Annotated in this window: 112 protein-coding genes, 2 tRNA genes, 1 pseudogene and 2 riboswitches (1 of these 117 only partly in view); of the genes and pseudogenes, 53 read left to right on the plus strand and 62 right to left on the minus strand. The window is 61.8% G+C overall.

The genetic code is table 11. The features are described from left to right. Positions 1-212: 212 nt before the first annotated feature. Positions 213-2364, minus strand: a pseudogene (locus FHX14_RS10305) (mechanosensitive ion channel family protein). Between the two features lie 154 nt (positions 2365-2518). Continuing rightward, a complete protein-coding gene (locus FHX14_RS10310) occupies positions 2519-3829 on the minus strand; it encodes an epoxide hydrolase family protein (protein WP_184377035.1) in 1311 nt (436 codons plus the stop codon). Between the two features lie 354 nt (positions 3830-4183). On the opposite strand from FHX14_RS10310, the gene FHX14_RS10315 reads away from it, so the two are divergent. Next, positions 4184-5134, plus strand: a complete 951-nt coding sequence (locus FHX14_RS10315) for an alpha/beta hydrolase (protein ID WP_184377262.1) — start codon at positions 4184-4186, stop codon at positions 5132-5134. On the opposite strand, the gene FHX14_RS10320 is transcribed toward FHX14_RS10315, so the two are convergent. Both FHX14_RS10320 and FHX14_RS10325 read right to left on the minus strand, forming a co-directional pair. Further along, positions 5123-6037, minus strand: a complete 915-nt coding sequence (locus FHX14_RS10320) for a LysR family transcriptional regulator (protein ID WP_184377036.1) — start codon at positions 6035-6037, stop codon at positions 5123-5125. The genes FHX14_RS10315 and FHX14_RS10320 overlap by 12 nt on opposite strands. 78 nt (positions 6038-6115) lie before the next feature. Further along, positions 6116-6808, minus strand: a complete 693-nt coding sequence (locus tag FHX14_RS10325) for a DUF599 family protein (protein ID WP_003586416.1) — start codon at positions 6806-6808, stop codon at positions 6116-6118. A 267-nt stretch (positions 6809-7075) separates the two neighbouring features. Between FHX14_RS10325 and FHX14_RS10330 the strand changes: the two genes are divergently transcribed. Further along, positions 7076-7564 (plus strand): PAS domain-containing protein, encoded by a 489-nt coding sequence (locus FHX14_RS10330; RefSeq protein ID WP_003586415.1) that lies wholly within the window; start codon positions 7076-7078, stop codon positions 7562-7564. A 61-nt stretch (positions 7565-7625) separates the two neighbouring features. Here FHX14_RS10330 and FHX14_RS10335 read toward each other — a convergent pair whose 3' ends face one another. Further along, positions 7626-8003, minus strand: a complete 378-nt coding sequence (locus FHX14_RS10335) for a hypothetical protein (RefSeq protein ID WP_184377037.1) — start codon at positions 8001-8003, stop codon at positions 7626-7628. 79 nt (positions 8004-8082) lie between these two features. Continuing rightward, positions 8083-8742 (minus strand): hypothetical protein, encoded by a 660-nt coding sequence (locus tag FHX14_RS10340; RefSeq protein WP_184377038.1) that lies wholly within the window; start codon positions 8740-8742, stop codon positions 8083-8085. Positions 8743-9030: 288 nt separating this feature from the next. On the opposite strand from FHX14_RS10340, the gene FHX14_RS10345 reads away from it, so the two are divergent. After that, positions 9031-9636: a TerC family protein gene (locus tag FHX14_RS10345; RefSeq protein ID WP_012557708.1), complete on the plus strand. Its 606-nt coding sequence runs from the start codon at positions 9031-9033 to the stop codon at positions 9634-9636. A gap of 131 nt (positions 9637-9767) precedes the next feature. Here the strand turns inward: FHX14_RS10345 and FHX14_RS10350 are convergent, their stop codons facing one another. From FHX14_RS10350 to metG, 3 genes are read right to left on the minus strand one after another with little or no spacing between them, the layout of a single operon-like run. After that, entirely contained in the window at positions 9768-10592 is an 825-nt protein-coding gene (locus tag FHX14_RS10350; protein WP_184377039.1) for an MBL fold metallo-hydrolase, read from the minus strand. A 4-nt stretch (positions 10593-10596) separates the two neighbouring features. After that, on the minus strand, positions 10597-11379 hold the full coding sequence (locus FHX14_RS10355) for a TatD family hydrolase (RefSeq protein ID WP_184377040.1): 783 nt from the start codon (positions 11377-11379) through the stop codon (positions 10597-10599). A 4-nt stretch (positions 11380-11383) separates the two neighbouring features. Continuing rightward, positions 11384-12934 (minus strand): methionine--tRNA ligase, encoded by a 1551-nt coding sequence (metG, locus tag FHX14_RS10360; protein ID WP_184377041.1) that lies wholly within the window; start codon positions 12932-12934, stop codon positions 11384-11386. Positions 12935-13169: 235 nt separating this feature from the next. Here metG and FHX14_RS10365 point away from each other — a divergent pair, with 235 nt between their 5' ends. Continuing rightward, on the plus strand, positions 13170-13958 hold the full coding sequence (locus FHX14_RS10365; RefSeq protein ID WP_184377042.1) for a sulfite exporter TauE/SafE family protein: 789 nt from the start codon (positions 13170-13172) through the stop codon (positions 13956-13958). A 19-nt stretch (positions 13959-13977) separates the two neighbouring features. Here FHX14_RS10365 and FHX14_RS10370 read toward each other — a convergent pair whose 3' ends face one another. The 4 genes from FHX14_RS10370 to FHX14_RS10385 all read right to left on the minus strand — a co-directional run bounded on the left by FHX14_RS10370 (position 13978) and on the right by FHX14_RS10385 (position 18290). Further along, the gene (locus FHX14_RS10370) at positions 13978-15003 is read right to left on the minus strand and encodes a DNA polymerase III subunit delta' (RefSeq protein ID WP_184377043.1); all 1026 of its coding nucleotides are present in this window, start codon (positions 15001-15003) and stop codon (positions 13978-13980) included. An 8-nt stretch (positions 15004-15011) separates the two neighbouring features. Further along, a complete protein-coding gene (tmk, locus tag FHX14_RS10375; RefSeq protein WP_184377044.1) occupies positions 15012-15692 on the minus strand; it encodes a dTMP kinase in 681 nt (226 codons plus the stop codon). Positions 15693-15824: 132 nt separating this feature from the next. Beyond that, the gene (locus FHX14_RS10380; protein ID WP_012557714.1) at positions 15825-17120 is read right to left on the minus strand and encodes a D-alanyl-D-alanine carboxypeptidase family protein; all 1296 of its coding nucleotides are present in this window, start codon (positions 17118-17120) and stop codon (positions 15825-15827) included. A gap of 75 nt (positions 17121-17195) precedes the next feature. Continuing rightward, positions 17196-18290, minus strand: a complete 1095-nt coding sequence (locus FHX14_RS10385) for a septal ring lytic transglycosylase RlpA family protein (RefSeq protein ID WP_184377045.1) — start codon at positions 18288-18290, stop codon at positions 17196-17198. Positions 18291-18682: 392 nt separating this feature from the next. On the opposite strand from FHX14_RS10385, the gene FHX14_RS10390 reads away from it, so the two are divergent. From FHX14_RS10390 to FHX14_RS10400, 3 genes are all read left to right on the plus strand, one after another. Continuing rightward, positions 18683-18886 carry a hypothetical protein gene (locus FHX14_RS10390; protein WP_184377046.1) on the plus strand — a complete coding sequence of 68 codons (204 nt, stop codon included), beginning with the start codon at positions 18683-18685 and terminating at the stop codon, positions 18884-18886. A gap of 201 nt (positions 18887-19087) precedes the next feature. Further along, positions 19088-20263, plus strand: a complete 1176-nt coding sequence (locus FHX14_RS10395; RefSeq protein ID WP_184377047.1) for a GGDEF domain-containing protein — start codon at positions 19088-19090, stop codon at positions 20261-20263. Between the two features lie 192 nt (positions 20264-20455). Beyond that, positions 20456-20545 (plus strand) — tRNA-Ser (locus tag FHX14_RS10400). Positions 20546-21086: 541 nt separating this feature from the next. On the opposite strand, the gene FHX14_RS10405 is transcribed toward FHX14_RS10400, so the two are convergent. After that, complete coding sequence (locus FHX14_RS10405) at positions 21087-22562, minus strand: MFS transporter (protein ID WP_184377048.1); 1476 nt, start codon at positions 22560-22562, stop codon at positions 21087-21089. A gap of 87 nt (positions 22563-22649) precedes the next feature. Here FHX14_RS10405 and FHX14_RS10410 point away from each other — a divergent pair, with 87 nt between their 5' ends. Then, positions 22650-23543 carry a LysR family transcriptional regulator gene (locus tag FHX14_RS10410; RefSeq protein ID WP_184377049.1) on the plus strand — a complete coding sequence of 298 codons (894 nt, stop codon included), beginning with the start codon at positions 22650-22652 and terminating at the stop codon, positions 23541-23543. A 96-nt stretch (positions 23544-23639) separates the two neighbouring features. Next, positions 23640-23861 carry an alkylphosphonate utilization protein gene (locus FHX14_RS10415; protein WP_003586391.1) on the plus strand — a complete coding sequence of 74 codons (222 nt, stop codon included), beginning with the start codon at positions 23640-23642 and terminating at the stop codon, positions 23859-23861. Here FHX14_RS10415 and FHX14_RS10420 read toward each other — a convergent pair. The 3 genes from FHX14_RS10420 to FHX14_RS10430 form a co-directional block, all read right to left on the minus strand. Beyond that, positions 23848-24690: a transglutaminase family protein gene (locus tag FHX14_RS10420; protein ID WP_012557720.1), complete on the minus strand. Its 843-nt coding sequence runs from the start codon at positions 24688-24690 to the stop codon at positions 23848-23850. The genes FHX14_RS10415 and FHX14_RS10420 overlap by 14 nt on opposite strands. A 99-nt stretch (positions 24691-24789) precedes the next feature. Beyond that, positions 24790-25662 (minus strand): transglutaminase family protein, encoded by an 873-nt coding sequence (locus FHX14_RS10425; RefSeq protein ID WP_184377050.1) that lies wholly within the window; start codon positions 25660-25662, stop codon positions 24790-24792. A gap of 465 nt (positions 25663-26127) precedes the next feature. Then, positions 26128-26283 (minus strand): hypothetical protein, encoded by a 156-nt coding sequence (locus FHX14_RS10430; protein ID WP_003573054.1) that lies wholly within the window; start codon positions 26281-26283, stop codon positions 26128-26130. Between the two features lie 664 nt (positions 26284-26947). On the opposite strand from FHX14_RS10430, the gene FHX14_RS10435 reads away from it, so the two are divergent. Then, complete coding sequence (locus FHX14_RS10435; RefSeq protein ID WP_131710997.1) at positions 26948-27202, plus strand: GlsB/YeaQ/YmgE family stress response membrane protein; 255 nt, start codon at positions 26948-26950, stop codon at positions 27200-27202. Between the two features lie 67 nt (positions 27203-27269). Here FHX14_RS10435 and FHX14_RS10440 read toward each other — a convergent pair whose 3' ends face one another. Continuing rightward, the gene (locus FHX14_RS10440; RefSeq protein ID WP_003586381.1) at positions 27270-27551 is read right to left on the minus strand and encodes a hypothetical protein; all 282 of its coding nucleotides are present in this window, start codon (positions 27549-27551) and stop codon (positions 27270-27272) included. Positions 27552-27770: 219 nt separating this feature from the next. On the opposite strand from FHX14_RS10440, the gene FHX14_RS10445 reads away from it, so the two are divergent. From FHX14_RS10445 to glp, 5 genes are read left to right on the plus strand one after another with little or no spacing between them, the layout of a single operon-like run. Then, complete coding sequence (locus FHX14_RS10445; RefSeq protein WP_184377051.1) at positions 27771-29663, plus strand: peptidylprolyl isomerase; 1893 nt, start codon at positions 27771-27773, stop codon at positions 29661-29663. 8 nt (positions 29664-29671) lie between these two features. After that, positions 29672-30688: an anthranilate phosphoribosyltransferase gene (gene trpD / locus FHX14_RS10450; RefSeq protein ID WP_184377052.1), complete on the plus strand. Its 1017-nt coding sequence runs from the start codon at positions 29672-29674 to the stop codon at positions 30686-30688. A 9-nt stretch (positions 30689-30697) separates the two neighbouring features. Further along, on the plus strand, positions 30698-31510 hold the full coding sequence (trpC, locus tag FHX14_RS10455; RefSeq protein WP_184377053.1) for an indole-3-glycerol phosphate synthase TrpC: 813 nt from the start codon (positions 30698-30700) through the stop codon (positions 31508-31510). 1 nt (position 31511) lies between these two features. Continuing rightward, positions 31512-32009, plus strand: a complete 498-nt coding sequence (gene moaC, locus FHX14_RS10460) for a cyclic pyranopterin monophosphate synthase MoaC (protein ID WP_184377054.1) — start codon at positions 31512-31514, stop codon at positions 32007-32009. Next, positions 32006-33229 carry a gephyrin-like molybdotransferase Glp gene (glp, locus tag FHX14_RS10465; RefSeq protein WP_184377055.1) on the plus strand — a complete coding sequence of 408 codons (1224 nt, stop codon included), beginning with the start codon at positions 32006-32008 and terminating at the stop codon, positions 33227-33229. The genes moaC and glp overlap by 4 nt, the downstream gene beginning before the upstream one ends. A 19-nt stretch (positions 33230-33248) precedes the next feature. Here the strand turns inward: glp and FHX14_RS10470 are convergent, their stop codons facing one another. From FHX14_RS10470 to FHX14_RS10490, 5 genes are all read right to left on the minus strand, one after another. Beyond that, positions 33249-33908, minus strand: coding sequence for a 50S ribosomal protein L11 methyltransferase (locus tag FHX14_RS10470; protein WP_184377056.1), 660 nt, complete (start codon positions 33906-33908; stop codon positions 33249-33251). Between the two features lie 151 nt (positions 33909-34059). Continuing rightward, positions 34060-36045, minus strand: coding sequence for a DEAD/DEAH box helicase (locus FHX14_RS10475; RefSeq protein WP_184377057.1), 1986 nt, complete (start codon positions 36043-36045; stop codon positions 34060-34062). Between the two features lie 98 nt (positions 36046-36143). Beyond that, the gene (locus tag FHX14_RS10480; RefSeq protein ID WP_184377058.1) at positions 36144-38000 is read right to left on the minus strand and encodes an adenylate/guanylate cyclase domain-containing protein; all 1857 of its coding nucleotides are present in this window, start codon (positions 37998-38000) and stop codon (positions 36144-36146) included. Positions 38001-38003: 3 nt separating this feature from the next. After that, the gene (locus FHX14_RS10485) at positions 38004-38522 is read right to left on the minus strand and encodes a FecR domain-containing protein (RefSeq protein WP_184377059.1); all 519 of its coding nucleotides are present in this window, start codon (positions 38520-38522) and stop codon (positions 38004-38006) included. 134 nt (positions 38523-38656) lie between these two features. Then, the gene (locus tag FHX14_RS10490) at positions 38657-39802 is read right to left on the minus strand and encodes a citrate synthase (RefSeq protein WP_184377060.1); all 1146 of its coding nucleotides are present in this window, start codon (positions 39800-39802) and stop codon (positions 38657-38659) included. 84 nt (positions 39803-39886) lie between these two features. Here FHX14_RS10490 and FHX14_RS10495 point away from each other — a divergent pair, with 84 nt between their 5' ends. Further along, positions 39887-40975: a citrate synthase/methylcitrate synthase gene (locus tag FHX14_RS10495; RefSeq protein ID WP_184377061.1), complete on the plus strand. Its 1089-nt coding sequence runs from the start codon at positions 39887-39889 to the stop codon at positions 40973-40975. A gap of 76 nt (positions 40976-41051) precedes the next feature. Here the strand turns inward: FHX14_RS10495 and FHX14_RS10500 are convergent, their stop codons facing one another. From FHX14_RS10500 to FHX14_RS10515, 4 genes are all read right to left on the minus strand, one after another. Continuing rightward, the gene (locus FHX14_RS10500; RefSeq protein ID WP_184377062.1) at positions 41052-42680 is read right to left on the minus strand and encodes a CTP synthase; all 1629 of its coding nucleotides are present in this window, start codon (positions 42678-42680) and stop codon (positions 41052-41054) included. A 143-nt stretch (positions 42681-42823) separates the two neighbouring features. Further along, positions 42824-43372 carry a preprotein translocase subunit SecG gene (secG, locus tag FHX14_RS10505; protein ID WP_184377063.1) on the minus strand — a complete coding sequence of 183 codons (549 nt, stop codon included), beginning with the start codon at positions 43370-43372 and terminating at the stop codon, positions 42824-42826. 138 nt (positions 43373-43510) lie between these two features. Further along, positions 43511-44281, minus strand: a complete 771-nt coding sequence (gene tpiA, locus FHX14_RS10510; protein WP_184377064.1) for a triose-phosphate isomerase — start codon at positions 44279-44281, stop codon at positions 43511-43513. A gap of 135 nt (positions 44282-44416) precedes the next feature. Beyond that, a complete protein-coding gene (locus FHX14_RS10515) occupies positions 44417-45316 on the minus strand; it encodes an alpha/beta hydrolase (RefSeq protein ID WP_184377065.1) in 900 nt (299 codons plus the stop codon). 220 nt (positions 45317-45536) lie between these two features. Here FHX14_RS10515 and parE point away from each other — a divergent pair, with 220 nt between their 5' ends. The 3 genes from parE (at position 45537) to FHX14_RS10530 (ending at position 50320) form a co-directional block, all read left to right on the plus strand. After that, a complete protein-coding gene (gene parE / locus FHX14_RS10520) occupies positions 45537-47651 on the plus strand; it encodes a DNA topoisomerase IV subunit B (protein WP_003586354.1) in 2115 nt (704 codons plus the stop codon). Positions 47652-47853: 202 nt separating this feature from the next. Further along, the gene (locus FHX14_RS10525) at positions 47854-49008 is read left to right on the plus strand and encodes an esterase-like activity of phytase family protein (protein WP_184377066.1); all 1155 of its coding nucleotides are present in this window, start codon (positions 47854-47856) and stop codon (positions 49006-49008) included. Positions 49009-49123: 115 nt separating this feature from the next. Further along, positions 49124-50320 carry an AI-2E family transporter gene (locus tag FHX14_RS10530; protein WP_012557738.1) on the plus strand — a complete coding sequence of 399 codons (1197 nt, stop codon included), beginning with the start codon at positions 49124-49126 and terminating at the stop codon, positions 50318-50320. 66 nt (positions 50321-50386) lie between these two features. Here the strand turns inward: FHX14_RS10530 and FHX14_RS10535 are convergent, their stop codons facing one another. Beyond that, the gene (locus tag FHX14_RS10535; RefSeq protein WP_184377067.1) at positions 50387-50845 is read right to left on the minus strand and encodes a GNAT family N-acetyltransferase; all 459 of its coding nucleotides are present in this window, start codon (positions 50843-50845) and stop codon (positions 50387-50389) included. 129 nt (positions 50846-50974) lie between these two features. Here FHX14_RS10535 and FHX14_RS10540 point away from each other — a divergent pair, with 129 nt between their 5' ends. Further along, positions 50975-51385, plus strand: a complete 411-nt coding sequence (locus FHX14_RS10540) for a hypothetical protein (RefSeq protein WP_003586350.1) — start codon at positions 50975-50977, stop codon at positions 51383-51385. On the opposite strand, the gene FHX14_RS10545 is transcribed toward FHX14_RS10540, so the two are convergent. The 3 genes from FHX14_RS10545 to FHX14_RS10555 all read right to left on the minus strand — a co-directional run bounded on the left by FHX14_RS10545 (position 51382) and on the right by FHX14_RS10555 (position 53829). Continuing rightward, positions 51382-52527, minus strand: coding sequence for a DUF2336 domain-containing protein (locus FHX14_RS10545; RefSeq protein ID WP_184377068.1), 1146 nt, complete (start codon positions 52525-52527; stop codon positions 51382-51384). The genes FHX14_RS10540 and FHX14_RS10545 overlap by 4 nt on opposite strands. A gap of 106 nt (positions 52528-52633) precedes the next feature. After that, on the minus strand, positions 52634-53245 hold the full coding sequence (locus FHX14_RS10550) for a flavin reductase family protein (protein WP_184377069.1): 612 nt from the start codon (positions 53243-53245) through the stop codon (positions 52634-52636). Beyond that, positions 53245-53829 carry a nitroreductase gene (locus FHX14_RS10555; protein ID WP_054183096.1) on the minus strand — a complete coding sequence of 195 codons (585 nt, stop codon included), beginning with the start codon at positions 53827-53829 and terminating at the stop codon, positions 53245-53247. Before FHX14_RS10555 ends, FHX14_RS10550 begins: the two co-directional genes overlap by 1 nt. Before the next feature lie 113 nt (positions 53830-53942). Between FHX14_RS10555 and FHX14_RS10560 the strand changes: the two genes are divergently transcribed. Continuing rightward, on the plus strand, positions 53943-55043 hold the full coding sequence (locus FHX14_RS10560) for a hypothetical protein (protein ID WP_012557743.1): 1101 nt from the start codon (positions 53943-53945) through the stop codon (positions 55041-55043). A 1-nt stretch (position 55044) separates the two neighbouring features. Here FHX14_RS10560 and FHX14_RS10565 read toward each other — a convergent pair whose 3' ends face one another. The 5 genes from FHX14_RS10565 to FHX14_RS10585 form a co-directional block, all read right to left on the minus strand. Further along, positions 55045-55902: a lysophospholipid acyltransferase family protein gene (locus tag FHX14_RS10565; protein ID WP_184377070.1), complete on the minus strand. Its 858-nt coding sequence runs from the start codon at positions 55900-55902 to the stop codon at positions 55045-55047. Between the two features lie 113 nt (positions 55903-56015). Next, complete coding sequence (gene thrS / locus FHX14_RS10570) at positions 56016-58022, minus strand: threonine--tRNA ligase (RefSeq protein ID WP_184377071.1); 2007 nt, start codon at positions 58020-58022, stop codon at positions 56016-56018. A 122-nt stretch (positions 58023-58144) separates the two neighbouring features. Next, positions 58145-58672, minus strand: a complete 528-nt coding sequence (locus FHX14_RS10575; protein ID WP_183690550.1) for a DUF1697 domain-containing protein — start codon at positions 58670-58672, stop codon at positions 58145-58147. Between the two features lie 5 nt (positions 58673-58677). Continuing rightward, positions 58678-59082, minus strand: a complete 405-nt coding sequence (gene yidD / locus FHX14_RS10580) for a membrane protein insertion efficiency factor YidD (protein ID WP_184377072.1) — start codon at positions 59080-59082, stop codon at positions 58678-58680. Between the two features lie 5 nt (positions 59083-59087). Then, complete coding sequence (locus FHX14_RS10585; RefSeq protein WP_184377073.1) at positions 59088-59534, minus strand: iron-sulfur cluster assembly scaffold protein; 447 nt, start codon at positions 59532-59534, stop codon at positions 59088-59090. Positions 59535-59844: 310 nt separating this feature from the next. Between FHX14_RS10585 and folE the strand changes: the two genes are divergently transcribed. The 3 genes from folE (at position 59845) to FHX14_RS10600 (ending at position 62044) form a co-directional block, all read left to right on the plus strand. Further along, positions 59845-60459, plus strand: coding sequence for a GTP cyclohydrolase I FolE (gene folE / locus FHX14_RS10590; RefSeq protein WP_003586337.1), 615 nt, complete (start codon positions 59845-59847; stop codon positions 60457-60459). 25 nt (positions 60460-60484) lie between these two features. After that, a complete protein-coding gene (gene hisI / locus FHX14_RS10595) occupies positions 60485-60937 on the plus strand; it encodes a phosphoribosyl-AMP cyclohydrolase (RefSeq protein WP_003586336.1) in 453 nt (150 codons plus the stop codon). Positions 60938-61081: 144 nt separating this feature from the next. After that, on the plus strand, positions 61082-62044 hold the full coding sequence (locus tag FHX14_RS10600; protein WP_184377074.1) for a patatin-like phospholipase family protein: 963 nt from the start codon (positions 61082-61084) through the stop codon (positions 62042-62044). Between the two features lie 67 nt (positions 62045-62111). Here the strand turns inward: FHX14_RS10600 and FHX14_RS10605 are convergent, their stop codons facing one another. Continuing rightward, entirely contained in the window at positions 62112-62546 is a 435-nt protein-coding gene (locus tag FHX14_RS10605; RefSeq protein WP_003586334.1) for a CBS domain-containing protein, read from the minus strand. Positions 62547-62637: 91 nt separating this feature from the next. Next, positions 62638-63429, minus strand: a complete 792-nt coding sequence (locus FHX14_RS10610; RefSeq protein ID WP_184377075.1) for a rhomboid family intramembrane serine protease — start codon at positions 63427-63429, stop codon at positions 62638-62640. A 292-nt stretch (positions 63430-63721) separates the two neighbouring features. Between FHX14_RS10610 and FHX14_RS10615 the strand changes: the two genes are divergently transcribed. The 7 genes from FHX14_RS10615 to FHX14_RS10645 all read left to right on the plus strand — a co-directional run bounded on the left by FHX14_RS10615 (position 63722) and on the right by FHX14_RS10645 (position 70334). Next, the gene (locus FHX14_RS10615) at positions 63722-64339 is read left to right on the plus strand and encodes a PAS domain-containing protein (protein WP_003586330.1); all 618 of its coding nucleotides are present in this window, start codon (positions 63722-63724) and stop codon (positions 64337-64339) included. Positions 64340-64462: 123 nt separating this feature from the next. Beyond that, on the plus strand, positions 64463-65074 hold the full coding sequence (locus tag FHX14_RS10620) for a PilZ domain-containing protein (protein ID WP_003586329.1): 612 nt from the start codon (positions 64463-64465) through the stop codon (positions 65072-65074). Between the two features lie 207 nt (positions 65075-65281). Further along, positions 65282-66250: a prolyl aminopeptidase gene (pip, locus tag FHX14_RS10625; protein ID WP_184377076.1), complete on the plus strand. Its 969-nt coding sequence runs from the start codon at positions 65282-65284 to the stop codon at positions 66248-66250. A gap of 365 nt (positions 66251-66615) precedes the next feature. After that, positions 66616-67221: a transglutaminase-like cysteine peptidase gene (locus tag FHX14_RS10630; protein ID WP_184377077.1), complete on the plus strand. Its 606-nt coding sequence runs from the start codon at positions 66616-66618 to the stop codon at positions 67219-67221. A gap of 228 nt (positions 67222-67449) precedes the next feature. Beyond that, entirely contained in the window at positions 67450-68235 is a 786-nt protein-coding gene (locus FHX14_RS10635) for a hypothetical protein (protein WP_003586324.1), read from the plus strand. A 135-nt stretch (positions 68236-68370) separates the two neighbouring features. Next, complete coding sequence (locus FHX14_RS10640; RefSeq protein ID WP_184377078.1) at positions 68371-69945, plus strand: SPOR domain-containing protein; 1575 nt, start codon at positions 68371-68373, stop codon at positions 69943-69945. A 113-nt stretch (positions 69946-70058) separates the two neighbouring features. After that, positions 70059-70334, plus strand: a complete 276-nt coding sequence (locus FHX14_RS10645) for a hypothetical protein (RefSeq protein WP_003586322.1) — start codon at positions 70059-70061, stop codon at positions 70332-70334. Between the two features lie 49 nt (positions 70335-70383). Here the strand turns inward: FHX14_RS10645 and FHX14_RS10650 are convergent, their stop codons facing one another. Then, the gene (locus FHX14_RS10650; RefSeq protein ID WP_003579422.1) at positions 70384-70821 is read right to left on the minus strand and encodes a DUF1489 family protein; all 438 of its coding nucleotides are present in this window, start codon (positions 70819-70821) and stop codon (positions 70384-70386) included. 162 nt (positions 70822-70983) lie between these two features. After that, positions 70984-72387 (minus strand): L-serine ammonia-lyase, encoded by a 1404-nt coding sequence (locus FHX14_RS10655; RefSeq protein ID WP_003586320.1) that lies wholly within the window; start codon positions 72385-72387, stop codon positions 70984-70986. A 194-nt stretch (positions 72388-72581) separates the two neighbouring features. On the opposite strand from FHX14_RS10655, the gene FHX14_RS10660 reads away from it, so the two are divergent. Both FHX14_RS10660 and FHX14_RS10665 read left to right on the plus strand, forming a co-directional pair. Next, positions 72582-73346 (plus strand): DUF599 domain-containing protein, encoded by a 765-nt coding sequence (locus FHX14_RS10660; RefSeq protein ID WP_184377079.1) that lies wholly within the window; start codon positions 72582-72584, stop codon positions 73344-73346. Then, on the plus strand, positions 73346-74335 hold the full coding sequence (locus FHX14_RS10665; protein WP_184377080.1) for a DUF1624 domain-containing protein: 990 nt from the start codon (positions 73346-73348) through the stop codon (positions 74333-74335). Before FHX14_RS10660 ends, FHX14_RS10665 begins: the two co-directional genes overlap by 1 nt. 12 nt (positions 74336-74347) lie before the next feature. Here FHX14_RS10665 and FHX14_RS10670 read toward each other — a convergent pair whose 3' ends face one another. Next, the gene (locus FHX14_RS10670) at positions 74348-74740 is read right to left on the minus strand and encodes a MerR family DNA-binding transcriptional regulator (RefSeq protein WP_037073057.1); all 393 of its coding nucleotides are present in this window, start codon (positions 74738-74740) and stop codon (positions 74348-74350) included. Positions 74741-74804: 64 nt separating this feature from the next. Next, positions 74805-76220: a magnesium transporter gene (gene mgtE / locus FHX14_RS10675; protein ID WP_184377081.1), complete on the minus strand. Its 1416-nt coding sequence runs from the start codon at positions 76218-76220 to the stop codon at positions 74805-74807. A gap of 242 nt (positions 76221-76462) precedes the next feature. Between mgtE and FHX14_RS10680 the strand changes: the two genes are divergently transcribed. The 3 genes from FHX14_RS10680 (at position 76463) to FHX14_RS10690 (ending at position 78296) form a co-directional block, all read left to right on the plus strand. Further along, positions 76463-76969 carry a peptide deformylase gene (locus FHX14_RS10680; protein ID WP_184377082.1) on the plus strand — a complete coding sequence of 169 codons (507 nt, stop codon included), beginning with the start codon at positions 76463-76465 and terminating at the stop codon, positions 76967-76969. A 104-nt stretch (positions 76970-77073) separates the two neighbouring features. Further along, on the plus strand, positions 77074-77604 hold the full coding sequence (locus FHX14_RS10685; RefSeq protein WP_184377083.1) for a BON domain-containing protein: 531 nt from the start codon (positions 77074-77076) through the stop codon (positions 77602-77604). A gap of 326 nt (positions 77605-77930) precedes the next feature. Next, entirely contained in the window at positions 77931-78296 is a 366-nt protein-coding gene (locus FHX14_RS10690; RefSeq protein ID WP_184377084.1) for a hypothetical protein, read from the plus strand. A gap of 59 nt (positions 78297-78355) precedes the next feature. On the opposite strand, the gene FHX14_RS10695 is transcribed toward FHX14_RS10690, so the two are convergent. After that, complete coding sequence (locus FHX14_RS10695; RefSeq protein WP_184377085.1) at positions 78356-79000, minus strand: isoprenylcysteine carboxylmethyltransferase family protein; 645 nt, start codon at positions 78998-79000, stop codon at positions 78356-78358. Positions 79001-79135: 135 nt separating this feature from the next. Next, positions 79136-79855: a lipoyl(octanoyl) transferase LipB gene (gene lipB, locus FHX14_RS10700; RefSeq protein WP_054183082.1), complete on the minus strand. Its 720-nt coding sequence runs from the start codon at positions 79853-79855 to the stop codon at positions 79136-79138. Positions 79856-80036: 181 nt separating this feature from the next. Between lipB and FHX14_RS10705 the strand changes: the two genes are divergently transcribed. Next, positions 80037-80121: transfer RNA gene (locus FHX14_RS10705), tRNA-Leu, on the plus strand. Between the two features lie 158 nt (positions 80122-80279). Here the strand turns inward: FHX14_RS10705 and FHX14_RS10710 are convergent. Continuing rightward, positions 80280-80660 carry a hypothetical protein gene (locus FHX14_RS10710; RefSeq protein ID WP_003586307.1) on the minus strand — a complete coding sequence of 127 codons (381 nt, stop codon included), beginning with the start codon at positions 80658-80660 and terminating at the stop codon, positions 80280-80282. A gap of 278 nt (positions 80661-80938) precedes the next feature. Between FHX14_RS10710 and FHX14_RS10715 the strand changes: the two genes are divergently transcribed. The 7 genes from FHX14_RS10715 to sugE all read left to right on the plus strand — a co-directional run bounded on the left by FHX14_RS10715 (position 80939) and on the right by sugE (position 87445). After that, positions 80939-81895: a DMT family transporter gene (locus tag FHX14_RS10715; RefSeq protein WP_184377086.1), complete on the plus strand. Its 957-nt coding sequence runs from the start codon at positions 80939-80941 to the stop codon at positions 81893-81895. Positions 81896-81992: 97 nt separating this feature from the next. After that, positions 81993-82697, plus strand: a complete 705-nt coding sequence (locus FHX14_RS10720; RefSeq protein ID WP_184377087.1) for a hypothetical protein — start codon at positions 81993-81995, stop codon at positions 82695-82697. Between the two features lie 95 nt (positions 82698-82792). Continuing rightward, positions 82793-84802, plus strand: a complete 2010-nt coding sequence (locus FHX14_RS10725; RefSeq protein WP_184377088.1) for an acetyl/propionyl/methylcrotonyl-CoA carboxylase subunit alpha — start codon at positions 82793-82795, stop codon at positions 84800-84802. A 95-nt stretch (positions 84803-84897) separates the two neighbouring features. Next, complete coding sequence (locus FHX14_RS10730; RefSeq protein ID WP_012555864.1) at positions 84898-86025, plus strand: S-(hydroxymethyl)glutathione dehydrogenase/class III alcohol dehydrogenase; 1128 nt, start codon at positions 84898-84900, stop codon at positions 86023-86025. Continuing rightward, entirely contained in the window at positions 86025-86510 is a 486-nt protein-coding gene (locus FHX14_RS10735) for a GNAT family N-acetyltransferase (protein WP_184377089.1), read from the plus strand. The genes FHX14_RS10730 and FHX14_RS10735 overlap by 1 nt, the downstream gene beginning before the upstream one ends. Beyond that, a complete protein-coding gene (locus FHX14_RS10740; RefSeq protein WP_184377090.1) occupies positions 86507-86971 on the plus strand; it encodes a YaiI/YqxD family protein in 465 nt (154 codons plus the stop codon). The genes FHX14_RS10735 and FHX14_RS10740 overlap by 4 nt, the downstream gene beginning before the upstream one ends. Positions 86972-87130: 159 nt before the next feature. Next, complete coding sequence (sugE, locus tag FHX14_RS10745) at positions 87131-87445, plus strand: quaternary ammonium compound efflux SMR transporter SugE (protein ID WP_184377091.1); 315 nt, start codon at positions 87131-87133, stop codon at positions 87443-87445. Positions 87446-87494: 49 nt separating this feature from the next. On the opposite strand, the gene FHX14_RS10750 is transcribed toward sugE, so the two are convergent. From FHX14_RS10750 to crcB, 7 genes are all read right to left on the minus strand, one after another. Beyond that, positions 87495-87887: a DoxX family protein gene (locus tag FHX14_RS10750; RefSeq protein WP_003586299.1), complete on the minus strand. Its 393-nt coding sequence runs from the start codon at positions 87885-87887 to the stop codon at positions 87495-87497. A 139-nt stretch (positions 87888-88026) separates the two neighbouring features. Then, on the minus strand, positions 88027-89559 hold the full coding sequence (locus FHX14_RS10755) for an acyl-CoA carboxylase subunit beta (protein WP_054183076.1): 1533 nt from the start codon (positions 89557-89559) through the stop codon (positions 88027-88029). Positions 89560-89684: 125 nt separating this feature from the next. Then, positions 89685-90143, minus strand: a complete 459-nt coding sequence (locus FHX14_RS10760; RefSeq protein WP_054183075.1) for a hypothetical protein — start codon at positions 90141-90143, stop codon at positions 89685-89687. 66 nt (positions 90144-90209) lie between these two features. Next, positions 90210-90995 (minus strand): ATP12 family chaperone protein, encoded by a 786-nt coding sequence (locus tag FHX14_RS10765; protein WP_184377092.1) that lies wholly within the window; start codon positions 90993-90995, stop codon positions 90210-90212. Between the two features lie 9 nt (positions 90996-91004). Then, positions 91005-91658 (minus strand): HAD-IA family hydrolase, encoded by a 654-nt coding sequence (locus FHX14_RS10770; protein ID WP_184377093.1) that lies wholly within the window; start codon positions 91656-91658, stop codon positions 91005-91007. Continuing rightward, positions 91655-92644, minus strand: coding sequence for an RluA family pseudouridine synthase (locus FHX14_RS10775; RefSeq protein WP_003586294.1), 990 nt, complete (start codon positions 92642-92644; stop codon positions 91655-91657). The genes FHX14_RS10770 and FHX14_RS10775 overlap by 4 nt, the downstream gene beginning before the upstream one ends. A 94-nt stretch (positions 92645-92738) precedes the next feature. Beyond that, a complete protein-coding gene (gene crcB / locus FHX14_RS10780; RefSeq protein WP_003586293.1) occupies positions 92739-93116 on the minus strand; it encodes a fluoride efflux transporter CrcB in 378 nt (125 codons plus the stop codon). Positions 93117-93237: 121 nt separating this feature from the next. On the opposite strand from crcB, the gene FHX14_RS10785 reads away from it, so the two are divergent. Then, positions 93238-93504 (plus strand): hypothetical protein, encoded by a 267-nt coding sequence (locus tag FHX14_RS10785; protein WP_003586292.1) that lies wholly within the window; start codon positions 93238-93240, stop codon positions 93502-93504. Between the two features lie 70 nt (positions 93505-93574). Here the strand turns inward: FHX14_RS10785 and FHX14_RS10790 are convergent, their stop codons facing one another. Next, positions 93575-94639, minus strand: a complete 1065-nt coding sequence (locus FHX14_RS10790) for a DUF1775 domain-containing protein (protein ID WP_184377094.1) — start codon at positions 94637-94639, stop codon at positions 93575-93577. Positions 94640-94711: 72 nt separating this feature from the next. Beyond that, entirely contained in the window at positions 94712-95092 is a 381-nt protein-coding gene (locus FHX14_RS10795; RefSeq protein WP_184377095.1) for a hypothetical protein, read from the minus strand. Positions 95093-95250: 158 nt separating this feature from the next. After that, a riboswitch (glycine riboswitch) is annotated at positions 95251-95340 on the plus strand. A 3-nt stretch (positions 95341-95343) separates the two neighbouring features. Then, positions 95344-95424, plus strand: a riboswitch (glycine riboswitch). 76 nt (positions 95425-95500) lie between these two features. On the opposite strand from FHX14_RS10795, the gene gcvT reads away from it, so the two are divergent. The 6 genes from gcvT (at position 95501) to FHX14_RS10825 (ending at position 102785) form a co-directional block, all read left to right on the plus strand. Beyond that, positions 95501-96637 carry a glycine cleavage system aminomethyltransferase GcvT gene (gene gcvT, locus FHX14_RS10800; protein ID WP_184377096.1) on the plus strand — a complete coding sequence of 379 codons (1137 nt, stop codon included), beginning with the start codon at positions 95501-95503 and terminating at the stop codon, positions 96635-96637. Positions 96638-96660: 23 nt separating this feature from the next. Then, positions 96661-97023: a glycine cleavage system protein GcvH gene (gcvH, locus tag FHX14_RS10805; RefSeq protein WP_179610503.1), complete on the plus strand. Its 363-nt coding sequence runs from the start codon at positions 96661-96663 to the stop codon at positions 97021-97023. Continuing rightward, complete coding sequence (gene gcvP, locus FHX14_RS10810; protein ID WP_184377097.1) at positions 97023-99887, plus strand: aminomethyl-transferring glycine dehydrogenase; 2865 nt, start codon at positions 97023-97025, stop codon at positions 99885-99887. Before gcvH ends, gcvP begins: the two co-directional genes overlap by 1 nt. Positions 99888-100248: 361 nt before the next feature. Beyond that, positions 100249-101286 (plus strand): GH25 family lysozyme, encoded by a 1038-nt coding sequence (locus FHX14_RS10815; protein WP_184377098.1) that lies wholly within the window; start codon positions 100249-100251, stop codon positions 101284-101286. A gap of 130 nt (positions 101287-101416) precedes the next feature. Next, positions 101417-101722: a flagellar basal body rod C-terminal domain-containing protein gene (locus FHX14_RS10820; RefSeq protein WP_184377099.1), complete on the plus strand. Its 306-nt coding sequence runs from the start codon at positions 101417-101419 to the stop codon at positions 101720-101722. Between the two features lie 292 nt (positions 101723-102014). Further along, positions 102015-102785 carry an NYN domain-containing protein gene (locus FHX14_RS10825; protein ID WP_184377100.1) on the plus strand — a complete coding sequence of 257 codons (771 nt, stop codon included), beginning with the start codon at positions 102015-102017 and terminating at the stop codon, positions 102783-102785. Positions 102786-102909: 124 nt separating this feature from the next. Here FHX14_RS10825 and sufA read toward each other — a convergent pair whose 3' ends face one another. The 8 genes from sufA to FHX14_RS10865 all read right to left on the minus strand — a co-directional run bounded on the left by sufA (position 102910) and on the right by FHX14_RS10865 (position 110216). Further along, positions 102910-103302, minus strand: coding sequence for a Fe-S cluster assembly scaffold SufA (gene sufA / locus FHX14_RS10830; protein WP_003586280.1), 393 nt, complete (start codon positions 103300-103302; stop codon positions 102910-102912). A 92-nt stretch (positions 103303-103394) separates the two neighbouring features. Continuing rightward, entirely contained in the window at positions 103395-103775 is a 381-nt protein-coding gene (locus FHX14_RS10835; RefSeq protein ID WP_003586279.1) for an SUF system Fe-S cluster assembly protein, read from the minus strand. Between the two features lie 12 nt (positions 103776-103787). Further along, on the minus strand, positions 103788-105029 hold the full coding sequence (locus FHX14_RS10840) for a cysteine desulfurase (protein WP_184377101.1): 1242 nt from the start codon (positions 105027-105029) through the stop codon (positions 103788-103790). 12 nt (positions 105030-105041) lie between these two features. Continuing rightward, entirely contained in the window at positions 105042-106316 is a 1275-nt protein-coding gene (gene sufD, locus FHX14_RS10845) for a Fe-S cluster assembly protein SufD (protein ID WP_184377102.1), read from the minus strand. 24 nt (positions 106317-106340) lie between these two features. After that, entirely contained in the window at positions 106341-107096 is a 756-nt protein-coding gene (gene sufC / locus FHX14_RS10850; protein ID WP_037073856.1) for a Fe-S cluster assembly ATPase SufC, read from the minus strand. A gap of 80 nt (positions 107097-107176) precedes the next feature. Beyond that, positions 107177-107410, minus strand: a complete 234-nt coding sequence (locus tag FHX14_RS10855) for a hypothetical protein (protein ID WP_184377103.1) — start codon at positions 107408-107410, stop codon at positions 107177-107179. Between the two features lies 1 nt (position 107411). Beyond that, entirely contained in the window at positions 107412-108881 is a 1470-nt protein-coding gene (gene sufB / locus FHX14_RS10860; RefSeq protein ID WP_184377104.1) for a Fe-S cluster assembly protein SufB, read from the minus strand. 168 nt (positions 108882-109049) lie between these two features. After that, positions 109050-110216: a cysteine desulfurase family protein gene (locus FHX14_RS10865; protein ID WP_184377105.1), complete on the minus strand. Its 1167-nt coding sequence runs from the start codon at positions 110214-110216 to the stop codon at positions 109050-109052. Positions 110217-110432: 216 nt separating this feature from the next. Between FHX14_RS10865 and FHX14_RS10870 the strand changes: the two genes are divergently transcribed. Together FHX14_RS10870 and FHX14_RS10875 are read left to right on the plus strand one after the other, a co-directional pair. After that, positions 110433-111110, plus strand: a complete 678-nt coding sequence (locus FHX14_RS10870) for an alpha/beta hydrolase (protein ID WP_003568896.1) — start codon at positions 110433-110435, stop codon at positions 111108-111110. Positions 111111-111250: 140 nt separating this feature from the next. Beyond that, positions 111251-111642, plus strand: the start of a protein-coding gene (locus FHX14_RS10875; RefSeq protein ID WP_184377106.1) for an acyltransferase. It continues 784 nt past the right edge of the window; 392 of the gene's 1176 nt are visible here — the first part of the coding sequence; the start codon lies at positions 111251-111253; its stop codon lies off the right edge, out of view.

Here is a 111642-nt window from a genome sequence, read left to right on the forward strand (position 1 = left end):
CTTGCTCCCAACGTTGGCATTGACCAGCACGTCGAGAGGCGAGACTGTCGCATCTCTAACTGGCCCAACTGTCGCATTACTAAATAGCTCCTACAGACAAAAATCGCATAAGACAGATTATGGAACATAAGAATGCCATTTGATTACAATGGCATAGTGTCGTCGGTCATCTGCTGGCCACTCTCATCGAGCTTGCGCCGTGCTCGAGGCAGCTAGTCCTGAAGTGTTGGGATCCCTTTTGCCGGTCTTTGTAGCTCCGTAGCGGCGGCGGAAGCTGCTGCATCGGCCGTCCCGCTGGAAACATGAACCGTCGGAGTTGCAAACTGGATCCCTTTTTCCGCGAATGTCTTCTTGAGCATGGCGAGTGCCTTTCGGCGAACGCCGAATTGTTCGCCGGGTTTGGCCATGAACTTCAGCCGGATCTGCACACCGTAATCGGCCATCTGCTCGATCCCTTGCATTTTCAAGGGCTCGATGATGTTGGGTCCGAGTTCGGGATCGTCCAGCAGCTCGACGCTTGATGCGCTTGATGGTCTTGCGGACCTCCTCAAGGTCGCTGTCATAGTTCAGGGTCAGCGTAATGATATCGATCACCCAGTCGCGGCTCAGGTTCTGCACCGCGCCGAGTTCGCCGAAAGGAACGATGGTGACCGGACCGCGGTGGTGCCGCAAGCGGATCGATCGCAGCGAGAAACCTTCGACTGTCCCTTTATATTTTGCCGCCTGAATATACTCACCGATGCGAAAGGCATCGTCGAACAGATAGAAGACGCCGGAGATGATATCCTTGACCAGTGTTTGTGCGCCGAAGCCGACGGCGATGCCGACGACGCCGGCGCCGGCCAGCAACGGTCCGATCTGAATGCCGACGGCATCCAGGATCATCAGGAAGCCGACAGCGCCGATCGCCAGAAACAGCACGTTGCGAAGGATCGGAAGCAGGGTATTCAACCGCTGACGCCGGCGCGCTTCGGGTCCGTCCAGATGCCCCGTCTCCGCACTTCGCGACGCCACCGCCATCTGACTGTCGATCAGCGTGCTTGCGAGCTTCCAGATTACGTCGGTCACCAGCAGCACGATAACGATGCGGATGCCTGCGCGGATCAAACGGGTGGTCACCGTTTCGGCAGCGGCAAGGTCACTGAGATTGACATTCCAAGCGCGGGCAATCAGCAGTGCGGCGACCACGATCAGGCCGTTACGGAGCGTTTGCATGATGACGACCGACCATCCGACGATAGCCGGATCTTCAACGGCGTGCTCGCCGCCGGATCGTACAATGCGACCGATGACATCACGCGCCACGGAAACGGTAAGCGGCAGAAGCGTTAAGACGATCAACGTCCAGAATACTCCACGCAGCCCGGACACCCATAACAGCCACGATAATACGATGCTCGCGCTGAAGCCGACGCAAACCAGCCGGTTCACCGGCGGCCCGTCGGAACGGAAATGCCGCAGCCAAATCATGGCAATCAGCGTGATTGAAACCACACCGAGCCACGCGGCGGTAAAAAGATCGACCAGGATGGGCGAAGCCCCGATGGTCTGGAACACCTCGATGATCGCCCAGCCAACTGCCAGCACGGCGACGATTGCGAGAAGCCAGTAGTACCAGAACCAGGCAAGCGAGGTGACAAGCGTCAGAAGCCGCATATGCGGCAGCCGGGCACCGGGCGCAATCACGATGCGGCCGACAAGTACGCCAAGGCGCACCATCAGCGCCGCTGATAGCAGAATGAGCGCGATATCGCGAAACACGGCAGGCCAGGGAAAGAGGATAAAGGCGCCGAGGCTGCCGATGAGGTAACCGACCAATGCGAGAAGGCCCATTGAAAGCCGGGCCGCATGGAGCTTGATCCGCTGCCGGACAGTGTCTGCAGGCGCGGTCAACACAAAATGAAGCAGCCCTCGCCCGGACCACCAGGCAAGGCGCTGGGCAGCGAATCCGCCTGCAATGAAAAGCGTCACCGCCAGGATCAGTCCGACGGCATCGATGCGATCATCCGTTTGGAAGACCCGGATCGCCGTTTGAATCTGTCCCGGAAGTGTTGGAACGGCATCGACAAGCGTGAGTAACCTCTGGCGCAAATCCTGCAATGCGGTGGCAATCGACGGCGGTGCCGCCTCTTGCGGGGCCGCTGCCGGCTGCGCCGGTCCCTGATTGCCGGGAACGATCCGATTGACCAGCGCGCGTCCGGCATCATCGTTGGGCAATTCGATGATAACCCGGATCGCTCCCGAGGAATTGGTCGGTTCGGCCGCTAAGGCGGCGGTTACGCTCGCGAACAGAAGCGTCGCAAATACCACCGTCAGGAGTGTGGACACTCTGCCGAAAAAATGACGGTCGTCGTTGATGCGCATATAGCCCTGGTCCCCGCGAAGCTGGCGTCGTTTCTAGCAACTTCGGACGTTGTGAAGCGTTGCGTAATCGACGTCAATCGACGACCTGTCTGGCGGACGCAAAGCTCGCCCTGCCCCTGCCCCTGAAACCTGCCGCTCAGCTATCAGCGGTTGCTCATGATCGTACCGTTTTGAACCCTGCCCTGACTTCCTGACTGAAGAGTTCCGGCTCTTCCCAGGCCGCGAAGTGGCCGCCCTTGGACGCGCGGTTATAGTAGACCAGCTTCGGATAGGCCTTCGACAACCAGTGCTTCGGCGGTTTGTAGACCTCTCCGGGGAATATGGTGACGGCGACCGGCACTTTGACCTCCGAGAGCTTCGCGCCTGCCATGGCGTTTTCGAAATAGATGCGGCCACTCGAGGGGCCGGTGTTCGTCAGCCAGTACAGCGTGATATTGTCGAGGATCGCCTCCTTGCCAAGCGCCTGTTCCGGATCGCCTCGGGTGAACACCCAGTCGGCGATCTTGTCGTAAAGCCAGGCGGCAAGGCCAACTGGCGAATCCGCAATGCCGTAACCGACTGTCTCCGGACGTGTGCTCATGATCGCGGCATAGCCGAAGCCGTTGTTGAGGAAGTTCCGCGCCTCGTCGAAGACGAGCTTCTCGTCCGCAGACAGATTGTCGGGAGCCGTCCCTCCATTTCTAAGAGCCTGGGCTGCGTCCGATGGGAACGTCGTCGCCCGCTCGATCCTGTTGACATGGATCGCGAGCAGCCCATCGGGTGCCTCGCGACCCAGGGCGTCGCTGATGATGGCGCCCCAGTCGCCGCCTTGCGCGACATAGCTGATATAGTCGAGCCGTTTCATCAGCACGTCCCAGGCAGCCGCTATCCGCTGCGGGTTCCAACCCGTCGTCGACGGCTTCCCGGAGAAGCCGAATCCCGGAATCGAAGGGATCACCAGGTGGAAAGCATCCTCGGCCGTACCGCCATGCGCCGTCGGGTCCGTGAGCGGCCCGATGACATCGAGCAGTTCGAACACCGACCCCGGCCAGCCATGGGTCATGATCAGCGGCAGCGCGTTTTCATGACGGGAACGAACATGGATGAAATGGATGTCCACACCGTCGATATTGGTGAGAAATTGCGGAAAGGCATTCAGCCGGCTCTCTGCCTTGCGCCAGTCGTAGGATGACTGCCAGTAGCCCACCAGCTCCTTCAGCCTGTCGGGCTCAACACCCTGCGAACGATCCGTGACGGTTTCGCCGTCGGGCCATCGGGTTGCGGCAAGTCGCCGCCTGAGATCCTCAAGCGCTGGCTCGGGGATGTCGGCCCTGAATGGTCGGATTTCCCCGGCTGGGGTGCCTATAGCGTCGGCGGCTTCCGACGCCAGCGGAAGCAGAACGGCGGATAAGCCGGCCGCGGCACCCGCTGACAGCAGCGCGCGTCGCGATAGAAGCCTGTGGTTCAACGAGGTCAGCAGTGCCATGACGTGTGTCCTTTCATGACATCGAGAGTCAACGGACAGGTTCGGCAATGGGTGCCATTGGTGACCGCATAGGGTTCAATGTGATGTCAGTCATATCAGCTCTTCCTTATGTTGTCGCCGGCGCGCTCCGCCATCCCCCGCGAACTGTCTCAAATCGGCGGTTGGTGGTTATTTGGGCGGCGCGACGCAGAGCCGGTACCCGGGGAAACTGAGAGGCAGCCTCTCGTTCGAAAGTCAGTCTTGGCCAGCGCCGTCACAGCGACCACGATCAAGAGGCTGCCTCTCAATTTTTCCAGCTACTGCGCGGTGACGGCGTGGCTACTTATGGACCTGTCGTTCAGGAAAGGAACTCACATGTCTGAAGACAAAACCGGAAATAGGGCTGCATCGGTCGCAGCCACTCCATCCCTCCCCGTCGGAAAAGTCTTCGCGTCCGCTGAAACCCGGCAAGGTGACGTTGATTTCATCAAGGTCGACGAGATGCTCACGCTGAGGAGAATGATTGTTCGCGCGCCGGCGCCAAAAGGCACCGTGCTTTTCCTGCATGGGTTTCCGGAAACGATGATGGTCTGGAATGACCTCGCGAGCACGCTTGCTCGCGACTACGACGTTCACGCCTTTGATTGGCCGGGCTATGGACAGTCGTCGCGCCCGATCTTGCAGCAGTTTTCCTATGCGCCCCAGGACTACGCGGCAGTGTTGAAGGCCTATATCGAGACGGCAGGCATCGACCGTTCGAACCTCGTGATCTATGCGACCGATATTGCTGCCCTCCCCGTTCTGCTGCTGGCTCTCGATGAGCCGGCGATCGCCAGGCGGATCATCGTCGGAGACTTCGCGCCGTTCGACCGGCCGCAATACATGTGGGAGAACCTGCAGAATCTCAAAGCGGAGCCGACAGCCTCGCCGACCCGCGCCTATATGAACAAGACAAGCGACGAGATCCTCCAGAACGTGCACAGGCGCGGCCTGTCGCCGGCGGAACAATTCGATCTGCCGACCGACGTTCAGCGGGACATGGTCCATTCGTGGAGCTTCGGCGGAATGACGTCAGCGGACGCCTTTGCCCATTACTATGCCAATTTCACGCGCGACCAGAACGTCTTGGAGGCCAACCTCGACCGGTTGAAGACGCCGGTCAAAGTCATCTGGGGCGAAAGAGACCTCTACATCAACAAGGAAATGGGCATCGAATTCGCCGCCAGGATCGGTGTGGAAATCGATATCCTGCCGGGTATCGGCCACTTTCCCCATCTTCAAAATGCGAAACATACGGTTGAAGAAATCCGTACATCATTCAGATAAGATTGGATTATCAAAGATTTTGGATGGCGTACGCAACCGGGGCAGAGCCCAGTCGACAAAAGCGCGTACCTTCAGCGCCAGAATCCCCTGGCGGGCGTAAACGATATGAATGGGCTGTGGTGGTCCATCGAAATCCCGCAGGATAGGCACGAGCGCGCCGGACGCCAGCTGGTCTGGAACCTGGTAGTCGAAGAGCCGCGCAATCCCTGCGCCATCGACGGCGGCTGCGACGCAGTTCGCCGCGGTATTCACTTCCAGCCGGTTGCGGGGCATCGCCTCCATCGGCTTTCCCTCGACGTCGAATGTCCAGAAGAATGCCGGCTTGTTGAAGAAGATCCCGTCGCGATCGATGAGATCATCTGGGCGCTGAGGTTCGCCATGCCGCGCGAGATAGGCAGGGCTCGCGCAGGTCAGCAGGCGGAATTCGCCGGTTTTGACGGCATGGAGGGAACTGTCGGCGAGGTCGCCGAGACGGATGGCGATATCCACCTGCTCGGACACGATATCGACCGTGCGGTCAAGCGACAGAAGCTTCAGCGACACCTCCGGGTATTTGTCCATGAAGCTCAGCGCTACAGGCAGCACATACCGGCTCCCATATTCGATCGGCATCGTGATCGTGAGCGCGCCTCTGGGCGTCTGGTATTCGCCCGACGCCCTTCGCTCCGCCTCATCGAGATCCGCTATGATCTTTCGGGCGGCGTCGACATAGTCGCGGCCGGCATCGGTGAGCTGAAGATTGCGGCTGGTGCGGACGACGAGGTTTGCGCCGAGATGGCGTTCAAGCTCGGCCACCTTGCGGCTGACGCTGGGCAACGGCGCGTTCAGCCGCCTGCTGCCGGCCGAGATGCTTCCGGCGTCGACAACGGCCAGCAATATGCGCATCGCTTCGAGACGATCCATTGGCTACCGCCCGTAAGATATTGCTTCTGCTCATCATCGGCCAGCGGACTATGACGTTGCCCTGAACCGCAGGCAATCCTAATCCAGCAGCCTGCGTATGGCCATGATCCCCTTTGCAGCATCCGACCAGGATTGACGCCAGATCAAAACGCCGACGCTGAGGATGGTTGCGACAATGAAGGGGATCGGCCCGATGAACCAGAAGGCGGCAGCGACGGTGAAATAGTAGGATCGGACGCCGACGCTGAACGAGCGAAGAGCCGGGTTCAAGACCAGAGTGAGCGCATTTGTCCAGCTGACGATGTCCCTGTCTTCATCGCGCGACGGGCTTGCCCCGATCGCCGCAAGGCAATAGTTGATCTGGCGGACCGCCCATATGAAATCGGACAGGCCGCGCAGCAGCGTCGCCATGATCAGGAGTACCTTGCACTGGAAAAACCAGGCGGGATCCTGCGCCGCAAACAGCGCGATCAGTCCGCCGCCCGATCCATAATTCGGCTCCATGAACAGCGCACCGCTGAGCCCGACGATGACGATGAGGTTGGCCGATCCGAAGAAGGATGCCGAATTGATCGTGTGCCCGAGGATCGCCGCGTCGCCGATGAAGTTGTTATCCCGGGTCAGCACCTCGCGCATCCAGGCCGCGCGAATGCGCACCATGTCGACGGAAAGACTGTCGTTTCGCCGCGGCCACCCCATTGCCATCAAAGGCTCGAGTGCCACCCAGACGAGAAGGAAGAATACGATCGCCGCGACGTTCAAAAAATCCATGGTGTCCCCCGAATTGAATGGCGTTTTTAGAAACACTACTTCGAGTGAACGGGGGCTCCAAGCGTCTATCGCCGCCGCGGCTTCCTTTGAAGCGCACGGGCGGTAGACCGCTACCGGCTGCGCGTCGCGAGCGTGTATGGCGGTCTCAGGCCGCATGCACGAGCAAGATTGGAAAAGTCGATATTGCGTCCGTTCGAAAGGCGACTAAGATTGGCTGGCACCAGCCGCGTGACATGGTCAACCGGCAGGTCAGACTGGGGATACGGAATGGACCTTGCCGAAGAGCCTGGCATCTTCACGTGGGACTTGGCGACCGACACGGTTTATGCGGATTCGGCGCTGGCAAACCTCTTTGGGCTTGATCCGGAGCAGACCATCGGGGGGCTACCGATCATAAAATACCTCGACAGGATTCATCCGGACGACAAGCCATCCGTGGCCAAGGCGATTTCAGACTCGGTAGTGACAGGAGATCCCTACCGCCATGACTATCGGGTATTTGATCGAAGCGGACAAATCGTAGCCGTTGCTGCCTTCGGCCGATGCTTCAGGGATGCAGCCGGAAACCCATCGCACTATGCGGGCATCGTCTTTCGGACGAATGATCAAAGCCAGCAAGACGAATTGTCTGCGCATTGCAGCGCGGCGTTCAAAATTGCGAAGTCATCCGGGCTGCAGGCGACGGCCGACGCGCTTGAGGCGATTCTGAAAGAGCTTGCCACGCCGATACCTTCCGGCATCGCGCCGCTTCATTAATTTCCTTCGACGCATCGAGGTCGATGCGCCTGCTCTTGTGCAGCGATTCAAAGCTCGCCGGTTAACGCCATCTCGCCTCGGAGTGATGACCGGGAAATCCGGCAAGCATGCCCCCCAGCGGCACATTTCGAACCAGCCTGGTTACAATGAAGGTTGCGCAGATCGCTGCGGCAAGCTTCGCCCAGGGATAGCTGCCAAGCTGGACGTGGGCGTTTGCATCGACCGATGTGGCCTTTGCCTTCAGCGCCGCCTCCGCGTCCTCGCGCAGCATGCCTATCCGAGCCTTCAGCAGCCTGAGCTCCTGCTGCAGGCCGCTGAGATCTTCGTCGACTTTTTCACGCGTGCTTACAACGGCGGCATCGGCAAAAGGCGGTTCACCTTCGGCGATCAGTTCATCGGGGTCAGGAAGGCGGCCGTCGCGATTGATGGATGATTGCATGGACATATCCTCAAATAAACAAGCGGGATGAGATGAAGGCCCGGCATCGCGGCCGCGCCTTCCAGTGCAGGTCAGAGGATCAGTCGTCGCGCCGGAAACCCTGGCTCTGCTGGGATCCGCCTTGCGACTGGCTCTGCGATTGGCCGTTGGCATCGTCCGATGGCGTGGTAGGGCTATAGGTGTAGGCACGCACCTTGGCGCTTCCATGCACGGTGTCGCGCGTCGCTACGGGGCGCGTATCGTCGAATGCACTCTCGGACACGGCGAGGTCTTCCGATGCTTTGCCGCCGGAGGGTTGGCCGGCAAAACCGGTATTGGACGCGCCTTGTTGCCTGTCTTCCAGCGACCAGAGATCCGCCCGCTCGTCCATGTCGATGCTGCCCTCGTCGTCCAGTATATCGTGAACGGTCTCGTAGAGCGCGTCATCGATATCATTGACCTGAACGAGGAAGCCGCCTCGCCGCAACCCCTCTGCGTAGACCGCACGATCCTCGTCGGGAAAGAAGAAGTCGGCCAGCGCGTCGAAGAAGCCACCGCGGTCGTCGCTCATCGCGCCGGCCGTTTTTTCGTCGGCCTCATAGCCTGGCATCAACCTTATTCTCGCAACCGGCACGCCCGCGTCTTCGAGACGGGAGACGGCGGATTCGGCTTCCGATCGGCTGTCGAAAAATGCGGTGAGACTGCTGCCTCCTGTCGGGCCGGAGAAGGCTGGATTGGTATCGTGGTAAATGCTGCTCACGGCAAATCTCCTCTCGATGCATAGACCCACGCCGCCGATCCGGCGGCTGGTTTCCTGATCAGAAAAACAGGTGGGCGAATGGAATGTTCCAAGCCAATGCGTGGGCAGGCGATGGAGGCTTCAGTCGCACCGTCCGCCCCCACAATGGCGGCTCACCGATATTAAAATAAGGAACGATTTGGCATCGAGGATCGTTGTCCCGCGCCGCCGCAATTCAAGGCGCTCTAGCGGTTGACGTCAAACCGTCGAGACGCTAGCACGGCTTTTGACGCATTGGGGATATTTCATATGGACATCTTTACGGCAGCCGGTCTGACGGCTTTGCTGCAGGTCATTGCTATCGACCTCGTTCTTGCCGGCGATAATGCCGTAGTGATCGGTCTCGCCGCTGCCGGGCTTGAGGCCACGCAGCGCCGAAAGGCGATCATCGTCGGCATAGCGGCCGCGACCGTCCTGCGTATTCTCTTTGCCAGCGTTGCTGTCTATCTCTTGGCAATCGTCGGCCTGCTGTTGGCCGGCGGACTTCTGCTCCTCTGGGTCTGCTGGAAGATGTGGCGCGAAATTCGCGCCGGCCATGGCGACAACCATGATGCGGCGGGCGCCGAAGGCGCGCCGAAAAAGACCTTCTTCCAGGCGGCGACCCAGATCGTCATCGCCGACGTCTCCATGTCGCTCGACAACGTGCTCGCCGTCGCCGGGGCGGCGCGCGAACATCCGAGCGTGCTGATCATCGGCCTTGCCCTGTCGATCGCGCTAATGGGCATCGCCGCCAATCTGATCGCCCGGTTGCTCAACAACCATCGCTGGATCGCCTATGTCGGCTTGCTGATCATCCTCTATGTCTCGCTCGACATGATCTATCGCGGCGCCGTCGAGGTTATGCCCTACATGTAGTGGCGCCGGAACAGGATGATTTCAGGCCCTGGTCGGCCTAAAATCTGAGCCTTGTTCTACATGAAAGATCGAGAGCATGATGTCGTCCGCAACCACACACAGGTTTCGGCATCATGCTATGGGCGCGGAGTTCAAGCCCCGATCCTGACCTCGGTTTCGAAGCTCATCTGATCATAGGCCGGCACCACATGGTCCGGCGTCTCAGCCATCACCACGTCGTAATCGAGCGGCGTGTGCATATGCGTGAGGATCGCCCGTTTCGGTTTCAGCCGGCCGATCCAGTCGAGCGACTGTTCCAGCGACAGATGGCTCGGATGGTAGGTATATTGCAGCGCGTCGATGATCAGCACATCGAGATTTTGAAGCTTGTCGACGGTCTGCGGCGGGAAGTCACTGATATCGCTGCAATAGGCCACATCGCCGATCCGAAAGCCGAGCGAGTAGATGTCGCCGTGCTGCTGAAGATGCGGATGAAACTGTATCTTGCCGCCGGGGCCGCGGATTTCGACGGGTTCGTCAAGGTTCTCGATGACAACCGGCAGCACGATCGGCGGATAGTTGCTTCCCGGCGGCGTTTCCAGGCAATAGCCGAAGGCTTCGCGCAGCCTGTCCATCGTATATTGGTCGGCAAAGATCGGCACCCGCCGGCGCGTGTTGTGAAAATAGCCGCGCAGATCGTCGATGCCATGAATATGATCCGCATGCGGATGGCTGTAGAGCACGGCATCGACATGGTCGGCCCCTGCCCTGATCATCTGCTCGCGAAAATCCGGCCCGGTATCGATAACGACGGTAGTGACACCGCCATCCGGCGCAAATTGCTGCACCATGAAGGCGGCGCGCGTGCGCCGGTTCTTCGGATTGTCGGGATTGCAGGCGCCCCAGTCGCCGGTAATGCGCGGCACGCCGGGTGACGACGAACAGCCGAGAATGGTGAAGCGCCGCCGGTAGAGCACGCTCTCAGACCCTCGGCATCTTCGTGAACAGGCGCAATGCGTTCTCCGTCGTGATCCGTGCGACCTCCGCGTAGGAGAGGCCGATCGTCTCGCCGAGCACCTCGGCGGTGTTGACGACATAGGAGGGTTCGTTGCGCTTGCCGCGCCAGCGCTTCGGCGCCAGATACGGCGCGTCCGTTTCCACCAGCAGCCGATCCTGAGGGATCGTTTTGGCGATCGCGCGCAGCTCTTCCGATTTCGGAAAGGTCAGGATGCCCGAAAAGGAAACATAGCCGCCGAGTTCGACGCCGGTTCGCGCCAGTTCCGGACCTGCCGAAAAGCAATGGAGGATGAAGGGGAAGGCGCCCTTCCCCGTTTCCTCGGTCAGGATCGTTGCCATGTCCTCATCGGCGCTGCGGCTGTGGATGACGAGCGGCAACTGTGTGGCGCGCGCCGCCGCGATATGGCGGCGAAAGCCGGTCTGCTGGTCCTCGGGCTTCTGCGTATCGTAGAAATAATCGAGGCCGGCCTCGCCGATCGCCACCACCTTCTCATGGGCGTTGGCAAGGCGCACCAGATCTTCCGTCTGGATATCCAGCTCTTCGTCGGCATTGTTCGGATGCGTGCCGACCGAGCAGAACACCGAAGGATATTTCTCGGTGATCGCAAGCAGCCGGTCGAGCTTGCGCACCCGCGTCGAAATCGTCACCATTTGCTTGACGCCCGCCTGATGGGCGCGCGTAACGATCTCGTCGCGCTCCGCCTCGAAGTCGGCGAAATCAAGATGGCAATGCGTATCGATCAGCACGGCCTCAAGCCTCCGGAGCCACGTAGCGCGGGAAGACCGGAGTCGGCGCTTCGAGCGGCGTTCCGGCAAGGAGACGGCCGGATTCGCCAAGAGCAGCAAAATCGCGTTTGTCTGCAGGTGCCGCGACCAGATCGAGCAGCTTGCCCGAGGAATCCGGCATGAAGGGCTGCAGCAGGATGGCGATCTGGCGTACCACTTCGGCGGTGACGTAAAGCACCGTGCCCATGCGCGCCGGATCGGTTTTCTTCAGCGCCCACGGCGCCTGGCCGGCGAAATAGCGGTCGGTCTCGGAGACGACCGAAATGATCGCAGCGAGCGCCCGGTGGATCTGCTGCTTGCCCATGTCGTCGCGTGTCGAGGCATGCAGCGCGTCGGCCTGCGCCAGCATCGCCTTGTCTTCATCGCTGAGCACCCCGCATTCCGGGATCTTGCCGTCGCAGTTCTTGACGATCATCGACAGCGAGCGGCTGGCGAGATTGCCGATGCCGTTGGCGAGGTCGGAGTTGATGCGGATACCGATCGCCTCTTCGCTATAGCTGCCGTCCTGGCCAAAGGAGACTTCGCGCAGGAAGAAGTAGCGCACCTGGTCGAGGCCGAAATGGTTGACCAGATTGACGGGATCGACGACGTTGCCGAGCGATTTCGACATCTTCTCGCCCTTGTTGAGCAGGAAGCCATGAGCGAAGACCCGCTTCGGAAGCGGCAGCTTTGCCGACATCAGGAAGGCCGGCCAGTAAACGGCATGGAAGCGGATGATGTCCTTGCCGATGATGTGCACATCGGCTGGCCAATATTTCGCCCGCGGGCCGTTCCTGTCCTCGATGTAGCCGGTCGCGGTGATGTAGTTGGTCAGCGCGTCGACCCAGACATACATGACATGGGCGGGATCGTTCGGCACCTTGATGCCCCAGTCGAAGGTCGTGCGCGAGACCGAGAGATCCTTGAGGCCGGATTTGACGAAGGAAATCACCTCGTTGCGGCGCTCGGCCGGGCCGATGAAATCGGGGTTCGCCTCGTAATGCGCAAGCAGCTTCTCCTGGTATTCGGAGAGCTTGAAGAAATAGCTTGCCTCTTCCACCCATTCCACAGGTGTGCCCTGCGGCCCATAGCGCACGCCGTCGGCGCGCAGCTCCGTCTCGTTTTCCTGGTAATAGGCCTCGTCGCGCACTGAATACCAGCCGGCATAGCTATCCTTGTAGATGTCGCCATTCTCGGCCATCAGGTTCCAGATATTGCGCGATGTTTCGTGATGACGCTCCTGCGTGGTGCGGATGAAATCATCGTTCGAAGCGTTGAGCAGCTTGGCCATCGCCTGGAATTCGCCGGAGTTGCGGTCGGCAAGCGCCTGGGCGGTAATCCCCTCGGCGCGCGCCGTCTGCTGCATCTTCTGGCCGTGTTCGTCGGTGCCGGTCAGGAAGAACACATCCCTGCCATCCAGGCGCTGGTAGCGCGCCATCGCATCCGTCGCGATCAGCTCATAGGCGTGGCCGATATGCGGCTTGCCGTTGGGATAGGAAATCGCGGTGGTGATGTAGAAGGGTGTCTTGTCTGTCATGGCGGCCAATGTCCGGCTTACTCTATAAAAATGGTCAGCCGCTCTTAGCGCATGTCACCGTCAAGCGAAACATCAAGTTTTGCCGCTGCCAATGATTTCCGGGACGCGGGCCGCGGTGAACTTGACTCAGCTTCTGCCGCAATCTACCCGTCATGGAAAAGAGGGCGAGGCAGAACGAAGTGCCAGTTTTCATCTATCCGGTTTGTCGTGGCCGTGCGCCGTCGGAGGCGCTTGATTGACGTTCGAGCCTCTCTATTCACTTTCGGGGCTGTTTGTCGGCGCGCTCGTCGGCATCACCGGCGTTGGCGGCGGTTCGCTGATGACACCGCTGCTGGTGCTGCTCTTCGGCGTCCATCCCGCCACCGCCGTCGGCACCGATCTTCTCTATGCGGCGATCACCAAGACCGCCGGCACCGCCGTCCACGGCATGCACGGGCGCGTCAACTGGAAGATCGTCGGCAGTCTCGCAATCGGCAGCGTGCCGGCCGCCCTGCTGATGCTCTGGCTGCTGGCGGGCGTCGATCGCAAAAGCATCGGCGTCACCAATACGATCACCACGGCGCTCGGCTGGCTTCTTGTCATGACCGCGATCATGCTGGTCTTCCGGGGTCCGATCCTCGAGCTGGCGCGCCGCGCCAATGGCGACCGCACGCCGCCGCAGCCGAGAACCATCCTTGCCCTCACCGTCATTCTCGGATTCCTGCTCGGCGTCCTCGTCACCCTGACCTCTGTCGGTGCCGGCGCGCTGGGTGTGACGATCCTGCTCGTCCTCTATCCCAGGCTCGATGTCCGCGAGATCGTCGGTTCCGATATCGTCCATGCGGTCCCGCTGACCCTGATCGGCGGCACGGGCTATTGGCTGATCGGCGAAATCGACTGGCCGATGCTGTTTGCCCTGCTCATCGGTTCCATCCCCGGCATCATCATCGGCAGCCTTCTGGCGCCGAAGCTGCACGAGCGCACCATCCGCATCGTCCTTGCCGCGACACTTGCCGTCGTCGCCGTCAAGCTGCTGACCGGCTGATCGGAGAATCAGGACGGAATTAGAGACCCGGCTGCTTGATATCGGCGAGAATGCCGATGATCGTCTGTTTGCGGTCGAGGTTATAGGCATCCGAAATGGTCAGCCGTTCGGTGATCTCGGAATAGAGCCGCGCCAGCCGCTCTGCAGCTGCGATCTGCCCCTCGCCTGCCGCTGCGCGTGCTCGATTCATGATGTCGTCGCCGACATGGCTGACGAAGAAATCGAAGATCGTGTCGCTTTCCTTCCCCGAAAGCGCGTCGGCCAGCCGATGCATCGCCTTGCGCGCCGTCGGCCCTTCGGCCGACAGCATCTCGTCATAGGCGGCAATGATCTCGCCGCCGCCGTAATTCAGCAGTTTCAGCGCCTCGCCGACGCTGCCCTTGGCGGCCGAAAGCACCGCCCCGCCCTCGCCCGATATGCCGAGATGGGCAAGCGCCGCCATGAGCGCATCGTCGGCAAGGGGCGCCAGCTTCAGCGGCAGGCAGCGCGAGCGGATCGTCGGCAGCAATCGTCCCGGCGCATGCGAGAGCACCAGGAACAAGGCCCGCTTCGGCGGCTCTTCCAGAATCTTCAAGATGGCGTTGGCCGCATTGCGGTTCATGTCGTCGGCCGGATCGATAATGACAATCCGCCAATTGCCGGTTCCTGAGGTCTGCGAGAAAAATTTACCGGCGCGGCGCACCTCGTCGACGGTGATCGCCGACTTCACCTTGCCGGTCTTTTCATCCACGGGCCGGGCGAGATGCAGAAGATTATGCGAGGCGCCGGAGTTGATCTGCCGGCTGACGGACGAGGCAGGATCCGGATCGCCGATCGTCTCCGGCGCGGTGGCAGGATCGGGATAGGAGAGCACGTGATTGGCGAAGCGGAAGGCGAGCGTCGCCTTGCCGATGCCATCAGGCCCCTCTATCAGGATGGCGTGGTGACCCTTGCCGGACCGGTAGGATTGCGCAAGGAAGGCCTGCGCCTCCTCATGGCCGAACAGCCTGGTATTTTCGCCCGGCCAGATGGCGCCGTCGAGCAGTCCGGGCCTTTCTTCACTCATAACGGGATTCACTCATGATGTGCGGCTTCCGGCATGCCAGCACGGCCTGCAGGCGACATGAGCTGCCGGACGATCGCCACGATCTCGGCGGCGATTGCTTCCTCGCTCTGCATGGCGTTGATCACATGACAGCGCTCCGGCTCGCGGGCGGCGATATCGAGAAAGGCTTCGCGCCGTTTCTCGTGGGTTTCAAGCCGCTCTTTCTCGAAGCGATCGGGAGCGTCGGTGGCGGCGCGTTTCTGCGCGCGCTCCAGCCCGATCTTGGCGGGGATGTCGAGGATCACAGTGCAATCCGGCATGACGCCGTTGATGGCGATGCGCTGCAGCGTCTCGATGAAATCGGGCTCGAGATTGCCGGTGACGCCCTGGTAGACGCGGGAGGAATCCATGAAACGGTCGCAGAGCACGATCTTGCCGGCAGCCAGTGCGGGGCGGATCACCTCTTCGACATGGTCGTTGCGCGCCGCCGCAAACAGGATTGCCTCCATCCGCGTGCCGAAGGCCTCAGCAGCCCCCGACAGGAGCACGTGGCGCACGGCCTCGGCGCCCGGCGATCCGCCCGGTTCCCGCGTCACCAGCACATCGTGACCGTCGCCCTTCAGCGCCTCGGCGAGGCGGCGGATCTGCGTGGATTTCCCAGCGCCTTCCCCACCTTCAAACGTAACGAACAATCCCGTACCGGATGACAATGACAACTTCCCGCATTCCAGGCGCCGTACGCGCCTTGCTTCTTCTATCTATCCGAAGACAGCAGGAAGGAAAACCTTTCGCCGCGGCGACATATTCACCTTTCCCGGCAAATTGCATCGGAAAACCGGCGCTCAGCCCGGCGCGGACTTGTCCCAGAGCCAGGAGAAGAACAGCGATTCGCCGAGTTCCAGCATGGCGTCAACAGCCCGGCTGCTGAGCGAGCCCTCGCCGACCGCCTGCACGGTATAGAGCGGCACTTCCCTGAGCAGCCGGCTGCCTGCAAAAATCCTGAGCGTACCTGCCTGGGTATCCGGTTGCACCGGTGCTGCCAGCGGCCAGCGATAGATGATGCGCGCCGACAGCCGGTCGGGATTGCTGATCGGAATATAGACGCTGACCGGCGCCTTGGCCACGAGATCGACTGTGCGCGCCGTGCCGCCATAGACGCTGGCGGCGCCGATCACTTCGTTCTCGGCGAAGATCTGCCGGCTCTCAAAGGCCGTCAGCCCCCATTCGAGCACCCGCTTGGCCTCCTCCGTCCGCTCCTTGTCGGAAGCGACGCCGGCAAGCGCCAGAAACAGCCGTCTGCCGTCGCGCTCAACCGACGCGACGATCGAATAACCCTCGCCCTCGGTAAAACCGGTTGCCAGCCCGTCGGCACCGAGATCGAGCCCGAGTAGCGGATTGCGGTTGCGCTGGAAGATCTTGTTCCACTCGAAATCCGGCTGCGCAAAATAGGGGTAGAGGTTCGGATAGGACTTTTGCAGGGCCGTGGCGAGCGTCACCATCTCGCGCGCCGTCACCTTGCTCTTTCCATCCGGAAGGCCGGTGGAATTGCCGAACTCGGCTTTCTCCATGCCGAGTTCACGGGCGCGCCGCGTCATCGACTCGGCAAATTGCTGCTCGCTGCCGGCCATGCCTTCGGCGAGGATAATGCAACTGTCATTGGCGCCCTGGATGGCGACCCCTTTGATCAGGTCCTCGACGCGCACGCGCGATTTGAGGCTGGCAAACATCGTTGCCGTCCTCGACGGCGCGCCGCCGGTTCTCCAGGCATATTCCGAAACGGGATATTCGGTATCGAAGGTGATCTGGCCCTTCGTCACCGCGTCGAAGACGAGATCCATCGTCATCAGCTTGGCGAGCGATGCCGGCGAAAAGCCCTGGTCCTCGTTCTTGGCGAGAAGCACCGTGCCGGTGGCAGCCTCGATCATATAGGCCTGCGCCGCCTTAGTAGCGAAACCGGCGGCACCGCTATCGGCCGCAAGCGCTCCGGTGGTCAACGGCAGGAGGCATGCCAAAGCAATTCCAGCAAAAGTGCGCAGCGGTTTTGCGTCCGGAATTGCGTGGAAACAAAAGGTTAGAGCGGTTCTGCGCTTCGATAGGAAGCTGAACTGGTCTAAACGGCGAAGCACAGGCTTCAGCATCAGGCGTTTCCATCGATCGAGCGGCGTGTCGTCAGGTAGGTTAGAGCGAGAGGAAATCCGATGCAATTGCCGCGCTCAACGCGCGGCGAATTTGGCCTGCTGGCGCTTGGCGGAGGCCAGGATCGACTCCTGCGTCAGCCCGTCATTGCGCACCATCACCGCGTCGAAGGCGAGATCGACGGTTACCGTCTTCACGTCCTCATTCTGGTAACCGAGCGCGAGGGAGCTGAGCGGCCGTTCATAGGGCATGGGACCAATCTCCGGCAACACGACCATCTGGTCGAAGGCCTGCGGGGCATTGTTTGCGGACGGTGCCGGCGGCGCAACCAAGACATGGGCACCCGGAGCAAGAGCGGGCGCCGCAGTATATCGGGCGCTCGGCGTCGAGCCGGCATAGGAGGTCGCCGACATCGGTACCGGCACGCTGGCCGGCGTCTCGTAATCTTCGGAACTCTGCAGCTGGTCGCGGGTGATCTTGCGGCTGTTGGAGGCGACCATCACGCCGGTTGCGATCTGGCCTTCCGGATTGACGCCGGGAATACGGCTGCCCTTCGGCGCGTAGGAGGCCATCAGATAGGGCATGTCGTGGCCGTCCATACGGGCACGGCCGACATATTGCACGCGCACCTTGCCGGTGCCGCTATGCTGCAGATCCAGCATGTCGGCCGTCTTGTTCGACAGGTCGATGATGCGGCCCTCGTGATAGGGGCCGCGATCGTTGACGCGCACGATCACGGAGGAACCGCTTTCGAGATTGGTGACGCGCGCATAGCTCGGCAACGGGAAGGTCGGATGCGCTGCAGAAAGATGCATCTGATCGTAGACTTCGCCGTTCGCCGTCAGGCGCCCATGAAAGGCCGAGCCATACCAGGAAGCGACGCCGACCTTGTTATAGGCGAAGTCTTCCTTCGGATAATACCACTTGCCCTTCACCTCGTAAGGATTGCCGACGATGTAGCGGCCGCCGCCCTTGGGAATATTGTTGCCGGTGGCGACCCGCGGGCTCGCCTTCACGCCATATTCGGATTCGGAGAAATATTCTTTGCCGTGGGCTTTCTTCTTCGGCACCGCCTGCGTCGTGCCGCACGCCGCAACCGTCGCACACATCGCCGATACCGCCAGCCACCGTGCTGTCGTTGCGAAAGACGCCGCCCCGTATCCCAATTTCATATGTCCCACGCCGCTCAAAGATCGTTATGGTTAAGGAACTTTGCCCCATACTGGGCCAATACGCCTTATCCCCGCCCGCCTAACGAGGCTTTAATCTTGCGAAGTTCGTGGCAAATTTACGAACGATTTCGCAGCGATAGCCATAATTCTCGTGATTATGGTTTATAAACCACTAACGCGAGCCCTGTCGCCCTGCCCTGCCGCTGCGGCAAAGAAGCCTGAAATTCCCGTGCCGATGCGGGGCATATGGTAAACATCCGGCCGCTTCAGATGCCCGAAAAGCTCCATATTGAAACGCCGCCGGCACGGCTCCATCGCCGATCTACCTCGATCCTCTCCGGGAACGAAATGTCCGCCAAGGGCTTTGAGGGTTATGCCTATGGAGGATCACTATGAACGATGAAACCATAACACAGCTCGACACCGTGATCCGGCAGCTGAATGTTCGAGCGCGCGCGCTTTCTGAGTTGGATCAAGAGAACGACATCGCAATGCTGATGTCAGCACTTGCGGTGACAATGGAAGCGGTTCGCTCTCTCTGCGAGGATATGAACCAGCTCAATGGTCCGAAAGGCCTTGGATCGGACGGAGGCTAGATCTCATGTCTCCGACTTAAATTTCAAAGAGCTTGTCTGGGAACGAGATACGCGCCGACCCGCAAATTCCCGCCGGCCTCCAAAGCCCGTCAACACCAAAGAACAGCGATTGCTCCGTCGCATTGTCGCGCAGCGTTCATCGAAAAGTAGATTTTAGTCGCTATTCCGGCCCCGCTTCTCATCTCATATCGGGTTCCGGCAATGGATCTTGCGACAGTCCTTCTTCTACACAAGTCTTCCTTCATCGTCGGAGCAATCTGCTTCTTCTACGTGAGATGGCGCTCTGGAGCGACGCCAGGGCTTGGTGTACTCGCCGTCGGTTTTTCCTTGCTCGCGATCGCCTCGACGCTGGCAGGTTTGGACGAGCGTCTTCACATGTCCGATAATGCCAGGACATTCTGGAGTTTTTCGCTTGGCGCCAATGGTTACGGGCTGATGGCGGTGGGTCTTTATGGCCTCAGCCGGCGTCACAGCTCCCTTCGAGACTCGTGGCCGATGCTCCTGCCTGTCACCCTCACGCTCAGTGCGGCGATCACGCCGTGGTATGTGGACAACGGGCTCAGAGCATCCGTCTTCAACGGCAACGCCGCCATTCTGCTGGCCTTGTCGGGGTTGGTGATCGCCCGCGACTTCTTTCAGGAGCGCCTTACCGCGCGGTTCGGTCTTTCCGCGGCCATTTTTGTCGCGACGTCTCTTTCAGCGTTGGTCGTGGTCGGTTTCACGTTTCCGAACGATGCGCCTCTTCCGCCGCGCTACGCATTCTTTTTGCTGATTATCTGTCATTTCGCGGTGGCTCTGTTCGTACTCGTGCTAGTGCAGGAAAGAGCCGAAGAGAAGCTTACCAGACTTGCGAATACCGATATGCTGACCGGCGTTCCCAATCGGCAGCATTTCTTCAGCTCGCTTCCCAAAAGCCTCGGGCCCGGAGACGCATTCGTCCTGATCGATATCGACTTTTTCAAGAGCGTGAACGACCGGTTCGGACACGACAAAGGCGATATTGTTCTCGTGGATGTTGCTCGGACGATTGCTCGCAGCATTCCTCCTTCCGGCGTCTTCGGCCGGCTGGGCGGCGAAGAGTTCAGCCTCTTCGTTCGCGGCGAAACCGAAGCCTCTGCTTTTGCGCTCGCGGAGCAGATACGTGAGGCTGTCAATACTTTGGATCTCGTCTTCGAAGGAAAACAGGTCTCCACTACCGTCAGCGCAGGCGTGGCGCTCTGGGAAGCGGGCCTCACGGAACAAGACATCCAGAAGCGGGCAGATCAGGCGCTTTACAGTGCCAAAAACAACGGCCGCAACAGGGTGGAATTGTTTACCGGCATCGGGTTGACCGACAGCTCCCCTGCACCCGAACGGCGACTGGCCCGCGCAGGCTGACAACAGCGGAGATCGGTCACGCTCAGACTGCCTGGCACGTCATAGCGGAATGCCGGCAAATGCTACAGAGCACGTTGACGCTGCCATCAAAGCTGCTAAAACCCAGCCATCGAGTGATTGGGTCGCAAACCGGCAGTAACAGCCGGTTGGAAGAAATCTACGGAATGTCGATTTCTCAACCTTTCAACAGATGGAAGAGTGTCCGAGTGGTTTAAGGAACCGGTCTTGAAAACCGGCGTGCGGGTGACCGTACCGTGGGTTCGAATCCCACCTCTTCCGCCAGCAACCTGTTGAAAAGCTTGTATATTTTGCCAAACCTTCCGAGGTGATAACCCAACTCGCTTGCAATATAGTCAACGAAGATCTGCAATAATGCGGCGACATCCAGACGCGCTATGCCGCCGAATGATTCTGCAAATCGTGCGCGAGGCCGAGACGCTCTTGGTCACGAAGCCCGGCCTCGCCCGTTCGACAGTAGATCTCCTTGCCATCGGCGATCTGTTGAGCCTCACCCGTATTGCTGCACAGCAATCGCGATGGGGACTGAAGCCACAGCCGCTCACGAAATCAGCGAATAGATCCAGACGCCAACAGAACCCCAAAAGATAGCCGGCATCACTATCATCCCCAAAATGATGATCTTGGTCACACGAACAGCTCCGAAATTCGACTCATCCCGCAAAGCTATTGCAACGATCGAAGGTTGGTATGGGGCACGAAGTCCGGGACCAATCGGACCTTGGTCTGAGTTCTGCGGCTGAATGCATAATCCCCTGGGGGCGAGCTTACTCGATCGATGCGGTTAGAGCGCTGCAGTTGCGGTTCATGCTCCTGCGGAATTGGTTCGGCGCCGATAGGTTCGGGCCGCGATGGTCAGCGCGATGGCGATCAATGCGGCTGCGACGCCGAAGGTGATCTGCATGCCTGAATGAACGGCCTCGGGACGTGCCGCGGCGATCTCTGAGCTCCCCGACCCGTGCGCGAACACGGCGCCCATGACGGATGCGCCGGTAATCAGCCCGAGATTGCGCGACAGGTTGAGCATGCCGGAAATGACGCCGCGTTGGTCGGGCCGCACATCTCCCATGACGGCTGTGTTGTTGGCCGCCTGGAACAGCTGATAGCCAGGCGTCAGCAGAGCGATGGCGGTGATGTAGCCGGCGATTCCAGGCAGCACGGCGAGAGCGATGCAGCCGGCGGCCATGGCGACGAGCCCTGCGGCAACCACCAACGGCGCGTCCAGACGATCGACGAGGCGGCCGGCCGGGACACCGCTGAGGATGGAGATCACCGGACCGATCGACATGACGGCGCCAACCAGCGCCTCGTTGAGCCCGAGCGCACGGGAGAGATAGAAGGGCGCGACCACCAGCGTCGCCATCATCACTGTGGAAACGAGCCCGTTCATCGCCAGGCTGGCGGTGCGCACGCGGTCGCGGAACACCGCCAGCTGGATCAACGGCGATGCCGTTCTCGCCTCGGTGAAGATGAAGAGGCCGGCGCAGACACCGGCCATGAGCAGCAGGGCGAGGTTCAACAGGCCAAAGCTGCCATGCCCGATCGTCATCGCCAGCGCATAGGCCGACAGCGTCAGGGCAAGCAGCAGCGTGCCCACTCTGTCGAAGCCGGCCCGATCCTTCTTCCTCCCGCCGATATCGTCCGGCAGACAGCGATAGGCGAGAACGAAGGTCGCCAGGCCGAGCGGCACGTTGACGAGGAAGATCGCCGGCCAGCCGAAATAGGCGATCAGCAGACCGCCGAGTGAGGGCCCAAGAGCGGTGCCGATCGCCGACATCGTTCCGAGCAGCCCCATGGCGCTGCCGATCCTCGCCTTCGGCACCGTTTCACCGACAAAGGCCATGGTCAGCGCCATCATGATCGCCGCGCCCAGACCCTGCACCGCCCGTGCCGCAATCATCAGCCACAGCTTCGGCGCAAGGCCGCAGAGGACCGAGGCCAGTGTGAAGAGCAGGATACCGATGAGCAGCAGCCGTCGCCGGCCAGTGACATCGCCGAGCCGCCCGACGCTGACGATCAAAGTGGTAATGGCAAGGAGATAGGCGAGCACGATCCACTGGACATCCTGGAAGGCAGCCTCCAACCGCCGCGCCAGGCTCGGCAGGCCGACATTAGCGATGCTGGTGCCAAGCGATGGCAGCAGCATCGAGAGGGAAAGGCTGGCGAGTGCCCAGCGGACGGAATAGGGGCGTTCGGCGACGGCCTCGCCTGGCTCTGCAATGATCGGTTTCACCGTAGACTCCGTTTTTCTCGCTCCGGAAACGGAGCCGTCGGCAAACATAGTCCTCTGCCCGGTATGGCGGAACGCGCAGTATTTGCATTCTATTCGTGCGTTGGACGCCATATGAAGCCGTGTTATATCGGATGCATGTCGACACCCGATCTCAACCTGCTCGTCACCCTGGATGTGCTGCTTGCCGAAGGCAGCGTTGCCCGCGCCGCCCACAGGCTGCGGCTCAGCCCTTCGGCCATGAGCCGGGCGCTGGCGCGACTGCGCGAGACGACGGGCGATCCGCTGCTGGTGCGCGCCGGCCGCGGCCTCGTCCCCACGCCCCGGGCGCTCGAACTGCGCGAACGGGTCGGCCGGATCGTCGAGGATGCGCAAGCGGTGCTGCGCCCTGCCGAGGTGCTTGATCTCAAACGCCTGGTCCGGACGTTCACGCTGCGCACCAGCGAAGGCTTCGCCGAGAGCTTCGGACCCGATCTTATCGCCCGCCTCGGTGGTGAAGCGCCGGGCGTGCGGCTGCGCTTCGTGCAGAAACCGGATAAGGACAGCGCCCCGCTGCGCGACGGAAGCGTCGACCTGGAAACCGGCGTCGTCGGCGAAACGATGGGACCGGAGGTGCGGGCGCAGGCCTTGTTCCGCGATCGTTTCGTCGGCGTCGTGCGGAGTGGGCATCCGCTCTGCCAGGGCGAGGTCACGCACGCCCGGTATGCTGCCGGCCGGCACATCGCCGTCTCCCGGCGCGGGCTCGACAAGGGAAGGATCGATCAAGCCCTCGATGCGCTCGGGCTCGAACGGCAGATTGCCACGATCGTCGGTGGGTTCTCCACAGCGCTGGCGCTTGCCCGCGCCTCGGATCTAATCGCCAGTGTTCCGGAACGGCACACGGGAGCATTGCGCCAGGGAATGCACAGCTTTCCCCTGCCCGTTCCGATCCCTGAGATCACGCTTTCCCTGCTTTGGCACCCGAGGATGGATGCCGATCCGGCCCACCGCTGGCTGCGCGGCTGCGTTCGGGAGGCCTGCGGGGCAACGTGATCGACGAACGATCAATCGGATGGTCGTGGTTGACTATCCCGCGTCGACGTGATTTCCCGCCCGAGATCATCAGGCGAATTATGAGGTGGGAACATCATGGCCGACATCATCGTAAAGGACAGCAACGGAAGCCAGCTTCACGACGGCGATTCCGTAACGCTGATCAAGGATCTCAAGGTCAAGGGAACCTCGGAGACGCTGAAGCGCGGAACGCTGGTCAAGGGCATTCGCCTGACCGACAATCCAGGCGAGATCGAATGCAATACCAAGCAGGTCAAGGGTCTGGTGTTGAAAACCGAATTCCTCAAGAAGGCATAGGATCGGCCTTATCAGCCGCTTCCTGCGGCACTTCCTCGGTGATCACCTCGAAGCGGCAAAGCACTGCCGGCCCAAAGGCCGTCGACATTGCGACGTCGGTGGCGTCGCGGCCGGTCCCCATCAGGATCCTGCCGATTCGCGGCGTGTTGTGGCGGGCATCGACCGTATGCCAGTGGCCGCCGAGAAACACCTCGAACCAGGCGCTGAAATCCATCGGATTGGGATCGATCGGGACGCCGATATCGCCGAGATAGCCGGTGCAATATCGGGCTGGGATATTCATGCATCGGCAAAGCGCGATGGCGAGATGGGCAAAGTCGCGGCAGACACCTGCCTTGTCGACGAAGCCGCCATGCGCGGTCCGCAGCAGGTCGGCCTTCAGGTAGTCGAAGGTGATGTGGTCATGGACGAAATCGCAGATCGCCTGGACGCGCGCCCAGCCGAGCGGTGTCGACGAGAAGGTTGCCCAGGCGAAATCGGCGAGCCTGTCGGTGTCGCAATAGCGGCTGCCGAGCAGGAAGACGAGCACCTCGTCCGGCAGGTCGTTGATCGCGTGCTGGACGGCATCGTCGGGAACGACGTCGGGTTGGCCGCTGTCGTAGATCTCGAACGCCGTGGAAATCGTCGTTACTCCAGCCGGGGCGACGATCCGGCTGCAGGCATTGCCGAAACCGTCGGTATATTCCCAGGCCTCGATCGGCCGGTCGAATGTCAGCACCTGCTCGCTGAGAAGATCGGCGCGGCGCGAAGGATGAATGTTGAGAGCGAGCAGCATCGGCGTCGGCTGTATGCATTCATAGCCCAGATGAAACCCGGCGCGTATCTTCATTGTGGCGTCCTAACATCGCGACAGATGGCGTGACTATGCAACGCCGATCGTGCTGCCCGGTTCCCGCAGCCGCAACTGTCGCCGCGCCCAAACCGAAGATTACTTCGTGGTGACGTTGACCTGCACTGTCATGCTGTCGAAATCCGCCCCATCGCCATCATAGCTGCCGCTCAACGGGACGGCCTGACGCGGATCGCGGGCGACGGCGACCCGAATGAGATCGCGGTTGCCGACGATCCCGTTGGTCGGATCGAACTCCGCCCAGCCGCCGCCCGGAAGGTAAACCTGGCACCATGCATGGGTGGAACCGCCCCCGAGCACGGTGGAGTCGTCCCGGTCGGGAACATAGACATAGCCCGTGACAAACCGCGCCGCGAGGCCGAGGACGCGTGCCGCCTCCATCATCAGCAGCGCGAAATCCCGGCAGGTGCCGGAACGAAGCTGCAAAGTCTGCAGCGGCGTCTGCGTTCCGTGCTCCATCCGGCGCGCATAGACGAAGCTTTCCCGAATGGCGTAACAGAGCGTCATCAGCATGTGCCCCGTCTCGGTCGGACGCCCCTGGCGCACGAACCGGCGCGCCCAGCGTCCGACCTCGTCGTTGGGGTCGGGATAATGGCGCTGCATGGCCGGCGTCAAATCGGCAATCTCGTCCTTGTCGTAGGAGAACGGATAGGTCAGCGCCTGATCGTCCACCTTGAGGTCGAGGGCAACCTGGGGCGTATGATCGAGCGTGATCCAGGTTTCGAAACGAAGCTCGGACGCCGGCCTCGAAATATCGATGAGCGCCACGCAATTGCCGAAAACATCGTGGATCCAGCGCACATGACTTTCCTCGGGATATATCGTCAACGACGCTTCGATCAGCCGCTGGTCGAAACTGTCACGCGGCCGGAACATCAAGCGATGCTCGCCGAAATCGACATCCCTGACGTAACGATAGGACGTGATGTGGCGAACGGAGAAAATCGTCATGGGCCGGCTTTCCTCTGCGTGAGGCGCGCCCTGCCAGCTTCCTGCTTATCCCGATTTCTTGTCATATAAGCACATTCGAAAGATTGCTATTCTGCACCAACCGATCGACGGCAGAGCCCGTCCAACCTAAGAGGATAAAATGCATATCATCTGGGACGTTCTGACGCTTATGCTGACAATCGGCTCGCTCTATGGCGGTCGCGAATACCGGATTATTCGCGCCCGTGCCCGCGCCCAGAACTGGGGCAACTTCTGATCCGATTCAGAAGCCTCATCGTATAGGCTGCTGCCGGAACGGTGGCGGATACGTCGAATGACGTAAAGCCAAGCGCTTAAGGAAGTGCTTTATTAGCAGAGACGGCGTCTATCCGTCCATTCTCCCTGTTATTGCCAGCCCGCCTCACCCCAGGCGGGCTTTTTTTCACCGTGATTCTTTTTCCCGCGCCATACTTCTTGGCGCCCGCCTTACTTCTTGGCGCCTGCGGAAAGCACCCGATGTGTCGCATTGTCCATGGCGTGGCTCGCTTCCTGTCCATCCTTCTTCAGCCCGTATGCGGTATTGCCGCAGCCGGACAGTGTGAGCAGGCAAATGCAGGCGACGGCGATTGCAGCTTTTGACATCAAGTTTTCCCCGGATGGAATGGCGATCAGGGAAAGATGATGCATTCCCCGGCAAAATCAATCCACCGGATAGGGAACTCAATGGCGCCACCGGCGTTAACGGAAGCCATCCAACCGGGGTTCACGACATGGATTATCAGATTGCCTTCGCTGCGACCGTTGCGACAGCGTCCTTCCTCGTCTTCATGCTCGTCGTTCACCGGACATAGAGATTCCCTCGCCAGCCGTCTTCCGCAAACCGCCGAGATAGATCCGAGCGCAATAGACCCGGATGCTTGCGCGTGCACCCTTAAATGACAGGCAAGAAATATTTCAATTTCCGCAAGTATTCTAGCATTCAACAATGTAATCCATTTTAGTTAAATGCCATACTTAACTATTCATTAACAATATACTTGCGCGTCTTCCGCTTCCGCTTATGCTTTATGCAAAGGGGAGAGGAACAATGTTTACTAAAAGCCTGATCATGCCGTTGGGATTCGCAGTGATTGCCATTGCCGGTCTGTTGTTCCAGATTGCTTCATACGCGTTGAACTCCCCCGTGACCGTGCTGCAGCCATAAGTCACATAAGTTGCTGAAGCGGCAGGCAATCTCGTAACTGGGAGTGGAACTTCCTTTCGTTTCGTGCATTCTGTGACTCGTTTTGTCAGGAGGGAGATAACCATGGAAAACGCAGGCGTGGGTTGGATTGCAGCCATCATCATCGGCGGCATCGCCGGATGGCTGGCGGAAAAGGTCATGAGCAGCAATATGGGTTTGCTCATGAACATATTGCTCGGCATCGTCGGCGCCATCGTCGCCAACTGGATCCTGGGTCTGTTGCACATCCAGCCGCTGGCCGGTTGGCTGGGTTATCTGATCACCGGCTTCGTCGGTGCCTGCATTCTGATTTTCGTCGGCCGCGTCATCCGTCGCTGATTGCCGCAGACATAGTTAAAAGCCGGGCGCGCTTCGCGTCCGGCTTTTCTCTATCCCGAATTGTCTTTCAGCGGCGGCTCAGCAGGCCGAAAACATAGGCGATGCCTGCGGTCACCGCGAGCGCCATGAGCGGTTCTTCACGAACCTTGTCGCGCAGCTGTTCCGTCATCAGCGACGCCTCGTCGGTAACTGCCGACTTTGCCCCCTGCCCGAGCGCGACCACGCTTTCCGTCAGCCGGGAGAGATCGTTGCGAAGGGCTGCGACCTGCGCCGACAGGTCGTCTGCTGCCATATCAGCCTTGACGCGCGCAGCGGTGGATTCGGCGGAAGCGGTTTTCAAGTCGGCCATGGTCTGCTCCTGTTGCATGGGATGCCGCTTCAACGAAATGGCGGCCCGAAAGGTTCCGCCGCAGCCGATCTTTTGTTGGCCGCGGAGCCGCCACGCGGCCACCGCCACCCGGCGCAGCTTTTCGCGCGACAAACTCTTCATTTCCTGTCGGGTTTGTTCTAAGGAACGTCGAATGTCCGCCCGCGCGCGGCTCAATGATACTGCGAGGTTTGCGTTTCTATGTTCCATATCCTGAGAAGAGCCGCTCAGACCTGGGTCGCCAAGCTGCTGATGCTTCTGCTGGTCGCGTCCTTCGGCATCTGGGGCGTCTCCCGGTCGCTGATTACCGGCAGCAACAGCACCACGGTCGTGACCGTCGGCGATCAGCATGTGGACGTCAACGAATTCCACCTCGCCTACCAGCGCCAGGTGGCAAGCCTCGGCCAGCAGTTCGGCACGCGTCTCACTCCAGAACAGGCCCGCGCTTTCGGCGTGGAGCAGCAGGTGCTTGCCCAGCTCGTCGCCGGCGCCTCGCTCGACCAGCTCGCCGAAGACATGAACCTCGGCCTGTCCGAAGATCGCCTCGCCCAGCTGATCGCCGACGATCCGGCTTTCAAGGCCGTCAACGGCAAGTTCGACCGTGAACTCTTCATCTCGCGCCTTCGCAACGCCAGTATCCGCCAGGACGATTACATCAAGGAGCGCAGCAAGGTCGCCGTCCGCAGTCAGGTCGTCGATGCCATCTCGAACGGCTTTACCGCGCCGAAGACACTGGTCGACGCCCTGAAGCTCTATGGCAATGAAAGCCGCAGTGTCGACTATCTGCTGCTCACCAACGCCAATATCGAGCCGATCAAAGCGCCTGCCGACGACGTGCTGGCGACGTGGTTCGACGGCGTCAAGCAGCGCTACCAGGCGCCTGAATACCGCAAGCTCGTCTATCTCTCGCTGCAGCCCGCCGATATCGCCGACGCCGCGACCGTCACCGACGACCAGATCCACGAAGCCTTCGACAAGAGCAAGGACACCTACCGCACGCCGGAAAGCCGCACCATCGAACAGCTGACCTTCACCAGCAAGGATCTTGCCGTTGCCGCCGAAACGGCGCTGAAGGGCGGCACCAGCTTCGACCAGCTGGTCTCCGACCAGGGCAAGACGGCAAGCGACGTGCTGCTCGGCGAATTCACCAAGGACAAGGTTCCCGACCAGGCCGTTGCCGATGCGGCCTTCGCCGTTTCGAAGGACGGCGGCACGACACCTGTCGTCGAGGGCTCCTTCGGCTCCGTCATCTTGCGCATCACCAACATCAAGCCGGAAACCACCAAGAATTTCGACGAGGTGAAGGAGGATATCCGCAAGCAGCTGGCGCTTTCCAATGCCTCGCAGGAAGTGATCAACGTTCATGACCGCATCGAGGATCTGCGCGCCGGCGGCGCCACGCTCGAGGATATTGCCGGCCAGCTGAAGCTCAAGGCCGTGACCGTCGACGCCGTCGATATGACCGGCGCCGACAAGGACGGCAAAGAGGTCAAGGATATTCCCGTCAAGCAGCAGTTGCTCGGCGAAGCCTTCAAGACCGAAGTTGGCGTCGATGCGCCGCCGCTGCCGATCGGCAATGACGGCTATGTCTGGTTCAACGTCCGCGAAATTACCCCGACCCGCGAGCGCCCGGTCGCCGAAGTACGCGAAAAGGCGGTCGAAGACTGGACGGCTGAACAGCAGAAGGCCGAACTTGCCAAAAAGGCCGAGGCATTGAAGGCCGAGGCCGCCAAGGGTACGGCGCTTGCCGATATCGCAACGCCGCTCGGCATCGCCGTTGAAAGCAAGAGCGGCGTTACCCGCGCCACCGATGATCCGGTGCTTGGCCGCGCCGGCGTCACCGCCGCCTTCTCCGGCCCCGTCGACGCGGTCGCGAGTGCCGTCGGCGCGGATCCGTCGACGCAGATCCTGATGAAGGTCACCGAGGTCAACAGCGAGCCGACCAGCGACGCGCTGAACAACCGCGATGCCCAGATCACCGCCATGGCCAATGCCGCCGGCGACGATATTCTCGATCAGATGGTCAACCTGCTGCAGACGCAGTACGGCGCGCAGATCAACCAGACGCTCGCCGAGCAGGCGACGCTTCGTTAGGAGGCCTTATGACCGATCTGAAGCCGTTCCTGGCCAAGGCCGCAAGCCGCGAGCCGCTGACGCGTGACGAGGCGCGCGCCGCCTTCGACATCCTGATGTCGGGCCAGGCGACGCCCTCGCAGATCGGCGGCTTCCTGATGGCGCTGCGCGTGCGCGGCGAAACCGTCGACGAGATCGTCGGTGCCGTCACCGCGATGCGCTCGAAAATGCTGACCGTCGAAGCGCCTGAAGATGCGATCGACATTGTCGGCACCGGCGGCGACGCCAGCGGCACCTACAATATCTCGACGCTGGCGGCGCTGATCGTCGCCGGCGCCGGTGTCCCCGTCGCAAAACACGGCAACCGGGCGCTGAGCTCGAAATCGGGCGCGGCGGACAATCTGGCCGCACTCGGCGTCAAGCTCGATGTCGGCCCCGAGATCATCTCCCGCTGCATTGCCGAGGCCGGCGTCGGCTTCATGTTCGCGCAGCTTCATCATTCCGCCATGCGCCATGTCGGCCCGTCTCGCGTCGAACTCGGCACCCGCACCATCTTCAACCTGCTGGGTCCGCTTTCCAGTCCGGCCGGCGTCCGCCGCCAGCTGCTCGGCGTCTTCTCACCGCAATGGCTGGTGCCGCTTGCCGAAGTCATGCGCGATCTCGGCTCCGAATGCGTCTGGGTGGTCCATGGCGACGGCCTGGACGAGATCACCACGACAGGCATCACCAAGGTGGCCGCGCTCGAAGACGGCAAGATCCGCACCTTCGAGCTATCGCCCGCCGATTTCGGCGTCAGCCCTTGCGTGCTCGCCGACATCAGGGGCGGCGATGGTGTCGCCAATGCCGCAGCGCTTCGCGAGGTGCTCAGCGGCGCGAAGAATGCCTATCGTGATATTTCGCTCGCCAATGCCGCGGCATCGCTGGTCATCGCCGGCAAGGTCGAAACGATTCGCGATGGCATGATGGTTGCCGCGCAGTCCCTCGATAGCGGTGCCACCGCGCTTGCCCTCGACAAACTCATCGCCGTTTCCAACGATATCGACTAGGATTGCCCGATGAGCGATATTCTGAAGAAGATCGAACTTTACAAGCGCGAGGAAATCGCCGCCGCCAAGGCTGCGGTGTCGCTTGCCGACCTGAAGGCGATGCAGGCCGGCCAGTCCGCTCCGCGTGGTTTCTACAAGGCGCTCGTTGCCCAGCGTGACGCCGGCAATTTCGGCCTGATCGCCGAGATCAAGAAGGCGAGCCCGTCCAAGGGCCTCATTCGCCCGGATTTCGATCCGCCGGCGCTGGCAAAGGCCTACGAAGCCGGTGGCGCCGCCTGTCTTTCCGTGCTGACCGACACGCCGAGCTTTCAGGGTGCCCCGGAATTCCTGACGACGGCACGGGACGCCTGTGCCCTGCCCGCTTTGCGCAAGGATTTTATGTTCGAGACCTATCAGGTCCATGAGGCGCGCGCTTGGGGCGCCGACTGCATTCTGCTGATCATGGCGTCGCTGACCGATGACGAGGCCGAGCGGCTGCAGGACGAGACCTTCTCGCTCGGCATGGATGTGCTGGTCGAGGTTCACGATGCCGAGGAGATGGAGCGGGCGCTGAAGCTTTCCTCGCCGCTCATCGGTATCAACAACCGCAATCTGCGGACTTTCGAGGTCAGCCTGACGGTCAGCGAGACGCTTGCCTCCATGGTTCCCGCCGACCGGCTCCTCATCGGCGAAAGCGGCATCTTCACCCATGCCGATTGCAAGCGTCTGCAGGCGGTCGATATCAGCACCTTCCTTGTCGGCGAAAGCCTGATGCGAAAAGACGACGTAACGGCCGCCACCCGCGCGCTGCTCTTCGGCGAAGCCGCCATCGCGGCCGAATGATATGAGCGGCGGAAAGCCCGGCCTCACGCATATCGATGCCTCCGGCGAGGCGCATATGGTCGATGTCTCCGACAAGGCGGAGACGGTGCGCATCGCCACGGCCGAGGGCCATGTGAAAATGGCGGCGGAAACGCTCACGCTGATCCGCCAGGGCAATGCCAAGAAGGGTGATGTCATCGGCACGGCCCGCCTTGCCGGCATCATGGCGGCAAAACGCACCGCCGATCTCATCCCGCTCTGCCATCCGCTGATGTTGACCAAGGTCACCGTCGAGATCGAGGAAGATGCCGCCCTGCCCGGCCTGCGCGTCACGGCAACCGCCAAGCTGACCGGCAAAACCGGTGTCGAGATGGAGGCGCTGACAGCCGTCTCGGTCGCGTGTCTGACCATCTACGACATGGCCAAGGCGGCCGACAAGGCGATGGAGATCGGCGGCGTCAGGCTGCTTGAAAAATCCGGCGGCAAGTCGGGCGATTTCCGTCATCCGGAGGCGAGATGAACCTTCTCCCGGTCGCAGAGGCCTTAAGCCGACTGCTTTCCCGCGCAACGCCCGTCGCGGCATCCGAGACATTGCCGCTCGCCGAGGCTGAAGGCCGCGTCCTGGCAGTCGATCTCAAATCCGGGATAACCCAGCCTCCCTTCGATGCCTCGGCCATGGATGGCTATGCGCTGCGCCGCGACGATGCGCCGGAGCCGGGCGCCGTGCTGAAGGTCATCGGCACGTCTGCAGCCGGCCACGGCTTCGAAGGAAGCGTCGGCAAGGGCGAAGCCGTCCGCATCTTCACCGGCGCGCCCGTTCCGGCAGGCGCCGACAGCGTGCTGCTGCAGGAGGATGCGGAGAAGATCGAAGACGGCGTCCGCACCAATTTCCCCGTGCGGCAGGGCCAGCATATACGTCCTCGCGGCCAGGATTTTACCGAAGGCGAAGCCGTGCTCGTGGCCGGCACCGTGCTCGATTTCTCGCGGCTGACGGTCGCTGCCGGCATGAACCGGCCCGATGTCGAGGTCCTCAAACGCCCGCTGATCGCCATCCTCGCAACCGGCGACGAACTACTGCCGCCCGGAAGCACGCCCGGCCCTTCGCAGATCATCGCATCCAATACGTTCGGTATCGCAGCCCTTGCCCGCAAAGCCGGCGCCGACGTTCTCGATCTCGGCATCGTCCCGGACGATAAGGCGAGGATTACCGCGGCGATCGATACGGCGCGGGGCGCCGAGGCCGATGTCATCGTCACGCTCGGCGGCGCTTCGGTCGGCGACCATGATCTGGTGCAGGCGACGTTGATCGAGGCCGGCATGCAGCTCGATTTCTGGCGCATCGCCATGCGTCCCGGCAAACCGCTGATGGTCGGCAGCTTCGGCGAGACCCATGTGCTCGGCCTGCCCGGCAATCCGGTCTCGAGCCTCGTCTGCTCGTTGCTCTTCCTGGAACCGCTGATCCGCAAGCTCGCTTCCCTGCCGCCGGTGCGGCGCGAGGCAATGGTGGAGGCAGCCACCCCACTGCGCGCCAACGACCACCGCCAGGACTATATCAGGGCGAAACTGTCGAAGTCCGCCGCCGGAACCTGGCTCGCCGAGGCCTTCGGCAAGCAGGATTCCTCGATGATGAAAGTGTTTTCCCAGGCCGATTGCCTCATCATCCGCCCGCCACATGCGCCGGAACTGCCGGCCGGAGCGCCCTGCCCGGTCATGCTGTTGCGGCCGGATCTTTTGGCATAGTCCCGACTTTCCAACTGCTTCAGGAAAGCGAAAACACGCCCGCCTGCACCGCTCCACCGTTGTACCCCGCGCCAAATTCCGCAACCGCATGCGTCGCGATTCGCTTCAGTTGTGCAAGTGGCAGGTAAGCGCGCTCGGGATCGCCGATCAGCACCTCGATACCGGCGGTCTGGCAACGCCGCAGGAAAGCCATCACCCGCACGGCAAGCGCGGGGTCGTAGAATAGGTCACCGACAAAGAGGAGATCAGTCTTCTCCGGCGGTCGTGCCTCGATGATATCGGCGGCGACGGCAATGATGTCCACGCCGTTGATCGCGGCGTTGAGACCGATTGCAGCGATGGCATTGGCATCGACATCGACCGCCGTCACCGCGGCAGCCCCGGCCTTGGCCGCCGCGATGGCGACGAGCCCGGAGCCGGCGCCGAGATCAAGGACGCGGCGGCCGGCGACCACTTCCGGGCGATCGAGCAGATGGCGGGCAAGCACGGCGCCGCCGGCCCAAGGATAGGCCCAGTAGGGCGCCGGATCGGCTTCTTCGCGGCCGGCAAGCCGCCAGAGCCCGCTGGCAGGCCCAGCCGTATGGAGGAGGATTTCAGGAATGGCCGGAACGGGTGAGATCGGCAGATTGGCCTGGATGAAGGGGGCCGGATCGGGATGCGGCATATCGGAGCGTTTCATCATCATGCTCCCTGGCCGCTAGGGCGAGATTCGGCATGCCGCCGTCGATCAATTCCACGTCATAAGCGACGAAGCCGAAATGCTCCTGGAGCGTCACTTATCGGCCTTGATAAAGCCCTCCGCCTGACCCGGCGAAGGGCTGCCGGCGCAATCAGCCGGGCTTCTTCTTCGAGAACTTGCCCTTCGCCCCGGCGCCGCCCTTGCCCTCGAATTTCGGACGTTCGGATTTGGCGCCTTCGGATTTGCCGCCTTCGAATTTCGGCTTGTCGTACTTCGGCTTGTCGAATTTCGGGCCATCGAAGCCGGGCTTGCCGGGCTTCTTGCTCCAGGGCTTGCTATCCTGTCTTTGCTGGCCGCTATTGTCGGCCGCAGCATATCCGCCGCCCGGACCCTTGCCGAACTTGTTCTTCGGGCGTTCGTCGCGGAACGTGTCGCCCGGCCGTTCATCACGCGACGACTTGCCGGCATAGGGCTTCGGCGACGGCGCCCGGCTGAAATCCGGCGTGCCGGAAAGCTTGGTCACGCGGATGCCGCGCTCGAGTGCCTTGTTCGGCCCGATCGCCGCCAGGAAGCTTTCGGCACTCGCCTCCGCGATCTCCACAAAGGTTTCCTCGGGCTGCATCTTGATCGCGCCGATCTCGCGCTTCGTCACATTTCCGTTGCGGCAGAGCATCGGGATCAGCCAGCGCGGCTCGGCATTCTGCTTACGGCCAACCGAAACCGAGAACCAGACGCTGGCGCCGAAATCTTCGCGCGGTCCCTTCTGCGCCGGCTCGTAAGGCTCGGCATTGTCGCGGCGCTTGCGGCTGCCCCCGTCCTGCACGGTGACCTCGATCAGATCCTCCGGCGCCGAATGGTTGGTGCGGTAAAGACGCAGGAAAGCGGCGGCGAGCTTTTCGGCGCCGTGGCTGGAAAGCAGCTGCTGCACCAGCCCCTGTTCTTCCTCCTGCGGCGCTTCGCTGAAGATCGGATCGGCAAGCAGCCGTTCGTCGTCGCGCTCGTTGACCTCTTCGGCCGACGGCGGCCGCGCCCAGGCGGCGGAAATACCGGCATTTTCAAGCAGGCGCTCGGCCTTGCGCCGTGCATTCAGCGGCACGATCATGGCGCTGATGCCCTTGCGTCCTGCCCGGCCGGTGCGGCCGCTGCGGTGCAGCAGCGTGTCCGGATTGGTCGGCAGGTCGGCATGGATGACGAGATCGAGGCCCGGCAGGTCGATACCGCGAGCAGCGACGTCGGTCGCGATGCAGACGCGGGCGCGCCCGTCGCGCATCGCCTGCAGCGCATGGGTGCGTTCGTTCTGCGTCAGCTCGCCGGAAAGCGCTACGACGGAGAAATTGCGGTTGTTGAAGCGGGCGGTCAGATGATTGACGGCGGCGCGCGTCGAGCAGAAGACGATGGCGTTGGTCGCCTCGTAATAACGCAGCACGTTGATGATCGCATTCTCGCGGTCGCTGGGGGCCACCATCAGCGCGCGATATTCGATGTCGACATGCTGCTTTGTCTCAGCCGCGGTGCTGATGCGCACGGCGTTGCGCTGATAGCTTTTGGCAAGCTTGGCGATCGCCGCCGGCACGGTTGCCGAAAACATCAGCGTCCGGCGCTCGTCCGGCGCCGAATCGAGAATGAATTCCAGATCTTCGCGGAAGCCGAGATCGAGCATCTCGTCGGCCTCGTCGAGCACGGCGGCCTTCAGCTCCGACATGTCGAGCGCCCTGCGGCGGATATGGTCGCAGAGACGGCCGGGCGTGCCGACGACGATATGGGCGCCGCGTTCGAGCGAGCGGCGCTCGCTGCGGATGTCCATGCCGCCGACGCAGCTGGCGATCACCGCACCAGTCATCTCATAGAGCCATTCGAGCTCACGCTTGACCTGCAGGGCAAGTTCGCGCGTCGGGGCGATGACAAGCGCAAGCGGCGCACCGGCATTGCCGAAGCGTTCTCCGCCCTCGAGCAGCGTCGGCGCCAGTGCCAGGCCGAAAGCGACGGTCTTGCCGGAACCGGTCTGGGCCGAGACCAGCGCGTCGGAAGCGGCGAGCGCCGGATCGAGCATTGCCTTCTGCACCGGGGTGAGTTCGGCGTAACCGCGCTTCTGCAACGCCTTGGCGATCGCCGGAACGACGCCGTTGAATTCTGTCATGAGTTCGATCTTTCGGAGCTGTCAGGCGCGAATTGCGCCATGGCCGGAGCCAGCCGGCGGGGTATTTGCGCCGTTCCTAGCCGCTCCGGCGGCGATTGTCAAAGCGTGCGGCTGCGCCACAGCCAGGTGTCGATATGGCTTGCCCTGCCGCGCAGCGCCGTTTCCAACGGACCCTCCATCCGGCCGGCCTGCAGCAGCGCGCTGTCGGGGCCTGCGGCGCGGACGATTTCGACGCTCAGCGCCAGTTCGACGCCATGGAGGGCGGCGACCTCCATCAGCCGGCTGCCGACATTGATGGTGTCGCCCGCCGCCGTGATCTGCTGCCGGTCGCCGGTCCCGAGCCGCGAGGCGACGATCGGGCCGCAATGGGCGCCGACCTTGAAGCCGATTTTCTTCTCGGCAAAGCCGGCATGCGCTTGAAGCCAGGCTCGTGTGCGTTCGCACAGGCCGACGGCGCAGGCAACGGCCCGTGTGGCATCGTCATCGGCAGGCTCCGGCAGGCCGAACAGGATCATCGCCCCGTCGCCCATGAAGCTGGTGATGGCGCCGCCGTGAGCACGCGCCTCCTCGTCGATCAGTTCGAAGAAGCCGCTCAGCACCTCGCTGACCTTGACCGGCCCGAGGTTTTCGCTGAGACCGGTGAAACCCGAGAGATCGATGAAGATGACGGCGGCGTTCTGGCGCACCGGGGCCAAGAGGAAATTCGGGTCGCGTGCCAGCCATTCGCCGAGGCCGGGCGCCTCGATGCGCTGCAGCAGCGCACTTTGCTCGGCAAAATGGCGGGCGCGGCCGCGGTCGAGCCAGAGTTCGGCCGCGCCGAAAATCAGCGCCGGCGGCAGTGCTGCGGCGATCGGCAGCGCCGCACTCAGCCAGTAACCATGCGCAAAGGCCGACAGATTGAGCAGCGCCCAGACGATCAGCGTCAAGACGATGATGAGATAGCCAACGGCACTCCGCCGCCAGGCAATCAGCGAAACGAGCACGATCGGCAGGCCGACGGCGATGCCGGCATCGATCAGCCTTATCCGGTGGTCGCGCACCATGCCATCGCCGCTGACGAGATGGGTGATCGCCGTCGACATCACCTCGACGCCGGGCATGACCGGATCGAACGGCGTCGGGAAGACGTCGCCACCGCCGGTGACCGTCGAGCCGATGACGACGATGCGGCCGGCAACGGCATCGGCTGAAAGCGTGCCATCCAGCCCATCGGCGGCGCTGAAGGTGGAGATGCTGCCGTGCCCGCCGTAGAAGGTCACCGGCAGCCGCTGGCCGATATCGGTGGGGATACGCAGCTTTCCGAGCACGATGGCATCGGGTTCGATGCTGGGGTCGACGCCGAGCGCCACCGAAGCGGCGCGCAGCGGAAAGGCCGGATCCAATCGATCAGCGGCGCGTGAGATCAGCGGAATGTAACGCGGCGTGCCGGTCTGGTCGGTGGCGACATTGACGATGCCGACGGCGGCAGCCTCGGCAAAGCGGGGAAGCGGCAACAGAAGCTGACCTGCCTCGGGGATGGCGGCCAGCGGATCGTTGGCCGCATCGGTGACCTGCTGGCTGCTTCTAGTGAAGGTGGCCGCGGCCGCAATCACGCTCGGGCCCTTTGCAAGGGCGGCAGCCAGCGCCGCATCGCCCTCCTCCGGCCCGGGATCGACCAGCAGAATGTCGAGCGCCAGAGCTTTTGGCTTCAAGGCGTTGATCGCGCCGACAAGGCGCGCAAGTGTGGCCCGATCAAGGGGGTAACCGTGGGCCGCCGCGGTGCGGTCGTCGATGGCGACGATCGAGACGCCGGGAGGCGGTGTCTTCGCCCCGACGATAATGCTGCGGATATCGGTGAGCGAGGCCTCCATCCGGTCGAGAAGGCCGCTTCCGGCAGTGAGGTTGGCATAGCCGAGCGCGGCTCCCCAAAGACCGGCGAGCACCAGCGCGATCACGGTCTGCAGGCGATGGTTCATCGATTATTGGCCGAGGCGGGCAAGGAGGGCGGCGGCGCGCGGCGCCGGCCAGCGACGCACGACGAGGGGTTCCGAGCCGCTGGTGACATCGACGCCCTCGCCCGGCGCTAGCACCACCTGCTCGCCGGCCGGCCGATGGACGGCGACGCTGCCTCGGACGACCAGTACCGAGGTTTTGCCGCCTGCGACGTCGACGGCCCATTGCGTGCCGCGCACCGCAGCGATCGCCTGCGGCGTCACCACCTGAAAACCGCCCTTATGCTGGCTGCTGTCGACATCGACCAGGATGGCCTTGCGCCGCAGCGATGCTGAATCGGGGCTGCCGTCACGGTTGCGGTCGGCAAGCCGGAAGGACGCGCCGGCTTCCGCCGTGATCTTTACCCCGCCGGGGCAGGTGAACACCTGGCGGGCGCCGGCGTCGCGCGCGATCGTGCAGCCGGCAGACTGCGCAAAGGCCGCCTCATGTGGAATGAGGCCGGCAGCGAGTGCGGCGGCAAGCATGCTGCGAAGTGTCGTATTCATGGAAAACCCCCATGACCGTGCGGACAGCTTTTCGAAAGCGCCCGCCAACCGTCTTCTTCCATGTCGGGCATGATAGCCGAATTCGGATATTTCCCTAGGTAAAAAAGCAAACCGCCACAATCGCCAGCCGATTCTTAACGGCTGGCATCGGTTTGCGGCGCTGGCCCGGCGTAACGCGCCCGCGGCCGGATCAATTCGCCGCTGTCGATCTGCTCCATCGCATGCGCAAGCCAACCGGCGGAACGGGCAAGCGAGAACATGATGATCGGTGCCTCCTTTGGAAGATCGAAGGCGGTGGCCATCGCGGCAAGGGCGAAATCGAGATTGACCTTCTCACCGACCATCGTCTCGCCCGCATCACGAAGGTCTGCAAATTCCGGCGGCAGAGGAAAATGCGAGAGCAGCGCAATAGCCCTGATATCGCCGTCGGGATAGAGCGGATGGCCAAAGGCCGTCAGGCGATGGCCCTGGGCAAGCGTGCGGCGAACCGCTTGCTCCGCCCCAAGCGCCAAAGCCGTCTCGATCAAGGTGTCGACACCCTGCCAGGCAGCGCCATGCAGCGGCCCGGTCAGCGTCGCCAGACCGGAAAGCACGGCGGCCGAAAGCGCAGCACCCGCCGATGCCGTGACCCGCGCTGCAAAGGTCGAGGCGTTGAGTTCGTGATCGGCAAGCAGCACCAGCGCCCGGCGCAGGCAATCGGCAGCATCCGGCCGCTGCCAGCTTTCCGCCAGCCGCAGATGCAGCGGCCGATCCGAAGGCCCCGGCGCCAGCGCATCGGCGACGGTGGAGAGGACACCCTGCGCCTCGCGGCGAAGCGCGGCCGGCGATCGGCCGAGCGACGGCAGATCCGATGTTACTCGCCCTGCCAGCGCCATGAACGCAGCCTGAAGCGACGGAGCGGCATACCCGACGCCGGCGCCGGAGAACACCGCTTCCGCGGCGTTCCAAAGCAGTGCCGCCGCCTGCTCCAGCGTCGCTGCCTCGGCAAAATCGGTCGCATCCCGTCCGCGATAGTAAAGCCGCCCATTGATAATGGTGGAGATTGCCGACGAGAGAACCGGGTCGCCCCACTTTATCGCCTCGGCGGCAACGGTTTCGGTCTTGCGACGGCCGGAATGACGCTCGGCAAGCCGCTGCACGTCGGTCGCCTGGTAGAGGCTGCGGCGTGAGTCGGCAGGATCTGCCTTGGCACGGATGCGACCGCGGCTGACATTGGCGTAGAGCGTCTGCGGCTTGGTCTTCAGCGCCCGCAGCGCCTCCTCGGCGGTCAGCCACGACATCGGAGCCTCATATTGATCAATTACGTCAAGATTGACGTCAATGAGAGTAGGTCGGATCATCCCGGCCGTAAAGGAGAAAACAATATGAAAAACGGCTTGGAAGATGTCATTGCCGCCGAAACGCAGCTCTCGGATGTCGATGGCGAAGCGGGGCGGCTGATCATCCGCGGCATATCGCTGGATCAACTGGTCGCAGACGGCACCTATGAAGGTGTCGCCGCACTATTGCTCGACGGACTGATGGAACGAAGCTTCGGTGAAACAGAATTGCGCGGCTGGCTGGCGAAAGCCCGAACTGGAGTGTTCGATCATATCAAGGCTGCCGATGCAGCCGTGCTCGCCCTGCCTCCAGTCGATGCGATGCGGGCGCTGATCGCCCGGCTGCCAGACGGCGAGGATTTCGATACCGCGCTCAGCCTGCTGGCGGCGCCCGCCGTCTTCCTGCCGGCGGTTCTGCGCCTGCAGCGCGGCGAAAAACCGATCCCGCCCGATGCCTCGCTGTCGCAGGCGACCGATATTCTGCGCATGCTGACCGGCAAATTGCCGACCAGGGAGCAGACGGCGGCGCTCGACGCCTACCTCGTGACGATATCGGACCATGGCCTCAATGCCTCGACCTTCGCCTCGCGCGTCATCGCCTCGACCCAAGCCGGCCTCACCTCTTCGGTCCTGGCGGCGCTAAGCGCGCTGAAGGGACCGCTGCATGGCGGCGCGCCCGGTCCGGTGCTCGACATGCTGGATGCGATCGGAACGGCGGCGAATGCCGGGTCATGGCTTGGCGAAGCGCTTGATCGCGGCGAACGGCTGATGGGCTTCGGCCACCGCATCTACCGCGTCCGCGATCCGCGCGCCAATGCGCTGAAAGGCGCCCTGAAGCCGCTGATATCAACCAGGCAGGTCGACAGCGCCCGTGGCGCGCTGGCGGAAGCCGTGGAAGCTGCCGCCTTGGCGATCCTGAAGCTGCGCAAGCCCAATCGGCCGCTTGACGTCAATGTCGAATTTTATACCGCGCTGCTGCTGGAGACGCTCGGCTTCCCGCGTCAGGCCTTCACCGGCGTCTTCGCGATCGGCCGCACCGTCGGATGGCTGGCGCATGCCCGCGAACAGGCGCTCGATGGCCGGCTGATTCGCCCGCGCTCGGTCTATATCGGCCCGCTGCCGGCCGCCGCCTGAAGATTGAATTGGGCGATAGAGCAACGATCCGACCCAGATCGCGCCTGAAATCGCGCGATCTGGATCATCATTGTGGTTAGACGAGGCGGCTCTGTTCCGTCGCCGCTTCGATGAAGCTGGCAAACAGCGGATGCGGGTCGAGCGGCCGGCTCTTCAATTCCGGGTGATACTGCACGCCGATGAACCAGGGGTGATCCGGATATTCGATCGTCTCCGGCAGCACGCCGTCCGGCGACATGCCGGAGAAGACGAGGCCGCAGCTCTCGAGCCGGTCCTTGTAGTCGACATTGACCTCGTAGCGGTGGCGGTGACGCTCGGAAATATCGGTGGAACCGTAGATCTCCGAGATCTTCGTGCCCTTCTTCAGCGCCGCCTTATAGGCGCCGAGGCGCATCGTGCCGCCGAGATCGCCGGCTGCCGTGCGCTTCTGCAGCTCGTTGCCCTTGACCCATTCGGTCATCAGGCCGACCACCGGCTCCTTGGTCGGGCCGAATTCGGTCGAGGAAGCGCCGGATACGTCGGCGAGATTGCGCGCCGCCTCGATGACGGCCATCTGCATGCCGAAGCAGATGCCGAAATACGGCACCTTGCGCTCGCGGGCGAAACGGGCTGCGTGGATCTTGCCTTCCGAACCGCGTTCGCCGAAGCCGCCCGGCACGAGGATGCCGTGCACCTTCTCGAGGTACGGCGCCGGATCTTCCTTTTCGAAGACCTCGGACTCGATCCATTCGAGATTGACCTTGACGCGATTGGCGATGCCGCCGTGGTGCAGCGCCTCGATCAGCGATTTATAGGCATCCTTGAGGCCGGTATATTTGCCGACGATCGCGATCGTCACTTCGCCCTCAGGCGTGCGGATGCGGTTGCAGACCTCTTCCCAGGGGGCGAGACGCGGCTTCGGCGCCGGCTCGATGCCGAAGGCTGCCAGCACTTCGTCATCAAGGCCTTCCTTGTGGTAGGCGATCGGCACATCGTAGATGTTGGCGACGTCGAGCGCCTGGATGACGGCGGACGGGCGCACGTTGCAGAACAGCGAAAGCTTGCGGCGCTCGGCTTCCGGAATTTCGCGGTCGGCGCGCACCAGCAGGATATCGGGATGAATGCCGAGCGCCTGCAGTTCCTTGACCGAATGCTGGGTCGGCTTGGTCTTGAGCTCGCCGGCGGCCGGAATATAGGGCATCAGCGTCAGGTGGACGTAGACGGCGGTGCCGCGCGGCAGATCGTTGCCGAGCTGGCGGATCGCCTCCATAAAGGGCATCGCCTCGATGTCGCCGACCGTGCCGCCGATCTCGCAGATGACGAAGTCGTAATCGTCATTGCCCTCGATAACGAAATCCTTGATCTCGTTGGTGACGTGCGGAATGACCTGCACCGTCGCGCCGAGATAGTCGCCGCGCCGTTCTTTGTCGATGATGTTCTTGTAGATGCGGCCGGTGGTGATGTTGTCGGTCTTGGTTGCCGAACGCCCCGTGAAGCGTTCGTAGTGGCCGAGATCGAGATCGGTTTCCGCGCCGTCGTCGGTGACGAAGACCTCGCCGTGCTGGGTCGGGCTCATCGTGCCCGGGTCCACGTTCAGATAGGGGTCGAGCTTGCGAAGCCGCACCCGATATCCACGGGCCTGCAGCAACGCTCCGAGAGCCGCGGCCGCAATTCCTTTTCCGAGAGAGGAAACCACGCCGCCAGTGATGAATACGTATCGCGCCATGGGATTCACCGGATACCTTTTCAAAAACGATTCCACCAGCCCCAAAAACTCTTTTCCGGAATTTTCGGAGCGTGGCGAAGGAATCTGAACAAAAGAAAACCGGCAGACCCAAGGGCCGCCGGCGGTTTATGTCGAAGACCGGTTTACTGTCCCGTCGGGACGCCGGCGGGCTGAGCCGGTGCCGGCGCGGCCGGAGTTGCGGGCGCTGCCGGGGCAGTCGTTGCCGGAGCCGTCGCTGAAGGCTCCGTAGCCGCCGGAGCCTGGGCCGCCGGAGCGGTCGTTGCCGGAGCCGCAGTTGCCGGAGCTTGAGCGGCGGGAGCCTGCGGTGCAGGCGTTGCCGCGCCGCTGCTCGGAACGCCGTTGCCGGCCGGCTGGCTTGCCGGAGCCTGCGCGCCGCCGCCGAGCGAATCGAGAATGCCATTGCCCTGGCCGCCCGTTGCCGGAATGCGGTCGAGAATATCGCTCGGACGGCCTTCGTAACGCGTCAGAATGCCGAGGCCGAGCGAGGTGATGAAGAACAGGGTCGCAAGGATCGCGGTGGTGCGCGTCAGCGCATTGGCCGTGCCGCGCGCCGACATGAAGCCCGAACCGCCGCCGATGCCGAGGCCGCCGCCTTCCGAACGCTGGATGAGCACGACGCCGACAAGGGCGAGCACGATCATGAGATGAATGACAATCAATACGGTCTGCATGGGTCCAGTCCTGCCCGTCTGGAGACGGACAAAGTTAAGAATTCTGGCGGCTCTTTACATGAGGCTTTCATCTATTCCAAGCCCTTCGGCCCAGAATACGCCCTGGAATAAACGAATAAACCGGGAATGAACAATGCCTCAGGCGAGCAGCGCCTCATAGGCCCGGTAGATGGCGAGGAAGTCGGCGGCTTTCAAGCTCGCCCCGCCGATCAGCGCGCCGTCGACATTGGCGATGCCCATCAGCTCCCCGGCATTGGCCGGCTTGACCGAGCCGCCATAGAGAAGACGCATCTTGCGGCCTTCACCGCCGAAACGGCCCACCAGCTCGGCGCGCATGAAGGCATGCGCCTTTTCGACATCGCCCGCCGTTGGCGTCACGCCGGTGCCGATCGCCCAGATCGGTTCATAAGCGATGACGGTGTTCTCGGCGGTGGCTCCGTCCGGAACCGAGGCGGAAAGCTGACGCTTGATGACGTCGAGCGCCTGGCCCGTGCGGCGTTCATCGGCCGTCTCGCCGATGCAGATGATCGCCGTCAGCCCGGCGGCAAAGGCAGCCTCCGCCTTGGCGCGGACTAGATGATCCGTTTCGGCATGGTCGGTGCGGCGCTCGGAATGGCCAACGATGACATAAGTGCCGAAACAATCGGCAATCATCTCGGCCGAGATATCGCCGGTATGCGCACCTGACGGATTCTGATGGCAGTCCTGAGCGCCGATCGACAGCGGGCTGTCCGTGCAGAGCGCGGTCGCCACGTAGAGCAGCGTCGCAGGCGGGCAGATCAGCGCTTCGACCTTGTCGGCGAGCGGCGAGGAAACACCCTCGGCGATCGCCTTGATCTGATCCAGGGAGGCACGCATGCCATTCATTTTCCAGTTTCCCGCCACGAGCGGGCGCACGTCAGGTGTCATGCCAGCCTTCCAAATTTTCCATATGCCTTGGGCAATATCAAAAGCGCGCGGCAAAGAAAAGCATCATGCCTTGACGTAAGGGGAATCTCGGCGATCCCGCCTATATTTCTGCCGAAAATCGGTCGGCGGCACGCTTCAGCCGGCAAGAATCCAGTTCAGGACTCGGCGCCAGTCGACCATCCGGATCGGCGTCCCGTGATTGCCTGTCTGAAACAGCGTGAAGCGCGTCGGATATTTGGCCTTGTGCAGGCTTTCGAACAGCGCTTGCTGGGTGCTCGCCGCATAGACCGGGTCGCGGCTGCCATGGGCGAACCAGAGCGGCAGCTTCGCTTTATAGAAGGCGCTTCTGGTGAAATCGGGATCGGTGACGCCGCTCATGACAAGCATGCCCTTCAGCCGCTTGACGCTGTCGCCGTCGCGGGCAATGCCCCAGCAGACCTGGCTGCCCATCGAGGCGCAGGACAGGATGATCGGCCGGCCGGGCGATTGGGCGCTGGCATAGCGGATCAAGCCGGCGATCGCTGCAACGCCGTTGCTGTCGAAACTCCGGACGGTCGGCGAATAATAAACGCCGCCATTGCCGGCAACGAGGTTCTTCAGCCGGTTGAAATTGCCGCCGAAGCTGTAGTCGTTGGCCCCGAGCCGGCGATCGCCGTCGCGGCCATGGATGAAAATCACGGTGAAGGCGGCATTCTGGGCCTGTCCCACCCTGGTGACATCGAGACTGACACCGTCCAGAGACAGCGTCTCGTCGACCTGGGCCTTGCGGATGCCGAGCGCCACATATTTCTGCTGCACACGCTTTTGCGGGATCTGGTCGCGGCCGTTGATATCGCGCATCTCATCATAGTCGATGACCTCGAAGGCACCGTCATCACCTGTCTGCAAGATGGCCTGCTTCGAAAACAGATCGTCCTTGAAAGGCGGCAGCGCATCGCCCGCCCGCGCTGGGCCAACAGCGGTCAGGACAGCCGCGGATAGAAAAAACGCCGCAATTGCAGTGATGATGGTGCAATGACTTGTGGACATTCGCATTCGGATGGTTCCTGAAGCCTGCCGCCGCTTGCCATTCCGCGCCCGGCAACGCAAATCATGTGTGAAAAGCCCGCCAAAACTGGCGGTGTCGCGTATAGAGGTGCTTTCTGGCAAAATCTGCCTGATTCGCAAACGTGACATGAAATGCGGTGATTTTGGGTCGGCGGAGGATGCAAGCCCCAAGCCAGACCCAAGACAGGATGAAGATCTGAACGGCTCCATGGACGATAGCAACGACCTCTTTTCCGGAATGCCCCTCTCTGAAAAACGTGAGGAGGCGCAGAAGCCTGCGGCTGCGGCCGAACGGCCGCCGGTGGCGGCTGCGCCCGCTGCTGCCCCACCTGCTGCTGGAGCCCCCTCTGCTGCGGGAGCCTCTTCGCGCCCGGCACCCGCCACGTCGAACGCCGATGAATACGGCGCCTCGTCGATCCGCGTCCTCGAAGGCCTCGAGCCGGTGCGCATGCGCCCGGGCATGTATATCGGCGGCACCGATGAAAAGGCGCTGCATCACCTCTTTGCCGAAGTCATCGACAACGCTATGGACGAGGCGGTCGCCGGACACGCCAATTTCATCGAGGTCTATCTCGACCTCGAGGGCTACCTCACCGTCTCCGACAACGGCCGCGGCATCCCGGTCGAGAACCATCCGCAGGTGCCGGGCAAGTCGACGCTCGAAGTCATCATGACCAAGCTGCATGCCGGCGGCAAATTCGACGGTAAGGCCTACGAGACATCGGGCGGCCTGCACGGCGTCGGCGTCTCGGTCGTCAACGCGCTCTCCGACGACCTCGAAGTGGAGGTGGCGCGCAACCGCAAGCTCTACCGCCAGCGCTTCTCCCGCGGCCTGCCGCAGGGCGGGCTTGAAGAATTGGGCGACGTCCACAATCGCCGCGGCACCCGCGTGCGCTTCCATCCTGACCCCCAGATCTTTGGGGATCACATGAAGTTCGATGCCGCCCGGGTGTTCCGCATGGCGCGCTCGAAGGCCTATCTGTTCGGCGGCGTCGAGATCCGCTGGAGCTGCGAGCAGGGCGTCTTGCCCGAAGGCTCCGAGGTCCCTGACAAGGCGGTCTTCCACTTCCCCGGCGGCCTGAAAGATTATCTCCAGGCGACGATGGGCAAGGAATTCACCGTCACCCGCGAGATCTTCGCCGGCAAGACCGAGAAAACCAGCGGCCATGGCTCGATGGAATGGGCGATCACCTGGTATGGCGGCGATCCGCAGGTGCATTCCTATTGCAACACCATCCCGACCCCCGAAGGCGGCACGCATGAGGCCGGCCTGCGCATCGCGCTGACCAAGGGCCTGAAGGCCTATGCCGAGCTGACGCAGAACAAGCGCGCCGCGCAGATCACCACCGATGACGTGATGATCTCGGCCGTCGGCATGCTGTCGGTCTTCATCCGCGAACCGGAATTCGTCGGCCAGACCAAGGATAAGCTCGCGACCGTCGAGGCCCAGCGCATCGTCGAGAACGCGCTGCGCGATCCCTTCGACCATTATCTTGCCGACAACCCGAACGAGTCGGCCAAGCTGCTCGACTGGGTGATCGAGCGCGCCGAGGAGCGGCTGCGCCGCCGCAAGGAAAAGGAAGTCAACCGCAAGACGGCAGTGCGCAAGCTGCGCCTGCCCGGCAAGCTCGCCGACTGCTCGCAAAACACCGCCGAGGGCGCCGAACTCTTCATCGTCGAGGGCGATTCGGCAGGCGGTTCGGCCAAGCAGGCGCGCAACCGAGCCAACCAGGCAATTCTGCCGCTGCGCGGCAAGATCCTCAACGTTGCCAGCGCCGGCCGCGAAAAACTCGGCGCCAACCAGCAGCTCGCCGATCTCATCCAGGCGCTCGGCTGCGGCACCCGCTCGAAATACCGCGACGAAGATCTGCGCTACGAGCGCATCATCGTCATGACCGACGCCGACGTCGACGGCGCCCACATCGCCTCGCTGCTCATCACCTTCTTCTATCAGGAGATGCCGGAACTGGTGCGCGGCGGCCACCTCTTCCTCGCCGTGCCGCCGCTCTACAAGATCACCCAAGGGTCGAAATCCGCCTATGCCCGCGACGACAATCATCGCGCCGAGCTGATGCAGACGGAGTTCAAGGGCAAGGCCAAGGTCGAGATCAGCCGCTTCAAAGGTCTCGGCGAAATGATGCCCGCCCAGCTCAAGGAAACCACGATGGATCCGTCCAAACGCACCCTGCTCAAGGTGCTGATCGACGAGGTGGATTTCGAGGGCACTCGCAGCGCCGTCGACGATCTGATGGGCACCAAGCCGGAAGCCCGCTTCCGCTTCATCCAGGAACGCGCGGCCTTCGCCGAAAACCTCGATATTTAAAGCATCTGCGGGCCGAGCCGAACTAGAGTAGATGCCGTTCGGCGCGGCCCTCATTTTAGCATCTGCGATTTCACGGAACTGACGAAGAACCGTAACAACTCCGTCAAACAACCGGCGCATGAAGCGGTCGGCGTGCGGCCTCCCCCAGGGAAGAGCAGCTGCGCCGGTTCGAACCGTTTTCAACCCTTTGCCGGATTTTGCCATGACCAAGCGTTTTCTCGCGACTGCCGCTTTCGTTCTCCTGTCCAGCACAGTTACTGTCAGCGCCACCGATATTGGGGCCACCGGTATCGGCGCCACCTTCGAGACCGCTTGCCCCTTCGGCGATTGCGCCGCCGGCATTTCACTCTCCTATCTCGGTGAATTCATTATCCCCACAGGCTACATGGAAAACAGCGTCGAGTTCGGCGGCATTTCCGGCCTCGATTTCGATGCCGCTACCGGCCACTATATCGCCATCAGTGACGACCGATCGGACAAGGCCCCGGCCCGCTTCTATGAACTCGACGTCGATGTCGACGCGTCGGGCCTCAAGGGCGTTTCCATCGTCAAACATGTGACGTTGAAGGACAAGAACGGCGAGCCCTTCGCCGCCAAGACCGTCGACCCGGAATCGATCCGCCTCGGCAAGGACGGCATCTATTGGGGCAGCGAAGGCGACGCCAAGGCGCTGCTGCCGCCCTTCGTCCGCGTGACTGCGCCGGACGGCTCTTTCGTGCGTGAATTCAAGCTGCCGGAAGGCTTTACTCCCACAGTCGACAAGTCGACCGGCATCCGCGACAACCTCGCCTTCGAGGATATTGCCGTGGCGCCTTCGGGCGATGTTTTCGTCGGTGTCGAAGCCGCGCTCTATCAGGACGGCCCCAATCCCTCGCTGACCACGGGCAGCCTGTCGCGCATCATCCGTTATGACGGCGCAACCGGCGAGCCGAAGGCGCAGTATGTCTACCCGGTCTCACCGATCCCGCAGGCGGCTACCAAGGCCGATGGCGGCAACGATAACGGCATGTCGGAAATGCTCGCTCTTGACGATCACCGCCTGCTCGCCGTCGAGCGCAGCTACGCCCAGGGCTTCGGCAACAACGTCAAGATCATGATGATGGATCTTAACGACGCCACCGACATATCCGCCATCGCTTCGCTCGCCAAGAACGACCAGCGCGTCGTCCCCGCCCGCAAGAGCCAGGTGCTTGATCTCAGAGCAATCGGCCTTATTCCCGACAATATCGAGGCCATGTCGCTCGGCAAGGCCAAGGATGGAACCGACGTTCTCATTCTCGGCTCCGACAATAATTTCTCGGCGGCGCAAAAGACGCAGTTCTACGCCTTCAAGATTTTGCGCCATCCGCAACAGTAAGATATCGGCTCTGACGGTCGAATAGCGACGCTTTGTATACGCTTTCATGGTGCGGACCTTGAAACCGCCGGGTTCATAGCCCATAACCAGAAGACAAGAATAAGAAGAGGCGCGCGTGGGTGTGTTCGACCGTCAGAAAAGCAATCATGAACCACGATGGCTCGGATCATCGGCGCCGACACGGACGCCGCTGATACCCTCCATCTCGGCGGCGCGCTGGCTGCTGGTTCTGGTCGTTGCGGCGGGCGTTTACTTCTTCTACGGTTTCCTCGTGCCGGTGCTGGCAGCCCTGGTCATCGGCTTCGCCAGCTGGCCGCTCTACCGCAAGCTGCTTGCCCGCGTCGGCGGCAATACGACGATCGCCGCGACGATCGCCATCATCATGATCATCACTTTCCTGGTCATCCCGATCGGGCTTGCGATCACCTATACGACGGGTGAAGTGCGCACCTGGGTTGCCTGGGCAATCCATGCCAACCGCGCCGGCGCCCCGACACCGGCCTGGATCGTCGCCCTGCCATGGGCCGGCGCCTATCTCGATGAAGTCTGGACCAAATATATCGGCAGCCCCGGCGCCCTGGGCGAAGTGATACAGGCGGTCAGCGGCGCCAATATCGGCAATATCTACCGTGCCGTGCTTGCGGCCGGCGGTGGCGCCTTCCACCTCCTGCTGACGCTGCTCTTCATGCTGATCGCGCTGTTCTTCGTCTATCGCGACGGTTTTTCCTTCTCCAAGCAGATCGACATGCTCGGCGAGCGCATCCTGCCAAACCGCTGGGAGCGCATTTCCCGCGTCGTGCCGGCAACGATCAGCTCCACCGTCATGGGCATGACGCTGATTGCGATCGGCGAAGGCATCGTGCTCGGCCTGGCTTACTGGATCGCCGGCGTGCCCTCGCCCGTCACGCTCGGCGTGTTGACGGGCGTGATGGCGCTGATACCGGGCGGCGCACCGCTTTCCTTCACGCTGGTCTCAATCTATCTCTTGGCAAGCGGCTCGCATGTCGCCGGCATCGGTCTTTTCGTCTGGGGAACGGTCGAGCTCTTCATAGTCGACAAGACGTTGCGGCCGAAGCTCGTCGGCGGTCCGATCAAGCTGCCCTTCCTGCCGACCTTCTTCGGTCTCGTCGGCGGCGTCAAGACGATGGGCTTCCTCGGCCTCTTCATTGGCCCGGTGCTGATGGCGCTGATCGTCGCCATCTGGCGCGAATGGATCCACGAGGCCCGCAACGCCGAAAAGGGCGAGACGGGACCGCAGGTCCTCATCGACGAGCAAGCCCCGCCGGCAATCCCCCGTATCGCCGAAGGCTGAAAGAACCTTTCCGCCGAAGGCTGAACCGACCTGATTGCCGAAGGCTGAGCCGGCCTTCGCAGACCGTCATCCCAGCCGCTTTTCCATGAACAGGCTGAGCGGGTCCGGCAGATAGCTGCCGAAAGGCTCGATCTCCCGATATCCGTATTTGTGGTAGAGCGCGATCGCCTCGGGCTGGTAGATGCCGGTTTCGAGCCGGATTGCCGACAGTCGCTTTTCCCTGGCGATCGCTTCGAGCGCGTTCATCAGGCCGCTGGCGATCCTCAGGCCCCTCGTCTCGGGGTCGACAAACATACGCTTGATCTCCGCCGTGCCATCGCCCGCCTCGACCAGCGCGCAGCACCCGACGATCGCGTCGCCGTTGCGCGCGACGAGAAAACTCACCGCAGGCTTCTCCAGCAAGGAGAGGTCGACCAGATGGTTGCTCTCTGGGGGATAGAGCGACTGCGCATAGGCATCGGAAAGGTCGAGAAGACGGATGACGCCGTCCTGACGCGGCGGCTCCAGGGCGATGGTGACGGACATGCTGTCTCTTTCTGCTGGCGCAAGGCACAATTTTTTCCGACATGACCAAGAGTTAATGCCCTTGCCTTCATTCGGTTGGAATTGCGCCCTCTAAGACGATGACACGCTCAATAGCCAAGGAGGCAAAATATGCAAGCGGTGCTGATCGCGATGACCATTCTCGGTTGCGACGATTCCATCAGCCAGTGCAGCTATGTCGCGACGGTCGACAAACGCTGGGAGACGGTTGCCGCCTGCGATGCCGAAGCCGAACGTCGGCTGAAAACCTATGCCAATGTCAGCTATCCCTCGGTGATTGCTGTCTGCGAGGCGCCGAAAGCCGTCGCTGCCGCCGAACCGCCGAAGCCGGCTCCCGTGCCGCCGGCCCTTCCTGAAGCGGCCGAACAGCACCCCCAGGGCCTGCTCGGTTTTGCCGACGACATTGCCGGACGGGTCCGCGACCATCTGCCCACCGGCAGGAGCGTCAAGGACACGCTCGCCAAACCGGTGCATTTCGTCTCCGCCAGCTATTCCTGGGTGGTGACGCGACTGGCCGACTAAGCGGCCGCAAGCGCCGCATAGACCCGGGCGGATTGCCGCTGTTCGGCGACCCCGAGCTTTTCCACCATGTCGAGCAACTCGCCGACCGCGCCATGTGCGCCGTCATGATGGCGGAATTTTTGAAGCAGACGGTTGCAGACATTGCCGAGCACGCTGCCCGGCGCTTTCCTGGCGGCCTCGCGCCACAGCAGCGTCGCCTCGACGAAGATCACGCTGATATCCCTCGGCAGGCCAGCGGACTCGTAGAGCGCGCGAACCGCATGCATGCGCCCGGTCGCCAGGATCGAGCGCACCCGGCGCTCGCCGCAACCCGTCAGATCGACGATTGCGCCCGCGAAGAAATCAACCTTGCCGGCGCAGAGCGCATGCATCAGGAAGGATGGCGTCAGCCGGCCATTGAGGCGCAGATGTTCGACGAGGTCGGGTATCTCGCGCGGCGCGATGTCGCCGGCGATTGAAACGATAGCAGCCTCGGTCGCCTCGCGGCTGATGCGCTGCAGCCGCTGCAGGCCAATCGCCGCCTGTGCGAGCGGCAGCCCGACCAGCGCATTGCTGACATGCTGGGTGAGCAATTGGCGGGCATCGGCGGGAAGATCGCTGCGGTCGAGAAGCAGGTTGCGGATGTCGCAGCCGTCGCCGAGCCGCTCGGCGATGCGTTTCAGGGATTGGCCGGAGATCACCGCGCCATCGTTCTCGAGCAGGCAGAGCAGCTCTTCCTCGTCGCCGACTTCCGCAAGCGCTGCGGAAACCGGGCGCGTTACCTGCGCCCTCGCCGCGATCAGCATGCGGGTGGCGCCGTTGCCGCGCGCGGCAAGATCGACCAGATCGGCATCGCTCAAAAGCGGCGAACAGGTCACCGCATGGCAGGCGACTTCGGGCTGGTCTTCGGCAAGCGAAAGGATCAGGCTGCGCGGCGCATCGGGCGACCAGGCGATCGCCTCGGCAAGCGCCAGCCGCACACGCGGCGACGGATCGTCGAGCAGAAAGGTCATCGCCATCTCGGCTGCCGCCCGCTCGTCCCCTGTCATCTCCGACTGCAGATAGGCCCGCCCGAGCGCGTTTGCGGCCCGGGCCCGGTCACCGGTCTTGGCCGTTTCGATCCACCGAAGGAAAGCTTCTATGATCACGCGACGCCCCAGCACTTGAACGCGATTCCCTCGCGTTTCATTCAATGCTGCGACCGTAGCGGCAAAAGGTTTAAGATTGGTTCACCATATTTCTTAAGCCTTTGTATGCCTTGCGGCCGATCTAAATCTTCGGCAGATGCGGCCGGAACATCTCGAAAACATCGCTGCCTTCGCTGTAGTCCATATAGCCCATGCGGGCCACAGGACGGGCGATCGACATGTCCAAGCGGCCATCCCGGACGATCGCCTCGTCGATGCGGATGCCGACCACCTCACCGAAGACAAGGACGTTTTCCGACGGTGCGCCCGACAGCGTCTTCGGCTCGATGATCTCGGTGACCCTGCATTCGAGCACCGCGAAGGCCTCGCCGACATAGGGCGCGTCGATGAGTTCGGCCTGCTTCGCCGTCAGGCCGGCAAAGTCGAATTCGCTCTCGCCATAAGGCAGCGCCGCCGAGGAGAGGTTCATCCTCTCGGCGAGATCGCGGCCGACGAAATTGCAGGTGAAGACGCCGGTCTCGGCCGCGTTGCGCTGACTGTCCTTGCGCCCGGCGGAAGAAAACATCACCAGCTTCGGCCGGTCGGCAACGGCATTGAAGAAGGAATAGGGGGCGAGGTTGATCGAACCATCCCTGCCCTTGCTGCCGATCCAGCCGATCGGGCGCGGCGACACGATCGCCTTGAACGGATCATGCGCCAGCCCGTGCCGGTTGTCGTCGGTGGTGTAAAACATCAGCCCTCCCCGCCGACCCAGGTCACGGTATCGGCAAGTTCTGGCCGCGGCCGCTCGATCGCCGGAAATGTCGTCGAGCCGATATGGATGAAGCCCGCCACCTTTTCATCAGGCCCGACGCCGAGCAGCGGATAGGCGCGCTCATCATAGGCGAACCATTCCGTCAGCCAGTTGGCGACATAACCGCTGGCATTGGCGGCGAGGATGACGTTGAGGCAAAGCGCGCCGGCCGACATCAGCTGCTCCCATTCAGGGATCTTGATATGCGGCCCCGCCTTGCTGACGACAGCGACCACCACCGGCGCGCGGGTGAACCGCGCGCGTTCCACCTGGATCATCTCCTCGGAAAGCTCAGGCTTCGTCTCGAGCGCCAAGGTCAGAAGTTCCTCACCGAGGCGAGCGCGCTCGCCCCCGCGATAGACGATGAAGCGCCATGGCGCGATCTTGCCGTGATCGGGAACACGCGAGGCAAGACGAAGGATTTCCTCGATTTCAGCCTTCTCCGGGCCTGGTTCGCACATCTGGAAAGCGGGAATGGAGCGGCGTACGGCGAGGTAGTCGATCAGCTTGATATCGGATTTCATGCGGGAGAAACTCTCATTTTTATGCTGCTGCAAAGGGTGGGTCTTGAATTTGCCATCGCGTTGGTCTTGAAGTGGCCTTTGCGATTTCAGAAGTCAATCGGTTCACGAAACAGATGTTTGGCATTTCGCCTTTTGCACGCATCGGCCTTGCCATTGCCCTGACGATCCTGACGCCTCCAGGCGCCAGCGCTCAGGATGCCTTCAAGGAATTCAAACAGCTTGAATCGACGTCGAAGATGCCGAAGCTCGATGCCTTCATCGCGCCCGGCACGGCGCCTGAGGGGGTCAAGCTGCGCGATGTGCCAATGGAAGCCAAGCTGACGGCGGACGGCACGCCAGTCGAAGAAGGCCTATCCTGGTATGTCTTCAGCCCGATTGCCGGAACCGACGGCAAGCTGCCGCTGATTGCCAGCGCCAAGGGCGGACCCGCCGCCTTCCAGCTCGCTCCCGGCGATTATTTCGTCAACGTCTCCTTCGGCCGCGCCGGCGTCACCAAGAAACTGACCGTGCCCGCCGACGGCGCGGTCGACAAGCAGGTGATGGTGCTCGATGCCGGCGGCCTGCTGCTCAATGCCGTCTCCGGCACCGATGCCCGCATCCGCCCCGACCAGCTGAGTTTTTCGATCTATTCCTCGGAAGTGCGCGAGGACGGCGAGCGCGGGCTTGTGGTTGCCGATGTCTCGCCGAACACCGTCGTCCGCCTCAATGCCGGCACCTATCATATCGTTTCCGAATATGGCAGCGTCAACGCCGTCATCCGCGCCGACATCCAGGTCGAAGCCGGCAAGCTGACCGAAGCGACGATCCAGCATCGCGCCGCGCAGGTCACCTTCAAGCTGGTCTCCGATGCCGGCGGCGAGGCGATCGCCGATACGGCATGGTCGATCCTGACGGCGGCCGGCGACAGCGTCGGCGAAAGCGTCAGCGCCTTCCCGACCATGGTTCTCGCCGAAGGCGGATATTCCGCCGTCGCCCGCAACAAGGACAAGATCTACCAGCGCGATTTCACGGTCGTCGCCGGCAGGAATACCGATGTCGAGGTTCTGATGAAGGACCAGCAGCCGCAGCCGCCGGTGAACGACGCGGCCCGCACTGTGCAGCAAGTGCCTGTGGGAACGCCGCCACCGCCAGGCGTCCAGCCGGCTCCGGTGGCGCCGCTCCCCTCCTACGAACAGCTCGCGCCGCAAGGCGGCGACGATACCAGCCTCGATTGATTTACCGCGAGCGGTTTCGCCTTAGCCGAGACGTTTGGAGGGAGCGCTTCGGCGGCGCCATCGAGAAGACGGCCTCATAGAGACGGGCCAGCAGACCCTTGCGGTCGCCGCCGCTGCTCAGCGCCTCCCAGGTCAGCACCTTGCCGACATGCGCCGTGATCGTGCTGCCGGAAAGCCTGCGGAACTCGCCGATCAGCAGCGACAGGCGCAGCGTCATCGATGCCAGGCTCGCCAGATGGAACAGCCGGCCGTTCTGACCCTCGAAATAGATCGGCAGCACGCTGGCATGCGCCGCCTGGATGAGTTTTGCCGGAAACATCTTCCACGGCAGGTCCTCGGCGCGGCCGAAGCCTCGCCTCGCGGTCGCAACGCCGCCCGCAGGAAAAACGACGATGGTGGTACCTTCCTTGAGCAGCCGCACCGCTTCGTTCCGGCTCTTCATGTTCATCGCCATTGCCTGCCTGGTTTCCTCGAAGGAAATCGGCAGCGAATAGGACGCCATCTCGGGTATTTTCAAAAGGTCGTTGTGGATCAGCACCTTGAAGGGACGGCCGAACTGTTCGGCAAGCGCCAGCACGGCAATGCCGTCGCCGATGCCGAAGGGGTGGTTGGCGACGATGACGATCGGCTCGGCGGGAACGGGGTCGAGCGGCCAGTTGCCTTTGACCTCGACCGCGACGTCGATGAGATCGAGCGTCCTGGCGAACACCCGGTCACTCCTCCCGATGATGTCGCTGCGCCAGATGTCGTAGAGCCTGACATAGTGATCGCGGCCCGAAAGCCCCTCGATCGAGCGGATCAGCCAGCGTTTCAGCCGCGGATCTCGGTCATTGGCATAGGACAATTCTTTGAAACGCACGCCGGCCTCGGGATCACCCGCTCCCCGTTTGTGGCGACAATATTGCGGTTTTATATCAGATTTCCGACAGCGCCGATGGCGCTGCCGGAAAGAGACGTTTTATCGAGGCGTTTTCAGGCCGCCCTGGCTTTCTTTGCTTCGGCCTTGCGGCGGACGTCTGGTGGCGTCGCTTCCAAGGCAAGGCTTTCGACGGCGGCGTCGAGCCCCATCGAAACCTGGTCCTGGCTGCCGAGGCGGCGGATGTTGACCGTGCGCTCCTCGGCTTCCTTCCTGCCACAGACGATGATGACGGGCACCTTGGTGACCGAGTGTTCGCGGACCTTGTAGTTGATCTTCTCGTTGCGGAAATCGGTCTCGACGTTGAGACCGGCCTCGCGCAGCGCCTCGGCCACTTCAAACCCGTAGGCGTCGGCTTCCGAGGTGATCGTCGCGACCACCACCTGCAGCGGTGATACCCAGAGCGGCAGATGGCCGGCGAAGTTTTCGATCAGGATGCCGAGGAAGCGTTCCATCGAGCCGCAGATGGCGCGATGGATCATCACCGGCTGCGTCTTTTCGGAGTTGCTGTCGATATAGAAGGCGCCGAAACGTTCCGGCAGGTTGAAATCGACCTGCGTCGTCCCGCACTGCCATTCGCGGCCGATCGCATCCTTCAGCGTATATTCGAACTTCGGCCCGTAGAAGGCGCCCTCGCCCGGCAGGATGCCGGTCTTGATGCGGCCCTCGGACTGAGCCTCGATCGTATTCAGCACGTCGGTCATGACCGCTTCCGCGCGATCCCAGAGGGCATCGGACCCGACGCGCTTTTCCGGCCGGGTCGAAAGCTTGACGACGATTTCCTTGAAGCCGAAATCTTCATAGACCGACAGAATGAGATCGTTGATCTTCAGGCATTCGGCGGCCATCTGCTCGTCCGTGCAGAAAATGTGCGCGTCGTCCTGCGTGAAGCCGCGCACGCGCATCAGCCCGTGCAGCGCGCCCGATGGCTCGTAGCGATGCACCAGGCCGAATTCGGCGAGGCGGATCGGCAATTCGCGATAGGACTTCAGCCCGTGCTTGAAGATCTGCACGTGGCCGGGGCAGTTCATCGGCTTCAGCGCAAAGACGCGGTTATCCGCTTCCTTGTCTTCCGGATGCGTCATCGCATGCGCCGATTTCACGGCGAACATGTTTTCCTGATACCAGCCCCAGTGCCCCGAAGTTTCCCACAGCGCGGTGTCGAGCACCTGCGGCGCGTTGACTTCTTCGTAATCGACCGCGAGCCGGCGACGCATATAGGAGACGAGCGCCTGGAAGATGCGCCAGCCCTTGCCATGCCAGAAAACGACACCCGGGCCCTCTTCCTGGAAATGGAACAGATCCATTTCGCGGCCGAGCTTGCGGTGGTCGCGCTTTTCGGCTTCCGCCAGCATGTGCAGATAGTTGTCGAGATCAGCCTGGTCAGCCCATGCCGTGCCGTAGATGCGTGACAGCATGGCGTTGTTGCTGTCGCCGCGCCAATAGGCGCCGGCAACCTTCATCAGCTTGAAGGCCGTGCCGACCTGGCCGGTGGAGGCCATGTGCGGACCGCGGCAAAGGTCGAACCAATCGCCCTGATTGTAGATCTTCAGATCCTGCCCTGCCGGGATCGCATCGACAAGTTCTACCTTGTAGTTTTCGCCCTTGGCCGCAAAGACTTCCTTGGCCTTTTCGCGCGACCAGATCTGCTTGGTGAAGGGCGCATTGCGAGCAATGATCTCCTTCATCTTCTTTTCGATCTTCGGCAGATCATCGGGCGTAAAGGGCTCGTTCTTGGCGAAGTCGTAATAGAAACCGTTTTCGATGACCGGGCCGATCGTCACCTGCGTGCCGGGCCAAAGTTCCTGCACGGCTTCAGCCATCACGTGTGCGGCGTCATGCCGGATAAGCTCCAGCGCACGGCCGTCCTTGCGGGTGATGATCTCGATCTTGCCGTCGGCGACGGTATCGGAAAGGTCTTGCACTGTGCCATCGATCGCAATGGCGACGGCGCTCTTGGCGAGCGACTTGGAAATGGATTCGGCGACATCCCTGCCGGTTGCGCCAGCCGGAAAGCTGCGCACGGAACCATCGGGAAATGTCAGGGAAATGGCTTCAGACATCGAAATTCTCCTTGTCCAGTCCCGCCAACGAATGCGGGTGGTTGAAACGGAAGCGCCTCCGCTCTTTGGAAGCGCTGCCGCCTGATACTCAGATTTGCCGCGGGAGTAAAGAAGCAGCCGGCCTACATGATCATTTGGGCAAGGCCGCAGACCGTGTTCCAGTTGCGCATCGTGCCGATGCCTATCCGCTTGGTCGTCAGCGCCGAAAGCAGCTTGGACTGGCTCGGCTTGCCGGCGAAATCGATCCAGAGATCGCCGCCGACGACAGCGATGCGCTGTCCCTCCGTCATCAGCGCTTTCAGCGCCTCCACCTTCTCCGGATCGACCGGCAGACGCATCACCCGGACGATGACTTGGTCGCCGTTGCCGTCCCTGAAGGGATTGGTGCCGCAAAGCGCCATCCAGGTGCAGTCGCTACGCACGATGATATCGACATGTTTGCCGAATTTCTCTTCGAACCCCTCTTCCAGCGCGACCTCGAGTTCGTGCGGCCGCATATCATCGGCCTCGAAGACGAGATTCCCCGTGGAAACCAGCGTGCGCGGTTCGCGATAGCCAAGATCTTTGGCAAGCGCGCGCAGATCTTCCATAATGACGCGGCGGTCGGGCGTCAGCACAATGCTGTGCAGGAGGGCAATGAAGGTGCTCATGGCGCTCACGCTCTCTTTCGTCCGAGGGAGAGATAGCGCCACGGCGTCCACCAGCGGAAGTCTTCGCCGAGTATCTCCGGAACCTGGTCGAGGCCGCTGGTGCCGCCCGGGCCGCAGCGGCCGACGCGAAACAGCGTCATCCAGCCGCCGGCCCACAATCCGTGGCGGGCGATCGACTCGTAGCCATATTCGGAGCAGGTCGGGATATGGCGGCAGGAATTGCCGATAAAGCCGGAAAGCGTCAACTGGTAGAGGCGGATGAACCCCATGCCGAGCAGGCGGTCGGGAGTTTTTCGGAACGGACCGGCATAATTGCGCGAAGCGCGTGCGACCTTTTCACGCGGCTTATCGGGTCCGGCGGCACCACCGTCCTCCTCATCGCTGGCCTGCAGGGCGCAGAACTCGCACATCTCAGTTACGCCTCGATAACCTCAGCCCGTTTCGCCTCGATCTGGCCGATCGCATCGACGACGGCATCGAAGGTCAGCATCGTCGAGGCATGGCGGGCCTTGTAGTCCCGCACCGGCAGCAAATAGCGCATGTCTTCGAACCGTCCCTCGGGCCCTGCTCCATCCGCCTTCAACATGGCGAGCATGTCCTGGCGTGCCTGGCGCAATTCGCCCGATGTGGCGCCGACGACATGGCGTGCCATGATCGAGGACGAGGCCTGGCCGAGCGCGCAGGCCTTCACGTCATGAGCAAAACCGGTAACAGTATCGCCCTCCATCTTCAGCCAGATCCGCACCTTCGAGCCGCAAAGCTTCGAATAGGCCTGGGCGCTCGCATCGGCATCCGCCAAGGTGCCGGTCAATGGAATATTGCCGGCGAATTCGAGGATCTTGCTGTTGTAGATATCGTCCATGTTGGATTTCCGCTCCAAAATCGCTGCGGACCGGCCTCAATAAGGGCTGTTATTGTTATTGAAACAAAAAACACACCGTGTCATCTGAGGATACTTACATACGATGGCCGTCTTCCTATATGTATGTCGTTCGAAGGCCATTAAAATGCAATGGCCTCGTGTAAGTTTGATTGGGAAACCGTGCCGGAGGGGTGTTGAATGCGCCTCGAAAGCCCCGGAGCCTGCCAAAGGTGCATGAATTCCCGCATGGGATTGACCAGTGGCGATTCCGACAGATCGGTCCGCGGTGCGGACCAGGAGACCATTGTTCATGGACGCCATCGTAAAGAACTTTCCGCAGACGAACCGCGACTCCGATCGCCCCTCCCAGCAGGAGGCGGAGGAAGCCGTTCGTGTCCTGCTGCGCTGGGCCGGTGAGAACCCGACGCGCGAAGGCCTGATCGAAACGCCGGCGCGTGTCGTCAAATCCTACCGCGAGCTTTTTGCCGGTTACGACATGGCGCCGGAAGACGTGCTCGGCCGCACCTTCGAAGAGGTCGCCGGCTACGACGACATGGTTCTCGTCAAGGACATACCGTTCTTCTCGCATTGCGAACATCACATGGTGCCGATCATCGGCAAGGCTCACGTCGCCTACATGCCGGACGGGCGTGTGCTCGGCCTGTCGAAGATTGCCCGCGTCGTCGAGATCTATGGCCGCCGTCTGCAGACCCAGGAAACAATGACCGCGCAGATCGCCCGGGCGATCGACGATACGCTTAACCCGCGCGGAGTCGCGGTGATGATCGAGGCCGAACATATGTGCATGGCGATGCGCGGCGTTCAGAAGCAGGGCTCGACCACGTTGACGACCACCTTTACCGGAACGTTCAAGACCGAGCCGGCCGATCAGGCCCGTTTCATGACCATGGTGCGGAGCCGCTGATACCGGCTCCCTCAGGAGGGCCGCGATGAGCCAATTGATCTTCAGTCAACCATCCGAGGACAAGTCGGCGTTGGAAGACGCCGGCGATTTCACGCCGCGTTTCGACGACCGTGGCTTGATCACCGCGATCGTCACCGACGCCGGCGACGGCGAGCTGCTGATGGTGGCGCACATGAATGCCCATGCGCTGGCGCTGACCATCCAGACCGGCACGGCCCATTATTTCAGCCGTTCGCGCGGCAAGATCTGGAAGAAGGGCGAGACCTCGGGCAATCTCCAGACGGTGAAGGAAATTCGCACCGATTGCGATCAGGACGCCATATGGCTGAAGGTCGAGGTCGCCGGCCATGACGCCACCTGTCACACCGGCCGCCGCTCCTGCTTCTATCGAACGATCACGCTTCGGGATGGAAAGCCCATGCTTGATATCGTCGACGACGAGCGTCATTTCGATCCGCAGGACGTTTACGGAAAATAGGCCCGGAAAATAGCCTGGGAAAATGGAGCCGGAATTTCCCGGCATCTGCTCCTTATTGCGCCAGAAGTCGCCTCTATATACCATTTGGAAACTGATCGGGCACACTATCGGAAACCATGTGTTCTGCTGGGAGGGGAGAGCGCCATGCTGAGCTGGAATTTGCATCGTCAAAGCTCTGAAGGCGAAGGTTCCGGTTCCGGCATGTCGACCACTCTCGAGACGATCCCGCCTCCCTCACCCATCAAGAGAATCAAGATCGCGCTGGCGCTCGGCGGTGGAGCGGCCCGCGGCTGGGCCCATATCGGCGTGCTGCGTGCGCTGGACGAGGCAAAAATCGAGATCGGCATGATTGCCGGCACCTCGATCGGCGCGCTGGTCGGCGGCTGCTATCTCGCCGGCAAACTCGATGAGCTCGAAAGTTTCGCCCGCTCGCTGACCATGCGCCGGATCGCCAGTCTCCTCGATCTCACCATCGGCGGCAGCGGCCTGTTCGGCGGCATGCGGCTGACCAAGCGCATGCAGGAACATCTCGAAGGCCTGAACGTCGAGGATCTCGACCGGCCCTTCGTCGCCGTCGCCGCCGAGGTCAATACCGGCCACGAGGTCTGGATCGCCAATGGTTCGCTGATCACGGCGCTGCGCGCCTCCTATGCCCTGCCCGGCATTTTCGAGCCGGTGCGCAGCAATCACCGCACGCTGGTCGACGGCGCACTGGTCAATCCCGTCCCCGTCTCCGTCTGCCGCGCCTACGAGCAGCCGCTCGTCGTCGCCGTCAATCTCAATTACGATCTCTATGGCCGCTCGGCCGTTGTCCGGCACAATGCCAGCCTCTCGCCGCAGGAAGTGCAAAAACAGGAAGAGGCGCCCTATGCCCGTCTCGGCATGACCGGCGTCATGGTGCAGGCTTTCAATATCATCCAGGACAGGATCGCCCGCGCCCGCCTTGCCGGCGACCCGCCGGATATTTCGCTGCAGCCGCGTCTGAGTTATATCGGCCTTTCCGAGTTCCATCGGGCCGGCGAAGCGATCGAACGCGGCTACGAGGAAGCCAGAGCCAGGCTCCCCGAAATCAAGCGCATGCAGGAAGTCTACGCCAGCTCCCCCTGATCGACATCATCCGCAAGCCCGTAGCCGTTTCGCGGGCTACGGCATCCCTCGAAAGAGGGCCAAAACCTCAGCCGGCGATATAGGCCTTGATTTCCTCGGCCTCGCGCTCGACTTCGGCGATGCGCGATTTCACCACGTCGCCGATCGAGATGATGCCGACAAGCTTGCCGTTGTGTTCCACCGGCACGTGGCGGAAACGGCGGCTGGTCATCAGTTCCATCAGTTCGTTGACGGTCGTCTCCTCATGGCAGCGGTAGACCTTCGCGGTCATGACCTGGGCCAGCGTCTGGTCGAGGCCGTCCTTGCCATGTTTGGCGATGGCATGCACGAGATCGCGCTCGGTGAACATGCCCGAAATCCGGTTTTCCATGCCGACGACAACGATAGCGCCGATCCTCTTCTTGCTGAGGATGACCGCCGCTTCGGCGACGGTGGTGTTCGGCCCGGCGGTGAAAACGTCCCTGCCCTTCAGGTCGAGAATTGCTTTGACTGAACTGGTCATTCGAACCTCCTATGTCCGTGATCCACTTGTCACAGGCATCCGCGGCGGTTTCTCCCCCCATCGCGGATAGGTCGATGGTGCACTGACAGGCTCAGGATTGCAACATATCCTTCTCAGTATCGGCGGCTTCCGTCACAGGCGGGCGCGGCGCCCGGTCGAACAGCGAAAACAACAGGAAACCGAAGACAAAACCGCCGATATGGGCGTCCCAGGCAATGGGTTGGTCGCTGTCGCCGACAAGCGGGATGCCGACGGCGATCAGGGCGTTGCCGACCAGCCAGAGCAGCATGAAGATGACGACGGTGCGGCTCTGCAGCGCCTCGGCGATGGACAGCCGGGCATTGAGATGCGCAGGCAGCATCGGCCGCCGTTCGGCCGGAAAGGCGAATCGGCACGCAGCCCCCATCAGCCCGGAGATGACGCCCGACGCGCCGATCAAAAGCGTCACATCCCCCCAGTTCAGCACCGCGTGCAGGGCCGCGGAAGCGACGGCCGAGAAAAGCCAGAAGAGCACAAAACGCAGCGTCCCGATGCGGCGTACCACCGGCGCGCCGAAGGCCATCAGCCAGAAGCCGTTGAAGACGATATGCTGGACGCTGCCATGCAGGAGTGAATAGGTGACGGGCGTCCAGAACAGCTCCGGCCCCTGCTGCGACAGCGGAATCACATAGCGGGCGGGCACGAAGCCGAAGGTGAAGAACAGCCAGCTCAGCGCATCGTCGGAGAGCACGAGCTCCTGCACCGCATAGATGACCACAAGCAGACAAAGGCTGAAGAACAGCGCCGGTGGAAGGTTGAAGACCGGCACGCGCGGCGGCTTTGCCGACGGCTGGACCTCGGGAGGTTCGGGCGCCTTGTGCGGCTCGGCCGTCTGCTCATTCATTTCAGTATCGCCTCGTTGAGGCCACAGCCATACAGGAGCACCTGTCAAAAAAAAAGCCGTCCGAAGTGCCGGACGGCATACCGGTGTTCAAGGAAAGACCTCGGCCCGGGCAGGTTGTGCTGAACTTCGAAAGTCGAAGCGATGGCCGGACAGTGCCACGGCAGGCACCGCATCTCAACCGAAACCCTTTCTTAACCTTAACCGCCGCGACTTGGCATGAAATCCGCAAGGTAGAGCCTGTAGGGGCAATGACTGCCCGAAAATGATCCGGAATGGGACAGGTTGGTGAAAAATGCGTGTGCAAACGACCATCGAAATTTTTGACTACTGGAACCGTATCCGCGGCGCAGCCGATGCGCCGCTGAAAGCGCAGGTCGAACCCTCCGCTGTCCCCCATCTGCTCCAGAGTCTGTTCATTCTCGAGACCCGCGAGGAAGGTGACATCGCCTTCCGGCTCGCCGGCACCCGCATCTGCGATCTGTTCGGCCGGGACCTGCGCGGCGCACGCTTCTCCTCACTCTGGGCAAACGGCCAGCACGCCGACATCGAACGCACCGCGATGGGCGTCATGGACCATGTCCTGCCGGCCCTGTTCAACGCCACCGGCTACAGCACCGTCGGCCATCAGGCTTCCTTCGAGATCATCATGATGCCGCTCCGCTCGCCGGGCGGCGCCTGCGACCGGCTGCTCGGCGCAATCGCACCGACGGCGGCCGCGAGCTGGCTGGAGATCGTGCCGCTCGAATTCCTGGCTCTCGACCGCAGCCGTCTGCTGCCCGGAAAATTCGGCAACGCCGAAGCCGCCGAGCTGCGCCCCATCAACGAAATCGTCGCCGCCAAAAGCGCCGGTTTCGGGCAGGTCATGCGCCGCATGGTGTCGCAGTTGCTGACGAGTGCGGAGGCGCGCTGACAGTCCCGTTTCGGGACATCGGACATACTCGTTTTCGGCTATATGAGAATGAGGCAAAACAACCTTCTGTTAATGGATTGCGGGTAATGATCGGTCTCTCAGATTTCATAAAGAAGCCTTTTGATGCACTCGTTCCAGCCAGCTCAGACGCAAAGACCTGCGCCGCGCCCTGAACAGGGCGTTTTTCAGCGTGTGCCCATCAATATGCAGGGCCGGCTGATGCTTGCCAGTTACGAGGAATTTGAATGCATGGTGATCGACATGTCGCCTGGCGACATGTACGTCACCTGCCTTGGCCGGCCACGCACCAACGAACGTGTCGTTGCCTATATCGACCATCTCGGCCGCGTCGAAGGTTATGTCCAGACGCTTGATGGCCGCGGCTTCACCATGTCGATCAACGCCACCGAGCGGAAGCGGGAGAAGCTCGCCGCCCAGCTCACCTGGCTTGCCAACAAACATGAACTCGGCCTGCCGGAAGATCGTCGCCATGACCGTCTGACGCCACGCGATACGAATACCGAACTGACGCTCGAGGACGGCACGCGTTATACCTGCCGGATCATGGACCTTTCGCTATCGGGCGCCGCCGTCGACGTCGAGATGCGCCCCTCGATTGGAACCGCGGTGCGGCTCGGCAACATGCGCGGCCGCGTCGTACGCCATTTCGTCGAAGGTGTGGCGATCGAATTCCTCTCGATCCAGTCCCGCGAGACGCTACGCGAATTCCTCTGAGACAGTTGATTGCGTGACGGTGCTGCCAATGCGCTTGCCGGGCGCGCACCCGGTCAGGTCCTGTTGACAAGCTTGAGTTTCACGGCAAGACATCTGCCAGCGGCAATGAATTAGGCTTCGGAAAGCCGGAGCGAAATCCTGTCGCAAGTCGTTCCTACCATTCAGCTATAGATAATATGAGTAGAACAACCTGCGACAGGCAGAACGATGTCGGCTCTCTATCCGGAAATCGAACCCTATGATCATGGCCTGCTCGACACGGGTGACGGCAACCTGATCTATTGGGAGGCCTGCGGCACTCCGGCCGGCTGGCCGGCGCTGGTGCTGCATGGCGGGCCGGGCTCCGGCTGTTCGACGACGGCGCGGCGCCATTTCGATCCGGACGCCTATCGAATCATTCTGTTCGATCAGCGCAATTGCGGCCGCAGTCTGCCGAGCGCTGCCGATCCCGAAACCGATCTCTCCCTCAACACCACCTGGCATCTCGTCGCCGATATCGAACGGCTGCGGGTCTTCTTCGGCATCGACACCTGGCTGGTTTTCGGCAACTCCTGGGGATCGACGCTGGCGCTCACGTATGCCGAAACCCATCCGCAGCGCGTCGCCGCGATCGTCATATCAGGCGTGACCACCACAAGGCGCTCGGAAATCGACTGGCTCTATCGCGGCATGGCGCCGCTTTTCCCGGAAGAATGGCACCGTTTCCGCCGGGCGGCGTGCTGCCAGGAGCAAGACCTGGACATGGTTGCCACCTATCATCATCTCCTCAATCATCCCGACTCAGAGACGCGCCTGAAGGCGGCGCGCGACTGGCATGACTGGGAAGCGGCTTCCATCCTGCTCGCCGATCCCAAAGGCCTGCCGCGCCGCTGGGCCGATCCGGCTTATTTGCTGACGCGCGCCCGCATCATCACCCACTATTTTGCCAATGGCGCCTGGCTGGAGGACGGCCAGCTTTTGAACAATGCCGACCGGCTGGCAGGCATTCCGGCGATCCTGCTGCAGGGGCGGTTCGATATCGAGGCGCCGCTGGTCACTGCCTGGGAACTGGCCCGCGCCTGGCCGCAAAGCGAGCTGCAGATTCTTCCGCATGCTGCCCATTCCACCGCAAATCCCAATATGAGCGCCGCGATCGTCGCCGCCACCGATCGATTTCGCCATCTCCATCAAAAATAATTTTGCCGCCCAAATCCGGAATCCGAGCGACAGCCAGCTTTCGAGCGCGTCGAATCCGCCGATTCCAGCGGCATTGCCGGCCCGCTCCGCGCCGCCGGACCGCAAACGGCCCTTACCCGGCTCAACGAAAATCCTTAACGCCAGGACGGCAGTGCAGGCTTTTCGCGGGTCAAAGCCTTGTTGCGGGAATTACAATTTTAATCGATTTCGAGACAAATACGCGTCGAATTTTATGCGCATTCGAGATTGTTTTTAGTCAAGTTTTCCAGGCATTTGAATCAACTAAGCCTTTAATTCTATTGCGTAATTTTCCGTGAGATAAAAACGTCCGTGTCATTGTCGCCTCAACTTACGGGGAGACGGCAATGACAATTGCAAACATCTGGAAAGGCGGCCTTCTGGCCGGTGCCCTCATGATGGCAATGGCGGGTTCGGGACAAGCGATGCCCGCCAGCATGGCCCTGGCAGGCAATGCAAGCCCGCCGATCGGGCACTATGAATTCTGCAAGGCGAATCCGACGGAATGTGCCTTTGCCGGCGGCGATGCCGGGCCGGCCATCCTCACCGAGGATCGCTGGAAGGAAATTCTCAAGGTCAACTACACCGTCAATTCGACGATCCAGCCGGAGACCGATGAACAGATTTACGGCGTCGAAGAACGCTGGGCCTATCCCACGACGGTCGGCGACTGTGAGGATTATGCCCTGCTGAAGCGCAAGATGCTGATCGAAGACGGCTTCTCGCCATCCGACACGCTGATCACCGTCGTGCTGCAGCCGAACGGCGAAGGCCATGCCGTGCTGACTGTTCGTACCGATCACGGCGACTTCATTCTCGACAACATGCGCAACAAGGTGCTGCTGTGGTCGGATACCGAATACACCTACCTGAAGCGTCAGTCCGCCGACAATCCGGCCCGCTGGTCGAAGCTCCAGGACGGGCGCGCTGTCGCGGTCGGTAGCGTCAAGTAAGAACAGCCTGCCGGCTCATGCCGGTTGCAGCCTGCGGCCCGGTCAGTCCCCGCATCCCGTCCCCGACCGGCGCCCAAGAGCCGTTCCCGCTGTCCCGGGAACGGCTCGCTCTTTTTTTGGGACAGGCTTTTGTCCCCGGGCGCGCCCCACGCCCCTGCAATCTTAGTGAATTATTAACCGTGCCGGTCCGATCATGCCGATCAGACTCATCATCGGCACCGGCGGCTCATGTTCATCCTGCGGCGGACCGAAACACGAAGCACCGCCATGAGCCATGCCGCGCACAGCGCACCCGACGAGCAGCCGCTTATTTCCATGGGGTTTCTCCTCCGCACGATGGCGGTGATCGCCGTTCTGGCGGTGCTGACCGTCGCCATCAGCATCGGCGGCCGTTGGTTCGGCCGGCATATCTCGCTTGCCGGCAACACCGACAGCACGGCCGATATCACGCTGGCCATCGGCCGCGACACCGTGAAATTCCCCGAGAATGCCATCCGCTTCCCGAGTCAGAGGCATGATGGTGCGGCCGAACGTGTCGATCTCTACCTCGCCTGGCCGGAGATGCAGGGCTACGGCAAGAAAAACCACATTCGATTCGACGATATCGGCCAATCCTCCGGCCTGATCTTCCTGCAGCTGACCCAGAGCACCATGTCGCGCGATATGTCCGGGCGGCTGGAGCCGATCTATTCGCACCTGCTCGAAGGACCGGCAGAGCCCTTCCGCGACGGCCTGACGCTGCACCGTCTTCGCGCCGACGCGGGTTACGGCGACGAGGTGCTGCTGACGGCGCCCGTCAAGGGCGGGCCGGATTACGTCGTGCGCTGCATCCTGCCTTCAGCCCCGGACAAGGCGGCGAGCGGGGATTGTCAGCGCGATATCAAAGTCGGCAGGGATCTCAGCGTCCTCTACCGCTTTTCAAGCAGCCATCTTAACGACTGGGAACATATTGATGCCGCTATCCGCATCTTTGTGGAGGCGCGCCTTATGAACCGTTCTGCGACAAGTCCCTAAAATGCTCCCCGGACAGCGAAATAAACGATTCATCATAAACGGATTGGTAACGCCCAATCGGTAAATTCAAAAGACGGGCTGTACTGCGGGAGGCGTGCCGTCCCGACGCCGAAATCCGAATGCCAAATATCTGAAATGCAAGCGAAGAGTGGAATAGTGTCAAGGTCAGTCTCCTCCGTATCATCGTCCCGATCCGGCAGCTTTTTTGCAAAGCTCATGGCGATCCTTTCGGTGGCCCTCACGGTCGTCCTGGTCGATTCGGTCAGTGCCGAAGCGGAAGCGGCGAATTCGAAATATGCGGGCATCGTCGTCGACGCCAAGACCGGCAACGTTCTCTACAGCGAGAATGCCGACCGGCTGCAATATCCGGCCTCGCTGACCAAGATGATGACCATCTACATGACCTTCGAGGCGCTGGAGCAGGGTCGCATCCGTCTCGATACGCCGGTTCCCTTCTCCGCCCATGCGGCAGCTCAGGCGCCGACCAAGCTTGGCGTTCGCGCCGGCGGCACGATCACCGTCGAGCAGGGCATTCTCGGCCTCGTCACCCTGTCGGCCAATGATGCCGCAACCGCGCTTGGCGAAATGCTCGGCGGCGGCAGCGAAGATCGTTTCGCCCAGCTGATGACCGCCAAGGCGCATGCGCTCGGCATGACCCGCACCACCTATCGCAACGCCAACGGCCTGCCGAATACGGCGCAGATGACGACGGCGCGCGATCAGGCCCGTCTCGGCATCGCCCTTCGCCAGCATTTTCCGCAATATTACGGCTATTTCTCCACCCGCGCCTTCAAGTTCGGCACCCGCACGATCCGCAGCCACAATCGCCTCGTCGGTTCTGTGCGCGGCGTCGACGGCATCAAGACCGGATATACCCGCGCTGCCGGCTTCAATCTGGTGAGTTCGGTACAGGTGGACGGCAAGTCGATCGTCGGCGTCGTGCTCGGCGGCGCCTCGACGCCTGCCCGCGACGCCCAGATGCGTAATCTGATCGCCACCTATCTGCCGAAGGCATCGAGCCGCGGCGGATCGTCGGCACTGATCGCTGAGGCAGCCCCTGCCCCGGCGATGATCGTCACACCGGCTCCGGTCATGCCGCAGAAGGCCCAGCCGCAGGTGGCAAAGACGATCACCGCGGCGCAGCCGCCGGTTTCGGCAGCCGCTGCCGATCTCAGCCTGCCGCATAAAGGCCCGCTGCCGGATGCCCGTTATCAGGTCGCCGAGACCGAAGTCGCCTATACCGAAACCGCTCAGCCGAAATCCGACAATCCGCTGGTCGCCCAGCCGATGCCGGCGCCGACCAAGGTCAAGACCACGACCTTCAAGCAGCAGGCATCGCTCACCGCGCCGAAGCCGGCACCCGCTTCCGTACAGCCGGAACAGGCTGATACGGCGGTCGACAACGTCACCACCGCTTCGACCACCCCAACCTCGGCCGGCGCCGCTTCAAGCAACAATGGCCCGACCGGCTGGGTCGTGCAGGTCGGCGTTTCGCCGAGCCGGCAGATGGCCATGGATCTTCTGGAGAGCGCCAAGAGCAAGGGCGGCAAGGCACTGGCCTCGGCAAAGCCTTTCGCCGTCGCCTATGCCGCCGGCGGTGACCAGCTTTACCGCGCCCGCTTCGGCGGTTTCGACGACCAGCGCGATGCGGTCAATGCCTGCAAGGCCTTGAAGAAGGCCGGTATCAAGTGCTGGGCGGCTGCCCAATGAGCTATTCGGTGCTGCCTGCAACATGGCCGGCGGCATCGGTAACGGCCGGAATCGGTGTTTGCGTTTCCGGCCATCGTTCTTGAACTCGATCAGTATGGCGTACGGGGAAAACAATGGCGATCAATGAGAATGTTCCGGGAATGCCTTCAGACCGCCGCATGGCGGCCAAGGGGCGTTCATCGCTGCATCCGTTGCACGAGGCGGCGATGCGGCTGGCCGAGATCGGCCTGCAGCGGCCGAAGGCGAAGTCTCCGAAGACCCGCGACCTCATCAATCTGCTGCTTTGCCACGGCGCCCGCGCCTGGCGCTATTCCCAGCCCGAAGCCCGCATCCATCTGCATGTGACCTCGCCTGATGGCAGCGCGCCGGTGCAACTGCGCCTGCGCTAAAGTTTGGTGCTACCGCCCAGATCGGAGACGTGTTTTTGGGTGACAGGCGTTAGAGCAGGCCAAGTTCCGTCAGCTCGCGGCGAAGGTCCGCGGGCATTTCGACGATGCCGGCGCCGAGGCTCATCAGGTCGCGCGGCACGTCATCCTCAGTGTAATAACGCCAGCCCTGGAAGGGACGTTTCGGCTGCACAGCCGTCTCGATGACCTCCGGGCCGAGCATCAGCCGGCAGCGCGAGATGCCCTCGCCGTCGGTAAAGGTCTCGATGCCGAGCAGCTTCTGCCGCGCCTGTACCTGCCCCTTGATCACCCAGTAAAGCGAGCCGCCGTCAAGCAGCTCCTCCATGCGCTTCGGCACCATGCGCGTCGTGTGCACCGAATGCGGCTCAAGGCCGGCGGCGATGGCGCTGAGCGACCGCTCCGCCACCCATTCGCGCAGATCGTCTATCGAGTCGGCGCCGACACAGAGTTTGATGAGATGCAATGCCATGCCGCCGTTGAAATCCTTTTGGCGGCAGGCGTCAAGCATCTAAAGCAATTCCAGGAAAAGTGTTAAGCGGTTTTCCGTCCGGAATTGCGTAAAAACAAAAACTTAGAGCGGATCAGCGCTTCCGTGAAGCGCTGATCCGCGCTAACGCACGCGTCCACAAACTCAGCATTCGACGACATTGACGGCAAGGCCGCCCGTCGACGTTTCCTTGTATTTCTCGCTCATGTCATTGCCGGTCTGGCGCATCGTCTCGATACAGGCGTCGAGTGGCACGAAATGCTGGCCGTCGCCTTTGACCGCCAGCGATGCCGCGGTGACCGCCTTGACGGCGCCGAGCGCGTTGCGCTCGATGCAGGGAACCTGCACCAGGCCCGCGACCGGATCGCAGGTCATGCCGAGATGATGTTCGAGCGCGATTTCGGCGGCGTTCTCGATCTGCTCCGGCGTGCCGCCCATGACGGCGGCAAGGCCGGCGGCCGCCATCGCGGCCGCCGAGCCGACCTCGCCCTGACAGCCGACCTCGGCGCCGGAGATCGAGGCATTGTGCTTGATGATGCCGCCGATAGCCGCGGCCGTCAGCAGGTAATCACGGATGCCGTTCTGATCCCAGTCCTCGTGGAAATGCTCGTAATAGCGGATCGTCGCCGGAATGACGCCGGCAGCCCCGTTGGTCGGCGCCGTAACGACGCGCCCGCCGGCGGCATTCTCCTCATTGACGGCCATCGCATAGACGCTCAGCCAGTCGTTGGCGAGCAGCGGGTTGACGCGGTTGCTGCGCCACTCCTCCTCCAGCTTGTCGTGAATCCGGCGGGCGCGGCGCTTGACGTTGAGACCACCAGGCATGATGCCCTCGACCTTGAGGCCGCGCTCGATGCAGGAGCGCATCGCCTCCCAGATGCGGTCGAGCCCCTGATCGAGCTCCTCCGGGCTGCGCTGGCTCTCCTCGTTCGCCCGCTTCATCTGCGCGATCGACAACCCGGAGCGCTCGGCCATGTCGAGCATCTGCCTGGCGGTCGCGAAGGGATAGGGCACGCGTGTGCCGCCGGCCGCATTCTTCTTCGCCCGCATCTGTTCCAGCTCGGTGTCGGTGACGACGAAACCGCCGCCGACCGAATAATAGACGCGCTTGACGAGCAGCCGGCCGTCCCGGTCAAAAGCGGAAAAGATCATGCCGTTGGCATGGCCGGGCAGCGGCTGTTTCTTGTCGAAGATCAGGTCGGTCTTCGGCTGGAACTGATAGCCGGGATGCCCCTCCGGCGTGATGCGGCCGGTGCGCTCCACCGTATCGACGATACCGTCCATCTTGTCGGGATCGACGCTGTCGGGCGCCTCGCCCATCAGCCCGAGAATGACGGCCCTGCCCGTGCCGTGGCCGATGCCGGTATGCGCGAGCGAACCGTGTAGGCTGACCGTGATCGCCACGACCTGCGCGCCCGAGGACGGGCGCGGCCATTCGTTCGACAAGATCAGCGCGAGAAACCGGTTGGCGGCCGACATCGGACCCATCGTGTGCGAGCTCGACGGCCCGACACCGATCTTGAAGACATCGAATACCGAGAGAAACATGGATGTGCCTTCTGATTACGAGGATGCAAGCTTAAGCGACGCCGGTTTTCCATCCGTGCGGACCACCGACATCGCATGCAGCCGGTGCGACATTGTGGCCGGACATTAAAACGATGACGCCCGCCTTACCAGTCATTGCAGCATTTCGATGCATATGTAAGGTGGCCGCACTTCATGCGGAGACTGAATCACTGATGACGACGGCGGACTATATCGCTCTGGCCTTCTTTGCCTGTGTCTGGATGGGCTATTCCTGGCTGCTGCATGGCCGCACCTTCTTCGGACGCACCAGCCTCACCCATGCGATGATCGAACGGCGCCGCGAGTGGATCTATAATTCGCTGCGTCGCGACCTGAAGATGATCGACACGCAGATCATGGCGGGCCTGCAGAACGGCACCGCCTTCTTCGCGTCGACCTCGATCTTCGCCCTGGGCAGTTGCTTCGCACTGCTCGGGGCGACGGAGAAGGTCGACGCCGTCTTCGCCGACCTGCCCTTCGTCTTGCATGGCGGCCATGGCGTCTTCGAGATGAAGGTCGGCGGGCTGGCAGTGCTGTTCGGCTACGCCTTCTTCAAGTTCGGCTGGTCCTATCGGTTGTTCAACTACTGCACCATTCTGTTCGGCTCGATCCCGATGCTGCGCGACGCCGAGAGCGACATAATCGCCGCCGAGCGGGCCGCCGAACGCGTCATCCGCATGAATGTCATTGCCGGCAGCAATTTCAACGAGGGCCTCCGAGCGATCTTCCTGTCGATCGGCTATCTCGGCTGGTTCATCAACCCCTATGTCTTCATGACGACGACCGCGATCGTCATCTTCGTGCTGGCGCGGCGGCAATTCTTCTCGCAGGCGCGGCTGGCGATCATGGATGCCGGCCCGCCATCGAATCTCAACCTTTCCGCCATTCGCCGCGACATGCCGTCGAGCGACGGACGTGATTTGCCCGAGGAACTGTAATGACATTGCCGGCAATCGAAGCCGATGCGGCGGCAAGACCGCCGCGCATCGGCCTGTTGGACACGGCGCGCGGCGCCGCGCTGATCGCCATGGCGAGCTACCATTTCAGCTGGGACATGGAGTTCATGGGTTATCTCGCGCCGGGCACGGCCGAGACAGGCTGGCTGAAGATCTATGCCCGGGCGATCGCCACGACCTTTCTCTTCATCGTCGGCATCAGCCTGGTGCTCTCGAGCAAGCCGGAGGTCCGCTGGCCTTCCTTCTGGAAGCGTTTCGGCATGATCGCCGCGGCCGCCGCCGTCATCTCGATCGCCACGCGCATCGCCATGCCGGAGACGTGGATCTATTTCGGCATCCTGCATTGTATCGCGGTGCTGACGCTGATCGGTATCGTTTTCATCAGGCTGCCGCTCGCCGTCACGCTGATCGTGACAACAGCGCTCCTGGCCGCCTGGCTCATCGACAATTTCGCCACACCCGGCCTGCTGCGCTCGTCCTTTTTCGATCCGAAATATCTCGCCTGGATCGGCCTTGCCGTCATGCCGGATCGGTCGAACGACTACGTGCCATTGTTTCCCTGGGCAACGCCGTTCTTCGCTGGATTGAGCATCGCCTCGATCGCCATCAGAACCAGGCTGCCGCATCGGCTTGCCGCCCTTGGCACCGGCTCCTGGTGGCCGGCGTGGCTTGGCCGCCACAGCCTTGCCTTCTACCTGATCCATCAGCCGGTGCTGATCGCCATCGCCTACGGGCTTTCGCTACTCGTCCCGCCGCCGCAGCCGGATCCGGCCGAAACTTACCTGAAGCAATGCAACTCCAGTTGCGTCATGCAACAGGGCGAAGCGCTCTGCCAAAGCTTCTGCCAGTGCACGCTCGACAAATTGCAGGCCCAAAGCCTGTTGACTCAGTTGCAGGCAAACCAGATCGACGTACAAAACGATGAGCGGGTCCAGACGATCGCCGGCGAATGCAGCGCCGAGGTGGAATAACCTCAGCTCGGCTCAGGTGGTGACGCCGATTTCGGCGAGGCGGCCGAGGCAGGCCTCTTCGATATTGTCGAGTTCCACCAGCGTGTCGTCGATATCCTTGCGCTTCTGGCGCAGGTCGTCGCGCTTCTCGTCGACGCGCTTCATCAGCAGCTTCAACTGGCCGAGTTCGCCCGGCGGCTCCTTGTAGACCTGGATGATCTCGCGGATCTCCGCAATGGTGAAACCGATACGCCGACCGCGCAGAATTTCCCCGATGAGTCGTCGATCGGCCTGCCGGAAGAGCCGGGTGCGCCCGCGCCGCTCCGGATGGATCAGTCCCTCGTCCTCGTAGAAGCGGAGCGTGCGCGTCGAGACACCGAATTCGCGCGTCAGCTCCGTTATGCTATAATATTTGTTCACCAGCATGTGTTCCCCGTCATGAACCGGCAATAATATTGACTTTTACGTAATAGTCAATTTTGACCGCCACTCAGATACCGAACCACCATGTGGCGATGCCGAGAAAGGCGAAAAAGCCGGTACAATCGGTCACCGTCGTCACGAAGACCGACGAGGCGATCGCCGGGTCGGCCCCGACCTTGTCGAGCAGCAGCGGCAGCAGGATGCCGGCAAGAGCTGCCGCCATCAGATTGATGATCATTGCCGCGGCGATCACCCCGCCGAGCTGATAGTCGTGGAACCATATGCCGGCGATCGCGCCCATGATCGTCGCGAAGACGATGCCGTTGAGGATGCCGACGCCCGCTTCCCTGCGAATGATGCGGCCGGCATTGTAGATGTCGAGATCGCGGGTGGCGAGTGCGCGCACCGTCACCGTCATCGTCTGCGTGCCGGCATTGCCGCCCATCGAGGCGACGATCGGCATCAGCACCGCCAGCGCGATCATCTTCTCGATTGAGGCATCGAACAGGCCGATGACGCTCGCCGACAGCATTGCCGTGCCGAGATTGATCAACAGCCAGAGGAAACGCGAACGCGCCGTCGACAGCACATTGTCCGACAGTTCTTCGTCGCCGACGCCGCCGAGGCGCTTGATATCCTCGTCCGCCTCCTCGTGGATGACGTCCACGACATCGTCGATGGTCAGCACGCCGACCAGCCGCCCGTTCTCGTCGACGACGGCGGCCGACAGAAGGTCGTACTGCTCGAAGAGCTGGGCGGCCTCCTCCTGGTCCATCTCGGCCGGGACCGGATGGTTGGTCTCGCGCATGATCTGCTCGATCTTCGTCTGCCGCTTGGTGCGCAGGATCTGGTCGAGATCGACGGCGCCAAGCAGCTTGAAGGTCGGATCGATGACGAAGATCTGCGAGAAGGAATAGGGAAGATCCTCCTCGTCACGCATGTAGTCGATCGTCTGTCCCACAGTCCAGAACGGCGGCACGGCGACGAATTCCGTCTGCATGCGGCGGCCGGCCGAGCTTTCGGGATAATCGAGCGCCCGGCGCAGCCGGACCCGCTCGGTAAACGGCAGTTGCGCCAGGATCTCTTCCCGGTCTTCCTTGTCGAGATCTTCCAGAATGTAGACGGCGTCGTCCGAATCGAGATCGCCGATCGCGGCGGCAATCTGCTCGTTCGGCATCTGGTCGACGATCTCGCGGCGGATCGCCTCGTCGACCTCGGTCAGCGCCGTCATGTCGAAATCGTCGCCGAGCAGGCGCACCAGCGCCAGGCGCTGATCCGGCTGGATCGCTTCCAGCAGGTCGCCTATTTCGGATTCATGCAGGCGGGCAACATTCTGGCGCAGGAACAGCGTGTCGCGATCGGCGATCGCGGCGCCGACCAGCGCCAGGAAATCGCTGCGAACATTGCCGTCCTCGTCGTAGATATCGGCTTCCTCGTCCTCGGAACGCCTGCGGATGCGGTCTTCGCCATCGGTCGTCGTCATCTGCCGCCCTCGCATCTGGTTCGAATTTCAACGACTACAGCGCCGCATTCGCGAATGTCGGCGGAAAACATATTGTCAACAAGCAGATAAGCGAATCCCCGCGCGAGGTTCACGCGGCCGGAATCCATAGCTCCTGCTAGCTGAAAGCATCCCTGCCGTAAAGCAGCAAACCTGCCGCTTGATGACAATGCCCGCGGCCGGCGATAGTTTCGCCACGCATCCGAGCCGAGGAACGCCGCCCCATGACCATTCGCCCGATCCTGCGTTACCCGCATCCTGGTTTGAAAACCGTCTGCGCGCCGGTGACCGTCTTCGATTCATCGCTTGCCGCACTTGCCGACGACCTGCTGGCGACGATGCGCGCCGCGCCCGGTGTCGGCATCACCGCTGCCCATATCGGCGTTTTCACCCGCCTGACGGTGCTGGAGCTCGACAGGACCGACGGCATGCGCCTCTACGTCAACCCGGAGATCACCTGGTTCTCGAAGGAGACGATGAGCCATGTCGAAGGCAGCGTCTCGATGCCGGGAGCGACCGACGAGGTCACGCGCCCGCGGTCGATCCGCTTCCGCTATCAGGACGCCGAGGGCGGCATGCACGAAGATGTCGCCGACGATTTCCTCGCCATCTGCATCCAGCACGAAGTCGACCAGCTCGACGGCATTTTCTGGCTGCAGCGCCTCTCGCGGCTGAAGCGCGACCGCCTCGTGAAGAAATGGGAGAAGGCCCAAGTTGACAATCAAGCCTGACGATCAGGCCTGACAAATCGGCTCCCGCGCCGAACCATTCGCCACTGCCGGCGTTTCCAGCAGAGAAACCCAGCGTTTCCCCAAAGAAACTAGGAGCGACTGCAATGGCAAGGACAGGTGACAAGCCCCCCATTTCCCGCGAAGGTGCCAAGCTTTTTGATCAAAAGGCAGGGCTTTCCCGCGAGGAAGACTATCGCGACCTCGAGGAACGCAATCTCGACGACGGTTGGCCCTATGCTGACGGTACCGGTGCCGATCCGGCCAACCGCCCCTATGGCGAGACGGCGGCAAATTTCGACAGCGATCCCAACAAAGGCTTCCGGATCGACGGCACGGATGCAGACGGCAACGAGAACCGTCTGAAGGATTCGCTGCGGGCCGATACCATCGACCGCGATGAAAGCGACGAACTCGAAGCGCGGGTGAACGACAATCTCGAAAACATTCCCGAGGTCGACATCAACAGCATCGAAGTTCATGCCGACGGGCACGTCGTCACGCTGGAAGGTTCGGTAGAGACGATCGGCATCGCCCGCAAGGTCGAACTCGGCGCGCTGTCGGTCGACGGCGTCCACCATGTCCGCAACAAATTGCAGCTGACCGGTGTCGACGCCCATATCCCCAACGAAGACTGATTCACGCGCGCAAGACATGGATAGTCGGCGCGGGCGGCAATGCCTCCCGCAGCCTCGGCGTGTCGACCTCAACATTACAAAAAGTTAACAATTACAGATTGCATCGCGACATGATTTTGAAGAAGCCATATCCTGTCATTTTGCTTAGGCGGCTTCTGTAACGCGAACGTCAATTTTGGTGACAACACTGTGATTTTATTCGGACAAAAGGTCGCGGCTGTGCCGCCGTCTTATCACAAAATTGCCTGAATTGGGGCGCGAACTCTGATGCGCCGAGGGTTGGTTTTATGTTGTGAAATTCAACAGTAGATTGAGGAGATAGACCCATGCGCATCAAATTTGCCCTTGCCGCGTCCCTGTTCGCCGTCAGCCTTGCAGGCGCCGCTTTCGCCCAGCCGAGCTATTCCGACGACTACACCAACGATAGCGACGGCTTCGCCCCGAGCCAGATGTCCAAGCCGGCCCCCGTTCACTACACCAACCACAAGGCCCCGGCCTATTCCAGCGACTACACAAATGACAGCGACGGCTTTGCCCCGAGCGCCATGGCCGCCCCTGCCGTGGACAAGACCGCCACGGCGAGCATCAACGCCCTGCCCCCATGCCACAGCATGATTGGCCCGAAGGGCTCCCACACCAAGGGTGCCGATAGCGGCGCTTCCCGCACCGAAGCGTGCCGCGCCACGCATTGATCCAATAAGAAAGGGCCGGTTAACCGGCCCTTCTCTTTTCAATCTGCTTTTCTGTCGCATTAGAACACGAATGGAACAAGCCGGTAGCGGGTCGTGGCCATGAAGGCCGTGTAGGCAGGATCCTGTTTGAGCAGCCTCTCCTCCGCCAGGAGGCGGAAACATTGCGCGATCAGCGCCGTCGCATAGATGGCAAAATTCCAAAGGCTCGGATGAGTGAGGAAGAAGCCGATATGCATCATCAGATAACCCGCATACATCGGATGACGGACAAATTTGTAAGGGCCGCCGATCTTGATACCGCGATTGGCCGGCACCAGGCCGAAGCTTCGCCGCAATGACAGCTTTGCCGCTATCTGCAGCATGAAACCCAGGACCATCACCGTGCCGCAGAGTGCGAGCGGCGCCAGCGGTTCCGACGTATTGGGTGAGACGAGCAGCGGGAAGAGCGTGCCGATGGCGGTGACCGTCCAGTCATAAAGCCGCAGCGACGCATTTCGCGTCGGCCGGCGCGTCAGAATGAGAAAGGCGGCGGCTCCCTCCGAAAAGAGCAGCAGGCCGTCGATGATCGCCCTGTTGTCCTGCATCTGGGGCACGATGCGCATGACGATCGCAACGAATAAATAGCCGACTAGGACCTTTTCGACGATATCGAGAACGAAATAGACATCGAGGAATGACCAGCTTGCCGCTGCCTGTTTTTTCATAATTCGCAAGACTTCCGCATCACAAAGTTGAGGTAAGCTATATATGCGAAAGCGCTAATTATGGGTTAAGGCATTCGACCATATCTGACAGAACGGCGATGCAAATTGACGGGGACAGGGCGCCGTTTCGAACGCTCAGCTTTCGCTCATCGTTTCGCCAAAAACCGCCTCGAAGGCGGTGCGCAGCCGCATATCGACATCGGCCATCATCACCGGCAAGCCAAGATCGACCAGGCTGGTCACGCCATAGGCCGAGATTCCGCAGGGCACGATGCCGCCGAAATGATCGAGATCGGGATCGACGTTGAGTGACAGTCCGTGGAAGGTCACCCATTTCCGCAGCCTGATCCCGAGGGCGGCGATCTTGTCCTCGGCCATCGTTCCATCGGCAAGCAACGGCTTTTCCGGCCGCCGCACCCAGACGCCGACGCGATCCTCGCGCCGCTCGCCGCGCACATTCATCATATCAAGCGTGCGGATGACGACGTCCTCGAGGGCGGCGACGAAGGCGCGCACGTCCTGCCGCCTGCGCTTCAGGTCGAGCATCACATAGGCGACCCGCTGGCCGGGGCCGTGATAGGTATATTCACCGCCGCGCCCAGTCGCAAAGACCGGAAACCGGTCCGGCTGGACGAGATCCTCGGCATTGGCACTGGTGCCCGCGGTATAGAGCGGTGGATGCTCGACGAGCCAGACGAGTTCGTCGCCGCCCTCTGATATCACCGCCACTTCGCGCTCCATCGTCTCCACCGCCTCCTCATAGGCAACGAGGCCATCGGCGATGCGCCAGCGCACCGGGCGGTTGCCGAGATTCGGGAGCATGGAGAATTCGAGATCGGTGCGAAGCATGGCCATTCCTTGCCGCTCTCCCCGAAATGCCTGAAAAAAGGGGCGGCAGGAAACCTATATGGACCCGTTTCGGGGCCAATTCAAATGCTGTGACCGGTTTTGAAAAAAACTGTCATATCGCCCTTGTGCACCCCAAATGCTTTTGCTACATGCTGCCCCGCCGACGCAAATCGGCACCTACCACGATGCGGTCGTGGCGGAATTGGTAGACGCGCAGCGTTGAGGTCGCTGTGGGGCAACCCGTGGAAGTTCGAGTCTTCTCGACCGCACCAAAAATCCCCGATATATCAACGGCTTAACCGCTTTTGGTGCCCGGGGATTTTTTGCTTTTCAGCTTAAAGTTAATCCGTTCAACAGCCTACCTCTGAATCTCCGTGTACCATTCACGCGGCGAGCGCCAATCTAGCTTGGTTGTTAGAATAAACTGCCTCTACTCCTCAGGTTTCCAATTCGTTATCATGGCTAGAATGTGGGTGTACCCCAATGCCGCGCACAGGTGCAGGCGGTGGAAGCCCTCGCGCAGTTCATAGCGCCGCTCGCCCGCTCGCTGAAACAGCACCACAGGTGGCAACGGCGTGCCGTCACGCAGGGCGAGCAGGATGCTGCTGCTGCGGACTACGCCCGGCCTGTCAGGATCGATCTTATCGAAGTTGGGAACGCCGGTAGATCGTACCGGCGGATCAATTAGCGCAATTGCTACCGGGCTGCCCTCAGTAGCCGCCGGTGCATTAGTAGCGGGGCTAAAGCCAGCCATGCCTGCCCTGACCACCAAAGTCCGAGCTTCGGCCAGTGTTTTCGTGTCAATGGGCATCGGCTTCTTCCTACGCTCTATGAGTGGATCGGTCAGGGGAGGACGATCAGTTTTATACCCGATCTTGGTACAGTTTTTGGTACACTGAGAGGAACAGGGGCTCAAAACGGCTCAACGTAGGCCAACGAAAACCGGGTCTCATTGAACTCGTTGGCGGTCTGATCGCCTCTCGACCGCACCATCTCCCTTCAGGGAAACGCTTTCCAAGCGACGATTTCGATTTCACCTCGACGCTATTTGCGCTTGCTCGGCTTGATCGGCCGGCGTTCGCATGGTTGATGGCGTCATCCCCTCATGAATCGGCCGCCATGTCAGAGCATCCAGCCCATCAAAACTCCCTGCAGGGCATGGCCATCATGTCCGGCGCCATGCTGATCCTGCCGACCATGGACGCCATCGCCAAATATATGGCGACCTTCGAGGCGATGTCGCCGGGCCAGGTGACTTTCTACCGATTCTTCTTCCAGATCGCCTGCACACTGCCGATTCTCGTCGCCGTTTTCGGGCAGAAGGCCCTTTCGGCCAAGCGGCCATGGATGAACCTGCTGCGCGGCGTGCTGCATGGCGCTGCGAGCCTGCTGTTCTTCGTCGCCGTCAAATACATGCCGCTTGCCGACGTCTTCGCCATCTATTTCGTCGAGCCGTTCATGCTGACGGCCATGTCGGCGCTGTTCCTCGGTGAGAAGGTCGGCTGGCGACGCTGGATGGCGATCGTCGTCGGTTTCGGCGGCGCGATGATCGTCATTCAGCCGAGCTACGAAATATTCGGCCTGAAGGCGCTGCTGCCGGTCGCCTGCGCCTTTCTGTTCTCGCTCTATCTGTTCCTCAACCGCGCCATCGGCGAGGCCGATTCGCCGCTGACCATGCAGACGATGTCCGGCATCGGTGGAACGCTCTTCATGGCCGCCGCCCTTTTCGTCGGCAGCGGCTCCGGCAACGCCGATTTTTCCGTCTCTCTGCCCGCCTCCGGCCTCGGTCTTGTCCTGCTTCTCGCCCTCGGCTCGATCTCCGGCTATGCGCATCTGCTGATCGTCCGGGCTTTCCGGCTCGCACCGCTGTCGTTGCTTGCGCCGTTCCAATATTTCGAGATCATCTCGGCGACCGTTCTCGGTTATGCGCTGTTCAATGATTTCCCGAATTTTTCCAAATGGATCGGCATCTTCATCATCGTCGCATCCGGCCTCTTCATCATCTGGCGCGAGCGGCTGCAGGCGCGATCGCTAAAATCCTCCTGATCCCGGGAATATCGAATTAACTCCGCTTCTTGAGGGATCGTCAATTCGCAGACGGTAAAACAGTTTCCGGCTTCATGATGAAGCCTGGAGCTAAAACATGAGCGAATTTCGTCTCGCTTTCCCGGCCTGTGTGGTAGCCGGCAAGCATCGGCTGACGGCCGAAGATATAGTGCTGTTGCGCAAACATGCTTTCCCGGAAGGCATCCGGACATCCGACGATGTCGTGGCGATGTTGGCGCTCAACAATTCCTGCCCCGAGAAATGTGCCGCGTGGAACGCGTTCTTCGTCGAGCAGCTCGCCGGCTTCATCGTCCATTACACTTATCCGCAGGGCTCGCTTGATGAGATCAACGTTGCCTGGATCATGCGCATGTTCACGACCGATGGTGTCGTCAACTCGGCGCTGGAACTCGAGCTCATTCTCCATGTCATGGAGATTTCGGCCGATGTCCCCGGTGAATTGAGAGCGCTTGCGCTCGATCAGCTCCGCCTGGCGATCACCGACAATATCGGTGGCTACAAGCTGTCGCGCGCCGTCGACCGCCGGGGCATTACCCGCCAGGACGTCGATTTCACCATGCGCATTTTCAGAAGCGTCGCCGAAGGCGGCGTCATTCCCGTCTCGTCGGTCGAATACGGCGTGCTCCAGCAGATCGATCAGGCGACGCTGCCCGGCGCCAATCATCCGCGTTGGGCCGGGATTATGGCCGCCGCCGAGCTGCGCGACTATGCCGAGCCGCGGCGCAGCCGCTGGCTGCGCATCGTCGACGAAGAACCGGTCTCGGAAGCGGCTGTCGCCTGAAGCTCCTCAAGCCTGCCTGATGCTCTTCAAGCCTGATTGTGCGTTCCGGTGTTTTGTGCGTAAAACTCCGGAACGCATTTCTGGGTGGAGTCTCGATGTTCAAGAAAATCCTGATCGCGAATCGCGGCGAAATCGCCTGCCGCGTGATCAAGACTGCGCGCCGCATGGGCATTTTGACCGTCGCGGTCTATTCGGACGCGGACCGGGACGCGCTGCATGTCGAGATGGCCGATGAGGCCGTGCATATCGGCCCGGCCGCGGCCTCCGACAGTTACCTGGTTGCCGAAAAGATCATTGCCGCCTGCAAGGCGACCGGCGCCGAGGCGGTGCATCCGGGCTACGGCTTCCTGTCCGAGCGCGCCTCCTTCTGCGCGGAACTGGAAAAGCAGGGCATCGTCTTCATCGGCCCGAAGCCGAAGGCCATCATGGCGATGGGCGACAAGATCGAATCGAAGAAATTCGCCAATGCCGCCGGCGTATCCACCGTGCCCGGCCATCTCGGCGTCATCGAGGATGCCGCCCGTGCGGAAGTGATATCAGGCGGCATCGGTTATCCCGTCATGATCAAGGCATCGGCCGGCGGCGGCGGCAAGGGCATGCGCATCGCCTGGAATGAGGCCGAGGTGCGCGACGGCTTCGAGCGCGCCCGCTCGGAGGCGAAGAGTTCCTTCGGCGATGACCGCGTCTTCATCGAGAAGTTTATCGTCGAGCCGCGCCACATCGAAATCCAGGTGCTGGCCGATGCACATGGCAACGTCGTCTATCTCGGCGAGCGCGAATGCTCGATCCAGCGGCGGAACCAGAAGGTGGCGGAAGAGGCGCCCTCGCCCTTCCTCGACAAAAAAACCCGCGAGGCGATGGGCGAACAATCGGTGGCGCTGGCCAAAGCCGTCGACTACCAGAGCGCCGGCACCGTCGAATTCATCGTCGACCGCGACCGCAATTTCTATTTCCTCGAAATGAACACCCGCCTGCAGGTCGAACATCCCGTCACTGAGCTCGTCACCGGCATTGATCTCGTCGAGCAGATGATCCGCGTCGCCGCGGGCGAGCCGCTTGCCCTCGCTCAGGACGACGTCAGGCTCGACGGCTGGGCGATCGAAAGCCGGCTCTATGCTGAAGACCCTTATCGCAACTTCCTGCCCTCGATCGGCCGCCTGACGCGTTATCGCCCGCCGGCCGAAGGCCGGACCGGCAATATCGTGGTCCGCAACGATACCGGCGTTTTCGAAGGCGCGGAGATCTCGATGTATTATGACCCGATGATCGCCAAGCTCTGCACCTGGGCGCCGACACGGCTGGAGGCTATCGAGGCCATGGGCCGGGCGCTCGACGGCTTCGTCGTCGACGGCATCGAGCACAATGTCCCGTTCCTGTCGGCGCTGATGAAACATCCGCGCTGGCGCGATGGCCGGCTATCCACCGGCTTCATCGCCGAGGAATATCCCGATGGCTTCGCGCCGATGAAGCCGGACCGCACGGAAGAGGCCACGCTTGCCGCCATTGCGCTGTCCGCCTCGCTGATCGAAACGAACCGGCGCGAGCGTTTCGCCGATCGCCTGCGCGCCGCATCGGGCGCGCTGCGCGAGCACTGGGTGGTCAAGACAGGCGACAGTCATGTTGCTGTCAGATTGCTCGACGGCCTCGTCACCATTCCCTTCGATATGGAGATGGCGATAGAGGGCAAGAACAGCAGTGTTGTCACCGATTGGAGACCTGGCGATCCCGTCTGGAGCGGCACGGTCGGCGGACGGAATATCACCGCGCAGATCCGCCCCGTCCTCAACGGGTTGCGCATCGACTGGCAGGGGCTTTCGGTGACGGCCAAGGTCTTGTCGCCGCGTCATGCCGAGCTCGACAGATTGATGCCGGTAAAGCTGCCGCCCGATACCTCAAAGCTGCTGCTCTGCCCGATGCCCGGTCTCGTCGTTTCCATCGCGGTCGCCGAGGGCCAGGAGGTCAAGGCGGGGGAAACGCTTGCGATCGTCGAGGCGATGAAGATGGAAAACGTGCTGCGCGCCGACCGCGATCTCATCGTCTCGAAGATCAATGCCGCGGCCGGCGAAAGCCTGGCCGTCGATGCCGTGATCATGGAATTCGCCTGAACCAAAAGCGGCGCCGGCCAGCTGTTTCTCTTGAGCCGGCCTTCCCGGCCATGCCAAGGTCTGCGTCAAATAAAGCTAAAAGGGAGATTGGGAAGATGGACGTTCGCGCCGCCGTAGCCGTTCAGGCCGGAAAACCGCTCGAAGTGATGACCGTGCAGCTGGAAGGCCCGCGGGCCGGCGAAGTGCTGGTCGAGGTCAAGGCGACGGGCATCTGCCATACCGACGATTTCACCCTCTCGGGCGCCGATCCGGAAGGCCTGTTTCCGGCCATCCTCGGCCATGAGGGTGCGGGCATCGTCGTCGATGTCGGTCCGGGCGTCACCTCGGTCAAGAAGGGCGATCATGTGATTCCGCTTTATACGCCCGAATGCCGCGAATGTTATTCCTGCCTTTCCCGCAAGACCAATCTCTGCACCGCCATCCGCTCGACCCAGGGCCAGGGTGTGATGCCGGATGGCACCTCGCGCTTTTCGATCGGCAAGGACAAGATCCATCATTACATGGGCTGCTCGACCTTCGCCAATTTCACCGTGCTGCCGGAGATCGCCCTTGCCAAGGTCAATCCCGACGCCCCCTTCGACAAGATCTGCTACATCGGCTGCGGGGTGACCACCGGCATCGGCGCGGTGATCAACACCGCCAAGGTCGAGATCGGTTCGACGGCGATCGTCTTCGGCCTCGGCGGCATCGGCCTCAACGTGCTACAGGGGCTGAGGCTTGCCGGCGCCGACATGATCATCGGCGTCGACATCAACAATGACCGCAAGGCCTGGGGCGAGAAATTCGGTATGACGCATTTCGTCAATCCGAAGGAGGTCGGCGACGACATCGTGCCCCATCTCGTCAATATGACCAAGCGCAATGGCGACCTGATCGGCGGCGCCGACTACACCTTCGACTGCACCGGCAACACCAAGGTGATGCGCCAAGCGCTTGAAGCCTCCCACCGCGGCTGGGGCAAGTCGATCATCATCGGCGTTGCCGGCGCCGGCCAGGAGATCTCGACGCGTCCGTTCCAGCTGGTCACCGGCCGCAACTGGATGGGCACCGCCTTCGGCGGCGCGCGGGGGCGTACCGACGTGCCGAAGATCGTCGACTGGTACATGCAGGGCAAGATCCAGATCGACCCGATGATCACCCACACCATGCCACTCCAAGACATCAACAAGGGCTTCGACATGATGCACAAGGGCGAAAGCATCCGCGGCGTGGTGGTCTATTGATGCCTTCCAAGACCTTCACGGCCGACCTCAAGAGCGTCGATGAGCTCCTCGCGCGGGAGCTCTACGATCTCTTGAAAATGCGCGTCGATGTTTTCGTCGTCGAGCAGAATTGTCCCTATCCGGAACTCGACGGCAGGGATATCGATGCTCTGCATCTACGGCTGCTGGAGAGCGGCGAACTCCTGGCTTCGGCGCGGATCCTGAAACCGCACGCGCCGCATGATCCGTCGAAGATCGGCCGCGTCGTCGTCTCGCCTGCCCACCGCGGCAAACGCTTGGGCGATGCATTGATGAGCGAAGCGATCTCCGCTTGCGAACGGCTTTATCCGGCAAACCCCATCGCCTTGTCGGCGCAGGCGCATTTGCGCCGCTTTTATGAGGCCTTCGGTTTCAGCGTGGCGTCCGAGGAATATCTGGAAGACGGCATTCCCCATATCGACATGGTCCGCCAGCTGGCCATCCGGACGGCAGGGATACCGTCATGATCTATGTCGATGCCGATGCCTGCCCGGTGAAGCCGGAAATTCTAAAGGTCGCCGAACGCCTCGGCCTCGAAGTCACCTTCGTCGCCAATTCGGGCCTGCGCCCTTCCCGCGATCCGATGATCCACAATGTCATTGTCTCCAACGCCTTCGATGCCGCTGACAACTGGATCGCCGAGCACGCCGGTCCGGGCGATGTCGTCGTCACCGCCGACGTGCCGCTCGCCGTGCGCTGTGTCGCCACCGGCGCCTTCGTCAGCGGCCCCACGGGCCGCGTCTTCGACGAGACCAATATCGGCATGGCGAGCGCCATGCGCGATCTCGGCGCGCATTTGCGCGAAACCGGCGAGAGTAAGGGTTACAACGCCGCCTTCAGCCCGAAAGACCGCTCGCGCTTCCTCGAGACCTTCGACCGTCTCTGCCGCCGCGCCAAAAGCCTTTCCGCGGACTCAGGTGGGACGTAATCCCGCCCAGGCAAGAAACGGGTGGCATGGCAGCCGTATCGATTCCTACCTTGAAGTCGGCCGTCTCCTCACGCATATAGACGTCATCGCAGACGACTGCGGCATCTTACCGATGCAACCGTCGCGGGGACGGCCTCGCTCTTGAACAAGGAGAGTCGTATGGCCTGGTTTCTGCTTTTTCTCGCCGGTCTTTTCGAATGTGGCTGGGCGATCGGCCTTAAATACACCGATGGTTTCACGCGGCCGCTGCCGACCGCGTTGACTGTCATATCCATGGTGATCAGCGTCGTCCTGCTCGGCCTGGCGGTGAAGCACCTGCCGATCGGCACCGCCTATGCGGTGTGGACCGGTATCGGCACAGTCGGCACCGTGCTCCTCGGCATCTGGCTGCTTGGCGATCAGGCAAGTGTCTCCCGCCTTGCCTGCATCATGCTGATCGTCGGCGGCATCGCCGGCCTCAAACTCACGGCCTGACGAAGAAAATGCTGCGGGGCATCGCAAATGCCCCGCAGTCTGTGTCGGCTCAGGCTGCCTTGCGGTTATCGACGGAAAATGCGCCGGGACCGGAGAAGAACAGGTAGAGGAAGACGAAGCAGAACAGGATCGCGGCGTCGCCCTGGTTGACGGCCGGGAAGAAGCTGTTCGGGGCATGCGCCATGAAATAGGCGACCGCCATTTCGCCGGCAAGCAGGAAGGCGACGGGGCGCGTCAGCAGGCCGATGAGAATGAGGATACCGCCGACAAGCTCAAGAAGAGCCGCGAATAGCATCAGCGGCGGCAGCGAGCCGGACATCTGCGAAGCCGGGAAGCCGAAAAGCTTCATCGTGCCGTGTTCGATGAACAGCAGCGCGGTGATGATTCTGAGAGCGGCCAGCCCATAGGGGCGATAGGCGGAAAGACGCTCGAAAGTTGACATAAAACCTCTCCATTTAAAACAATGCAGCCGAGCGTTAGCCCGTCGCCGACGGGGATTGAACACACGGATCGCTGACGGCCGTTCACTTTTTCGACAGCAGGCAAACACCTGAGCCGGCAGCTTTATTAATTTTCGGATGTCACAGCGGAATGTTGTCGTGCTTCTTCCAGGGATTGGCGAGGTCCTTGTTGCGCAGCATCTTCAGCCCGCGCGCCAGCCGCCGGCGGGTCGAATGCGGCATGATCACCTCATCGACATAACCGCGCTCGGCGGCGACAAAGGGCGAGAGGAAGCGGTCCTCGTACATTTTCGTATGTGCGGCGATCTTCTCGGGATCGGCGATATCCTTGCGGAAGATGATCTCGACTGCGCCCTTGGCGCCCATCACGGCGATCTGCGCCGTCGGCCAGGCATAGTTGAGATCACCGCGCAGATGCTTCGACGCCATCACGTCATAGGCGCCGCCGAAGGCCTTGCGGGTGATGACGGTGAGCTTCGGCACCGTCGCTTCGGCATAGGCAAAAAGCAGCTTGGCGCCGTGTTTGATGAGACCGCCATATTCCTGCGCCGTGCCCGGCAGGAAGCCCGGCACGTCGACGAAGGTGACGATCGGAATGTTGAAGCAGTCGCAGAAGCGCACGAAGCGCGCCGCCTTGCGCGAGGCGTCGCTGTCCAGCACGCCGGCCAGTACCATCGGCTGGTTGGCGACGAAGCCGACGGTGGAGCCTTCGACACGTCCGAAGCCGCAGACGATATTGCCGGCAAAGCTCGCCTGGATCTCGAAGAAATCCCCCTCGTCCGCCACCTTCCGGATCAGTTCCTTGATATCGTAAGGCTTGTTGGCGCTGGCCGGCACCAGCGTATCGAGCGACATGTCGACCTCTGTCACCGACTGGTAACATTCGATCTCGGGCAGCGGCGCGGTATTCGACAGCGGCAGGAAATCGATCAGCCGGCGCACCTGCAGCAGCGTTTCCACATCATTCTCATAGGCGCCGTCGGCAATCGAAGAGCGCGTCGTATGGACCACGGCGCCGCCGAGTTCTTCCGCCGTCACCGTCTCGTTGGTAACGGTTTTCACCACATCCGGCCCGGTCACGAACATGTACGACGTATCGCGCACCATGAAGATGAAATCGGTCATCGCAGGCGAATAGACGTCGCCGCCGGCGCAGGGACCCATGATCACCGAGATCTGCGGGATGACGCCGGAGGCGAGCACATTGCGCTGGAACACTTCGGCATAACCGCCAAGCGCCGCCACGCCTTCCTGGATGCGGGCGCCGCCTGCATCGTAGATGCCGACGATCGGCGCGCGGTTCTTCAGCGCCATGTCCTGCACCTTCATGATCTTCTCGGCATGCGCTTCCGAAAGCGAGCCGCCGAAGACGGTGAAATCCTTGGCGAAGACGAACACGGTGCGGCCGTTGACCGTGCCCCAGCCGGTGACGACGCCGTCGCCGGCAACACGGCTCTTGTCCATGCCGAAATCGGTGGAGCGGTGTTCGACGAACATGTCGAACTCCTCGAAGGAGCCTTCGTCGAGGAAGAGGTCGATGCGCTCGCGCGCTGTCAGCTTGCCGCGCTTGTGCTGGGCGTCGATGCGCGCCTTGCCACCGCCGAGGCGGGCGACGCCGCGGCGCCGTTCCAGTTCTTCGAGAATTTCCTTCATGCGATCTCCCTCGCCGCTTGTGCTGAAGCGCGTCGCGATCTTTCAGATTCGCTCCCGGCGCTTCAGGTCTTTATTTTCTCGCATGCCGTTGCCGCAAAACCGCTGCACAATTTTGGCGACATGCTTTAGTGGCTTCGCCCGCTGAGTGAGAAAACCGAGCGTATCCTTGCCGCGACGTCCTCGGCCAGGATTTCGTCAGCAAGCTTGGGATCGGCGGCGATGCTGGTGACGTCGAAGGCGCTGACGGCGATCACCGAGCCGTCCTCGACGGAGGCAGCGTCGATGCTGACCTTGGCGATGTTGCGGTCCTTCTGGAAGCCGAGGCCCTTCTCGACGGAGACGACGCGGATTGTCAGCACCACCCGCGGCAGCACGGTATCGCGTACCGTGGCGTTGATGGCGGCATTGACACGGTCGTTGATGCCGGAAAGCAGATCGGCCGGCATGTTCGGGCCGGAGAGGACGACGGCGCTGCGAACATCATAGACCGGCGCCGCCGGCTTGGGGCCCGAGAGGCTGACGCAGGCCGTGAGCGCGACACAGACGAGTGCGGCCCGGCAAAAACATGACCTCAGCCAATTCATGACAAATCCTGCACCCCTCCGTTGGAGTCGCAGATTTCGTCATAATGCCTGGGGAGGCAATATGTTTCAGTCGCTTACGGCGAAAAAAACGTCCGTCGCCGCCTTGAACTCGGCAAAGCGCTTGGCGCGGCGCTCCTCGGCTTCCTCGTCGCTGCCCCAGTGCTCGATCGTCCAGTCCTCATCGAGATGGGCAAGCGACCAGGCCTCCTCCATCTTCAAGTGACCCTCGGCCAAGGCGAGCGCCAGGATCGCCGAACCGGTCAGCGTCGTGATTGTGTGGAGGGCTGCAAGCGCCATCGGATTGTCGTATCTGGCGAGCGTGACGGCGAAGGCGGCGGTCGCCTCGCGCGGCTGCTCACGCGGCATCACCCCTTCGACGAGGATGAAGCGGGCGCCGAGATTGTTTGCCGCCCAGTCGACGACGGGATCCCAGCGCTCGGTCTGACGCTCGACCAGCAGTTCCGGTCCATCGGCGCGGTAGCAGATGAGGTCGCTCGAGGAAAAGCGCAGGATATCTTCAAAGATCGCCTGCCGGTTGGCGTCGACACCGTCGAGCGCGGTGTTGACAAGCCGCGTCACCGGCATCTTCACGGGATCGATCTCTTCACCTTGCGCCTGCCATTCGGTAGCGACAAGACGCGCCAGCGTCTCTGTGGGAACCGCGAGAACCTGCCGTGCCGGCGTGCGCACCATCTTGCCGTCGAGCGTGATGGCAAAACCACCCTCATGCTCGGCAACAGCGACCTCGGCGTAGAAACGCTTCGGCAGCGGCTTCTTCATCTGGATCTGCGCCCGGCGGATCGGGTCGGGATGGCTCAGACCTTCGGAAAGGTCGTTCAGCAGGTCGCGCATGGGCTCACCTCAGGAAAAATGGCGCAATATCTCGTTCGGATGATAGGCGATCGCATCGGCGCCGTTGGCGATCAGCTCATCCACGCTGGCATAACCCCAGGCAACGCCGATCGCATCGGCGCCGGCAGCCTTTGCCATCTGCATATCGTAAATCGCATCGCCGATGACAATGGCATCGCGCGCATTCATGCCGGTTTCGTCGCAGCATTCCGTCACCATGGCCGGATGCGGCTTGGAAGGGCAGTCGTCGGCGGTGCGCGCAACCGTGAAATGTCGGTCGAAACCGTGCGTTTCCATTACGAGATTCAGCCCGCGCCTGGATTTGCCGGTCACCGCACCGATCAGCAGATCCTTGCGCCCGCAGATCGCGTCGATCATCTCGCGAATGCCGGGAAACAGCGGCTCCCTGTAGTCGAGATCCTGGCGCACCACCGAGAACAGCGATTTGTAATGCGCCGTCATCTCGATATCCTGCTGCTCGACATGCGGCCTGCCCTGCATGCGGGCGATGGCGATATCGAGCGACAGGCCGATAATCGCCTTGGTATCCTCAAATCGCGGTTCCGGCTTGCCGAACTTTTCGAAGGTGCGGCGCATGGTTTCGTGGATCAGGCCGGCGCTGTCGACCAGCGTTCCGTCACAATCGAAAAGCGCGAGTTTCATTCGCTGTCCCTTTCGGCGCCGGCAAGGTCGAGACCGAGAAGGTTCCAGGTCTGCACCATATGCGGCGGGAGTGGTGCGCTGACGCGCAGGCGGCCGCCGGATGGGTGCGGGATGTCGATGTGGCGCGCGTGCAGATGCAGCTTCTTCTGGACGCCGCCCGGAAAATCCCAGTTCGGATCGTCGTCGAAATATTTCGGATCGCCGATGATCGGATGGCCGATATGCAGGGCATGGACGCGCAGCTGGTGGGTCCGGCCGGTATAAGGTTCCATTTCCAGCCAGGCGAGGTTCTGGGCCGCCGTTTCGATGACGCGGTAGAAGGAAATCGCATGATCGGCGCCGTCCTCGCCGTGTTTGGCGATGCGCATGCGATCGCCATCGGCTGTCGGTTCCTTGACGAGCCAGGTCGAGATCTTGTCCTCGTGTTTGCGCGGCACGCCTTTAACCAGCGCCCAATAGGTCTTCTTGGTGTCGCGCTCGCGGAAGGCGGCGGTCAGCTTCTGTGCGGCGCCCCGGGTGCGGGCGATGACGAGAACACCTGACGTATCGCGGTCGAGGCGGTGAACGAGCCTAGGCTTTTCGCCCTTCGGGCTGGTCCAGGCTTCGAGCATCTGGTCGATATGCCGGGCCACGCCGGAGCCGCCCTGCACGGCAATGCCGGGCGGTTTGTTGAGCACGATCACCTTATCGTCCTCATGCAGCACCATGCGCGACAGCAGTTCGAAATCGGACGAATGCTTGAGATCCTTGCCGGCGATCGGCCCGGACTTCTTCGCATCGACATCGAGTGGCGGCACCCGCACCGTCTGGCCGGGCTGTACGCGCGCATCCGATTTGACACGGCCGCCGTCGACGCGCACCTGGCCGGAGCGCAAAAGCTTCTGCAGCGGCCCGAAGCCGAGCCCGGGAAAATGCACCTTGAACCAGCGATCGAGCCGCATGCCCGCTTCGTCGGCTTCAACCTTGATATGTTCTATGCCAGCCATAAAAAATCTTTCGGAAATTGCAGCACGGGCCATGCCGGCGTTCTTGCCGCAGCCTTTAGAGCATTTTCACGCAAAACGGAAACCGGAAAAGAAATCAGGCCAAAGCGCGCATCACGGCAAGACCTGACATGACTGCTGCCATCGAAAGCCCGACGCTCGCAACGATATAGATACCGCCCGCCACCGCCTCACCGCGCTCGAACAGCGAGATCGCGTCCAGCGAGAAGGCCGAGAAGGTGGTGAACCCCCCGAGGAAGCCGGTGATCAGCAACAGGCGCAGCTCCACCGAAGCATTGAACCTGCGCGCGATCAGCTCGGCAAAGACGCCGATGACGAAGCAGCCGACGACATTGACGGCAAGCGTGCCCCAGGGAAAGGCCGGGCCCATGAGCCTCAGCGTCCACTGGCCGACATAATATCTGAGAAGGGAACCGATAGCGCCGCCGACGGCGACGAGAAGAGCCTGGATCATCCGCCGGATTTATCGCAACTGCGCGGGGATTCCAATCGGGATGGAATGAATTCTTACCATCCGGTAAAATGCCAATGATTTTCTTATGATGGCGCCAAGATCATGCCGATACCGTAACGGCATGACACAGCTCCTGTCCATATCGGCCAACACCGCTGCCGTTGCCTTCGAATCGCTGAGGATTCCCCAGCGTGTGGCGACGAGCACCGCGGCGCGCGACGCAAAGCGTCTTGCCGACCGGCAATTGAAGGCCGATAGCCCGGACCAGGCCGAGGAGCCCTCCAGCATCATCCAGTCGACCGAAGTGGCGCTCGACCTGATGGCCAAAGGCAACCGTCAGCCGCAGGCCGGCCTCAAGCAGGCCCTGCAATCCTACGAAGAGGTCTGAGGCCTCGCCTCCCTCATGAAAGCCCGCGATTGCGCACAGCCGCGGGCTTTACCGTTTGGATCGGTCGCGCTTATTTGCCCTGCGCCGACAGCACCTGCAGCACCAGCTCGACCTTGCCGGCTTTCTCGAAGGTCAGCGTCACCGGCACGGTATCGCCCTGCTTGAACGGCGTCTTCACCTTCTGGAACATCAGATGCAGATTGCCGGGCTCGAGCTTGAGCGTCTGGCCGGCGGCAATGGCGATGCCGTCCTTCAGCTGACGCATCCGCATGACGTTGTCTTTCGTCACCATCTCATGGAGCTGAACTTCGCCCGCTGCAGGCGAGGTCACCGACAGCAGCCGATCGTCCGTCTGGCCGTTGTTCTTCACCGTGAAGAATCCGCCGCCGACCGGCTGGCCGGGCAGCATCGCCTTGGCGAAGCCGCCGGAGACTTCGAGATCGCCGGCCTTGACCGTTTCGCCGGCCGGCGCCGCAGCGCCCATACCGCTCATATCCATGCCGGTTTTACCGGTCATATCCATGCCGGCTTTGCCGGTCATATCCATGCCAGTTTTACTGGTCATATCCATGCCGGCCATGTCGTCATGATCGTGACCCTGGTCTTCGCCGGCAACGACCTTCAACAGCGGCGCCGGGCTTTTCATCCCATGCGCATCGCCGCCCTCCTTCGCCACCTGATCCCAGGCCTCGACCGCGTCGCCGCACATCTGCGTCACCGGAAAGGCGAGCGAAGTGCCGGCCTCGACGCCCGAGACCTCCCCCTGGATGACGAACGTGTCGTAGAAATCGTCGGAGAGATTGCCGTTCTTCCAGCGGATCTCGACCGCGCCTGACTTCACCTTGTCGCCGTGATTGTCATAGCTCTTCTGGTAGTCGCCCTTGATCACCTCGAGCTCCCAGCCGGCCTTCGGCTGCGGCTTGGCGAAGACGAATCCTTCCGGCAGCTTGACCCGCACTTCCGTGGTCGCCTTGCCGTCGCAGCCATGCGGCAGCTGCAGCGTGGCAAGAATGGTGCTGTTCTGCGTCGCCTCCTTGTTAAGGAAGGTCACATGCGCCTCTGCGCCGGCGAAGGCGGTCGCGGAAAGAAGGGCGGCGAGCGCGAATGTCTTGCCAAATGTCTTGCTGATCTTCATCGGATATCTCCTCGCCGGCCGCGAACTTCTCTCGGGCGGACCGGCATGCTGCATCATAGGTGCGAAGGCAGATCAGGCGAGGACGGGTGGCGCGCGGGAGTTCGGCCGGCTGACGGCCCTGGCGCCGGGAACAGCTGAGGTTTCGATCGGCGAATTGACGAGCGAGTCGAGCTTGCGATCGAGCCAGGAGCCCGCATCGGGCGTCGGCAGAATGACGGAGGCCGACAGCCGGCAGGCTTCGCAATTCGGCTTGAAGGCGACGGTTTTGCCGTCGGCGTCCTTCACCGTGACACAGAGCGAAGCGACGGTGCCGTCGGGCAGCACATAGGCGCTCGCATCGTAACCTTCAGAGGCGGCAGCCTGCGGCGCCTGATGCGCAAGGCCGAGCAAAACTAGGCTCAAGGCGCAAAGCATGCGCAGGAAGAGCGTCGCTTTCAATCCCGTCCGCCGCATGAGATCCCCTTCAACAGCAAGTCGCGATAGCCGGTTTACATCCGAAATGCAAAAGCAGATTTGCCGCAGTTTAAGGCCTGATTGGAATAAGACGACAAAAATTTGCCCGGTGACGACATTTGGCGCTTGCCAAGAGCCACAGCCGCCGGATAATTGCGCCAACCTTGTTGGGAGAATCCGGTGCTTGTCATCACCGGTGCCGAAGGAGCAACCGCCCCGGAAACTCTCAGGCCAAAGGACCAGCAAGGGGCAGACGGAACTCTGGAGAGAAGCGTTCTCGAAACGCTCGCCGAAGGGATAACAATCTCAGGCAAAGGGACAGAGGGGGCTCAGGAGAGAAGTGCGCAGCCGCGCCTTCAGATTTGAGCCCGCGCCTTCCTGTGAAGGCGCAAACCCCGGAGGCGTCTTTTGGACGATACTGCTGCCCTGAAGAAAACCCCGTTGCATGCCCTGCATCTCCAGCTCGGCGCCCGCATGGTGCCGTTCGCGGGTTACGATATGCCGGTGCAATATCCGGCAGGCGTGATGAAGGAACACCTTCATACCCGCACCGAGGCCGGCCTCTTCGATGTCTCCCATATGGGCCAGGTCATCGTGAAGGCGAAGTCGGGCAGCTACGAGGATGCGGCGCTGGCGCTCGAAAGCCTCGTGCCGGTCGATATCCTGGGCCTCGCCGAAGGCCGTCAGCGCTATGGCTTCTTCACCGACGACAGCGGCTGCATCCTCGACGATCTGATGATCAGCCATCTCGATGATCACCTTTTCGTCGTCGTCAACGCTTCCTGCAAGGAGGCCGATCTCGCTCATCTGCAGACCCATATCGGCGACCGCTGCGACATCACGCTGCTGAACCGCGCCCTGATCGCGCTACAGGGCCCGCGTGCGGTCGAAGTTCTCGCCGAACTCTGGGCCGACGTGGCGGCGATGAAATTCATGGACGTGCGCCACTGCCGGCTGCACGACGTTTCCTGTCTGGTTTCACGCTCCGGCTATAGCGGCGAGGACGGCTTCGAAATCTCGGTCCCGGCTGATAAGGCCGAGGATGTCACCATGCGGCTGCTCGAACATCCCGACGTCCAGGCGATCGGCCTCGGCGCCCGCGATTCGCTGCGCCTCGAAGCCGGTCTCTGCCTCTACGGCAACGATATCGACACCACCACCTCGCCGGTCGAAGCGGCGCTCGAATGGGCCATGCAGAAGGCGCGGCGCTCGGGTGGCGCACGCGCCGGCGGCTTCCCGGGTTCCGGCCGCATCCTCTCCGAACTCGAAAATGGCGCCGCCCGCCGCCGCGTCGGCCTGAAGCCTGAGGGAAAGGCGCCGGTGCGCGGCCATGCCAAGCTCTATGCCGATGCCGAGGGCAAGGCCGAAATCGGCGAAGTCACCTCCGGCGGCTTCGGCCCCAGCGTCGAAGGCCCCGTCGCCATGGGCTACGTGCCTGGTTCCCATGCAGCGGCCGGCACCCTCGTCTACGCCGAAGTGCGCGGCAAATATCTGCCGATCACAGTCAGCGCCCTGCCCTTCGTTACACCGACCTACAAACGCTAAATCTTTTCCAGAGAGGACGAACAATGCTGAAATTCACCGAAGAACATGAATGGCTGCAGATCGAAGGCGGCGTTGCAACGGTCGGCATCACCACCTATGCCGTCGAGCAGCTCGGCGACCTGGTTTTCGTCGAACTGCCGGAAGTCGGTGCGACTTTCTCCAAGAACGGCAATGCCGCGACCGTCGAATCCGTCAAGGCCGCTTCCGACGTCTATTGTCCGCTCGACGGCGAGATCACCGAGGTCAATCCGGCAATCGTTGCCGATCCGTCGCTGGTCAATTCCGATCCTCAAGGCGCCGGCTGGTTCTTCAAGCTGAAGCTTGCCAATCCCGCGGATGCCGACGGCCTGCTTGACGAGGCCGCCTATAAGGAGCTCACCGCGTAATGACGACGCCGACCGAATTCCAGTTCACCGACTATCAGCCCTACGATTTTGCCAATCGCCGTCACATCGGCCCTTCGCCGGCCGAGATGACCGACATGCTGAAGGTGATCGGCTATAACAGCCTCGACGGGCTGATCGACGCGACGCTGCCGCCCGCCATCCGGCAGAAGGCGCCGCTCGTGTGGGGCGCGCCGATGACCGAGCGCGAGGCGCTCGACAAGCTGCGCGAGACCGCCAACAAGAACAAGGTGCTGGTCTCGCTGATCGGCCAGGGTTACTACGGCACGATCACCCCGCCGGTCATCCAGCGCAACATCCTGGAGAATCCCGCCTGGTACACGGCCTATACGCCCTACCAGCCGGAGATCAGCCAGGGCCGCCTGGAAGCACTTTTGAATTACCAGACCATGGTTTGCGATCTTACCGGCCTCGACGTCGCCAATGCCTCGCTGCTCGACGAGGCGACCGCCGCCGCTGAAGGCATGGCGATCGCCGAGCGCGTCGCCAAGTCGAAGGCAAAAGCCTTCTTTGTCGATGCCGACTGCCATCCGCAGACCATCGCCTTGATCCGCACCCGCGCCGAGCCGCTCGGCTGGAGCGTCATCGTCGGCAATCCCTTCACCGATCTCGATCCCGTCGATGTCTTCGGCGCGATCTTCCAGTATCCCGGTACGCATGGCCATGTGCATGATTTCACCGGCCTGATCGCCCGCCTGCACCAAGCCGGCGCCATATCGATCGTCGCCGCCGACATTCTGGCGCTGACGCTGTTGAAATCGCCCGGCGAAATGGGTGCCGATATCGCCGTCGGCTCCTCGCAGCGTTTCGGCGTGCCGGTTGGCTACGGTGGCCCGCACGCGGCCTATATGGCGGTCAAGGATGCCATCAAGCGCTCCATGCCCGGCCGTCTCGTCGGCGTTTCCGTCGATGCCCGCGGCAACCGCGCCTATCGCCTGTCGCTGCAGACCCGCGAACAGCATATTCGCCGCGAGAAGGCGACGTCGAACATCTGCACCGCCCAAGTGCTGCTCGCCGTCATGGCCTCGATGTATGCGGTCTTCCATGGCCCCAAGGGCATCAAGGCGATCGCCCAGCAGGTCCACCAGAAGGCCGTGCTGATGGCCAAGGGCCTGGAGAAGCTCGGCTACAGGATAGAGCCGGAAAGTTTCTTCGACACGATCACCGTCGATGTCGGCCACATGCAGGGGCTCATCCTGCGCGCCGCCGTCGCCGAAGGCGTCAATCTGCGCAAGGTCGGCGACACCCAGATCGGCATGAGCCTTGACGAGCGCACACGGCCGGCAACGCTTGAAGCCGTCTGGCGCGCCTTCGGCGGCAATTTCAAGATTGCCGATTTCGAGCCTTCCTACCGGCTGCCGAAGGGCCTGCTCAGGACCAGTGATTACCTCACGCATCCGATCTTCCACATGAACCGTGCCGAAAGCGAGATGACGCGTTACATCCGCCGGCTCTCCGACCGGGATCTGGCGCTCGACCGCTCGATGATCCCGCTCGGCTCCTGCACGATGAAGCTCAATGCGACGGCGGAAATGCTGCCGATCACCTGGCCGGAATTTTCCGACATCCATCCCTTCGTGCCATCAGACCAGGCGCTCGGCTACCGCGAGATGATCGACGACCTGATCGAAAAGCTCTGCTCCGTCACCGGCTACGACTCCTTCTCCATGCAGCCGAATTCCGGTGCTCAAGGCGAATATGCCGGCCTGCTGACGATCCGCAACTTTCATATCGCCAACGGCGAGGGTCATCGCGACGTCTGCCTGATCCCGACCTCGGCGCATGGCACCAACCCGGCCTCGGCCCAGATGGTCGGCATGAAGGTGGTGGTCGTCAAGGTGCGCGAAAACGGCGACATCGACCTCGACGATTTCCGCGCCAAGGCCGAGGAGCATGCGGCAAACCTCTCCTGCTGCATGATCACCTACCCCTCGACACACGGCGTCTTCGAAGAGACCGTCAAGGAAATCTGCGATCTGGTGCACGCCAATGGCGGCCAGGTCTATCTCGACGGCGCCAACATGAACGCCATGGTCGGCCTGTCTCGGCCCGGTGACATCGGCTCTGACGTGTCCCACCTCAACCTGCACAAGACCTTCTGCATCCCGCATGGCGGCGGCGGCCCCGGCATGGGCCCGATCGGCGTCAAGGCGCATCTGGCGCCTCACCTGCCCGGCCATCCCGAAACCGACGGCCGTCCCGGCGCGGTTTCGGCCGCAGCTTTCGGCTCGGCCTCGATCCTGCCGATCTCCTGGAGCTACTGCCTGATGATGGGCGGCGAAGGCCTGACGCAGGCAACCAAGGTGGCGATCCTCAACGCCAACTACATCGCCACCCGCCTGAAGGGCGCCTATGACGTGCTCTATAAGTCGAAGAGCGGCCGCGTCGCGCATGAATGCATCATCGACACCCGTCCGCTGGTCGACAGCGCCGGCGTGACCGTCGACGACGTCGCCAAGCGCCTGATCGACTGCGGCTTCCATGCTCCCACCATGAGCTGGCCGGTGGCAGGCACGCTGATGATCGAGCCGACGGAAAGCGAGACCAAGGCCGAACTCGACCGCTTCTGCGAGGCGATGCTGGCGATCCGCGAGGAAGCCCGCGCCATCGAAGACGGCCGCATGGACAAGGTGAACAATCCGCTGAAGAACGCCCCGCACACGGTGGAAGACCTCGTCGGCGAATGGGACCGTCCCTATAGCCGCGAACAGGCCTGCTTCCCGCCCGGCGCCTTCCGCGTCGACAAATACTGGTCGCCGGTCAATCGCGTCGACAATGTCTACGGCGACCGCAACCTGATCTGCACCTGCCCGCCGGTGGAAAGCTATGCCGAGGCTGCGGAGTAACCCGCCGTCCGGTTCGTAACCAGTATCTGCCCCTCACCCTAACCCTCTCCCCGTTTTGCGGGGAGAGGGGACGTGCCTTGCGAGACGTAGTGAGGGACGGAGAGATCGCGGCATATCCCCTTCTCCCCGTCGGAACGGGGAGAAGGTGGCGGCAGCCGGATAATGGGCGACCTCGCCGATTGGAAGCGTTGCCGCACACGATCTCAATGCATGGCCGGCGCCGAACTCGGCTCTGCCCGTATCGAGGCAGTGAGTTCAAATTTAACCTTTCTTAGCAAGTCTCTGTTAGCAATTGAAAATGGGCGGTTTTTCCTTAGCGGGGATGTTGCCGTCGACCTTTTTGTTTTGCGTGCAGGTTCTCATGCGTCCATCGGCTTTGTCAGCAATCCTCCTTGCCGCCCTGATCCTGTCGGGATGCGCCGCCAGTTCCGGCGCCGAAGATGTGCTGGGCAACGTGCCGTCGCCGGAGACGACCAATGCGATCACCAAACCGAACGGCCCGATTCCGGTCGCCGCCGTTGGCGACACGGCACAGACAAGCGCGCCGCAGGAAGCGTTGAGTTGGACCGGGCCGGTTCCCGAACCTGAGGCGCTCGTGCCCGCCGACAGGCCGGTCGGCATGCCGATGCCGACGGAAAGACCGGTGGCGATGCTGATGCCCGCCAACCCGGACGCCGATCCCGATGCCAGCAGGAAATCGCCGTCTCGCGGACAGATTTACGGCCACCGCTTCCGCGACGCCAAGCCGATCAATTTTGGTTCCACTTCGCCGAGAAAGCTCGCCGTGCACGGCGTCGACGTATCGCGCTGGCAGGGCGAAATCGACTGGGAGACTTTGAGGAAGCAAGGCGCGAACTTCGTCTACATCAAAGCGACGGACGGCGGCGATCACCTCGATCCGATGTTCAAGAAGAACTGGCGCCGGGCCAAGGAAGCCGGCCTGAAACACGGCGCCTATCACTTCTTCTACTGGTGCCGGACGGCCGGCGAACAGGCAGACTGGTTCATCCGCAACGTACCGAGGGAAGCAAACGCGCTTCCGCCCGTCATCGACGTCGAATGGAATGGCGAATCGAGCTGCAAGCGGCGCATTTCCCCCGCCCGCGTCCGAGAAAAGATGCAGGTCTTCATGGACAAGCTGGAGCGCTACTACGGTCAGCGCCCGATCATCTACACCGCGCCGGATTTCTACCGCGACAATTTGAAGGGCCAGATGCTCGACTATCCCTTCTGGCTGCGCTCGGTCGCCGCCCACCCCTCCAAGGTCTATCCGGGCCGCAAATGGCTCTTCTGGCAATATTCCGGCTCCGGCCTTTCCGAAGGTGTCGAAGGCAAGATCGATCTCAACGTCTTCAACGGCAATGAAAGCGATTGGCACGACTGGGTGGCGTCGCGATAGCGAAGCTGGTTCCGTGCCAATCCGGAACAGGCAGGACGCACTCCTGTAGGTCTTTGCTAAGGCAATGCCTTCAGCATTCTCTAAATCCTTGCAGGTAAAAGACGATTATCCAGTTCTGGGGAAACGGCTGATGAGCATATCCGGCATCACGAACACCGCCCTTTCGGGGATGCGGGCGCAGACGACGCGGATCGGCGCGATCGCCAACAACGTCGCAAACAGCAGCACATCAGGTTACGCCAGGCTGAATACCAGCCTCACCTCGATTACATCAGGCGGAGTCCAGGCGACCGTCAGCCCGACGGCGTCGGACGTCGACCCGGCCACAGAACTTACCGACCTGCTCGAAGCCGAACAGAGCTACAAGGCGAACGCCGTAGTCTTCGAGACCGGCGCCGACATGTGGGAAATGCTGATGAGCATCAAGCGCGATTGAGCGCGCTTCCCTAAGCCACGCCGTCGCTAGCTGCTCGGGCGGAAATTTCCGGCACTATGGAGCAAGTGCCACAAGAGCCAGACGAGCATTGAAGTCACTGCAAGCTAGGTTCAGGCGCGCAACGAGGCCGATGATCGTAGGCCAGAGCTATCAAGAACACCATTGGTTGACATGCTTCGCGGCGGGGCCTTGTGTCCCTTCCGTCCTCGCCATCCTTTATCAACGCCCTATTCGCACACAGTTGCAATAGACTGCACAACATATAGCCTTGCGGGCATCGTGGGAGAGATAGATGGCAACAGAATATTCCGGAACCTTGGCGCTGCTCATCGATGGCGACAACGCTTCGCCAAAAATCGTCGTCGGTCTCATGGCCGAGATTGCCAACTACGGAACCGCTAGCGTCAAACGCATCTATGGTGACTGGACCGGTCCCAACCTAAAGGGCTGGAAGGAATGCCTGCTCGAACATTCCATCCAGCCAATTCAACAATTCGCCTACACGACCGGAAAGAACGCGACAGATGGCGCAATGATCATCGACGCCATGGACTTGTTGTATACGGGTCGTTTCTCGGGGTTCTGTGTAGTCTCAAGTGACAGTGATTTTGCGAGGCTGGCAGCGAGAATCCGCGAACAAGGTGTTACCGTCTATGGGTTCGGTGAGCGGAAGACTCCTCGCCCGTTCATCACCGCCTGCGACAAGTTCGTCTATTTCGACGTGCTCAACACTCAGGCTGCGGAGGTCGAAGAGGCAGCAGCTCCTGCCCAAAACCGAGTCCAGGCCAAGCCTGCTGCAGCGAAGGCGACGCCTAAAAAGGCGACCTTGAACCAAGCAGCAAGAGACATGTTGACCAAAGCGATTATCGCAACCGCTGATGAAGACGGTAGAGCCAATCTGGCTCAAGTGGGAGGGCATCTGGCGAAGCAAGCGCCCGACTTTGATGCACGCAATTACGGCTTCCCCAGGTTAAGCGATCTCGTGAAGTCATCCGGTATCGTCGATGTTGAGCGAGCACCGGACAACCCGAAAACAATACTAGTTCGCCTCAAGAAAGCTTAAGCCGGTAATACGAAATGAGAGACGGTTACGGGCCTAGTCGGACAGCGCATTGCGAAAGTGGAGAGCGAAAGAAAGCCAATGATGGCACTTGCTCCATAATGCCGAATCCGACCGGCCCAACGGCTTAAGAATGCGCCGGCTCGCTCTGCCGCTGTGCAGCAAGGGCCGCGAGATCGGCGGGCTTCAGCTCGACGGATTCGCCGCAGCCGCAGGCCGATGTCTGGTTCGGATTGGTGAAGGTGAAGCCGGAGCGCAGTGTTGTTTGCTCGAAGCCCATCTCGGTGCCGAGCAGATAGAGCACGGCTGACGGTTCGACCCAGACCCTGGCGCCGTCGCGCTCGATCAGATCGTCCTTGGCATTGGGCTCTGTCACCAGGTCGATGGTATATTCCATCCCGGCGCAGCCGCCCTTCTTGATTCCGACGCGAACACCCTTGGCCTCCGGGCCGGAATTCTCGACGATCGCCTTGACGCGGGCCGCGGCCCCGTCCGTCATGCTCATCACTGCAAAGCCCATCGGCCCATTCTCCTTCCACAACCGGGGTCAAGATCCGGTGCTTCATGATTCAAAATGTAGTCGCCCGAGGTAAACGGATCAATACCGGCGCATTAATACCAGCCGATCGCGACCTGCGCCTCCTCGGACATACGGTCCGGCGTCCACGGTGGATCGAAGGTCATTTCGACCTCGACGCCCGACACGCCCTCGACGGCGCCGACGGCATTTTCAACCCAGCCCGGCATCTCGCCGGCAACCGGGCAACCGGGCGCGGTCAAGGTCATCATGATCTTCACCATCCGGTCGTCCTCGATGTCGATCTTATAGATCAGACCGAGTTCGAAGATGTCGGCCGGAATTTCCGGATCGTAGACGGTCTTCAGCGCGCTGATGACGTCGTCGCTGAGCCGCGCCAGCTCATCGGCCGGAATGCTGGAATGCACGATGCCTTCGCGCACGTCGATCTTCTGTTCGCTTTCGTCCAGGCTCATCACGGACACTCCTCAAGCAAAGAACTTGCGCGCATATTCAAGCGCATCGGCCAGGGCATCGACCTCGGCGCGGGTATTGTACATGCCGAAGGATGCACGGCATGTGGAGGTGACGCCGAAGCGTTTCAAGAGCGGCATGGCGCAATGCGTGCCGGCTCGTACCGCAACGCCCTGACGGTCGATCACCATCGAGACGTCATGGGCATGGATGCCGGCAAGCTCGAAGGAAAAGATGCTGCCCTTGTCGGGCGCCGTTCCGAAGACGCGCAGCGAATTGACCGACTTCAGCCGTTCCACAGCGTAAGAAGCAAGATCGGCCTCATGGCGGGCGATCGCCTCGCGGCCGACCTTCTCCATATAATCGAGCGCGTAGCCGAGCCCGATCGCCTGGACGATCGGCGGCGTGCCGGCCTCGAAGCGGTGCGGCGGATCATTGTAGGTGACCGCGTCCTCGGCAACTTCGAAAATCATCTCGCCGCCGCCCTGGAAGGGGCGCATTTGGGAAAGCCGCTCCTTCTTGCCGTAGAGCACGCCGATGCCCGACGGGCCGTAGAGCTTGTGGCCGGTCATCACATACCAGTCGCAATCGATATCCTGGACGTCGACGGGCAGATGCACGGCACCCTGGCTGCCATCGATCAGCACCGGGATGCCGCGCTCATGCGCAATCCGGCAGACTTCCTTGACGGGAACGATCGTGCCGAGCGCATTCGACATATGGGTGATGGCGACGAGCTTGGTGCGCTCCGTCAGGCTCTTCTCGAAATCCTCGATATGGAAGGCGCCCTCGTCGTCGACCGGCACCCAGACGAGTTTGGCACCCTGCCGCTCGCGGATGAAGTGCCAGGGCACGATGTTGGAATGGTGCTCCATGATCGTCAGGACGATCTCGTCGCCCTCGCCGATCTCGGGCATGCCCCAGCCATAGGCGACGGTGTTGATCGCTTCCGTTGAATTCTTGGTGAAGACGATGTCGTTGACCGAAGGAGCGTTGAGGAAACGGCGCACCTTCTCGCGCGCCGCCTCATAGGCATCCGTCGCGGCATTGGAGAGATAGTGCAGGCCGCGATGCACATTGGCATATTCATGCGCGTAGGCGTGCGAGATGGCGTCGATCACCACCTGCGGCTTCTGTGCCGAGGCGCCGTTGTCGAGATAGACCAGCGGCTTGCCGTGCACCTTCTCCGCCAGGATCGGAAAATCCCGGCGGATGGCTTCGACATTGTATGGCGTGGCCGGCACGATCTTGTCCATTGCTATATCCGATCAGGCGTGCTTTTCGAGCCAGGCCGAAATCACGCCTTCCAGCGCTTCGACCAGAGCCTCGTCTTCCAGTTCCTCGACGATCTCGGCGACGAAAGCGTTGACGAGCATCGCCCGCGCCTTGTTCTCCGGAATGCCGCGCGCCATCATGTAATAGAGATGATTGGCGTCGATATCGGTCACCGTCGCCCCATGGCCGCATTGCACGTCGTCGGCGAAGATTTCGAGTTCGGGCTTGACCGAGAATTCGGCATCGTCGGACATCAGAAGCGTGTTGCAGGCCATTTTGGCATCGGTCTTCTGCGCATCGGGCGCCACCCGGATCATGCCCTGGAAAACACCCTTGGCGCGGTCGAAGACGACATTGCGGATCACTTCGGTCGAGCCGGTGTGCGGCACGTCGTGGCCGAGCACCATCGTCACGTCGGTATGGCTGTCGGCGCCGAGCAGGTTGATGCCGCGCAGCGTCAGATCAGCGCCCTCGCCCGTCACCTTAATATGCAGCTCCTGTCGCACCAGCTTGCCGCCGGCATTGATGACGAACAGGCGAAGCTTGGCGTCAGCGCCGAGATCGATGCGGATCTGGCCGAGATGTGTATCCTCGGCCCCGTGCTGCTGCAGGATGATCCAGGTCAGCTCCGCGCCTTCGCCGACAGTAATGTCACTGACGTGCGAAACGAGCGCCGGATCGCCGGTCACCGCAAGATGACGCTCGATGACCGTCGCTTTGACGCCGGAGGCGAAGGCAACAGGAAGACGCGTATGTGTCTGCCCGCCGGCATGGACGAACTGGATTTCGAGCGGAGCGTCAAGCTCGGTATCGGCAGGCACGTCGACGACATAACCGTCGCGCACGAAGCTGCCATTGATGCGGCCGACCGCATCGTCGCTGCCGAGCGCATCGAGCCCGTCCGCGGCAGAGCCGTCGAGCAGATGTTCGCTATAGGCCGAAACGCCAAGACCGTCGGCGGCAGCCTTCTGGTTGGCATGGCCCTGGATCACCGCCAGCACTGTGGAGCCGTCAACGAGCGGCTCAAGCGCGTCGGAGCCGGCGTCACCGACCTGCGGCGGCAAGGTGCGCAGCAGGTTTTTCAGATCGGTGTAATGCCAGGCTTCGATGCGGCGCGTCGGCAAGCCGGCCTTCTTCAGATCATCGAGAAGCCGGTCGCGCAGCGCCGTCACCGCGCCATTGCCCGGCAGATCGCCGATCTGATGGTTGAAAGCCTCGATCAGCGCCGTTTCGGCCGCAGTCAGGCGGCTCGTCGTCTGCATGTTCATGGACGTCGTCCTTTCCACCCGAGATCAGGCCGCCGCGCCGATGATGTCGGCATAACCATTGGCTTCCAGCTCATGCGCCAGCGTCTTGTCGCCAGACTTGATCACCTGGCCCTTGTAGAGCACGTGGACGGTATCCGGCACGATATAGTCGAGCAGGCGCTGGTAGTGGGTGATGACGACGACGGCGCGATCAGGCGAACGCAGTGCGTTGACACCATCGGCAACGATCTTCAGCGCGTCGATGTCGAGGCCGGAATCGGTTTCGTCGAGCACGCAGAGCTTCGGCTCCAGCAGCGCCATCTGCAGGATCTCGGCCCGCTTCTTCTCGCCGCCGGAAAAGCCGACATTGAGCGGCCGCTTCAGCATCTCGGTGTTGATCTGCAGTTTGCCGGCGGCATCCTTGACGCGGCGCATGAAATCCGGCGTCGTCAGCTCGTCCTCGCCCCGCGCCTTGCGCTGCTCGTTCATCGCCACCTTCAGGAACTGCATGGTGGCGACGCCCGGAATTTCCACAGGATACTGGAAGGCGAGGAAGACACCCTTGGCGGCGCGTTCGGCCGGATCGAGCTCAAGAATGCTCTCGCCATTATAGAGAATGTCGCCCTCGGTGACTTCGTAGTCGCTGCGGCCGGACAGCACGTAGGAGAGCGTCGACTTGCCGGAGCCGTTCGGCCCCATGATCGCGGCCACTTCGCCGGCCTTCACCGTCAGATTCAGGCCACGGATGATCTCAGTGCCGTCTTCGGCAATGCGGGCATGGAGGTTTCTGATTTCAAGCATCTTTGGTTCCTGCGTTTTCTCTGCGTAGCTCATCGGAGCCTCGCGTAATTTCTAAGGACATCGACATGTTGTGCTCGGCGCTATCGCGCCAAAAACCGAATGACACGGAAAACCGTGAGCGTTACGAGCCAAAACCATTCGAAAATCTGAATAATCTTTCCTGGTTTTTCCATGCGCTGCTGGAGAAACACGTAAGGCTGCTCCGGCGGCTTTTCTGTCTCGTTTTTTTGCTCGCGGGGGCGAATTTTCGCCAATATCTCCCCGCGCATATTCTCCAGACGTTCAAGAATACGCTTCTTGTCCGCCTCGCTCATGTCAGCCCACCGAGCCCTCAAGCGAAATGCTGATCAGCTTCTGCGCCTCGACGGCAAATTCCATTGGCAATTCCTGCAGCACTTCCTTGACGAAGCCGTTGACGATCAGCGCGATCGCCGCTTCGGTGGGGATGCCGCGTTGCAGGCAATAGAACAGCTGGTCCTCGGAGATCTTCGAGGTCGTCGCTTCATGCTCGAACTGCGCCGTCGAGTTCTTCGCCTCGATGTAGGGCACGGTATGGGCGCCGCACTTGTCGCCGATCAACAGCGAGTCGCACTGGGTGAAGTTGCGCGCATTCGAAGCCTTGCGGTGGGCCGATACCTGGCCGCGATAGGTGTTGTTGGAAACGCCGGCGGCGATGCCCTTGGAGACGATGCGGCTCGACGTGTTCTTGCCGAGATGGATCATCTTGGTGCCGCTGTCGATCTGCTGATGGCCGTTGGAGACGGCGATGGAATAGAACTCGCCGCGGCTGTCATCCCCGCGCAGAATGCAGGACGGATATTTCCAGGTGATCGCCGAGCCGGTTTCAACCTGCGTCCACGAGATCTTCGACCGGTCGCCGCGGCAATCGCCGCGCTTGGTGACGAAGTTGTAGATGCCGCCCTTGCCTTCCTTGTCACCAGGATACCAGTTCTGGACGGTGGAATATTTGATCTCGGCATCGTCGAGCGCAACGAGCTCGACCACGGCGGCATGCAGCTGGTTTTCGTCGCGCTGCGGCGCCGTGCAACCTTCGAGATAGGAGACGTAGGCGCCCTCTTCCGCGATGATCAGCGTGCGCTCGAACTGGCCGGTGCCCTTCTCGTTGATGCGGAAATAGGTGGAAAGCTCCATCGGGCAGCGAACGCCCTTTGGCACGAAGACGAAAGAGCCGTCGGTGAAAACAGCCGAATTCAGCGTCGCGTAATAATTATCCGAGGTCGGCACGACCGAGCCGAGATATTTCCGGACGAGATCGGGATATTCGCGGATCGCTTCGGAGATCGACATGAAGATCACGCCGGCCTTCTTCAGCTCGGCCTTGAAGGTGGTGACGACCGAGACGCTGTCGAAGACGGCGTCGACGGCAATCCTCGGCTTCTCGACGCCGGCCAGGATCTCCTGCTCACGCAGCGGGATGCCGAGCTTCTCATAGACCTTGAGCAGCTCCGGATCGACCTCGTCGAGCGACTTCGGACCCGGCGTGCTCTTCGGCGCGGCGTAATAATAGATGTCGTTGAAATCGATCTTCGGATAGTCGACGCGCGCCCAGGTCGGCTCTTCCAGCGTTAGCCAGCGGCGATAGGCCTCGAGGCGCCATTCCAGCATCCATTCCGGCTCCTGCTTCTTGGCCGAAATGAAGCGGATGATGTCCTCGGACAGGCCTTTCGGCGCCTTGTCCATTTCGATAACGGTCTCGAAACCGTATTTGTACTGGTCGACATCGATCAGGCGGACCTGGTCGATCGTTTCCTGCACGGCAGCCATTTCATTCTCCAATCTCGCCGGATCCAAGGTCCGGCAGCTTGTAGCGCATGGGCAATTCTCTTGCCCCTGATGTCGGGCAAATTCCTGCCCTTGATGTAAGAGGCCAAAAGGGACTTTTCAGCCCGGTTGGCAAGCAGAAATTTGCGTTTCCGCAAGTTTATGACGCGGTCAGGCCGCCTCGCCCGCCGACCTGCGCCGGCAGGCGATCTTCGCAAAAGCGGCAATCGCCCGGTCGATATCCTCTTCCGTCGTCGAAAAGCCGAGCGAGATACGTAAGCCCCCGAGCTTGGCGTCGCGCCCCATCGCCGTCAGCACATGGCTTTCGCCGAGCCGGCCGGATGAGCAGGCCGAGCCCGCCGAAAGCGCTACACCTTCGAGATCGAATGCGATCTGCCCAGTCTCGGCCTTCAACCCCGGCAAAGTGAAGAAGATCGTGTTGGCGACACGCTCGCCGCCTTCGCCATGGATCACCACATCGGTTGCCGCCTGACGCATGCCGGCTTCCAGCCGCTCGCGCAACGCGCCGATTGCCGCATTGCGTGCCTCGAGCTCGTCGGCCGCAGCTTCCGCCGCCGCGCCGAAGCCGATCAGCGCCAGTGAATTCTGTGTCCCCGACCGGTGACCCCGCTCCTGGCCGCCACCCTGGATCAGTGGCCGCGGCATCAGCGCCTCGCCGCGGGCAATCAACGCGCCGGCACCCTTCGGCCCGCCGATCTTGTGCGAGGAGACGATCATGAAATCGGCGCCGATCCTGCCGATGTCGAGCCCTATGCGGCCGGCCGCCTGAACGGCATCGACGACGAAGAGCCCGCCATGAGCGTGGACGATCTTTGCCGCCGCCTCCACAGGCTGGACGATGCCGGTCTCGTTGTTGACGAGCATGATGGCGACCATCGGCAGGCCGGCGGCCTTGTCATGTGCATCAAGCAGCAGACCAAGCGCATCGAGATCGACGATGCCGTCTGACGTGACCGGGATCTCGGTCATCTTCTCTCTGGCGAAGCGGCCGCCTTCGCGCACCGCCGGATGCTCGATTGCCGAGAAGTAGAGGCGGCCGAGCTGAAGCGGCGTGCGGCCCATGCGGAAATCCGGTGTCAGCACCAGATTGGCGGCCTCGGTGGCGCCGCTGGTAAAGATCACATTGCCGGCGTCGGTGCCGACCAGCGCCGCCACTTTGCGCCGTGCACATTCGATTGCGGCGCGGGCGGCACGGCCTTCGCCGTGAACGGAATTCGGATTGCCGAATATGTCGATGGCGCGCATGATCGCCTCGCGTGCTGCAGGGTGCAGCGGCGCTGTGGCATTCCAGTCGAGATAAAGGCGTGGCGGCGCCATGATCTTCAGTCCTGCGCTTAACGAGCTTGCTTCAGCACCCGCGGTTCATTTTTCTTGAAATTTCCGCCGGGCTTGCCTTATGACACATTCACGATGCGTGGATCGCCATGCAAGTTTCGAATTGTTCTAAACTGCGTTTTAGAAAAGCTGACAACACTAGTCAAGTCATGTTGTCGTCCGACGCAGCGCGAACGCGAAATAAAACCCGGAGTACCAATGCCCGAAGTTATTTTCAACGGCCCAGCCGGCCGTCTTGAAGGCCGCTACCAGCCCTCCAAGGAAAAAAGCGCGCCCATCGCCCTGATTCTGCATCCGCATCCGCAGTTCGGCGGCACGATGAACAATCAGATCGTCTACCAGCTCTTCTATATGTTCCAGAAGCGCGGGTTCACGACGCTGCGCTTCAATTTCCGGGGCATCGGCCGCAGCCAGGGCGAATTCGACCACGGCGCCGGCGAACTCTCGGATGCCGCCTCGGCGCTCGACTGGGTGCAGAGCCTGCACCCTGATTCGAAGACCTGTTGGGTCGCCGGTTATTCCTTCGGTTCCTGGATCGGCATGCAGCTCTTGATGCGCCGGCCGGAGATCGAAGGCTTCATGTCGATCGCTCCGCAGCCGAACACTTACGACTTCTCCTTCCTGGCGCCCTGCCCCTCCTCCGGCCTGATCATCAACGGCGAGGCCGACAAGGTCGCGCCGGAAAAGGACGTCAACGGCCTTGTGGAGAAGCTGAAGACCCAGAAGGGCATTCTGATTACCCACCGCACCGTTTCCAACGCCAACCACTTCTTCAACGGCCAGGTGGAAACGCTGATGGGCGAATGCGAGGACTACCTCGATCGCCGCCTGAACGGCGAGCTGGTGCCGGAGCCGGCCGCCAAGCGGATCCGCTGACCTCACAGCGCCGAAACCATCCAGCTCGGCACGATCCAGGTCGCTTGGGTCGATTGTGCCGGAACAGATCACCTACCGTGTTGCAATCTATATTGCAGTGCGGTAGGTTCCTCGCGATCCTAACTAAAGCGAGGTCCGTAATGACCAAGTCGTTCGGGGAAGTCCTGGATAAGTATAGGGGTATCGGTCCGGGGTTCGACTTTCTTCGAATTGGGCTCGCCTTTTCTATCGTATTGACCCATTCCTTTTTGCTGACAAGGAATGATGCCTTCATCAGAGGCTCGGTATTCTGGTTTACCGAATACGCTCTTGTTCCGATGTTTTTCGCATTGAGCGGATTTCTGATCGCCGGCAGCGCCCAACGCCTGAGCCTGCGGAATTTCCTGATCAATCGCGGCTTGCGCATCGTCCCGGCATTGGCCGTCGATATCGTCGTTTGTTCGCTGATCATCGGGCCGATCATCACGGTCGTCTATCACGCCGACTATTTTACCGATCCGCGATTTTTCAAATACTTCCTGAATATCGTCGG

The organism is Rhizobium sp. BK619, assembly GCF_014195245.1.
In the GTDB taxonomy this organism is placed as follows: domain Bacteria; phylum Pseudomonadota; class Alphaproteobacteria; order Rhizobiales; family Rhizobiaceae; genus Rhizobium; species Rhizobium acidisoli.

Bases quoted from the DNA above. Each gene is read 5' to 3' on its own strand.
- sugE (WP_184377091.1), top strand. From the start codon at position 87,131: ATGGCCTGGTTTCTGCTTTTTCTCGCCGGTCTTTTCGAATGTGGCTGG.
- FHX14_RS10490 (WP_184377060.1), bottom strand. From the start codon at position 39,802: ATGTCGTGGCTGACCGCCGAGGAGGCGCTGCGGGCGCTGAAGACCAAG.
- FHX14_RS10515 (WP_184377065.1), bottom strand. From the start codon at position 45,316: ATGCGAATGTCCACAAGTCATTGCACCATCATCACTGCAATTGCGGCG.
- FHX14_RS10655 (WP_003586320.1), bottom strand. From the start codon at position 72,387: ATGTTTCTCTCGGTATTCGATGTCTTCAAGATCGGTGTCGGGCCGTCG.
- hisI (WP_003586336.1), top strand. From the start codon at position 60,485: ATGAGCCAATTGATCTTCAGTCAACCATCCGAGGACAAGTCGGCGTTG.
- FHX14_RS10715 (WP_184377086.1), top strand. From the start codon at position 80,939: ATGGCGTCATCCCCTCATGAATCGGCCGCCATGTCAGAGCATCCAGCC.
- metG (WP_184377041.1), bottom strand. From the start codon at position 12,934: ATGACAGACAAGACACCCTTCTACATCACCACCGCGATTTCCTATCCC.
- FHX14_RS10415 (WP_003586391.1), top strand. From the start codon at position 23,640: ATGGCCGACATCATCGTAAAGGACAGCAACGGAAGCCAGCTTCACGAC.
- FHX14_RS10695 (WP_184377085.1), bottom strand. From the start codon at position 79,000: ATGAAAAAACAGGCAGCGGCAAGCTGGTCATTCCTCGATGTCTATTTC.
- yidD (WP_184377072.1), bottom strand. From the start codon at position 59,082: ATGTGCGAGTTCTGCGCCCTGCAGGCCAGCGATGAGGAGGACGGTGGT.
- crcB (WP_003586293.1), bottom strand. From the start codon at position 93,116: ATGATCCAGGCTCTTCTCGTCGCCGTCGGCGGCGCTATCGGTTCCCTT.
- gcvH (WP_179610503.1), top strand. From the start codon at position 96,661: ATGCTGAAATTCACCGAAGAACATGAATGGCTGCAGATCGAAGGCGGC.
- mgtE (WP_184377081.1), bottom strand. From the start codon at position 76,220: ATGACGACGACCGATGGCGAAGACCGCATCCGCAGGCGTTCCGAGGAC.
- trpD (WP_184377052.1), top strand. From the start codon at position 29,672: ATGACCGATCTGAAGCCGTTCCTGGCCAAGGCCGCAAGCCGCGAGCCG.
- FHX14_RS10610 (WP_184377075.1), bottom strand. From the start codon at position 63,429: ATGAATGAGCAGACGGCCGAGCCGCACAAGGCGCCCGAACCTCCCGAG.
- FHX14_RS10630 (WP_184377077.1), top strand. From the start codon at position 66,616: ATGACAATTGCAAACATCTGGAAAGGCGGCCTTCTGGCCGGTGCCCTC.
- FHX14_RS10410 (WP_184377049.1), top strand. From the start codon at position 22,650: ATGTCGACACCCGATCTCAACCTGCTCGTCACCCTGGATGTGCTGCTT.
- FHX14_RS10635 (WP_003586324.1), top strand. From the start codon at position 67,450: ATGTTCATCCTGCGGCGGACCGAAACACGAAGCACCGCCATGAGCCAT.
- FHX14_RS10440 (WP_003586381.1), bottom strand. From the start codon at position 27,551: ATGGCCGACTTGAAAACCGCTTCCGCCGAATCCACCGCTGCGCGCGTC.
- pip (WP_184377076.1), top strand. From the start codon at position 65,282: ATGTCGGCTCTCTATCCGGAAATCGAACCCTATGATCATGGCCTGCTC.
- FHX14_RS10540 (WP_003586350.1), top strand. From the start codon at position 50,975: ATGCAAGCGGTGCTGATCGCGATGACCATTCTCGGTTGCGACGATTCC.
- FHX14_RS10795 (WP_184377095.1), bottom strand. From the start codon at position 95,092: ATGCGGCGGACGGGATTGAAAGCGACGCTCTTCCTGCGCATGCTTTGC.
- sufA (WP_003586280.1), bottom strand. From the start codon at position 103,302: ATGGGCTTTGCAGTGATGAGCATGACGGACGGGGCCGCGGCCCGCGTC.
- FHX14_RS10750 (WP_003586299.1), bottom strand. From the start codon at position 87,887: ATGTCAACTTTCGAGCGTCTTTCCGCCTATCGCCCCTATGGGCTGGCC.
- sufC (WP_037073856.1), bottom strand. From the start codon at position 107,096: ATGCTTGAAATCAGAAACCTCCATGCCCGCATTGCCGAAGACGGCACT.
- lipB (WP_054183082.1), bottom strand. From the start codon at position 79,855: ATGGCCATGCTTCGCACCGATCTCGAATTCTCCATGCTCCCGAATCTC.
- FHX14_RS10710 (WP_003586307.1), bottom strand. From the start codon at position 80,660: ATGCCCATTGACACGAAAACACTGGCCGAAGCTCGGACTTTGGTGGTC.
- FHX14_RS10550 (WP_184377069.1), bottom strand. From the start codon at position 53,245: ATGTTTTACACCACCGACGACAACCGGCACGGGCTGGCGCATGATCCG.
- FHX14_RS10620 (WP_003586329.1), top strand. From the start codon at position 64,463: ATGCACTCGTTCCAGCCAGCTCAGACGCAAAGACCTGCGCCGCGCCCT.
- FHX14_RS10405 (WP_184377048.1), bottom strand. From the start codon at position 22,562: ATGTTTGCCGACGGCTCCGTTTCCGGAGCGAGAAAAACGGAGTCTACG.
- FHX14_RS10825 (WP_184377100.1), top strand. From the start codon at position 102,015: ATGGCAACAGAATATTCCGGAACCTTGGCGCTGCTCATCGATGGCGAC.
- thrS (WP_184377071.1), bottom strand. From the start codon at position 58,022: ATGTCTGAAGCCATTTCCCTGACATTTCCCGATGGTTCCGTGCGCAGC.
- FHX14_RS10640 (WP_184377078.1), top strand. From the start codon at position 68,371: ATGCAAGCGAAGAGTGGAATAGTGTCAAGGTCAGTCTCCTCCGTATCA.
- gcvP (WP_184377097.1), top strand. From the start codon at position 97,023: ATGACGACGCCGACCGAATTCCAGTTCACCGACTATCAGCCCTACGAT.
- FHX14_RS10390 (WP_184377046.1), top strand. From the start codon at position 18,683: ATGAACGATGAAACCATAACACAGCTCGACACCGTGATCCGGCAGCTG.
- FHX14_RS10865 (WP_184377105.1), bottom strand. From the start codon at position 110,216: ATGGCGCCGCCACGCCTTTATCTCGACTGGAATGCCACAGCGCCGCTG.
- FHX14_RS10670 (WP_037073057.1), bottom strand. From the start codon at position 74,740: ATGCTGGTGAACAAATATTATAGCATAACGGAGCTGACGCGCGAATTC.
- FHX14_RS10660 (WP_184377079.1), top strand. From the start codon at position 72,582: ATGACGACGGCGGACTATATCGCTCTGGCCTTCTTTGCCTGTGTCTGG.
- FHX14_RS10380 (WP_012557714.1), bottom strand. From the start codon at position 17,120: ATGCTGAAGCCTGTGCTTCGCCGTTTAGACCAGTTCAGCTTCCTATCG.
- FHX14_RS10755 (WP_054183076.1), bottom strand. From the start codon at position 89,559: ATGAAGGAAATTCTCGAAGAACTGGAACGGCGCCGCGGCGTCGCCCGC.
- FHX14_RS10650 (WP_003579422.1), bottom strand. From the start codon at position 70,821: ATGGCATTGCATCTCATCAAACTCTGTGTCGGCGCCGACTCGATAGAC.
- FHX14_RS10555 (WP_054183096.1), bottom strand. From the start codon at position 53,829: ATGAAATCCGATATCAAGCTGATCGACTACCTCGCCGTACGCCGCTCC.
- FHX14_RS10470 (WP_184377056.1), bottom strand. From the start codon at position 33,908: ATGAAACGCTCCGATATGCCGCATCCCGATCCGGCCCCCTTCATCCAG.
- FHX14_RS10600 (WP_184377074.1), top strand. From the start codon at position 61,082: ATGCTGAGCTGGAATTTGCATCGTCAAAGCTCTGAAGGCGAAGGTTCC.
- FHX14_RS10475 (WP_184377057.1), bottom strand. From the start codon at position 36,045: ATGACAGAATTCAACGGCGTCGTTCCGGCGATCGCCAAGGCGTTGCAG.
- FHX14_RS10770 (WP_184377093.1), bottom strand. From the start codon at position 91,658: ATGAAACTCGCGCTTTTCGATTGTGACGGAACGCTGGTCGACAGCGCC.
- FHX14_RS10665 (WP_184377080.1), top strand. From the start codon at position 73,346: ATGACATTGCCGGCAATCGAAGCCGATGCGGCGGCAAGACCGCCGCGC.
- FHX14_RS10430 (WP_003573054.1), bottom strand. From the start codon at position 26,283: ATGTCAAAAGCTGCAATCGCCGTCGCCTGCATTTGCCTGCTCACACTG.
- FHX14_RS10325 (WP_003586416.1), bottom strand. From the start codon at position 6,808: ATGGATTTTTTGAACGTCGCGGCGATCGTATTCTTCCTTCTCGTCTGG.
- FHX14_RS10575 (WP_183690550.1), bottom strand. From the start codon at position 58,672: ATGAGCACCTTCATTGCCCTCCTGCACAGCATTGTGCTGACGCCCGAC.
- secG (WP_184377063.1), bottom strand. From the start codon at position 43,372: ATGCAGACCGTATTGATTGTCATTCATCTCATGATCGTGCTCGCCCTT.
- FHX14_RS10835 (WP_003586279.1), bottom strand. From the start codon at position 103,775: ATGAGCCTGGACGAAAGCGAACAGAAGATCGACGTGCGCGAAGGCATC.
- FHX14_RS10310 (WP_184377035.1), bottom strand. From the start codon at position 3,829: ATGGCACTGCTGACCTCGTTGAACCACAGGCTTCTATCGCGACGCGCG.
- FHX14_RS10735 (WP_184377089.1), top strand. From the start codon at position 86,025: ATGCCTTCCAAGACCTTCACGGCCGACCTCAAGAGCGTCGATGAGCTC.
- FHX14_RS10335 (WP_184377037.1), bottom strand. From the start codon at position 8,003: ATGCAATCATCCATCAATCGCGACGGCCGCCTTCCTGACCCCGATGAA.
- FHX14_RS10320 (WP_184377036.1), bottom strand. From the start codon at position 6,037: ATGGATCGTCTCGAAGCGATGCGCATATTGCTGGCCGTTGTCGACGCC.
- glp (WP_184377055.1), top strand. From the start codon at position 32,006: ATGAACCTTCTCCCGGTCGCAGAGGCCTTAAGCCGACTGCTTTCCCGC.
- FHX14_RS10500 (WP_184377062.1), bottom strand. From the start codon at position 42,680: ATGGCGCGATACGTATTCATCACTGGCGGCGTGGTTTCCTCTCTCGGA.
- FHX14_RS10840 (WP_184377101.1), bottom strand. From the start codon at position 105,029: ATGGACAAGATCGTGCCGGCCACGCCATACAATGTCGAAGCCATCCGC.
- FHX14_RS10330 (WP_003586415.1), top strand. From the start codon at position 7,076: ATGGACCTTGCCGAAGAGCCTGGCATCTTCACGTGGGACTTGGCGACC.
- FHX14_RS10435 (WP_131710997.1), top strand. From the start codon at position 26,948: ATGGAAAACGCAGGCGTGGGTTGGATTGCAGCCATCATCATCGGCGGC.
- FHX14_RS10775 (WP_003586294.1), bottom strand. From the start codon at position 92,644: ATGGCTGGCATAGAACATATCAAGGTTGAAGCCGACGAAGCGGGCATG.
- FHX14_RS10725 (WP_184377088.1), top strand. From the start codon at position 82,793: ATGTTCAAGAAAATCCTGATCGCGAATCGCGGCGAAATCGCCTGCCGC.
- FHX14_RS10790 (WP_184377094.1), bottom strand. From the start codon at position 94,639: ATGAAGATCAGCAAGACATTTGGCAAGACATTCGCGCTCGCCGCCCTT.
- FHX14_RS10495 (WP_184377061.1), top strand. From the start codon at position 39,887: ATGAAAAACGGCTTGGAAGATGTCATTGCCGCCGAAACGCAGCTCTCG.
- sufD (WP_184377102.1), bottom strand. From the start codon at position 106,316: ATGAACATGCAGACGACGAGCCGCCTGACTGCGGCCGAAACGGCGCTG.
- FHX14_RS10815 (WP_184377098.1), top strand. From the start codon at position 100,249: ATGCGTCCATCGGCTTTGTCAGCAATCCTCCTTGCCGCCCTGATCCTG.
- FHX14_RS10720 (WP_184377087.1), top strand. From the start codon at position 81,993: ATGAGCGAATTTCGTCTCGCTTTCCCGGCCTGTGTGGTAGCCGGCAAG.
- FHX14_RS10445 (WP_184377051.1), top strand. From the start codon at position 27,771: ATGTTCCATATCCTGAGAAGAGCCGCTCAGACCTGGGTCGCCAAGCTG.
- FHX14_RS10420 (WP_012557720.1), bottom strand. From the start codon at position 24,690: ATGAAGATACGCGCCGGGTTTCATCTGGGCTATGAATGCATACAGCCG.
- FHX14_RS10680 (WP_184377082.1), top strand. From the start codon at position 76,463: ATGACCATTCGCCCGATCCTGCGTTACCCGCATCCTGGTTTGAAAACC.
- FHX14_RS10645 (WP_003586322.1), top strand. From the start codon at position 70,059: ATGGCGATCAATGAGAATGTTCCGGGAATGCCTTCAGACCGCCGCATG.
- FHX14_RS10615 (WP_003586330.1), top strand. From the start codon at position 63,722: ATGCGTGTGCAAACGACCATCGAAATTTTTGACTACTGGAACCGTATC.
- parE (WP_003586354.1), top strand. From the start codon at position 45,537: ATGGACGATAGCAACGACCTCTTTTCCGGAATGCCCCTCTCTGAAAAA.
- FHX14_RS10740 (WP_184377090.1), top strand. From the start codon at position 86,507: ATGATCTATGTCGATGCCGATGCCTGCCCGGTGAAGCCGGAAATTCTA.
- FHX14_RS10690 (WP_184377084.1), top strand. From the start codon at position 77,931: ATGCGCATCAAATTTGCCCTTGCCGCGTCCCTGTTCGCCGTCAGCCTT.
- FHX14_RS10855 (WP_184377103.1), bottom strand. From the start codon at position 107,410: ATGAGCGAGGCGGACAAGAAGCGTATTCTTGAACGTCTGGAGAATATG.
- sufB (WP_184377104.1), bottom strand. From the start codon at position 108,881: ATGGCTGCCGTGCAGGAAACGATCGACCAGGTCCGCCTGATCGATGTC.
- FHX14_RS10535 (WP_184377067.1), bottom strand. From the start codon at position 50,845: ATGTCCGTCACCATCGCCCTGGAGCCGCCGCGTCAGGACGGCGTCATC.
- FHX14_RS10425 (WP_184377050.1), bottom strand. From the start codon at position 25,662: ATGACGATTTTCTCCGTTCGCCACATCACGTCCTATCGTTACGTCAGG.
- FHX14_RS10485 (WP_184377059.1), bottom strand. From the start codon at position 38,522: ATGAATACGACACTTCGCAGCATGCTTGCCGCCGCACTCGCTGCCGGC.
- FHX14_RS10605 (WP_003586334.1), bottom strand. From the start codon at position 62,546: ATGACCAGTTCAGTCAAAGCAATTCTCGACCTGAAGGGCAGGGACGTT.
- trpC (WP_184377053.1), top strand. From the start codon at position 30,698: ATGAGCGATATTCTGAAGAAGATCGAACTTTACAAGCGCGAGGAAATC.
- FHX14_RS10765 (WP_184377092.1), bottom strand. From the start codon at position 90,995: ATGCGCGACCTGCTGAACGACCTTTCCGAAGGTCTGAGCCATCCCGAC.
- FHX14_RS10560 (WP_012557743.1), top strand. From the start codon at position 53,943: ATGTTTGGCATTTCGCCTTTTGCACGCATCGGCCTTGCCATTGCCCTG.
- FHX14_RS10370 (WP_184377043.1), bottom strand. From the start codon at position 15,003: ATGAGTGAAGAAAGGCCCGGACTGCTCGACGGCGCCATCTGGCCGGGC.
- tpiA (WP_184377064.1), bottom strand. From the start codon at position 44,281: ATGACACCTGACGTGCGCCCGCTCGTGGCGGGAAACTGGAAAATGAAT.
- FHX14_RS10395 (WP_184377047.1), top strand. From the start codon at position 19,088: ATGGATCTTGCGACAGTCCTTCTTCTACACAAGTCTTCCTTCATCGTC.
- FHX14_RS10480 (WP_184377058.1), bottom strand. From the start codon at position 38,000: ATGAACCATCGCCTGCAGACCGTGATCGCGCTGGTGCTCGCCGGTCTT.
- FHX14_RS10685 (WP_184377083.1), top strand. From the start codon at position 77,074: ATGGCAAGGACAGGTGACAAGCCCCCCATTTCCCGCGAAGGTGCCAAG.
- FHX14_RS10870 (WP_003568896.1), top strand. From the start codon at position 110,433: ATGCCCGAAGTTATTTTCAACGGCCCAGCCGGCCGTCTTGAAGGCCGC.
- FHX14_RS10820 (WP_184377099.1), top strand. From the start codon at position 101,417: ATGAGCATATCCGGCATCACGAACACCGCCCTTTCGGGGATGCGGGCG.
- FHX14_RS10345 (WP_012557708.1), top strand. From the start codon at position 9,031: ATGGACATCTTTACGGCAGCCGGTCTGACGGCTTTGCTGCAGGTCATT.
- FHX14_RS10585 (WP_184377073.1), bottom strand. From the start codon at position 59,534: ATGGACGATATCTACAACAGCAAGATCCTCGAATTCGCCGGCAATATT.
- folE (WP_003586337.1), top strand. From the start codon at position 59,845: ATGGACGCCATCGTAAAGAACTTTCCGCAGACGAACCGCGACTCCGAT.
- FHX14_RS10760 (WP_054183075.1), bottom strand. From the start codon at position 90,143: ATGAATTGGCTGAGGTCATGTTTTTGCCGGGCCGCACTCGTCTGTGTC.
- FHX14_RS10730 (WP_012555864.1), top strand. From the start codon at position 84,898: ATGGACGTTCGCGCCGCCGTAGCCGTTCAGGCCGGAAAACCGCTCGAA.
- FHX14_RS10315 (WP_184377262.1), top strand. From the start codon at position 4,184: ATGTCTGAAGACAAAACCGGAAATAGGGCTGCATCGGTCGCAGCCACT.
- moaC (WP_184377054.1), top strand. From the start codon at position 31,512: ATGAGCGGCGGAAAGCCCGGCCTCACGCATATCGATGCCTCCGGCGAG.
- FHX14_RS10785 (WP_003586292.1), top strand. From the start codon at position 93,238: ATGACACAGCTCCTGTCCATATCGGCCAACACCGCTGCCGTTGCCTTC.
- FHX14_RS10385 (WP_184377045.1), bottom strand. From the start codon at position 18,290: ATGAAATTGGGATACGGGGCGGCGTCTTTCGCAACGACAGCACGGTGG.
- FHX14_RS10525 (WP_184377066.1), top strand. From the start codon at position 47,854: ATGACCAAGCGTTTTCTCGCGACTGCCGCTTTCGTTCTCCTGTCCAGC.